This is a genomic window from Dyella sp. (assembly GCF_035685805.1).
Lineage (GTDB): Bacteria > Pseudomonadota > Gammaproteobacteria > Xanthomonadales > Rhodanobacteraceae > Dyella_A.
Genome location: NZ_DASSAB010000043.1, coordinates 1 through 115,343 on the forward strand (window position 1 = coordinate 1; position 115,343 = coordinate 115,343).

At 69.2% G+C, this 115,343-nt stretch carries 94 protein-coding genes and 2 tRNA genes (1 of these 96 running past the window's edge); 58 read left to right on the forward strand and 38 right to left on the reverse strand.

Annotation, left to right across the window (positions count from 1 at the left end):
- The 3 genes from VFG40_RS12310 to VFG40_RS12320 form a co-directional block, all read right to left on the reverse strand.
- Positions 1 to 1,272, reverse strand: a 1,272-nt coding sequence (locus VFG40_RS12310) for a PhoH family protein (protein ID WP_324897853.1), incomplete at its 3' end; no start/stop codon positions are given.
- 129 nt (positions 1,273 to 1,401) lie between these two features.
- Positions 1,402 to 1,863, reverse strand: coding sequence for a peroxiredoxin (locus VFG40_RS12315; RefSeq protein ID WP_324897855.1), 462 nt, complete (start codon positions 1,861 to 1,863; stop codon positions 1,402 to 1,404).
- 242 nt (positions 1,864 to 2,105) lie between these two features.
- Positions 2,106 to 2,663, reverse strand: a complete 558-nt coding sequence (locus tag VFG40_RS12320; RefSeq protein WP_324897857.1) for a glycine cleavage system transcriptional repressor — start codon at positions 2,661 to 2,663, stop codon at positions 2,106 to 2,108.
- 124 nt (positions 2,664 to 2,787) lie between these two features.
- On the opposite strand from VFG40_RS12320, the gene dapA reads away from it, so the two are divergent.
- Positions 2,788 to 3,681, forward strand: coding sequence for a 4-hydroxy-tetrahydrodipicolinate synthase (gene dapA, locus VFG40_RS12325; RefSeq protein ID WP_324897859.1), 894 nt, complete (start codon positions 2,788 to 2,790; stop codon positions 3,679 to 3,681).
- 36 nt (positions 3,682 to 3,717) lie between these two features.
- Positions 3,718 to 4,302, forward strand: coding sequence for a hypothetical protein (locus tag VFG40_RS12330; RefSeq protein ID WP_324897861.1), 585 nt, complete (start codon positions 3,718 to 3,720; stop codon positions 4,300 to 4,302).
- A 76-nt stretch (positions 4,303 to 4,378) separates the two neighbouring features.
- On the opposite strand, the gene fdxA is transcribed toward VFG40_RS12330, so the two are convergent.
- Positions 4,379 to 4,702, reverse strand: a complete 324-nt coding sequence (gene fdxA, locus VFG40_RS12335; RefSeq protein ID WP_324897863.1) for a ferredoxin FdxA — start codon at positions 4,700 to 4,702, stop codon at positions 4,379 to 4,381.
- Positions 4,703 to 4,750: 48 nt separating this feature from the next.
- Positions 4,751 to 4,826: transfer RNA gene (locus tag VFG40_RS12340), tRNA-Glu, on the reverse strand.
- Between the two features lie 190 nt (positions 4,827 to 5,016).
- Between VFG40_RS12340 and pcnB the strand changes: the two genes are divergently transcribed.
- From pcnB to panD, 5 genes are all read left to right on the forward strand, one after another.
- Positions 5,017 to 6,372: a polynucleotide adenylyltransferase PcnB gene (pcnB, locus tag VFG40_RS12345; RefSeq protein ID WP_324897866.1), complete on the forward strand. Its 1,356-nt coding sequence runs from the start codon at positions 5,017 to 5,019 to the stop codon at positions 6,370 to 6,372.
- Positions 6,369 to 6,866, forward strand: coding sequence for a 2-amino-4-hydroxy-6-hydroxymethyldihydropteridine diphosphokinase (folK, locus tag VFG40_RS12350; protein ID WP_324897867.1), 498 nt, complete (start codon positions 6,369 to 6,371; stop codon positions 6,864 to 6,866). The genes pcnB and folK overlap by 4 nt, the downstream gene beginning before the upstream one ends.
- An 88-nt stretch (positions 6,867 to 6,954) precedes the next feature.
- Positions 6,955 to 7,785 (forward strand): 3-methyl-2-oxobutanoate hydroxymethyltransferase, encoded by an 831-nt coding sequence (panB, locus tag VFG40_RS12355; protein ID WP_324897869.1) that lies wholly within the window; start codon positions 6,955 to 6,957, stop codon positions 7,783 to 7,785.
- 11 nt (positions 7,786 to 7,796) lie between these two features.
- Complete coding sequence (gene panC / locus VFG40_RS12360) at positions 7,797 to 8,642, forward strand: pantoate--beta-alanine ligase (RefSeq protein WP_324897872.1); 846 nt, start codon at positions 7,797 to 7,799, stop codon at positions 8,640 to 8,642.
- 98 nt (positions 8,643 to 8,740) lie between these two features.
- Positions 8,741 to 9,127, forward strand: a complete 387-nt coding sequence (panD, locus tag VFG40_RS12365; protein WP_324897874.1) for an aspartate 1-decarboxylase — start codon at positions 8,741 to 8,743, stop codon at positions 9,125 to 9,127.
- Positions 9,128 to 9,166: 39 nt separating this feature from the next.
- Here panD and VFG40_RS12370 read toward each other — a convergent pair whose 3' ends face one another.
- Together VFG40_RS12370 and queG are read right to left on the reverse strand one after the other, a co-directional pair.
- Complete coding sequence (locus VFG40_RS12370) at positions 9,167 to 9,559, reverse strand: nuclear transport factor 2 family protein (RefSeq protein WP_324897876.1); 393 nt, start codon at positions 9,557 to 9,559, stop codon at positions 9,167 to 9,169.
- The gene (gene queG / locus VFG40_RS12375) at positions 9,556 to 10,641 is read right to left on the reverse strand and encodes a tRNA epoxyqueuosine(34) reductase QueG (protein WP_324897879.1); all 1,086 of its coding nucleotides are present in this window, start codon (positions 10,639 to 10,641) and stop codon (positions 9,556 to 9,558) included. Before queG ends, VFG40_RS12370 begins: the two co-directional genes overlap by 4 nt.
- A 53-nt stretch (positions 10,642 to 10,694) precedes the next feature.
- Between queG and VFG40_RS12380 the strand changes: the two genes are divergently transcribed.
- From VFG40_RS12380 to VFG40_RS12400, 5 genes are all read left to right on the forward strand, one after another.
- Positions 10,695 to 12,182, forward strand: coding sequence for an NAD(P)H-hydrate dehydratase (locus tag VFG40_RS12380; RefSeq protein ID WP_324897881.1), 1,488 nt, complete (start codon positions 10,695 to 10,697; stop codon positions 12,180 to 12,182).
- Positions 12,175 to 12,654, forward strand: a complete 480-nt coding sequence (gene tsaE, locus VFG40_RS12385) for a tRNA (adenosine(37)-N6)-threonylcarbamoyltransferase complex ATPase subunit type 1 TsaE (protein WP_324897883.1) — start codon at positions 12,175 to 12,177, stop codon at positions 12,652 to 12,654. Before VFG40_RS12380 ends, tsaE begins: the two co-directional genes overlap by 8 nt.
- Positions 12,655 to 12,843: 189 nt before the next feature.
- A complete protein-coding gene (locus VFG40_RS12390) occupies positions 12,844 to 14,325 on the forward strand; it encodes an N-acetylmuramoyl-L-alanine amidase (protein WP_324897885.1) in 1,482 nt (493 codons plus the stop codon).
- Between the two features lie 68 nt (positions 14,326 to 14,393).
- The gene (gene mutL / locus VFG40_RS12395) at positions 14,394 to 16,217 is read left to right on the forward strand and encodes a DNA mismatch repair endonuclease MutL (RefSeq protein WP_324897888.1); all 1,824 of its coding nucleotides are present in this window, start codon (positions 14,394 to 14,396) and stop codon (positions 16,215 to 16,217) included.
- Between the two features lie 71 nt (positions 16,218 to 16,288).
- Positions 16,289 to 17,233: a DUF1684 domain-containing protein gene (locus VFG40_RS12400; RefSeq protein ID WP_324897890.1), complete on the forward strand. Its 945-nt coding sequence runs from the start codon at positions 16,289 to 16,291 to the stop codon at positions 17,231 to 17,233.
- A 100-nt stretch (positions 17,234 to 17,333) separates the two neighbouring features.
- Here VFG40_RS12400 and VFG40_RS12405 read toward each other — a convergent pair whose 3' ends face one another.
- The gene (locus VFG40_RS12405) at positions 17,334 to 18,116 is read right to left on the reverse strand and encodes an enoyl-CoA hydratase/isomerase family protein (RefSeq protein WP_324897892.1); all 783 of its coding nucleotides are present in this window, start codon (positions 18,114 to 18,116) and stop codon (positions 17,334 to 17,336) included.
- A 151-nt stretch (positions 18,117 to 18,267) separates the two neighbouring features.
- On the opposite strand from VFG40_RS12405, the gene VFG40_RS12410 reads away from it, so the two are divergent.
- From VFG40_RS12410 to VFG40_RS12425, 4 genes are read left to right on the forward strand one after another with little or no spacing between them, the layout of a single operon-like run.
- Entirely contained in the window at positions 18,268 to 18,978 is a 711-nt protein-coding gene (locus VFG40_RS12410; RefSeq protein ID WP_324897894.1) for an FKBP-type peptidyl-prolyl cis-trans isomerase, read from the forward strand.
- A gap of 34 nt (positions 18,979 to 19,012) precedes the next feature.
- Positions 19,013 to 19,207, forward strand: a complete 195-nt coding sequence (locus VFG40_RS12415) for a DUF1289 domain-containing protein (RefSeq protein ID WP_324897897.1) — start codon at positions 19,013 to 19,015, stop codon at positions 19,205 to 19,207.
- Positions 19,207 to 19,809 carry a CoA pyrophosphatase gene (locus VFG40_RS12420; RefSeq protein WP_324897899.1) on the forward strand — a complete coding sequence of 201 codons (603 nt, stop codon included), beginning with the start codon at positions 19,207 to 19,209 and terminating at the stop codon, positions 19,807 to 19,809. Before VFG40_RS12415 ends, VFG40_RS12420 begins: the two co-directional genes overlap by 1 nt.
- Positions 19,806 to 20,663: a sulfurtransferase gene (locus tag VFG40_RS12425; protein WP_324897901.1), complete on the forward strand. Its 858-nt coding sequence runs from the start codon at positions 19,806 to 19,808 to the stop codon at positions 20,661 to 20,663. The genes VFG40_RS12420 and VFG40_RS12425 overlap by 4 nt, the downstream gene beginning before the upstream one ends.
- An 18-nt stretch (positions 20,664 to 20,681) precedes the next feature.
- On the opposite strand, the gene VFG40_RS12430 is transcribed toward VFG40_RS12425, so the two are convergent.
- The 4 genes from VFG40_RS12430 to uvrA form a co-directional block, all read right to left on the reverse strand.
- Positions 20,682 to 21,434 carry an enoyl-CoA hydratase/isomerase family protein gene (locus VFG40_RS12430; RefSeq protein WP_324897903.1) on the reverse strand — a complete coding sequence of 251 codons (753 nt, stop codon included), beginning with the start codon at positions 21,432 to 21,434 and terminating at the stop codon, positions 20,682 to 20,684.
- 10 nt (positions 21,435 to 21,444) lie between these two features.
- Positions 21,445 to 22,881, reverse strand: a complete 1,437-nt coding sequence (locus tag VFG40_RS12435; RefSeq protein ID WP_324897905.1) for a DUF4139 domain-containing protein — start codon at positions 22,879 to 22,881, stop codon at positions 21,445 to 21,447.
- Positions 22,882 to 22,985: 104 nt separating this feature from the next.
- Positions 22,986 to 23,405 (reverse strand): acyl-CoA thioesterase, encoded by a 420-nt coding sequence (locus VFG40_RS12440; RefSeq protein WP_324897907.1) that lies wholly within the window; start codon positions 23,403 to 23,405, stop codon positions 22,986 to 22,988.
- A 92-nt stretch (positions 23,406 to 23,497) separates the two neighbouring features.
- On the reverse strand, positions 23,498 to 26,440 hold the full coding sequence (uvrA, locus tag VFG40_RS12445; protein ID WP_324897909.1) for an excinuclease ABC subunit UvrA: 2,943 nt from the start codon (positions 26,438 to 26,440) through the stop codon (positions 23,498 to 23,500).
- A gap of 166 nt (positions 26,441 to 26,606) precedes the next feature.
- Between uvrA and VFG40_RS12450 the strand changes: the two genes are divergently transcribed.
- The 4 genes from VFG40_RS12450 to cgtA all read left to right on the forward strand — a co-directional run bounded on the left by VFG40_RS12450 (position 26,607) and on the right by cgtA (position 29,096).
- Positions 26,607 to 27,131 carry a DUF2059 domain-containing protein gene (locus tag VFG40_RS12450; protein ID WP_324897911.1) on the forward strand — a complete coding sequence of 175 codons (525 nt, stop codon included), beginning with the start codon at positions 26,607 to 26,609 and terminating at the stop codon, positions 27,129 to 27,131.
- 135 nt (positions 27,132 to 27,266) lie between these two features.
- Positions 27,267 to 27,581, forward strand: coding sequence for a 50S ribosomal protein L21 (rplU, locus tag VFG40_RS12455; RefSeq protein WP_324897913.1), 315 nt, complete (start codon positions 27,267 to 27,269; stop codon positions 27,579 to 27,581).
- 19 nt (positions 27,582 to 27,600) lie between these two features.
- A complete protein-coding gene (gene rpmA / locus VFG40_RS12460) occupies positions 27,601 to 27,858 on the forward strand; it encodes a 50S ribosomal protein L27 (protein WP_324897916.1) in 258 nt (85 codons plus the stop codon).
- Positions 27,859 to 28,013: 155 nt separating this feature from the next.
- On the forward strand, positions 28,014 to 29,096 hold the full coding sequence (gene cgtA / locus VFG40_RS12465; protein WP_324897918.1) for an Obg family GTPase CgtA: 1,083 nt from the start codon (positions 28,014 to 28,016) through the stop codon (positions 29,094 to 29,096).
- Positions 29,097 to 29,211: 115 nt separating this feature from the next.
- Here cgtA and rpsT read toward each other — a convergent pair whose 3' ends face one another.
- Positions 29,212 to 29,475: a 30S ribosomal protein S20 gene (gene rpsT, locus VFG40_RS12470; RefSeq protein WP_074551575.1), complete on the reverse strand. Its 264-nt coding sequence runs from the start codon at positions 29,473 to 29,475 to the stop codon at positions 29,212 to 29,214.
- A 260-nt stretch (positions 29,476 to 29,735) separates the two neighbouring features.
- Between rpsT and murJ the strand changes: the two genes are divergently transcribed.
- The 5 genes from murJ (at position 29,736) to ispH (ending at position 37,117) form a co-directional block, all read left to right on the forward strand.
- Complete coding sequence (gene murJ, locus VFG40_RS12475) at positions 29,736 to 31,343, forward strand: murein biosynthesis integral membrane protein MurJ (RefSeq protein ID WP_324897922.1); 1,608 nt, start codon at positions 29,736 to 29,738, stop codon at positions 31,341 to 31,343.
- A gap of 74 nt (positions 31,344 to 31,417) precedes the next feature.
- On the forward strand, positions 31,418 to 32,371 hold the full coding sequence (locus VFG40_RS12480) for a bifunctional riboflavin kinase/FAD synthetase (RefSeq protein WP_324897924.1): 954 nt from the start codon (positions 31,418 to 31,420) through the stop codon (positions 32,369 to 32,371).
- Positions 32,372 to 32,557: 186 nt separating this feature from the next.
- Entirely contained in the window at positions 32,558 to 35,419 is a 2,862-nt protein-coding gene (ileS, locus tag VFG40_RS12485; RefSeq protein WP_324897927.1) for an isoleucine--tRNA ligase, read from the forward strand.
- A 194-nt stretch (positions 35,420 to 35,613) separates the two neighbouring features.
- Positions 35,614 to 36,105: a signal peptidase II gene (gene lspA / locus VFG40_RS12490; protein WP_324897929.1), complete on the forward strand. Its 492-nt coding sequence runs from the start codon at positions 35,614 to 35,616 to the stop codon at positions 36,103 to 36,105.
- Positions 36,106 to 36,157: 52 nt separating this feature from the next.
- Positions 36,158 to 37,117 carry a 4-hydroxy-3-methylbut-2-enyl diphosphate reductase gene (ispH, locus tag VFG40_RS12495; protein ID WP_324897931.1) on the forward strand — a complete coding sequence of 320 codons (960 nt, stop codon included), beginning with the start codon at positions 36,158 to 36,160 and terminating at the stop codon, positions 37,115 to 37,117.
- 60 nt (positions 37,118 to 37,177) lie between these two features.
- Here ispH and VFG40_RS12500 read toward each other — a convergent pair.
- Positions 37,178 to 37,253, reverse strand: a tRNA-Thr gene (locus tag VFG40_RS12500).
- A gap of 200 nt (positions 37,254 to 37,453) precedes the next feature.
- Between VFG40_RS12500 and VFG40_RS12505 the strand changes: the two genes are divergently transcribed.
- The 11 genes from VFG40_RS12505 (at position 37,454) to VFG40_RS12555 (ending at position 57,261) form a co-directional block, all read left to right on the forward strand.
- Entirely contained in the window at positions 37,454 to 39,316 is a 1,863-nt protein-coding gene (locus tag VFG40_RS12505; protein WP_324897933.1) for a diguanylate cyclase, read from the forward strand.
- Between the two features lie 149 nt (positions 39,317 to 39,465).
- Positions 39,466 to 39,960, forward strand: coding sequence for a type IV pilus modification protein PilV (gene pilV / locus VFG40_RS12510; RefSeq protein ID WP_324897935.1), 495 nt, complete (start codon positions 39,466 to 39,468; stop codon positions 39,958 to 39,960).
- A complete protein-coding gene (locus VFG40_RS12515) occupies positions 39,957 to 41,093 on the forward strand; it encodes a PilW family protein (RefSeq protein WP_324897937.1) in 1,137 nt (378 codons plus the stop codon). The genes pilV and VFG40_RS12515 overlap by 4 nt, the downstream gene beginning before the upstream one ends.
- A gap of 2 nt (positions 41,094 to 41,095) precedes the next feature.
- The gene (locus VFG40_RS12520; RefSeq protein ID WP_324897939.1) at positions 41,096 to 41,773 is read left to right on the forward strand and encodes a PilX N-terminal domain-containing pilus assembly protein; all 678 of its coding nucleotides are present in this window, start codon (positions 41,096 to 41,098) and stop codon (positions 41,771 to 41,773) included.
- A gap of 18 nt (positions 41,774 to 41,791) precedes the next feature.
- The gene (locus tag VFG40_RS12525) at positions 41,792 to 47,233 is read left to right on the forward strand and encodes a pilus assembly protein (protein WP_324897941.1); all 5,442 of its coding nucleotides are present in this window, start codon (positions 41,792 to 41,794) and stop codon (positions 47,231 to 47,233) included.
- A 10-nt stretch (positions 47,234 to 47,243) separates the two neighbouring features.
- Complete coding sequence (locus VFG40_RS12530) at positions 47,244 to 47,669, forward strand: type IV pilin protein (protein WP_324897943.1); 426 nt, start codon at positions 47,244 to 47,246, stop codon at positions 47,667 to 47,669.
- A gap of 26 nt (positions 47,670 to 47,695) precedes the next feature.
- Positions 47,696 to 48,133, forward strand: a complete 438-nt coding sequence (locus VFG40_RS12535; RefSeq protein WP_324897945.1) for a DUF4124 domain-containing protein — start codon at positions 47,696 to 47,698, stop codon at positions 48,131 to 48,133.
- A complete protein-coding gene (locus VFG40_RS12540; protein WP_324897947.1) occupies positions 48,130 to 48,723 on the forward strand; it encodes a GspH/FimT family pseudopilin in 594 nt (197 codons plus the stop codon). Before VFG40_RS12535 ends, VFG40_RS12540 begins: the two co-directional genes overlap by 4 nt.
- A gap of 239 nt (positions 48,724 to 48,962) precedes the next feature.
- Positions 48,963 to 54,350 (forward strand): PAS domain S-box protein, encoded by a 5,388-nt coding sequence (locus VFG40_RS12545; protein WP_324897949.1) that lies wholly within the window; start codon positions 48,963 to 48,965, stop codon positions 54,348 to 54,350.
- Entirely contained in the window at positions 54,347 to 54,805 is a 459-nt protein-coding gene (locus VFG40_RS12550) for a response regulator (RefSeq protein WP_324897951.1), read from the forward strand. Before VFG40_RS12545 ends, VFG40_RS12550 begins: the two co-directional genes overlap by 4 nt.
- Positions 54,802 to 57,261, forward strand: coding sequence for an EAL domain-containing protein (locus tag VFG40_RS12555; protein WP_324897953.1), 2,460 nt, complete (start codon positions 54,802 to 54,804; stop codon positions 57,259 to 57,261). The genes VFG40_RS12550 and VFG40_RS12555 overlap by 4 nt, the downstream gene beginning before the upstream one ends.
- A gap of 41 nt (positions 57,262 to 57,302) precedes the next feature.
- Here the strand turns inward: VFG40_RS12555 and VFG40_RS12560 are convergent, their stop codons facing one another.
- From VFG40_RS12560 to VFG40_RS12575, 4 genes are all read right to left on the reverse strand, one after another.
- Positions 57,303 to 58,706, reverse strand: coding sequence for an MBL fold metallo-hydrolase RNA specificity domain-containing protein (locus VFG40_RS12560; RefSeq protein ID WP_324897955.1), 1,404 nt, complete (start codon positions 58,704 to 58,706; stop codon positions 57,303 to 57,305).
- On the reverse strand, positions 58,703 to 59,641 hold the full coding sequence (locus tag VFG40_RS12565; RefSeq protein ID WP_324897957.1) for a ribose-phosphate pyrophosphokinase: 939 nt from the start codon (positions 59,639 to 59,641) through the stop codon (positions 58,703 to 58,705). Before VFG40_RS12565 ends, VFG40_RS12560 begins: the two co-directional genes overlap by 4 nt.
- Positions 59,638 to 61,218 carry a thymidine phosphorylase family protein gene (locus VFG40_RS12570; RefSeq protein WP_324897960.1) on the reverse strand — a complete coding sequence of 527 codons (1,581 nt, stop codon included), beginning with the start codon at positions 61,216 to 61,218 and terminating at the stop codon, positions 59,638 to 59,640. The genes VFG40_RS12565 and VFG40_RS12570 overlap by 4 nt, the downstream gene beginning before the upstream one ends.
- A 67-nt stretch (positions 61,219 to 61,285) precedes the next feature.
- Entirely contained in the window at positions 61,286 to 61,882 is a 597-nt protein-coding gene (locus VFG40_RS12575) for a GNAT family N-acetyltransferase (RefSeq protein ID WP_324897962.1), read from the reverse strand.
- A 223-nt stretch (positions 61,883 to 62,105) separates the two neighbouring features.
- Here VFG40_RS12575 and VFG40_RS12580 point away from each other — a divergent pair, with 223 nt between their 5' ends.
- Positions 62,106 to 62,573, forward strand: a complete 468-nt coding sequence (locus VFG40_RS12580) for an OsmC family protein (RefSeq protein ID WP_324897964.1) — start codon at positions 62,106 to 62,108, stop codon at positions 62,571 to 62,573.
- On the opposite strand, the gene VFG40_RS12585 is transcribed toward VFG40_RS12580, so the two are convergent.
- Entirely contained in the window at positions 62,570 to 65,107 is a 2,538-nt protein-coding gene (locus tag VFG40_RS12585; RefSeq protein ID WP_324897967.1) for a cation-translocating P-type ATPase, read from the reverse strand. The two genes, VFG40_RS12580 and VFG40_RS12585, sit on opposite strands and share 4 nt — an antisense overlap.
- Positions 65,108 to 65,115: 8 nt before the next feature.
- The gene (locus tag VFG40_RS12590; RefSeq protein WP_324897969.1) at positions 65,116 to 65,553 is read right to left on the reverse strand and encodes a universal stress protein; all 438 of its coding nucleotides are present in this window, start codon (positions 65,551 to 65,553) and stop codon (positions 65,116 to 65,118) included.
- Positions 65,554 to 65,698: 145 nt separating this feature from the next.
- On the opposite strand from VFG40_RS12590, the gene VFG40_RS12595 reads away from it, so the two are divergent.
- On the forward strand, positions 65,699 to 66,499 hold the full coding sequence (locus tag VFG40_RS12595; RefSeq protein ID WP_324897971.1) for a universal stress protein: 801 nt from the start codon (positions 65,699 to 65,701) through the stop codon (positions 66,497 to 66,499).
- A 27-nt stretch (positions 66,500 to 66,526) separates the two neighbouring features.
- Here the strand turns inward: VFG40_RS12595 and VFG40_RS12600 are convergent, their stop codons facing one another.
- Positions 66,527 to 67,294, reverse strand: a complete 768-nt coding sequence (locus tag VFG40_RS12600) for a murein L,D-transpeptidase catalytic domain family protein (RefSeq protein ID WP_324897973.1) — start codon at positions 67,292 to 67,294, stop codon at positions 66,527 to 66,529.
- Positions 67,295 to 67,414: 120 nt separating this feature from the next.
- On the reverse strand, positions 67,415 to 68,413 hold the full coding sequence (locus tag VFG40_RS12605; protein WP_324897975.1) for a L,D-transpeptidase family protein: 999 nt from the start codon (positions 68,411 to 68,413) through the stop codon (positions 67,415 to 67,417).
- Between the two features lie 303 nt (positions 68,414 to 68,716).
- Between VFG40_RS12605 and VFG40_RS12610 the strand changes: the two genes are divergently transcribed.
- Positions 68,717 to 72,514 carry an EAL domain-containing protein gene (locus VFG40_RS12610; protein ID WP_324897977.1) on the forward strand — a complete coding sequence of 1,266 codons (3,798 nt, stop codon included), beginning with the start codon at positions 68,717 to 68,719 and terminating at the stop codon, positions 72,512 to 72,514.
- A gap of 26 nt (positions 72,515 to 72,540) precedes the next feature.
- Here VFG40_RS12610 and VFG40_RS12615 read toward each other — a convergent pair whose 3' ends face one another.
- The gene (locus VFG40_RS12615; RefSeq protein WP_324897979.1) at positions 72,541 to 74,820 is read right to left on the reverse strand and encodes a PAS domain S-box protein; all 2,280 of its coding nucleotides are present in this window, start codon (positions 74,818 to 74,820) and stop codon (positions 72,541 to 72,543) included.
- Positions 74,821 to 75,163: 343 nt separating this feature from the next.
- Here VFG40_RS12615 and VFG40_RS12620 point away from each other — a divergent pair, with 343 nt between their 5' ends.
- From VFG40_RS12620 to VFG40_RS12650, 7 genes are all read left to right on the forward strand, one after another.
- Positions 75,164 to 75,544, forward strand: a complete 381-nt coding sequence (locus VFG40_RS12620) for a response regulator (RefSeq protein ID WP_324897981.1) — start codon at positions 75,164 to 75,166, stop codon at positions 75,542 to 75,544.
- A 182-nt stretch (positions 75,545 to 75,726) separates the two neighbouring features.
- Positions 75,727 to 75,999, forward strand: a complete 273-nt coding sequence (locus VFG40_RS12625; RefSeq protein WP_324897983.1) for a hypothetical protein — start codon at positions 75,727 to 75,729, stop codon at positions 75,997 to 75,999.
- Positions 76,000 to 76,009: 10 nt separating this feature from the next.
- Positions 76,010 to 77,107: a BON domain-containing protein gene (locus VFG40_RS12630; protein ID WP_324897985.1), complete on the forward strand. Its 1,098-nt coding sequence runs from the start codon at positions 76,010 to 76,012 to the stop codon at positions 77,105 to 77,107.
- A gap of 138 nt (positions 77,108 to 77,245) precedes the next feature.
- On the forward strand, positions 77,246 to 78,571 hold the full coding sequence (locus VFG40_RS12635; protein WP_324897987.1) for a sigma-54-dependent transcriptional regulator: 1,326 nt from the start codon (positions 77,246 to 77,248) through the stop codon (positions 78,569 to 78,571).
- Positions 78,568 to 79,296, forward strand: coding sequence for a hypothetical protein (locus tag VFG40_RS12640; RefSeq protein WP_324897989.1), 729 nt, complete (start codon positions 78,568 to 78,570; stop codon positions 79,294 to 79,296). The genes VFG40_RS12635 and VFG40_RS12640 overlap by 4 nt, the downstream gene beginning before the upstream one ends.
- 267 nt (positions 79,297 to 79,563) lie before the next feature.
- Positions 79,564 to 80,553 carry an MDR/zinc-dependent alcohol dehydrogenase-like family protein gene (locus VFG40_RS12645; protein ID WP_324897991.1) on the forward strand — a complete coding sequence of 330 codons (990 nt, stop codon included), beginning with the start codon at positions 79,564 to 79,566 and terminating at the stop codon, positions 80,551 to 80,553.
- Complete coding sequence (locus VFG40_RS12650; protein WP_324897993.1) at positions 80,550 to 81,590, forward strand: Gfo/Idh/MocA family protein; 1,041 nt, start codon at positions 80,550 to 80,552, stop codon at positions 81,588 to 81,590. Before VFG40_RS12645 ends, VFG40_RS12650 begins: the two co-directional genes overlap by 4 nt.
- A 222-nt stretch (positions 81,591 to 81,812) precedes the next feature.
- Here VFG40_RS12650 and VFG40_RS12655 read toward each other — a convergent pair whose 3' ends face one another.
- A complete protein-coding gene (locus VFG40_RS12655) occupies positions 81,813 to 82,847 on the reverse strand; it encodes a UDP-glucuronic acid decarboxylase family protein (protein WP_324897995.1) in 1,035 nt (344 codons plus the stop codon).
- A 373-nt stretch (positions 82,848 to 83,220) separates the two neighbouring features.
- Here VFG40_RS12655 and VFG40_RS12660 point away from each other — a divergent pair, with 373 nt between their 5' ends.
- The 8 genes from VFG40_RS12660 (at position 83,221) to VFG40_RS12695 (ending at position 92,947) form a co-directional block, all read left to right on the forward strand.
- A complete protein-coding gene (locus tag VFG40_RS12660; protein WP_324897997.1) occupies positions 83,221 to 84,336 on the forward strand; it encodes an SDR family NAD(P)-dependent oxidoreductase in 1,116 nt (371 codons plus the stop codon).
- A gap of 40 nt (positions 84,337 to 84,376) precedes the next feature.
- Positions 84,377 to 86,419, forward strand: a complete 2,043-nt coding sequence (locus tag VFG40_RS12665; protein ID WP_324897999.1) for an SDR family NAD(P)-dependent oxidoreductase — start codon at positions 84,377 to 84,379, stop codon at positions 86,417 to 86,419.
- Positions 86,420 to 86,421: 2 nt separating this feature from the next.
- Complete coding sequence (locus VFG40_RS12670; RefSeq protein WP_324898001.1) at positions 86,422 to 87,516, forward strand: glycosyltransferase family 4 protein; 1,095 nt, start codon at positions 86,422 to 86,424, stop codon at positions 87,514 to 87,516.
- Positions 87,504 to 88,631 (forward strand): CgeB family protein, encoded by a 1,128-nt coding sequence (locus VFG40_RS12675; protein WP_324898003.1) that lies wholly within the window; start codon positions 87,504 to 87,506, stop codon positions 88,629 to 88,631. Before VFG40_RS12670 ends, VFG40_RS12675 begins: the two co-directional genes overlap by 13 nt.
- Positions 88,628 to 89,728, forward strand: coding sequence for a CgeB family protein (locus VFG40_RS12680; RefSeq protein WP_324898005.1), 1,101 nt, complete (start codon positions 88,628 to 88,630; stop codon positions 89,726 to 89,728). Before VFG40_RS12675 ends, VFG40_RS12680 begins: the two co-directional genes overlap by 4 nt.
- Positions 89,729 to 89,739: 11 nt before the next feature.
- Positions 89,740 to 90,846: a CgeB family protein gene (locus VFG40_RS12685; protein ID WP_324898007.1), complete on the forward strand. Its 1,107-nt coding sequence runs from the start codon at positions 89,740 to 89,742 to the stop codon at positions 90,844 to 90,846.
- Positions 90,843 to 91,649, forward strand: a complete 807-nt coding sequence (locus VFG40_RS12690; protein ID WP_324898009.1) for a methyltransferase domain-containing protein — start codon at positions 90,843 to 90,845, stop codon at positions 91,647 to 91,649. The genes VFG40_RS12685 and VFG40_RS12690 overlap by 4 nt, the downstream gene beginning before the upstream one ends.
- 221 nt (positions 91,650 to 91,870) lie before the next feature.
- Entirely contained in the window at positions 91,871 to 92,947 is a 1,077-nt protein-coding gene (locus tag VFG40_RS12695) for a DUF4142 domain-containing protein (RefSeq protein WP_324898011.1), read from the forward strand.
- 41 nt (positions 92,948 to 92,988) lie between these two features.
- Here VFG40_RS12695 and VFG40_RS12700 read toward each other — a convergent pair whose 3' ends face one another.
- The 7 genes from VFG40_RS12700 to VFG40_RS12730 all read right to left on the reverse strand — a co-directional run bounded on the left by VFG40_RS12700 (position 92,989) and on the right by VFG40_RS12730 (position 97,758).
- A complete protein-coding gene (locus VFG40_RS12700) occupies positions 92,989 to 93,828 on the reverse strand; it encodes a DUF4396 domain-containing protein (protein ID WP_324898013.1) in 840 nt (279 codons plus the stop codon).
- A gap of 83 nt (positions 93,829 to 93,911) precedes the next feature.
- Positions 93,912 to 94,397: a DUF421 domain-containing protein gene (locus tag VFG40_RS12705; RefSeq protein WP_324898015.1), complete on the reverse strand. Its 486-nt coding sequence runs from the start codon at positions 94,395 to 94,397 to the stop codon at positions 93,912 to 93,914.
- A 116-nt stretch (positions 94,398 to 94,513) separates the two neighbouring features.
- Complete coding sequence (locus VFG40_RS12710; RefSeq protein WP_324898017.1) at positions 94,514 to 95,059, reverse strand: cysteine hydrolase family protein; 546 nt, start codon at positions 95,057 to 95,059, stop codon at positions 94,514 to 94,516.
- A gap of 63 nt (positions 95,060 to 95,122) precedes the next feature.
- Positions 95,123 to 95,308, reverse strand: a complete 186-nt coding sequence (locus tag VFG40_RS12715) for a hypothetical protein (RefSeq protein ID WP_324898019.1) — start codon at positions 95,306 to 95,308, stop codon at positions 95,123 to 95,125.
- A complete protein-coding gene (locus VFG40_RS12720; RefSeq protein WP_324898021.1) occupies positions 95,305 to 95,571 on the reverse strand; it encodes a hypothetical protein in 267 nt (88 codons plus the stop codon). The genes VFG40_RS12715 and VFG40_RS12720 overlap by 4 nt, the downstream gene beginning before the upstream one ends.
- Positions 95,568 to 96,539 (reverse strand): alpha/beta hydrolase family protein, encoded by a 972-nt coding sequence (locus tag VFG40_RS12725; RefSeq protein WP_324898023.1) that lies wholly within the window; start codon positions 96,537 to 96,539, stop codon positions 95,568 to 95,570. Before VFG40_RS12725 ends, VFG40_RS12720 begins: the two co-directional genes overlap by 4 nt.
- Positions 96,523 to 97,758 (reverse strand): DUF3182 family protein, encoded by a 1,236-nt coding sequence (locus VFG40_RS12730; protein WP_324898025.1) that lies wholly within the window; start codon positions 97,756 to 97,758, stop codon positions 96,523 to 96,525. Before VFG40_RS12730 ends, VFG40_RS12725 begins: the two co-directional genes overlap by 17 nt.
- 236 nt (positions 97,759 to 97,994) lie before the next feature.
- Here VFG40_RS12730 and VFG40_RS12735 point away from each other — a divergent pair, with 236 nt between their 5' ends.
- The 3 genes from VFG40_RS12735 (at position 97,995) to VFG40_RS12745 (ending at position 105,407) form a co-directional block, all read left to right on the forward strand.
- Positions 97,995 to 102,128: a CheR family methyltransferase gene (locus tag VFG40_RS12735; RefSeq protein WP_324898027.1), complete on the forward strand. Its 4,134-nt coding sequence runs from the start codon at positions 97,995 to 97,997 to the stop codon at positions 102,126 to 102,128.
- 74 nt (positions 102,129 to 102,202) lie between these two features.
- The gene (locus VFG40_RS12740) at positions 102,203 to 105,097 is read left to right on the forward strand and encodes a PAS domain-containing protein (protein WP_324898029.1); all 2,895 of its coding nucleotides are present in this window, start codon (positions 102,203 to 102,205) and stop codon (positions 105,095 to 105,097) included.
- 124 nt (positions 105,098 to 105,221) lie between these two features.
- The gene (locus tag VFG40_RS12745) at positions 105,222 to 105,407 is read left to right on the forward strand and encodes a hypothetical protein (protein ID WP_324898031.1); all 186 of its coding nucleotides are present in this window, start codon (positions 105,222 to 105,224) and stop codon (positions 105,405 to 105,407) included.
- 365 nt (positions 105,408 to 105,772) lie between these two features.
- Here VFG40_RS12745 and VFG40_RS12750 read toward each other — a convergent pair whose 3' ends face one another.
- Both VFG40_RS12750 and VFG40_RS12755 read right to left on the reverse strand, forming a co-directional pair.
- On the reverse strand, positions 105,773 to 106,663 hold the full coding sequence (locus tag VFG40_RS12750; protein WP_324898033.1) for a manganese catalase family protein: 891 nt from the start codon (positions 106,661 to 106,663) through the stop codon (positions 105,773 to 105,775).
- A gap of 211 nt (positions 106,664 to 106,874) precedes the next feature.
- Entirely contained in the window at positions 106,875 to 107,240 is a 366-nt protein-coding gene (locus VFG40_RS12755; protein WP_324898035.1) for a response regulator, read from the reverse strand.
- Positions 107,241 to 107,609: 369 nt separating this feature from the next.
- On the opposite strand from VFG40_RS12755, the gene VFG40_RS12760 reads away from it, so the two are divergent.
- Entirely contained in the window at positions 107,610 to 107,867 is a 258-nt protein-coding gene (locus VFG40_RS12760) for a hypothetical protein (protein WP_324898038.1), read from the forward strand.
- Between the two features lie 16 nt (positions 107,868 to 107,883).
- Here the strand turns inward: VFG40_RS12760 and glgX are convergent, their stop codons facing one another.
- The 5 genes in view from glgX to treZ are tightly spaced (each overlapping or abutting the next) and all read right to left on the reverse strand, a layout consistent with a single transcriptional unit that may run on beyond the window.
- The gene (gene glgX, locus VFG40_RS12765; RefSeq protein ID WP_324898040.1) at positions 107,884 to 110,136 is read right to left on the reverse strand and encodes a glycogen debranching protein GlgX; all 2,253 of its coding nucleotides are present in this window, start codon (positions 110,134 to 110,136) and stop codon (positions 107,884 to 107,886) included.
- Entirely contained in the window at positions 110,133 to 110,327 is a 195-nt protein-coding gene (locus VFG40_RS12770) for a DUF2934 domain-containing protein (protein WP_324898042.1), read from the reverse strand. The genes glgX and VFG40_RS12770 overlap by 4 nt, the downstream gene beginning before the upstream one ends.
- Positions 110,324 to 112,975 (reverse strand): malto-oligosyltrehalose synthase, encoded by a 2,652-nt coding sequence (gene treY, locus VFG40_RS12775; protein ID WP_324898044.1) that lies wholly within the window; start codon positions 112,973 to 112,975, stop codon positions 110,324 to 110,326. The genes VFG40_RS12770 and treY overlap by 4 nt, the downstream gene beginning before the upstream one ends.
- The gene (gene malQ, locus VFG40_RS12780) at positions 112,968 to 115,034 is read right to left on the reverse strand and encodes a 4-alpha-glucanotransferase (protein ID WP_324898047.1); all 2,067 of its coding nucleotides are present in this window, start codon (positions 115,032 to 115,034) and stop codon (positions 112,968 to 112,970) included. The genes treY and malQ overlap by 8 nt, the downstream gene beginning before the upstream one ends.
- A protein-coding gene (treZ, locus tag VFG40_RS12785) for a malto-oligosyltrehalose trehalohydrolase (RefSeq protein WP_324898049.1) crosses the window boundary here: on the reverse strand, positions 115,031 to 115,343 show its 3' end. 1,493 nt of this gene lie beyond the right edge of the window; 313 of the gene's 1,806 nt are visible here — the last part of the coding sequence; the start codon falls outside the window, past its right edge; the stop codon is at positions 115,031 to 115,033. Before treZ ends, malQ begins: the two co-directional genes overlap by 4 nt.

Below are 115,343 nucleotides of genomic sequence, written 5' to 3' on the forward strand. Positions count from 1 at the left end.
CGAGCTGCCTTCAGTGAGGTAGGGCGTGTCGATCTGCGCCAGGTTGCCGAGACACACGATCTTGGTGCCCGGGCCGGCGCGGGTGATCAGCGTCTTCATCTGCTTGGGCGTGAGGTTCTGCGCCTCGTCGATGATCAGGTAGCGCGAGAGGAACGTGCGGCCGCGCATGAAGTTGAGCGAACGGATCTTGATGCGCGAGGCGAGCAGGTCGTTGGTGGCCTGGCGGCCCCAGCTGCCGCCGTCCTCGGGGTTGGTGAGCACCTCGAGGTTGTCGGTCAGCGCACCCATCCACGGCGTCATTTTTTCCTCTTCGGTGCCGGGCAGGAAGCCGATGTCCTCGCCCACCGAGACGGTGGCGCGGGTCATGATGATCTCGCGGTAGCGCTGCTGGTCCATCACCTGGGCGAGCCCCGCCGCCAGCGCCAGCAGGGTCTTGCCGGTGCCGGCGGTGCCCAGCAGGGTGACGAAGTCGACGTCCGGGTCCATCAGCACGTTCAGCGCGAAGTTCTGCTCGCGGTTGCGCGCGGCGATGCCCCACACGCTGTGGTTGGGGTGGCTGTGATCGTCCAGCAGCACCAGCGTGGCCTGCTCCTCGTCCACCGACATCACGCGCAGCTCGACGCTGCTCTCCCCGGGCAGGAACAGACACTGGTTGGCATACCAGTCTTCGCCCTCCTTGGCCCGGTCCACGCGGTAGAAGGTGCGGCCCCGCTCGCTCCATGATTCCACCTCCGGGTGACGATCCCAGAAGTCTTCGCTCAGTTCGGTGGCGCCGGTATAGAGCAGGGCGAAGTCATCCAGCGCCTTGTCGTTCTCGTAATCCTCTGCGTCGATGCCGTAGATGCTGGCCTTGATCCGAAGATTGATGTCCTTGCTGACCAGGATCACCGCGCGATCGGGCTGCTGTTCGCGCAGGTCGATCACGGCGGCGAGGATCAGGTTGTCGGCCTTGCCGTGATTGCTGGTCGCCCGCTGCTGGAAGTACAGCCGTCCGGTCTGTTCGGCTCGCTTGAGCTTGACGCCTTGCGGATTCTCCAGCGACAGCCCGTCCTTGATCCCGTGACCGTTGCCACGCACGATCAGCTCGTTGAGGAAACGACTTACCTGGCGCCCGTTGCGGGAGACCTCGGAAGCACCCTTCTTCTTTTCGTCCAGCTCTTCGAGCACCGTCATCGGGATGAAGACGTCGTGCTCCTCGAAGCGGAACAGCGACGTCGGGTCGTGCAGCAGCACGTTGGTATCGAGCACGTAGATGCGCTTGCTTCCGGTCATGCGGAAGAAACCTCGCTGGGCGGGATGGATTGAGGAGACAGCACGGTTGTCGCAAGTTGCCGCGGAGCAAGGCCGCGGTGAAAAGACCGGCCGTGCGGGTGCTGTCGCCGCGCGGCCGGCAGGCGGGAATCAAGCCTCGGCAAGGGCATCCAGAACCGCCTGCGCGTGACCGGGGACCTTCACGCCGCGCCATGCCGCGGCCAGGCGGCCCTGTGGATCGATCAGGAAGGTGCTGCGCACGATACCCATGTGCTTCTTGCCGTAGAGCACCTTTTCGTGGATCACGTCGAATGCTTTGCACCAGGTTTCGTCGGCGTCCGACACCAGCGGAAAGGGCAGGCCCTGCTTGCTGGTGAAGTTGGCATGCGATCGGGTCGAATCGCGTGACACGCCGATGACTTCGGCGTTGCGTTCGCGGAACGCGGGGTAGAGGTCGCGGAACTGCTGCGCTTCGGTGGTGCACCCCGGGGTACTGTCCTTAGGATAGAAATAGACCACCACCCACTGGCCTTTGTAGGCCGAAAGTTTCAGCTCGGCGTCGTCGCCGGTGCGCCCCTTCAGGGCGGGAATCTTCTTGCCGATCTCAGGCATGGGGTCTCCTGCGGCAGCCCGCAGGCGCCGCATGATCGAGTGAGGGAGGGCGTGCTGCCGCGGCGCGCGCGGCATGGGGTCGTGGGGTGGGGCGGGCGGTCCGGGCGACGCCGCGGCAGCGGCGGTGGTTACACGAAAGGTGCCCTGACTGCATGGCCGGCCTCATTGACGTCCCGGCCCAGAGACTAGCGCGTCTGGCGGCGAATGAAAGCCCTTGTCAGGACCTCTGCCCCGCGCGATCCTCAGAACTTCACCGGATCCATGATGGCATCGAGATTGAGGCTGTCGCAGAGCTCCAGGAAATCGTCGCGCAAGGTGGCGATATGGCTCTCCGAGGGGATGCCGATGGTGATCTGGGCCTGGAACATCTGCGCACCGGTCTGCATTGCCTGATAACGCATCGAGTTGAGCTGCTCCACCCGGATGCCGTTGCGCTGGAAGAACTCGATGATCTTCACCAGGATGCCGGGCCGGTCCGCGCTCACTACTTCCACCAGGTAAGGCAGCAGGTGCGAGTCCGGCTCCCGGGGCTGGGTGCGGTAGTGCACCAGGTGCATGTCCTCGTCGCGCGCGAGCTTGGCCAGTGCGGTCTCGAGCTTGGCCAGCGCGTCCCACGCGCCACTGGCCAGCAGCACCAGCGAGCTGTCCTTGCCCACCGTGGACACGCGCGCGTCGGCCAGGTTGCAGCCCGCGTCGGCGATCCGCTTGGCCAGCGTCAGCAAGGGGCTGCTGCCGGCCGGGGTGAGGGTCTGGATCAGCAGCTGGTGGTCGCTGCCGGCACGCGGCGCAGTACGGTTCAAAAGGGTCTGCCTGTAGGGTCACGCGCGTGGCGCGAACGCGTCCGCCGCAAGCGTTTGAGCTTACTTGCCCGCCGCGCGAGGCCGCAAGTAACATGCTCGACTGGATTTTGCCGGAAGCGCTGCCTTGGACATCCGTGGAAGCATCTGTGCGCTGGCGACGCCGTTCACGCCCGACGGCGCGCTCGACCTCGATGCATTCGCCCGCCTGCTCGACTACCAGCTCGGCGCGGGCACGCAGGCGCTCGTCGTGGCTGGGTCCACCGGCGAGGCACACATGCTCGAACAGCACGAGTACGAGCAACTGCTGGCGTTCGCGGTACGCCACGTCGCGGGACGGGTGCCGGTGATTGCCGGTACCGGCGAAGCGGGCACCGCCAAGACGGTCGCCCTTACCCGCCGCGCCGCCGAACTCGGTGCGGACGCCGCACTGGTGGTCACGCCCTATTACGTCAGGCCGACCCAGCCGGGCCTGGCACGCCATTTCGCCGAGGTGGCCGAGAGCGGTGGTCTGCCGGTGATCCTCTACAACGTGCCGGGCCGCACCGGATGCGACCTGCTGCCCGAGACGGTCGCCGCGTTGCGCGACTATCCGCGCATCATCGGCATCAAGGAGGCGCGCAGCGACGATGCCCGCATTGCGGCGCTGGCGGAACTTGCGCGCCCCGATTTCGTCTACCTCTCCGGCGACGACGGCACCGCCGCGCAAGCCATGCTCGCCGGTGCGGCCGGTACCATTTCGGTGGTTGCGAACCTGGTGCCCCGGGCGTTCCGCGAACTGTGCGATGCTGCGGTGTCCGGCGATGCGGCTTCGGCGGCGCAGCTGAACCGTGCGCTGGCGCCGCTGGTGGATGCACTCAACGGCGCGCCCAATCCGATCGCCGTGAAGGCAGGCCTACCCCTGTTGGGACTGGGCTGCGCCACACCCCGCTTGCCGCTGCTCGAGCTGGAGGAGGGCGCGGTGCGCCAGCAGATCCACCGGGCGCTGGAACGACTTGTTCCTTCGGCCGTCGCCGCCTGATTCAGACGACATGAACCTCCCACGGAAAACTACTACATGAAGAAGTCCTCACTCGCTCTCGCCGTGCCAGCCCTGGTCCTCTCCGGCCTCATGCTCTCGGGCTGCGGCATGTTCCGCTCGCACAAGGCATGGGATTCGGCTAAGCAGGAGTCGCCGCTGGAAATTCCGCCGGGCCTGGACACGCCGTCTGCCAGCGAAGCGTTGGTGATCCCGCCGGCGGGAGCCAACCAGCCGACCGCCGACGGCACCACCGCGGCCACCATGGGCAACGCTGCGACGATCACCGACGGCTTCGTGCTTGCCGACGCGGTGGACGTGGCTTACCAGCGCGTCGGCAAGGCGCTGGAGCAGGGTCAGATCGGTCAGGTGGTGGCGCGCGATGATGCCGCGCACAGCTACACGGTGAGCGTGGTGGCCGGCGCGGCAGCTGCCAAGAAGCGCGGATTTTTCGGCCGCATGTTTGGAGGCAAGAAGGACACCGACACGCAGCGCGCCACGGCGCAACAGGTGGTCATCGCGATCAGCCCGAGCGGTCAGAGCGGCAGCGAAGTGCGGGCGCAAGGCGCCGCCGGGGCGGTGGCCAAGACGGTCGATGCGCTTAAGAAGCAGCTGGGCGGCTGATCGACGACTTCCGCGCCATGAAAAACGCCGCCCTCGGGGCGGCGTTTTTTTGCGTGCGACTGGAACGAGCGGAGTATCAGCGCTCGAGCAGGTTGATCTTGTCCGGCTTGCCTTCCCATTCCTTGGCGTCGGCGGGTGCGTCCTTGCGCTCGGTGATCACCGGCCAGGATTTGGCCAGCTCCGCGTTCAACGCCACGAACATCTCCTGACCGGCAGGCACGTCGTCTTCCGGGTAGATGGCGTTGATCGGGCACTCCGGTTCGCACAGGGTGCAGTCGATGCACTCGTCCGGATCGATCGCGAGGAAATTGGGGCCTTCGTGAAAGGCATCGACAGGGCAGACTTCAACGCAATCGGTGTACTTGCACTTGATGCAGTTGTCGGTAACGACAAAGGTCATGCTGCCGAGGGCCTGTCGGTGTGTCCGGCGGCGTGGCCGGACTGAAAGTGGCGCTCCCTACGAGGTTCGAACTCGTGTTCCCGCCTTGAGAGGGCGGTGTCCTAGGCCACTAGACGAAGGGAGCGTTCTGTTTCAGAGCGCGCTAGTATAGACCAATTGTTCCGCCCGGCAATGCCTTTCCTGCAGTTGTGCGTACTTTTCTCTCGCCGACTGCCTCGCATTGCGTGGCATCCGCGGCGATGGTGCCGCATGTGCCCGCATGCGCCGTGGGTTAGGCTTCCGGAAATAAATCGACCGGCAGGGATTCTTACCGCTTGAACCTCCAGACAGGGACCGACGCCAAGCCCGCGCTGCGGATCATTCCGCGCGACCAGCACGTGATCTCCCGCAAGAACATCAGCAAGGCCGCGCTGCGCGTCCTCTATCGCCTCAACGAAGCCGGCTACGCGGCCTACCTGGTGGGCGGCGCCGTGCGTGACCTGCTGCTGGGAGGCCACCCGAAGGACTTCGACGTCGCCACCGACGCCACCCCCGACGACGTCAAGAAGCTGTTCCGCAACTGCCGGCTGATCGGACGCCGGTTTCGCCTGGCGCACGTGGTGTTCGGGCCGGAGATCATCGAGGTCGCCACCTTTCGTGGCACCGGCGAGGATGACGGCGAGGGCGATCGCCACATCGTCGACGGCCGCATCGTGCGCGACAACATCTGGGGCAGCATCGAAGAAGATGCTGTGCGACGCGACTTTCGCGTCAATGCGCTGTACTACGACATCAGCGACTTCTCGGTACGCGATTACGTCGGCGGCATGCAGGACGTGGAAGATCGCGTGCTGCGCCTGATCGGCGATCCGGTCACGCGTTATCGCGAAGATCCCGTGCGCATGCTGCGCGCGGCGCGGCTCGCCGCGAAGCTCGAGTTCCGCATCGATGCACCGGCGGCCGCGCCGTTCGAGACGCTCGGTCCGCTGCTGACCGAAGCGGCGCCCGCGCGCCTGTTCGACGAATCGCTGAAGATGTTCCTGGGCGGCCACGGCCTGAAAAGCTTCCGCATGCTCGAGCAGTGCGGACTGCTGAAGTTTCTCTATCCCTCCACCGCGCGTGCGCTGCAGCGGGGCGACCATGCGCTGCGCTCGCTGGTGGAGCAGGGCCTGGCCAACACGGATGCGCGCATCGCCGAGGGCAAATCGGTGACCCCGGCGTTCCTGTTCGCGGTGCTGCTGTGGGGCGAGGTGCGCGATTACGCACAGCAGTGGATGGCGCAGGGCATGGACGGTTCCGAGGCGTGGGCGCGTGCCGCCGCCCATGTGGTGGGCGAGCAGTGCCAGCGGGTAGCCATCCCCCGGCGCTTCACTTTCACCATGGAAGAGATCTGGTCGCTGCAGCCCCGGTTCGAGCAGATCCAGCGCAAGCGGGTGTTCCGTCTGCTGGCGCAGCCACGCTTTCGTGCCGCGTTCGATTTCCTGCTGCTGCGGGCCGAAGAGTCGCCGGCCATCCGCGAACTGGGCCAGTGGTGGGCGCACGCCCAGCAGCTGCCGCAGGACGTGCTGGCGGCAGCGCTGCCGGCCACGGGCGGTCACTCCGGCTATGACGGTCCGGTCGCGGCGGCTCCCGCCGCCCGGCCGCCGCGCAAGCGGCGGCGCAAGCCGCGCGGCAAGTCCGACTCGGCATGACGCCCGCGGTGACCACGGATGCGTTCGTGGCGCTGGGCAGCAACCTGGGCGATCCACGCCGGCAGGTGCTCGCGGCGATGGATGCCCTCGCTGCGCTGCCGCAGGTTCACGTCCGGAGCCGGTCGCGGCTCTATCGCAGCGCACCGTGGGGCATGCGGGAGCAGCCGGATTTCATCAACGCCGTGGTGGCCCTGCAGACCACCCTGGGTCCCCATGATCTGCTCGATGCGTTGCTCGACCTCGAGCGCGCCGCCGGCCGCACCCGTGACGGCGAGCGTTGGGGCCCCCGCACCCTCGACCTGGATCTCCTGCACATGGTGGGAGTCTCACTAAGCACCCCGCGGCTGACGCTGCCGCACCCGCGGCTGGCTGAGCGCGCGTTCGTGCTGTTGCCGCTGGCGGAGGTCGCCCCTGCGCTGTCGATTCCGCACGTGGGCTCGATCAGCGCACTGGTGGCCCGGGTTGATTCCCCCGACTGCGTCGCGCTTGGCTGAGGTGTTTGCTGCACCGCGGCGGCCAGGGTTTATGATGGCCGGCCCGCCGGGCAGCTCCTTGCTGCCCCGCCAGATCAGGAGCCCGCCCTTGTACGTGCAAACTGCCAGCGCTCCCGACCGCAAGCCGGTCACCGTTCCGGGCCTCCGTGCGATGAAGGCCGCGGGGCAGCGCATCGTGATGCTGACTGCGTACGACGCCAGCTTCGCCTGGCAACTCGACAACGCCGGTGTCGACGTCGCCCTGGTCGGCGACTCGCTCGGGATGGTGGTGCAGGGGCACGCTAGCACCTTGCCGGTGACGCTGGAGCACATGGTCTATCACACCGCTGCCGTGGCGCGCGGACTGCGCAGCACACTACTGGTGGCGGACCTGCCGTTCATGAGTGACCGCGACGTGCCGCATGCGCTGGAGGCGGGGGCACGGCTGGTCGGCGAGGCGGGCGCGGCCATGGTCAAGATCGAAGGGGCGGCGCCGCACGTGCTCGATGCAATCGAGGCACTTGCAGCGCGGGCGATCCCGGTCTGCGGCCATCTGGGGCTCACGCCGCAGTCGGTGCACAAGTTCGGCGGTTTCCGGATTCAGGGTCGCGAGCAGGAGGCCGCCGAGCGCGTACTGGCCGAGGCACGCGCGGTGGCCGCCGCCGGCGCAGACCTGCTGGTGCTCGAAGGCATGCCGGTGGCGCTGGCCGAGCGGATTACCCAGGCGGTGGCGATTCCCACCGTCGGCATCGGCGCGGGCCCGCACTGCGACGGCCAGGTACTGGTGCTGCACGATCTGCTGGGCGTGACGCCGGGCAAGCGGCCGAAGTTCAGCAAGGATTTCCTCCAGGGGCGCGACTCCGTCGCTGCGGCCATCACGGCGTTCGCCGAGGCCGTGCGCGGCGGCCAGTTCCCCGGTCCCGAACACAGCTTTCTCTGAGGTTCCATCGAATGCAGACCGTGCAAGATGCCGGCGCGCTGCGCGCAGCCGTCAGGGGCTGGCGCGCCAGCGGCCAGACCGTGGGATTCGTGCCGACCATGGGCAATCTGCATGCCGGCCACCATGCGCTGATCCGGCTCGCCCGTGCGCGCGCCGATCGCGTGGTGGCGAGCGTGTTCGTCAATCCCACGCAGTTCGGCCCGCAAGAGGATTTCGAGCGTTATCCGCGCACCCTCGCGCAGGACCAGGCCGGTCTGGCCGAGCAGGAATGCGATCTGTTGTTTGCGCCGGACGTGGCGACGATCTACCCGTATGGCCCCACCCACACCGTAAGCCTGCGCGTGCCTCAGATCACCGAGGTGCTGGAAGGCGCGCACCGGCCGGGCCATTTCGATGGCGTTGCGACGGTGGTCTGCAAGTTGTTCAACCTGGTTCAGCCGGACATGGCGGTGTTCGGGCAGAAGGATTTCCAGCAGTTGAAGGTGATCGAGCGGCTGGTGCGCGACCTCTCGCTGCCGGTGAAGGTGATTGCCGCGCCCACGCAGCGCGCCGACGACGGCCTTGCCCTGAGCTCGCGTAACCAGTATCTGGAGCCGTCCGAGCGTGAGCTCGCGCCACGCATCTACGCCACGCTGCAACAGATGCGTCAGCTGGTGGACAAGGGTCACGCTATCGCGGTGGTGGAGCAGGCAGCGCATGCGCAGCTCGAGCGAGCCGGGTTCGTGCCCGATTACGTGGCGATCCGTCGTGCGGAGGACCTGACGGTTCCACGGGAGGCGGAGCGCAGCGGCCTGATCGGCCTGATCGCAGCGCGCCTGGGCAGTACCCGGCTGATCGACAACTTGCTGCTGGAATAATCGTCCCCACCTGAGGTGCGGGCGCCGATGTTGCAGTGCACTGTCGGCGGTTCGATAATCAGCGGCTAAGCAGGCCGTACCTGCCGGAACGTGATGCCATGCAACTGAACATGCTCAAGGCCAAGATCCACCGTGCCACGGTGACCCACGCCGAGCTCCATTACGAAGGCTCGATCGCGATCGACAGCCTGCTGCTCGAGGCCTCGGGAATTCGCGAGTACGAGCAGATCCATGCCTGGAACATCAACAACGGCAAGCGCTTCGTCACCTATGCACTGAAGGCGGAAGCCGGCTCGGGCATCATTTCGGTGAACGGCAGCGCTGCGCATCGCGCGCAGCCGGGCGACCTGATCATCATCGCCGCGTTTGCCCAGCTGTCCGAAGCGGAGGCCGAGGCGCACCAGCCGATGCTGGTGTATGCCGACGCCAAGAACGGCATCTCGCACACCAATCGCTCCATTCCGACCCAGATGGCCGCGGCCTGAGGTCCTGCCGCGCGGCGTGCCACGGCGCCCGCGCCTCGGTTAGGGGCTCGCTACCGGCGTGCCCTGGTGATACACCGCCTTCCATCCTTCCACGGTGCGCCGCCACAGCGTGGTGCGCCGCGTGACGCGTTCGTCCTGACGCAGCCGATAGCTCAGCAGGTAGAGGCCCGGCGCCAGCGGGTGGCAGCTGAAATCATCTGCGGCCAGTGATTCACGCGCGGGATGCGCCGCGCGTGTTGCCAGCACCTCGAGCACGTGGTCGCGGCTGTAGCGCTGACCAGACGCGCCGATCTCCCAGAAGCCGGGTTCGGTGATCCGGCTGCCGTCGGCCGGACCTGCTCCGGGTTCGGGGCGGTGGAAAATCGGCTCGAGCTGGCGCAGCTCCTCCAGCACATCGTGCAGCCGCGGCATCGGCTTGGACGGGTCGTTCATGGCGGATCTCCGGGCCCAGCGTGCTGCTCGAGCGCCCAGGCCACATGCTCGCGCACCGTCGCCGAGGGATGATCGGCACGTGCGCGCAGCGCGCTCAGTACCGCCTCCGAGCGCGGCGCGTTGCCCAGCGCCACGGCGATGTTGCGCAGCCAGCCTTGATAGCCCGTGCGGCGGATCGCCATGCCTTCGGTGCGCCGCAGGAACTCCTCTTCGCCCCAGCCGAACAGGTCGGTCAGGCGCGCTCCGTCGAGCTGGTGGCGGGGCGCGAAATCCGGCTCTTCGGTCTGCTGCGCGAACTTGTTCCACGGGCACGCCAGCTGGCAGTCGTCGCAGCCGAAGATGCGATTGCCCATGGGCTTGCGGAATTCTTCCGGGATGCTGCCCCGGAGTTCGATCGTGAGATACGAGATGCAGCGCCGCGCGTCGAGCCGATAGGGCGCCACGATGGCCTGGGTCGGGCAGATGTCGATGCAGCGACGGCAACTGCCGCAGTGTTCGGTGGCCGGCGCATCCACCGGTAGCGGCAGGTCGGTATACAGCTCGCCGAGGAAGAAGTACGAACCGGCGCGGCGATGGATCAGCACCGTGTGCTTGCCGATCCAGCCCAGTCCGGCATTGCGGGCCAGTGCCTTCTCCAGCACCGGCGCGGAATCGACGTAGGCGCGATGGCCGAACGCGCCAATCTCGGCACGGATACGCTCGGCCAGCTTCTGCAGCCGGCCGCGCATCAGCTTGTGGTAATCGCGGCCCAGCGTGTAGCGGGAGACGTAGCCGAGCTCGCCGTCGCCGATCACCGACCAGGCGCTGCCGATGTCCGGGGGCGCGTAATCCATGCGCACGGAGATGACCCGCTGGGTGCCCGGTTCGAGTTCGTGCGGCCGGCTGCGCTTGATGCCGTGGCGCGCCATGTACTCCATCTCGCCGTGGTGGCCGTCGGCCAGCCACTGCTGCAGGTGCTGTTCGTCGCGGCCCAGGTCGACGCCGCTGATGCCGGTATCGGCGAAGCCCAGTTCGCGCGCCCATTGCTTGATCGAACGCGCAAGGGCGACGTAGTCGACGGCATGGGGTGGCGGTGTGGTCATGCGGTTAGTTTAAGGGCTGCGGCCGGCTGCGCCGGCCTGCCTATAATCGGCGAATGACCGACATCGACCCTGCCCAGCGCGCACTGTTCACTGTGGAACAGGTGCGTGCCCTCGACCGCCACGCCATCGAGGTGCTCGGCATCCCCGGCTTCGAGCTGATGCGGCGGGCTGCGGCGGCCGCGCTGGCTAGCCTGCGCAGGCACTGGCCGCAGGCCCGGCATCTGGCGATCTGGTGTGGTCCCGGCAACAACGGCGGCGACGGTTATCTGGTCGGCGCCCTGGCCCGCGAGGCCGGCCTGGAGGTGGATCTGGTAGCGCTGTCGCCCGAGGCCCACGGTGACGCCCTGCAGGCCCGCGAAACGTTCGAGCGCGTCGGCGGCCGGGTGCGGATGTTCGATCCGGCCGCTGCATTGCCCGATGCCGATGTCCACGTCGACGCGCTCTACGGCAGCGGATTGAACCGTGCGCCAGGCACCGGCGAAGCGCGCCTGATCGAGCAGCTCAACGCCTGTGGCCGCCCGGTGCTCGGGCTGGACGTGCCGTCCGGGCTCGATGCCGATCACGGCCATTGTCCGGGCGCGGCAATTGTCGCGGCGATCACGGTGTGCTTCGTCGCGGCCAAGCGCGGCTTGTACACCGGTGCGGCGCCCGATCACGTGGGTCGGCTGGAACTGGCGACGTTGCAGTTGCCCGGAACGCTGCGGGACACGCAGCAGCCTGATGCGGAGCTGCTTTCCGCGGAGGTGCTGCCAGTGCGCCAGCGCGGCGCGCACAAGGGCGACAACGGACACCTGCTGGTGATCGGTGGCGAGCAGGGCATGGGCGGCGCGATCCGTCTGTGCGGCGAGGCGGCGCTGCGCAGCGGCGCCGGGCTGGTCAGCGTTGCCACGCGCGAGGCGCATGTGGTCGCGCTCAATGCGGGGCGGCCGGAGTTGATGGCCCACGGGGTCGACGGACCGCAGGCGCTGCAACCGCTACTCGAGCGCGCCGATGTGCTGTGCGTGGGGCCCGGGTTGGGGCAGGGCGCCTGGGGGCATGCGCTGTGGTTGACGGCGCTCGATTCGGACCGGCCGGTGGTGCTCGATGCCGATGGCCTCAACCTGCTTGCTCGCGAGCCGCGCACTTTCGATCGCGCCGCAGTGCTGACCCCGCACCCGGGTGAGGCGGCGCGGCTTCTGGGCACCAGCATCGCTGCAGTGCAGGTCGATCGCTTCGCTGCCGCACGCGAGCTGGCGAGGAAATACGGCGCGGTGGTGGTGCTGAAGGGAGCCGGAAGCCTGGTGGCGCATCCGGATGGGCGGGTCGGCGTGTGTCCCTGGGGCAACCCGGGCATGGCGGCAGGTGGCATGGGCGACCTGCTGACCGGCGTGATCGGTGCCCTGCTGGCGCAGGGCGCCACCGCCTGGCGGGCGGCACGGATGGGCGTGGCGCTGCACGCGCGTGCCGGCGACACCGCCGCCGTGGCCGGCGAGCGGGGATTGCTGGCAAGCGACCTGCTGCCCGCGCTGCGCCGGCTGGGCAATGGCCCCGCGCATGCGTGAGCTGTCATGCGACCTCGCCGACGAAGCCGTCACGGCGGCGCTGGCAACCGCGGTGGGCAGCTCGATCGCGGGCGGTGCGATCTTCCACCTGCACGGCGACCTCGGCGCCGGCAAGACCACGTTTGCCCGTGCATTGCTGCAGTCGCTGGGCGTGCGCGAGCGCATCAAGAGCCCCACCTACAGCCTGGTGGAGTCCTACCCGTTGTCGCGAGGCACCGCCTGGCACCTGGACCTGTACCGGATTGCCGATGCGGACGAGCTGGAGTGGCTGGGCATCGAGGCATTGGGCGAACCCGATGCGGTGGTGCTGATCGAGTGGCCCCAGCACGGCGCCGGCGCCCTTCCGCGGCCGGATGTGGAAGTGCGGCTGGAGTACCTCGGCAGCGGCCGCCAGGTCCGGCTGCTGGCCAGGAGCGTCCGCGGCGAGCATCTGCTGGCCCAGACGTCCCGGCGGCTCGCGCCGGCCGTTTGAGAGCCCCGGCAGCATTGCCAAGGGCAGGTTTTATCAAGGAAATTTCCGGCGCCCGCGGGGCAGGGATCGTTTGATAAAGCGCCGCTTGCGCCCCTCATCTGGAGACCGTCTGACGAATATGCCGCAGGTTGTGGATATGCAAGGAAAATTTGCTTGCAATAGCGTTTTCGCTGCGGTTCAATGCCCCGCATGACGGCAACCATCTTCCGACCCGCTCTGGTGACGCTGGCAGCCATGGCTGCGGCACTCGCGCCGCTGTCCGCCGGGGCTGCCGAGGTGCGCGCTGCGCGCGTGTGGGCCGGCCCGGAATACACCCGCGTGGTGTTCGATCTCAGCGGGCCGGTTCGCTATCAGGCATCCGCACGCGACGGCCGCATCCAGCTCGATCTGGCTGGCGACCGGCTGGCTTCCGGCTTCGCCGCGCCGGCCGCACAGGGCCTGTTCCGCGGCCTCAGCACGCGGCGCCGGGGCGATCAGCTGCAACTGGTGGCCGAAACGGACAGCCATCGCGCGCCGAAAAGTTTTCTGCTCAAGCCCAGCGGCAGCTACGGCTACCGGCTGGTACTGGATCTGTATCCGGACGCGGCGGCAACGTCCGCCGGGGGCGCGTCGGTGGCTGCGGCGCCAGTGCCGGTGATGAAGGCCGCTCCGGCGATCAAATCCGGTCACGGGGACGTGATGTCGCTGCGCCAGGTAGCCGAGCAACTGAACGGCCAGCGAAAGGTGGTGGTGGCGGTCGATGCCGGCCACGGCGGCGATGATCCGGGCGCGCATGGCCCGGGCGGCACGCAGGAAAAGAACGTCACGCTCGCGGTGGCCCGCCAGCTCGCGGCGCTGATCAACAAGCAGCCCGGCATGCAGGCAGTGCTCACCCGCGACAGCGACTATTTCATTCCGCTCAAGCGTCGCTACCAGATCGCGCGCGACAAGAACGCGGACATGTTCGTCTCCATCCATGCGGACGCCTTCAAGAACGGTGACGCCAAGGGCTCGTCCGTGTGGGTTCTGTCCCCGCGCGGCAAGACCAGCGAAGCGGCCCGGTGGCTGGCGGACCGGGAAAACCGCGCCGACCTGATCGGCGGCGTGTCGCTGGACGATAAGGACGACAGCCTCGCCGCCGTCTTGCTGGACCTGCAGCAGGGCTACGCCATGCAGGCAAGCGAGTCGATCGCCGGCAACGTGCTCAAGGCGCTGGCCCATCTCGGCCCCACGCATCGTGGTTACGTGGAGCGGGCGAACTTCGTGGTGCTGCGCTCGCCGGACGTGCCGTCGATCCTTGTCGAGACGGCGTTCATCAGCAATCCGGCCGAGGAGCGCAAGCTGCGCGACCCGGAACACCAGACGGAACTGGCACAGGCGGTGATGGGCGGCGTGCGCAATTATTTCGAGGCCACGCCGCCGCCGGGCACCTGGTTCGCCGCGGAGGCGGCGCGCCGCAGTGGAGCGATGCTTGCCGCCACCCAGCCGCGGCCGGACAGCAAGGCCTCCGTCGCCTCGGTCGATGCGCGGGCCGACGCGGCAGTGCGCGACCTGCATCGCGTCAGTCGTGGCGAAAGCCTCGGCAGCATCGCGCGCCAATACGGCGTAAGCGTCGGCGCCATCAAGAGCGCCAACGGCATGAGCGACGACACCGTCCGCGCCGGTGCAGTGCTGGCGATCCCCGCCGGCTGATCAACGCCCGCGGCACGTCCGCAGTGGTTTCCTTCTCGATCGGCACCTCGCTCGCTTAAGCTACGCGGATGCCTGTCATCCGCGTGCTTCCCCCCGACCTGATCAACCAGATCGCCGCTGGCGAGGTGATCGAGCGCCCGTCTTCCGTGGTGAAGGAGCTGGTGGAGAACAGCCTCGACGCCGGCGCCACCCGTATCGAGGTGGACATCGAGCAGGGCGGGGCGCGGCTGATCCGCGTGCGCGACGACGGCACCGGCATCGCGCCGGATGAACTGCCGTTGGCAGTCGCCTCCCACGCCACCAGCAAGATCGGCAGTTTCGACGATCTGGAGCATGTCGCCAGCATGGGGTTTCGCGGCGAGGCGCTGGCGTCGGTGTCGTCGGTCGCCCGCTTCGCGCTGACATCGCGCGCGCAAGGCGCGGACGCGGCGTTCCGCATCGAGGTGGATGGCGGCCGGCTGCAGGATGCACGCCCCGCGCAGCACCCGCAGGGCACCAGCGTGGAGGTCCGCGATCTGTTCTACAACGTGCCCGCGCGGCGCAAGTTCATGCGCGCCGAACGTACTGAATTCGCGCATATCGATGATCTGCTGAAGTCGCTCGCGCTGGCCCGCGGCGCGGTGGAGTTCCGGCTCAGCCACAACGGCAGGCCGGTACGGGTCTGGAAAGCGGCACGCGACGAGCAGGCCGCGCTGGTTCGCGTCGCCGACGTGCTGGGCGAGACCTTTCCGCAGCACAGCCTGCGCATCGAACACGCCGCGGCGGGGCTGCGGCTGTCCGGCTGGGTGGGCCTGCCGACCGCCTCGCGCGGACAGCCCGATTCGCAGTACTTCTACGTCAACGGTCGTCTGGTGCGCGATCGCGTGGTCGCCCATGCGGTGCGTCAGGCTTATGCGGACGTGCTGTTCCACGGGCGCCACCCGGCCTTCGTGCTGTACCTGGAACTGGATCCGGTCGGCGTCGACGTCAATGTGCATCCGGCCAAGCACGAGGTTCGTTTCCGCGAGCAGCGCCTGGTGCACGACTTCCTTTTCCGCAGCCTGCACGAAGCGCTGGCGCAGACCCGCGCCGGTCAGGCAGCGATGACCGCGGAGCCTGGGCCGGTTGCGAGCGCGAGTGCGGCGGGCGTCCCTGCCGCGGCGGGCATCGGTTCCGTCGCTTGGCCGGTGCATGCCAGCCAGAGCCGCTTGAGTCTGGGCGTGCGGGATCAGCCGCTGGGCGACTATGCGGCGCTGTTCGGCAGCGAATCTCCCGCCCGGGGCGAGGGCTGGTCGCAGCCATCGATGGCGTCGGACGATCCCGCCCAGGCGCCGCCACTGGGCTTCGCCCTGGCCCAGCTCAAGAGCATCTATGTGCTGGCCGAGAACGAGCACGGCCTGGTGCTGGTGGACATGCATGCGGCGCACGAGCGCATCACGTACGAAAAGCTCAAGCACGCCCGCGCGGGAAATCAGCTGCGCTCGCAGGTCCTGCTGGTGCCGCTGAGCCTGGCGGTCAGCGCACGCGAAGCGGCCGCTGCCGAGGAGCACGCCGAGGCGCTGGCGGCGTGGGGTCTGGAGCTGTCGCGCGGTGGCCCTTCGGCAGTGGTGGTGCGGCGCATTCCGGCGTTGCTGGAAGGCGCCGATGTCGCCCAGCTCACCCGCGATGTGCTCGCCGAACTGGCCCAGCACGGCAGCTCGCGGCGCCTGCAGGAGCTGGAAAACGAACTGCTGTCGACCATGGCCTGCCACGGCTCGGTGCGCGCGGGGCGGCGGCTGTCGATTCCGGAGATGAACGCCCTGCTGCGCGAGATGGAGGCAACCGAGCGCTCCGGCCAGTGCAACCACGGCCGTCCGACCTGGACGCAGCTTGGCCTCGGCGACCTCGACAAGCTGTTCCTGCGCGGGCGCTGACCCTCGGCAGTTGCCGCGTCCGTGCGGGCACCGACATACTGGTGATTCCCCCGTTGCCGGTTGCCCGCCTGATGATGCGTCGCGTCCCGCTCGCCCTTGCCCTGATCGCCGGAGTCCTGCCCTTGCACGCTGCCGATGTTTCTTCCTCCCAAGGATCCAGTCGCCAAGACGTGGTGCAGCAGGTGGAGCAATGGCGTGCGCAGCGGCTCGCCGGGTTGACCGCGCCGGACGGCTGGCTGAGCCTGATCGGGCTGGAGTGGCTGCGCGCGGGAGACAACCGCGTCGGCAGCGCCGCGGACAATGACGTCGTGCTGGCCGCGGGTCCGGCACACCTGGGCGTCGTGCACGTCGGCGACGACGGAGCTGTCGGCATCCAGCTCGCACCGGGCAGCGGTGCAACCGTGGATGGCAAGGACGTGGCGCAGGCGCCGCTGATCGATGACATGCACGCCACCGGCGATGCCGCTCCCACCACCGTGCGTTTCGGCACCGCCAGCTTCTACGTGATCGACCGGGATGGCCGCAAGGCGCTGCGCGTGAAGGACGCGAACGCCGCTACGCGCACCGGTTTCCGCGGCATCGAGTCGTTCCCGATCGATCCGCAATGGCGCATCGAGGCGCAGTGGGTTCCGTTCGTGCCGCCGGAGAAACTGGAGATCGGCTCGGTGATCGGCACCATCGACGCCGTGGACGTGCCGGGCAAGGCCGTGTTCCAGCGCGACGGGCGAACGTTCGAACTGCGGCCATACCAGGAGGAGCCGGGCGGCGAGCTGTTTTTCGTGATCGCCGACCGTACGTCGGGAAAGGAGACCTATGGCGCCGCGCGCTTCTTCTACGCGGCGCTGCCCGCCGGCGGCGTGACCCGCCCGGGTACCGTCGTGCTGGACTTCAACCGCGCCTACAACCCGCCCTGCGCATTCACGCCGTTCGCCACGTGCCCCTTGGCACCGCCGGAAAATCGGCTGGATATCGCGGTGACCGCGGGCGAGAAAAAATACGGCGAGGGCCACCACTGAGGCTGTCGGCGTAGCCGATCCGCAGCCTCCCGCGCATTAGCCAGGGCTGGAGCCACCGCGCCGGCGGTGGCGCCGACGCGGGTGCCGCGTGGCCGAGTGCTCAGCGGCCGGTAAAGGTAGGCTTGCGCTTGTCGAGGAAGGCTCGCGTGCCCTCGCGCATGTCCTCGCTGGAGAAGATCAGGGCGAAGCCCTGGGTCTCGAATTCCAGCCCCTGATCCAGTGAGCTCTCGCCGCCCTGCAGCACCGCGTCGAGGATCCCTGCGGCAGCCAGCGGTGCGGCGGCGGCCAGCTGGTCGGCCAGTGCCGTGACGGCTTCGTCCAGCGCCTCCGGCGCCACGAGGCGGGTCACGATGCCCAGGTCGTACGCGCGTTGCGCGGGAATCGTCGCACCCGTGAGGCACAGCTCCAGCGCGGCACCCCGGCCGGCAAGGCGCAGCAGGCGCTGGGTGCCGCCGAAGCCGGGAATCAGCCCCAGGTTGATCTCCGGCTGCCCGAACCTGGCCTTCTCGCTGGCGACGCGCAGGTGGCAGGCCATCGCCAGCTCCATGCCGCCGCCGAGGGCGAAGCCCTGGATTCGGGCGACCACCGGCTTGCCCAGGCGCTCGATCAGGCTCATCAGCTTCTGCCCGGTGCGCGAGAACGACTGCGCCTGGATCGGCGTGTAGTCGCTCATCTCCGCGATATCTGCGCCGGCCACGAATGCCTTGTCGCCGCTGCCGGTGAGCACGATGGCACGCACGCTCTCCTCCTGCGCGGCCTGGGTGAAAGCCAGCGTGAGCTCGACGAGGGTGTCGCGGTTGAGGGCGTTGAGCTTGTCCGGGCGGGCGACGGTGATCGTGCGGACGGCGCCGCGGTCGGCGATCTCGAGATTGCGATAGGCCATGGGGAAACCCTGCAGCAGCAAAACCGCGGATGGTAGCAGCGGGAACCTTTCCCGCCAGCGGCACTCTCAGCGGGAGCGTGTGGCCCCGCAGCGCTGCGCCGTGAGCGCGAAGCACTTAGCATGGGGCGTGGTGGTCCCTCTGGAGGAAGGCATGGGAAAGTGGGCAGGTCTGGTCGCGGCGCTCTGGCTGACGAGTGGTGTCGTCGCCCATGCGCAGCAGTCGCCCGCCAAGGCAGCGGCCGCCCCCGACAAGGCCAAGCTGTCCTACGCCATCGGTTATCAGATCGGCAGCCAGTTCGCCGATGGGGAACCGGCAGTCGACCTGGCGACAGTGCAGCGCGCGATGGCCGACGCCTTTGCCAAGCGCCAGCCGGACGTGTCCATGGCGGAGATGCGCGCGCAGTTTCAGGCGCTCGAAAGCCAGATGCACCAGCGGGCGCTGTCGCAATTCAAGCAAGTCGCGCTCACCAATGCGCGCAAGAGCGCGCAGTTCCTGGCGCACAACCGCAGCCAACCGGGGGTGGTCGAGCTGCCCTCGGGCGTGCAATACGCGGTGATCAAGCAGGGCAAGGGCGGTGCCACGCCCAGCGTGGACAGCAAGGTCACGGTCAACTATCGCGGCATGCTGATCGACGGGACCGAGTTCGACAGCACCTGGGCGCACGGGGCGCCGGTCAGCTTCGTGATCAGCGGCGTCATCCCTGGCTGGCGCGACGTGATTCCGCGCATGCACGTGGGCGATCGCTGGAAGGTGGTGATTCCGCCGAAGCTGGCCTACGGCGAGCGTGGCGCGTTGCCGCGTATCGGGCCGAATGAGGCACTGGTGTTCGACATCGAGCTGCTGGGGATCGCCGGGCGCTGATCGCGGCGGCGTCCAGGCGGTATCATCGTTGACCATGTCGATCGATCCGCGCCCCTTTTTCCCGCACACCCCGCTTACTCCCTGCATCGGCACCTGCCGGCTCGACGGGCGCGGCTACTGCCTGGGTTGCCAGCGCTCCATGGGGGAGATCGCGCGCTGGGGCACCATGCCCGATACCGAGCGCCTGTACCTGATGAAGATGGTGCTGCCCGGGCGCAAGGTGTCCTGATGGACCGGTTCTGGCACGCGCTCGCGCCGGCTCTGGTGCCGCTGGCGGAGCCGCCGCAGCCGCCGGGCTGGAATCATCGCGACATGCGCCAGTTGCTTGGCGATGTGGAGCGCCGACCAGCGGCGGTGCTGGTCGGCCTGCGTGAAGGGGCTGACCCGCGCGTGGTGCTGACGGTGCGTACCGCCCACCTGGCCGCGCACGCGGGACAGGTCGCCTTCCCGGGCGGCGGCAGCGATCCGGACGATCGCGACGCGATCGCCACCGCCCTGCGCGAGAGCGAAGAGGAGATCGGGCTCGATCCGCGTCTGGTCAGTCCGCTGGGATATCTCGACGTGTTCGAGACGATCAGCGGCTATTGCGTGACGCCGGTGGTGGCGCGCATCGCCGAACATGCGCCGGTGGCGCCTGCGCCGGACGAAGTGGCCGAGGTGTTCGAGGTGCCGCTGGCGTTTTTCCTCGACCCGGCCAACCTGCGTCGCTACACGATGGAATATCGTGGCCACCAGCGCCCGATGGTGGAGTTCGTGCATGGCGGGCATCGCATCTGGGGCGCCACCGCCGCGATGCTGCACAACATGTTGCAGAGGATGGGCCGCGCATGAGCCTCAAGACCACGCTGATCGACGCCGCCGACGTTGCTGCGATCCCTCCAAGCGAGCTGCTGATCGTCGACTGCCGCTTCGATCTCGCCGATCCCGGGCAGGGCCGACGGGACTTTCTCGCCGGCCATATTCCCGGCGCCGTGTACGCGGACCTGGATCAGGATCTGTCGGACCTGTCGCGTCAGCACGAGGGGCTGGGGCGCCACCCGCTGCCGTCATTGCAGGCGCTGTCAGCCCATCTTGCTCGCTGGGGCTGGCGACCGCGCATGCAGGTGGTGTGCTATGACGCGGCCGGGGGTGCGCTTGCCGCCGCGCGCCTGTGGTGGCTGCTGCGCCTGGGCGGCGTGCGCGAGGTGGCGGTACTGGATGGTGGCCTGGCCGCGTGGAAGGCAGCCGGACTGTCGCTGGCCACCGGCGACCAGGCCGCTCGCGCGTCCGGGCCGGTGGTGCTGAAGCCTGACCCGCACGCGAGCGTGGACCACGCCGGCGCCGCCGCGGCCGCCGCAGCTGGCTTGCTGGTGGACGCGCGCGCCGAGCCGCGCTATCGCGGCGAGGTGGAACCGATCGACACCGTGGCAGGTCACGTCCCGGGCGCACTCAACCGGCCGTTCGCACTGAACCTGGGTGCGGAAGGCCGCTTCAAACCCGCCGAGGCACTGCGTAGGGAATGGCTCGCGCTGCTGGGCGAACGTCCGCCGGAGACGGTCGTGCACATGTGCGGCTCCGGCGTGACCGCGGCCCACAACGTGCTGGCGATGGAGCATGCGGGCCTTGCCGGCTCTCGCCTCTACCCGCCCTCGTGGAGTGGCTGGATCAGCGACGGGTCGCGGCCGGTGGCACGTGGCTCGGACTGAGCCGCGGCCGGCCGCGCATCATTTTTTCTTCAGTCGTGCCACCAGGCCCTGCAACACGGCCTGCGTGTGCGGGTGGAAGAAGCCGTTCACGAAATCATCCAGCGGCAGTTGGTCAATGTCGCGGTATGCCTCGGCAAGATCGGCCCGCGCCAGCGCGCGCGTGGCGAGCATCGCGTGTTCGGGCAGCTTCAGCAGTTCGGTCAGCCAATGCAGGGCACGGGTGGTGACCTGCTCCACGCCAGTGAGCTCGTCGACCATCCCGAGAGCAAGCGCCTCGGCCGATTCGATCATGCTGCCGGAGACCATCAGCCGCTCGGCACGATACGCTCCCACCACCCGACGCAGCGCCAGCTGGATGCAGTCGGGCACACTCAGCCCAACCTGCACTTCATTGAGCCCGATCTTGAACGGCCCCTCGGCCATCACCCGGTAATCGCAGAACAGCGCGAGCACGGCGCCACCGGCCGGGCTGTGCCCGGTGATCGCCGCCACCACCGGCACCGGCGACCGCGCCAGTGCCGCGCCCACGGCGAAGAACTCGCGCCAGAACGCGCGCACCTCGTCGCGCTCGCGCCCCATCAGCGCCGGCACGTCGACGCCGGCTGAAAACATGCCTTGTGCCCCGGACAGCACGATGCCCCGCGCGCCGGTGGCCGGCGCCTCGTGCAGTGCCTGGCGCAGATCACGCAACAGCGAGAGGTCGAGCGCGTTGACCGGCGGCCGGGCCAGGTTGATCTCGACGATGGCGTCGTGGCGGATGAGCTTGAGCATGGCAGCGTCCTTATTGCGGCTGATCGTCGGCGGTCCAGGTGTAGCGCACGGCATAGTCGAGTGTGGTCTCGCCACCGGCCGGCACCTCTACCTTGAAGGTGAGTGTGTCCGGCGAAACCTTGCTGGGCGCGACGCTGGAGGAGGCCAGCTTCCACTCGCGCCAGCGCGAGGGGTGCTCTCGCACCGTCACCGTGCGGGCGCTGTCGCCGGCGTTGCTCAGGGTGACGCGGAACGCTTCGTTCATGGCGCGCCCTTTCTGGTTGACCTCGAACGCGGTGCGTTCGCGCTTGGCCCGCAGGTCGAACACGTTGCCAAGGGTGACCACCACGTCACCGCCCTTGGGCGTGTCCTCGATGCGGCTTTCGCCGACGATCTGCGCCGCGCCGCGGGCATCGCGCGCCAGCACCCGGAGATAGCCCGCCGGCAGCGCATCGAACGCGCGGAATTCGAGCATGCTGGTGATGGCTGAGGAGCCTTCGGACATCACCGACGGATTGGTCATCGGCTGTGGCGGCTGGTAAGCGTTGCCGACCTCGTACAGGGCGGTCCGGGTGCAGGCGAGGTCGTGCGCGCGGTAGAGCGGCAACAGGCTCACGGTGCCATCGGGCAGATCGACCGGGGCACTCAGCCGATAGCTGCGGTAGTCGGCCAGAGCGGAGGCTTCAGGCATGTCCTGCGCCGCGCTCTTGCCGCGGAACGCCATCGCCATCATCGGCGCCGCCGCGCCCGGCTTGGTCAGCTGCGGCTCGCCGGCGATCAGGGTCAGCATGGCGTCATGCCAGTCGCTGCCGCTGCGGTTGGCCACGCTGGCGCGCGACTGCAGCGCCAGTCTGCAGCTCCCGCCCTCGCCAAGGGTGCCGACGTAGGACGCGCGCCAGCCCATGCCAGCGGTGACATAGCTCAGGCGGGCATCGGTGGTTCCGGCCTTGGCGGCGTCCACCCGCAGGTTCAGTCGCGCGCCACTGTCGACGTCGCCGGCCACCCGTACGGCGGTGTAGTCGCGAAACACCAGCGTGTTGTCGCCTTGGCGGATCTGCAGCGCACCGTCGCGAGCGGAAACCAGCTTGCCTGTCGCCAGGGTCTGTCCGTCGTTGGCCAGCACATCGACCTGGCGGCCCAGCAGGTCACCGACCAGCGCGTCGGCGCCCTGCGCCAGGTGCAGTCGCTGCGAGAGAACCTGCACGCTGCCGCCCGGAACCTCCAGGGTGAGTGCCTCCGGGTCGAGGTAGCGGGGCAGGCCCCCCAGCGCCACGTCCTGCACGCCCTTGTCCAGCTGCAGGGTGCGCTGCTCGCGCACCAGGGCATAGCCGGCCTGCACCGGCGCCCCATCGTTGCCGAACAACGAGGCGTCGTCGCTGCGGTACAGCGTCAGTTCGTTCGGCTGGGCGGCGGTGGCGGTACCGGCGAACGCGCCGAGCAGGCAGATGGCCAGCAGTGTCTTGCGCACGGTCGAACTCCTTTCGTGGGGGGAACGACGATCTTACCGAGCGTCGATGAAGCGCACACATCCGTGCGGATGCGGGGCCAACCCCACGAGCTCGTCCCGGCCGTTCAAGCGCCCGCGGCAGCGTCGCGGATCGCCTGTGGCAGCGCCACCGGCTTGCCGCTGGTGGGATCCATCCAGACCATCACCACCTGGCCGTCGCTGTACAGACGCGTGCTGTCCTGTGCGTCGACGATGCGGTGGGCGAGTGTCAGCGAGGTGGTGCCGAGGCGGGTGCAGTACAGCGCGATCGCCAGTTGGCCGGGCCAGGCGATCGGCGAGCGATAGTTGAGTGTGCTGGCAGCAAGTACCGGCATCGACCGCTCGTCGAACCACGGCCCCGGGACGTGCCGCAACCACTGCAGTCGCGCTTCCTCGAGATAGGTGAGGTAGGTGGCGTTGTTGACGTGGTTGAACGCGTCCAGGTCACGCCAGCGCACGTCCATGCGGGCGACGAAAAGCTCTGCCGGCGGCGCGGGCGCCGTCATCGCCGGATCTGCCGCGGGTGGCACATCGGGCGTTGCTGGCGCAGCCTTGGGCGCGCGCGGACGACGCGCGGGCTTGCTTTTCTCGCCGGCCGTCACGAGCGCTTCTTCCTCGGCATCGGGCGATGCTTGTCGGCCGAGGCGATGTGCTTGGTGGCTGCCTTCACGCGCTTGCCGACCTCACCCGCACGCTTGCCCTTGCTGGCCTTCGTGGCGGCAAGTTGCGGTGCCAGGAAGTGGCCCGTGTGCGAGCCCGCCGTTGCGGCGACGGTCTCCGGCGTGCCGGAAACCAGGATGCGCCCACCACCGGAGCCGCCTTCGGGGCCCAGATCGACGATCCAGTCGGCGGTCTTGATCACGTCGAGGTTGTGCTCGATCACCACCACCGTATTGCCCTGGTCGACCAGCTGGTGCAACACGTCCAGCAGCTGCTCGATGTCGTGGAAGTGCAGGCCGGTGGTGGGTTCGTCCAGGATGTACAAGGTGCGGCCGGTGTCGCGCTTGGACAGCTCCTTGGAGAGCTTCACGCGCTGCGCCTCGCCGCCCGAGAGCGTGGTCGCGCTCTGCCCGAGCTTGATGTAATCCAGCCCCACCGCACGCAGCGTGTCGAGCTTGCGCGCCACGCTGGGCACGTTCTCGAACAGCTTCAAGGCATCTTCCACCGTCATGTCCAGCACGTCGGCGATGGTGTGGCCCTTGTAGAGGATCTCCAGCGTCTCGCGGTTGTAGCGCTTGCCGTGGCACACGTCGCAGGGCACGTAGACGTCAGGCAGGAAATGCATCTCCACCTTGATCATGCCGTCGCCTTCGCACGCCTCGCAGCGACCGCCGCGCACATTGAAGCTGAAGCGGCCGGGCGTGTAGCCACGCGAGCGCGCTTCGGGCACCTGCGCAAACATCTCGCGCAACGGGGTGAACAGCCCGGTATAGGTGGCCGGGTTGGAACGCGGCGTGCGTCCGATCGGCGACTGGTCGATGTCCACCACCTTGTCGAACAGGTCCATGCCCGACACCGACGCATGCGGCGCCGGAGGCGTGCCGGCGCCGTTCAATTCCATCGCGGCGAGGCGGAACAGGGTGTCGTTGACCAGGGTCGACTTGCCCGAGCCCGACACGCCGGTCACGCAGGTGAACAGGCCGGCAGGGATGGCCAGGTCGACGTTCTTCAGGTTGTTTCCGCTGGCGCCCCTGAGGTGCAGCCACGAAGCCTTGTCGATCGGCTGGCGGCGCTTCTCGGGAACCTCGATCGCGCGCTTGCCGGAGAGGAACTGGCCGGTGACCGAGCGCGGCGAGGCGAGGATGTCTTCCACGCTGCCCTGCGCCACCACCTCGCCGCCGTGCACGCCGGCACCCGGGCCGATGTCGAGCACGTGGTCGGCCATGCGGATGGCGTCCTCGTCATGCTCCACCACGATCACCGTGTTGCCGAGGTCGCGCAGGCGCGTCAGCGTGCCGAGCAGCCGCTCGTTGTCGCGCTGGTGCAGGCCGATCGACGGCTCGTCGAGCACGTACATCACGCCGACCAGGCCTGCGCCGATCTGGCTGGCCAGGCGGATGCGCTGCGCCTCTCCGCCGGATAGCGTGTCCGCCGTGCGGTCGAGCGTGAGGTAGTTCAGGCCGACGTCACTGAGGAAAGTCAGCCGCTCGCGGATCTCCTTGACGATCTTCACGGCGATCTCGCCGCGCCAGCCGGTCAGCGTGAGCGTCTCGAAGAACGCCAGCGAGTCGTCGATCGAGCGGTGGGTCAGCGACGGCAGCGCATGATCGGCCACGAACACGTTGCGTGCAGAGCGATTTAGCCGCTGGCCGTCGCAGGCGGGGCAGGGCTGATCGCTGATGTACTTGGACAACTCCTCGCGCACGGCGGCCGATTCGGTTTCCTTGTAGCGACGTTCCAGGTTCGGAAGAATCCCTTCGAACGGATGCTCGCGGGTGACCTTGCCGCCACGCTCGGTGAGGTAGCGGAAGGCAATGCGATCCTTGCCGCTGCCGTACAGCACGGCCTTCTGAGTCGCCGCGGGCAGGCTGTCCCAGGTGGCGTCTACATCGAAGCCGTAGTGCGCCGCCAGCGACAGCAGCATCTGGAAGTAATGCGGGTTGCGCCTGTCCCAGCCGCGGATGGCGCCGCGCGAGAGCGGCAGCTCCGGGTGCCCGACCACACGCGCCGCGTCGAACACCTGGGTCACGCCCAGGCCGTCGCAGCTGGGGCAGGCGCCGACCGGCGAGTTGAACGAAAACAGTCGCGGCTCGAGCTCCGGCAACGAGTAGTCACAGACCGGGCACGAGTAGCGCGACGAAAGCATCTGGTCCGGCTGGTCGGTGTGATCCATGTCCGCCAGGATCACCAGCCCGTCGCCCAGGCGAAGCGCCGTCTCGAATGATTCGGCCAGCCGCTGCTTGATGTCCTCGCGCGGCCGGAAGCGATCGATCACTACCTCGATGGTGTGCTTCTGGCGCAGGGTCAGCGGCGGCACCGCGTCCAGGTCATAGACCGCGCCATCAACGCGGGCACGCACAAAGCCCTGCGCGCGCAGCTGGTCGAACACCTGCACGTGTTCGCCCTTGCGCTCGCGGATCACCGGCGCCAGCAGCATCAGGCGCTTCTCGGGGTCCATCGCCAGCGTGGCGTCGACCATCTGACTGACCGTCTGCGCCTCAAGCGGAATGCCGTGATCGGGGCAACGCGGCGTGCCGACGCGCGCGTAGAGCAGGCGCAGGTAGTCGTAGACCTCGGTGATCGTGCCGACGGTCGAACGGGGGTTGTGGGAAGTCGACTTCTGCTCGATCGAAATCGCCGGCGACAGCCCTTCGATATGATCGACGTCGGGCTTCTCCATCATCGACAGGAACTGTCGCGCATACGCCGAGAGCGACTCGACGTAACGGCGTTGGCCTTCGGCATAGATGGTGTCGAAGGCCAGCGAGGATTTGCCCGAGCCGGACAGACCCGTGATCACGATCAGCTGATCGCGCGGCAGGTCCAGGTCGACGTTCTTGAGATTGTGCGTGCGTGCGCCGCGAATGCGAATGGTGTCCATCGCGCCGAGATATGGGGGAGGCCGATCACTATACCAATGCCCTGCCGGCGCCTTCCGGTGCCGCGCTGCTTTGTCACCCGCCCCGCTTCCGCGCGCCGGGTTTGACCACTGCCCCCGCTGTGGCTAAATGCCCGCCTCGACGGCCGGTTGTCCCTTGGAGACACGCATGAAGAATCCACGTATCCGCGGCTGGATCGGCGCCCTGGGCGTGCTGCTGGCGCTTGCTTCGACGACTTCGCTGGCCGCGCAGCCCAGCGAAAAGCAGGTGCGCACGTTGATGGAGGTTTTCGGCGTGGGCCGCATGTTCGGCCAGATGAATGCGCAGATGGCTGGCATGATGGGGCAGCAGCTCCCGTGCGTGCCGGCCAGCTACTGGAACGGGTTCCTCGACGACAAGGGCATCGAGGAACTCACCCGGCGGATGGTGCCGATCTACCAGCGTCATTTCACCGGGCAGGAGGTGGAGGGGCTGCTGAAGTTCTACCGCTCGCCCCTGGGGCGAAAGGTGATCTCCGAAATGCCCGCCGCCATGGCCGAGGCCATGAAGGCCGGCCAGCAGTGGGGCAGCGAGCGCGGCCAGGCAATGGTGGCCGAGCTGCAGAAAAAGGGCACCATCAGCGGGCAGGGCCGCTGTCCAGCAGCGGCGCCGGCGCCTGCGCCGGGCACGTCGGCGCCGAACGCTGCCAAGTGAGCCGCCGGGCCGGTTGCGGCCACGTGTGGTCAATGATTGACCAGCCGGATGAGCGATCGCTATAATCCTGAGTCCGCCGCAGCAGATCATCGCTCCGGGGGAACCCAAGAGAATAACGACAGAAGGGACCATCCCATGAGTTATGCAGTCATCAAGACCGGTGGCAAGCAGTACCGCGTGCAGCAGGGCGACGTCCTGCGCGTGGAGCTGCTGACCGCCGACGAAGGCGCCACCGTGAGCTTCGACGAAGTTCTGCTGGTGGGCGAAGGCGAGTCGATCACCGTGGGCGCGCCCCTGGTATCCGGCGCCACCGTCAGCGCCACCGTGCGCAAGCACGGCCGTGCGGACAAGATCCGCATCATCAAGTTCCGCCGCCGCAAGCACCACAAGAAGCAGCAGGGACATCGTCAGCACTTCACCGAAGTGGAAATCACGGGCATCAACGCCTGAGCAACTGGAGCATTGAGTCATGGCACATAAAAAAGGCGTAGGTTCCAGCCGCAACGGTCGCGATTCGAACCCGAAGTACCTCGGCGTGAAGATCTACGGCGGCCAGGCCATCGAGGCAGGCAACATCATCGTGCGTCAGCGCGGCACCCAGTTCCATCCGGGCACCGGCGTTGGCCTGGGTCGCGACCACACGCTGTTCGCGTTGGTTGACGGCACCGTGCAGTTCAAGGTCCGCGGCGAGAAGAACCGCCGCTTCGTCGACGTCATCCCGGCCTAAGCCCGGATCGTCGCGATCTGCGAAGGCCCCGCTTCGGCGGGGCTTTTGTTTTCTGGCGTCCCGCGCGAGCGCGCGCAGCCGCCCCGGCGGTTCCCGCTAGACTTTTGCCGTTTCCGTTTCCGTTTCCGTTTCCGTTTCCACTCTGGACTCCCCCCATGAAATTCATCGATGAAGCAGTGATCAAGGTTATGGCCGGGGACGGTGGCAACGGCTGCATCAGCTTCCGTCGCGAGAAATTCATCCCCTTTGGCGGTCCGGACGGTGGCGATGGCGGTGGCGGGGGCTCGGTCTGGCTGGTGGCGGACGAGGGCCTCAACACCCTGATCGACTTTCGCCACCAGCGCAGCTTCAAGGCCCAGCGCGGTCAGAACGGCATGGGCAGCCAGATGTACGGCAAAGGCGGCGAGGACACCGTGGTGCGCGTGCCGATCGGCACGGTGGTCACCAACGTGGACACCGACGAAACCATCGGCGATCTCACCCAGCACGGTCAGCGCCTGCTGGTGGCCGAAGGCGGCAAGGGCGGCCTGGGCAACATCCACTTCAAGAGCTCGGTCAACCGCGCGCCACGCAAATCGACGCCCGGCGTGCCGGGCGAAGTGCGTGAGCTGAAGCTGGAGCTGAAGCTGCTGGCTGACGTCGGCCTGCTCGGTTTCCCCAACGCCGGCAAGTCCACCTTCATCCGTGCGGTATCGGCGGCGACGCCGCGGGTCGCCGACTACCCGTTCACGACGTTGCATCCCAACCTGGGCGTGGTCAGTCTGGGCACCGACCAGAGCTTCGTGATTGCCGATATCCCTGGCCTGATCGAGGGCGCAGCCGATGGCGCCGGCCTGGGCATCCAGTTTCTTCGGCACGTGTCGCGCACTCGCCTGCTGCTGCACATCGTGGACATGGCCCCGATCGACGGCACGGACCCGGTGGAGCAGGTGCACGCCATCGAGCAGGAGCTGCTCAAGTTCGACCCGCAGCTGCTCGAGCGGCCTCGGTGGCTGGTGATGAACAAGGCCGATGTGCTGCCGCAGGACGAACGCCAGGCCGCGGCCGAGGCGATCGTGCAGCGGCTCGAGTGGAAGCAGCCGTGGTTCGTGGTATCGGCGATCGCGCGGGAGAACACCCTGGCGGTCTGCCAGCAGGTTCAGCGCTTTTTCGAGTCGCAGCGCGAGGCCCGCGACGACCAGCGCCCGGACATGCTGCCGGGCGACGTCCGCCTGCGCGGCGAGGATCCGGCGCGCTGATCAGCCGCCGGGACTTTCCGTCCCCGGTTCCGGCCGGGGATCGGGATAAAATCCCAAGCCACAAAAAAGCCGGCGCATGCGCCGGCTTTTTCTTTCCAACCGAAGAGGGCGGGGCTTATGCCAGCTCGCGGATCTTCGCGTTGAGGCGGCTCTTGTGGCGAGCGGCCTTGTTCTTGTGGATCAGCCCGCGCGATGCGTAGCGATCCATCACCGGCTGGGCGGCGGCGAACGCTTCCACGGCAGCCGCCTTGTCCTTGGCCTCGATGGCCTTGACGACCTTCTTCAGGGCGGTGCGGACCATGGAGCGGGCGCTGACGTTGCGCAGGCGGCGCTGCTCGGACTGGCGCGCGCGCTTCTTCGCGGACTTGATGTTGGCCAAGGTAGAACTCCGGAAATACGTGTGTTGGAAAAAAGACGCGCAATTATGCGGTCAATGCTCTATGGCGTCAACCGCTTAGCGCGTGCTGGGTGAGTGCGTGCCGTGGGTGTGAACACCCGAAACCGGGCGAATCGGCGCGACCATCTCCGCTATTGTGCCACAAGCGTGCTGCCAACTCGCCCCCTTCGGCTGTCAGACTATGCGGCGCTTCCGCCCGCCGTGGCGGGTGCGCACGACCACCGCAGGAAGATCTCCGCCGCATGAAGTCCCCCAGCATGTTACGAGGGCTGCTGTCTTTCAGCAGCATGACCATGATTTCGCGCGTGCTCGGGCTGGTGCGCGACATGTCGATCAACGCGGCCTTCGGCGCAAACGCCGCGACCGATGCGTTCTGGGTGGCGTTCCGCATCCCCAACTTCATGCGCCGCCTGTTTGCCGAGGGTTCGTTCTCCACGGCGTTCGTGCCCGTGTTCACCGAAGTGAAGGAGCGCGGTACGCCTGCGCAGTTGAAGGAGCTGATGGGGCGGGTGGCGGGCACCCTGGGCGGCGTGCTGCTGGTGATCACCGCGCTCGGGATCATCTTCGCGCCGCAGGTGACGACGCTGTTCTCGCCCGGCGCGCTGGACGAGCCGCGCAAGTTCGAGCTCACGGTGCAACTGCTGCGGCTGACGTTCCCGTTCCTGCTGTTCGTCTCGCTGACCGCGCTGTCGGGGGGCGCACTGAACAGCTTCCACCGCTTCGGGCTGCCCGCACTGACGCCGGTGATCCTCAACCTGTGCATGATCGCCGGTGCCCTGTGGCTCGCGCCGCGCCTGCAGACGCCGATCCTGGCGATGGGCTGGGCCATCATGGCCGCGGGTGTGCTGCAGTTGCTGTTCCAGCTGCCGGCGTTGCACCAGCTGGGCCTGCTCACGCTGCCGCGATGGGGCTGGCGCCACCCCGAGGTGCGGCGGATCATGCGGCTGATGGTGCCGACCCTGTTCGGCTCGTCGGTCGCGCAGATCAATCTGCTGTTCGATACGGTGATCGCCTCGCTGCTGCTGGTCGGTTCGCAGAGCTGGCTGTCGCAGGCGGATCGTTTCCTCGAACTGCCGTTGGGCGTGTTCGGCGTGGCGCTGGGTACCGTGATCCTGCCCTCGCTGTCGCGCCACCACGTGACCACCGATCACGCCGGGTTCTCGCGCGCGCTGGACTGGGGGCTGCGGATCACGCTGCTGATCGCGGTGCCGGCGATGTTCGGGTTGATGCTGCTGGCCGAGCCGCTGGTGGCGACGCTGTTCCAGCACGGCCAGTTCACGGCATTCGACACGCGCATGGCGACGCTGTCGATCACTGCGCTCAGTTTCGGCCTGCCGGCGTTCGCGCTGGTCAAGGTGCTGCTGCCTGCCTTCTACGCCCGGCAGGACACGCGCACGCCGGTGAAGGCCGGGGTCGCGTCGCTGATCGCCAACATGGTGCTCAATGCGCTCTGCCTGGCCCTGCTGTTCTTCCTCTGGGCGACACCGGCACAGAAGCAGGGCCCGTGGCTGGAGGCGCTGGCACAGATTCCCGGCCTGCACATGGCGCTGGGGATGGCCAGCGCCGTCGCCAGCTACGTCAATCTCGGCCTGCTCTGGCGCTGGTTGCGTCGCAGCGGCGTCTATCAGCGCCAGCCGGGCTGGCTGGTCCACCTGATGCGGCTGGGGCTGGCCTGCGGCGTGATGATCGCGGTGCTGCTGGCGGGCCTGTGGCTCTGGCCGGACTGGACCGATGCACCGAAGTGGACGCGCGTGTGGCATCTGGCCGTGCTGGTGGGGGCGGGTGGCACCAGCTACCTCGCCAGTCTGTTTGTATGCGGTTTCCGCATGCGAGACCTTCGTGGCAGTTGACCCCCGGTCTGGCGCCGCGTGTCGGTGCCGGCGGGCGGGTCCAAGTGCCGGCGCGGGGCCGGTATACTGGCGCGATGATCAAGCTCTCAAGGGATGTCGCGGGCCCCTGTCTGGCTCAGCGCGGCACCGTCGTCGCGATCGGCGCCTTCGACGGCCTGCACCGTGGACACCAGGCTCTGCTGGCCCAGGTGCGCGACCGCGCGCAGGAGCTTCAGCTCGATCCGGTGGTGGTGAGCTTCGAGCCGTTGCCGCGAGCGTACTTTTCCAGCGAGCCGCTGCCACGGCTTTCCAGCGTCCGCGAGAAGCTGCTCGGTTTCGATGCTGCCGGCATGCAGCACGCGCTGCTGCTGCGGTTCAACGCTGCGCTGGCGGCGATGTCGGCCGAGGCATTCGTGCATCAGATCCTCGAGCAGCGCCTGGCCGCCCGTGAGGTGTGGGTAGGCGGCGACTTCCGCTTTGGCCATCGGCGCGCTGGCGACGTGGCCCTGCTTGAGCGGATGGGAGCAGACGGCGGTTTCGTGGCGCGCACCATGGCGCCGGTGCAGTTCGACGAACAGCGTGTTTCGGCCACCCGGGTGCGCGAGCTGCTGGCAGAGGGGAATTTTGCCGCCGCCGCGCCGCTGCTCGGACGGCCGTTCGTGATCGAAGGGAAGGTCGAATACGGCAAGCAGCTCGGACGTACGCTCGGCTATCCCACCGCCAACATCCACCTGCGCGAGCGGATCAGTCCGATCCACGGCATCTTCGCGGTACGGGTGGGGCTGGGCGAGGGCGAGTGCGCCTGGCCTGGCGTGGCCAGCCTCGGCGTGCGGCCCACCGTCAACGAGGTGGCCGAGCCGCTGCTGGAAGTGCACCTGTTCGATTTCGAGGGCGACCTGTACGGCCAGCGGATGGCGGTGGAGTTCGTCGGCAAGCTGCGGGACGAGCAGAAATTCGACGGGCTCGAGGCACTCACTGCGCAGATGGATCGCGACGCGCGCGCCGCGCGTGCGATGCTCGGCATGAACCCCGTGCTGGTGGGGGCGTGATGACCGTGCGCCGCAGCCCGCTCCGCCCGTGGTTCCTTCGCGCCGGGCTTGTTTCCGACGCCTTCATTATTAGCATCTGAGGTTCGACCGCGGCGTGCGCTGGCTGCACGCGCGGCCGGACCACGCAGATGACCGACCCGGAACGGCAGCACCTCCGGTGTGCATCAAACGACGGCAACCAAGGTTATGACCCAGGATTACAAGAGCACGATCAATCTGCCGCAGACGGATTTCCCGATGCGTGGCGACTTGCCCAGACGCGAGCCGACCTGGTTGGCCGAATGGGAGTCGATCGACCGCTACGCGCAGATCCAGGCGCATACCGCCGATCGCGACAAGGTGTTCGTCCTGCACGACGGTCCGCCGTACGCCAACGGCTCGATCCACATCGGTCACGCGGTCAACAAGATCCTCAAGGACATGACGGTCAAGTCCAAGCTGCTGGCCGGTCATCGCGCGCCGTACGTGCCGGGTTGGGACTGCCACGGGTTGCCGATCGAGATTGCGGTGGAGAAGAAATTCGGCAAGCCGGGCGACAAGCTCGACGCCCGCACCTTCCGCCAGAAGTGTCGCGAGTACGCGGCAAGCCAGGTCGAAGCGCAGCGCGCCGACTTCAAGCGCCTGGGCGTGCTGGGCGACTGGCAGCGGCCCTACCGCACGATGGACTTCAGCTACGAGGCCGACATGATCCGCGCGCTGGCGCGCATCGTCGCCAACGGGCACGTGGTGCGCGGCGCCAAGCCGGTCTACTGGTGCTTCGACTGCGGTTCGGCGCTGGCCGAAGCGGAAATCGAATACGCGGACAAGCAGTCGCCGGCGGTGGACGTGGCCTACGACGCCGCCGATGCCGGCGCCCTGGCCGGCGTCTTTGGTGCGGCCGCGGGTGACGCCATCGTGGCAGTCCCGATCTGGACCACCACGCCGTGGACACTGCCCTCGAGCCTGGCAGTCTCGCTGGGTGCAGACATCGAATACGCGCTGGTCGAAGGGCCGGAGCGGAACGGCAGGCGCGTGCTGCTGGTCATCGCCAGCGCCCTGGTCGAGCGCGCGCTGCAGCGCTACGGCGTGGATGAGCCGGTCGTGCTGGGACATGCGCGCGGCCAGGCACTGGAAGGTTTGAAACTCAAGCATCCGTTCTATTCGCGCGAAGTGCCGCTGATCCTGGGCGATCACGTCTCCGACGAAGACGGCACCGGTGCCGTCCACACGGCGCCCGATCACGGCGTGGAGGATTTCACCGTCTCGCGCCAGTACGGCATCGGCACCATCAACCTGGTCGACGGGCGCGGCCTCTATCGCGCCGATACGCCGCCGGTGGATGGCACCGCGCTGGCCGGGCAATACCTGTGGAAGGCGAACCCGGTGATCGTCGAGCTGCTGCGTGCGCGCGGCGTGCTGCTGGCCGGTGTCACCATCGAACATGCGTACCCGCACTGCTGGCGACACAAGACGCCGGTGATCTACCGCGCCACGCCGCAGTGGTTCATCGGCATGGAGCAGGCCGGCCTGCGTGCCACCGCACTGGCAGCCATCAAGGACGTGCGCTGGGTCCCGGGCTGGGGCGAGGAGCGCATTGCCGGCATGGTGGCCGGACGCCCGGACTGGTGCATCTCGCGCCAGCGCACCTGGGGCGTGCCGATCGCGCTGTTCGTGCACAAGTCGACCCACGAGCCGCATCCGGATTCCGTCGCCCTGCTCGAGCAGGTGGCCAGGCGGGTGGAGCAGGGCGGAGTCGATGCATGGTTCGAGCTGGATGCGGCCCAGTTGCTGGGCGATCAGGCGGCCGACTACGAGAAGGTCACCGATGTGCTCGACGTCTGGTTCGACTCCGGCGTGACGCACTTTGCGGTGATCGGCCAGCGTCCCGAGCTGCAACAGGGGGACGCCAGCGAGTACAAGGTGATGTATCTGGAGGGCTCCGACCAGCACCGCGGCTGGTTCCAGTCCTCGCTGCTCACCTCGGCGGCGATCCACGGCCGCGCGCCGTATGACGACGTGCTCACTCACGGCTTCACGGTCGATGCGTCGGGCCGCAAGATGTCCAAGTCGCTGGGCAACGTGGTGGCGCCGCAGAAGGTGATGGACACCCTCGGTGCCGACGTCTTGCGCCTGTGGGTGGCCTCGGCGGATTACCGCAACGAGATGACCGTCTCCGACGAGATCTTGAAGCGCGTCTCCGACAGCTACCGTCGCCTGCGCAACACGGCCCGCTTCCTGCTCGGCAATCTCGATGGCTTCGATCCGTCGCAGCATCTGGTGCCGGTGGAGGAGTCGCTGACTCTGGACCAGTGGGCCGTGCAGCAGGCCTATGACGTGCAGCAGGCGGTGGTGGCGGCCTACGAGCGCTACGATTTTCCCGAGGTGATCGCCCGCGTGCAGAACTTCTGCACCAACGAGCTGGGTGCGCTCTACCTGGACATCACCAAGGACCGGCTCTACACGATGCCGACCGACAGTCGCGGCCGGCGCAGCGCACAGAGCGCGATGTACCGGATCGCCGAGGCGATGGTGCGCTGGCTCGCGCCGGTGCTCAGCTTCACGGCCGAGGAAATCTGGCGGGCGCTGCCGGGCGAGCATGGCGAAACGGTGCTTTTCGAGACCTGGTACGACGGTCTGGCCGCTACCCAGTCTTCGCCGGAACAGCGCCGGTACTGGGCGGACCTGCTGCAGATTCGCGACAGTGCTTCGCGTGTGCTCGAGGGCATGCGCAAGGGCGAACAGATCGGAGCCGCGCTGGAGGCGCGGGTCACGCTGCATGTCGACGAGGCACTGCACGCGCGTTACGCCCCGGCGGCCGGCGAGTTGCGCTTCTTCTTCATCACCTCCGAACTCACCCTGGCGCCGCTGGCTCCGCGTCCCGACCAGGCGGCGAGGGTGGAGCTCGATGACGGCGAGGCCTGGGTGTCCGCGGACGTCAGCGACGCAACCAAGTGCGTACGCTGCTGGCATCGTCGCGACGATGTCGGCAGTCACCCCGCTCATCCGCAGTTGTGCGGTCGCTGCGTGGGCAATGTCGACGGTCCGGGCGAGGATCGCCGCTGGTTCTAGCCGATCGGTCAGCAGCTGCGGCTCTTCTTGCCCCTCCCCGCAAGGGAGAGGATCGATGTCGGGGCGGCTGCGCTGTCTTTTCTCTCCTCCGGGCTTCCCGCCTGCCCCCGACCCAACGACGCGCGAGGGTCGGCCCCTCATCCCAGCCCTCTCCTTGATCGGGAGAGGGAGTGAACCCACCAGACCGTGTGCCCATGATCTCCAAACCCAACGCACTTCCCTGGCTGACGCTGTCCGCTGCCGTCATCGCGCTCGATCAGCTGAGTAAATGGTGGGCGCTGGTCGCGCTGCAGCCTGCCGGCATGCCGCATCCGGTGATCCCGGGCCTGCTCGACTGGACGCTGGCGTTCAATACCGGCGCGGCCTTCAGTTTCCTCGCGCAGGGCTCAGGCTGGCAGCGCTGGTTCTTCGTGATCCTGGCGGTGGTGATCAGCGTCGTGCTGGTGGTGTGGCTTTCACGCACGGCGCGGAGGGACTGGCGCACGGCGATGCCGCTGGCTCTGATCATCGGCGGTGCCGCTGGCAACCTGATCGACCGGCTGCACGCGGCAGCGGTCACCGACTTCATCCACGTCTACTGGCGGCAGTGGAGCTACCCGGTATTCAACCTGGCCGATTGCGGCATCAGCGTGGGCGCCGTGATGCTGATCGTATTCGGCCTGCGCGCCAGCCGGCGCGAGGCCTGACCTGGCGGGGCGGCGTGCGATAATGCGCGCTCTCCCGCAGCAAGAGAACTCCGTGGACATCCTCCTCGCCAATCCCCGCGGCTTCTGTGCTGGCGTCGACCGCGCCATCGCCATCGTCGAGCGTGCGCTGGAGTCTTACGGCGCGCCGATCTACGTGCGTCACGAGGTGGTGCACAACCGTTACGTGGTGGACAAGCTGCGCGCCGACGGCGCCGTGTTCGTGGAAGAGCTGCACGAAGTGCCCGATGGCGCCACGGTGATTTTCAGCGCGCACGGGGTATCCCAGGCCGTGCGTGAAGAGGCCGACCAGCGTGCGCTCAAGGTATTCGACGCCACGTGCCCGCTGGTGACCAAGGTGCACATGGAGGTGGCCCGGCTCGGGCGGATCGGCCGCAGCGTAGTGCTGATCGGCCATGCCGGTCATCCGGAGGTGGAAGGCACGATGGGGCAGTGGAATGGCTCCAACGTGGGCGAGATCCTGCTGGTCGAATCCGTCGACCAGGTGTCCACGTTGCAGCCGTCTGCGCCGCACGAGCTCTCGTATGTCACACAGACCACGCTGTCGGTCGACGACACCAAGGCGATCATCGCGGCGCTGCGCGAGCGCTTTCCGGACATCGAAGGGCCGCGCAAGGACGACATCTGCTACGCCACGCAAAACCGCCAGGACGCGGTGCGTCGCCTGGCCGACGCGGTCGACCTGATGCTGGTAGTTGGCTCGGTCAACAGCTCCAACTCCAACCGCCTGCGCGAACTGGCGGAGAAACAGGGCGTTCGCTCGTTCCTCATCGACGGCGCCGAGCACATCCAGCGCGACTGGCTCGAGGGCGTGCAGCGGATCGGCGTTACTGCCGGCGCCTCGGCGCCGGACAAGCTGGTGCGGGACGTGATCGCACGGCTGCAGTCATGGGGGGCCGGACAGGTGCACGAGCTGGACGGCGAGCCGGAAACCATCACCTTCGCGCTGCCGAAGGAGTTGCGCCTGGGCGAGGGGCATTCGCAAATCAGCTGAGCTTTTTTTTGCCGGGCGCAAATGAAAAGGCCCGCATCGCTGCGGGCCTTTTCATTTGTCTGGTGCCGGAAATAGGAATCGAACCTACGACCTACGCATTACGAATGCGCCGCTCTACCAACTGAGCTATTCCGGCAAAGAGCCGCGAATTCTACGGCGCACCCGCCCGGCGCGCAAGCGCGACCGCCTCGCAGGAGCGCGTGCTCAAGTTGCCGGGGCTCCGGCCGTTAAGCCGGCAACCGGCTTCGTGCCCCACGCCATGGAGTGGCACCCAGAGAGCCCTTCGTTTTGTCCCCTTTCGCTACGCCCCATCGATGGCTTTGCGCCTGCCTGCTCGTGCTGGTCACGATTGGCCGGACCGCGGCGCAGCAGCAGGGCGTGCCGGCGCCCGGCTCCACCTTCGACGTGCTGGCCGATCAACTCGATCGCGACGAGCTGGTGATCGAGACCCAGCGCGAGGCGCTGCAGCTGCTGGACCGGCTCAAGGCCTTGGTGCCCGCTGGCGACGTGCGCCGGGAACTGCGCTACCGCTACCTCTATTGCATCATCGGGCTTGATTCGGACCCCGTCGGCGGGGTCGCCTATGCGGAGCACGGGCTGGCCGACGCGCGCCGCGCCGGTTACACCGAGGCGGAGATCAATTTCCATTTCTGCCGTGGCTCCAACCAGGAATCCCTCACCACGCCCCGCGACGCGCTCGCCGACTACAACGCGGCCATCGAGCTGGCCCGCCGCGACGAAAACACCCGGCTGGTCGCCGACGGCCTCACCTGGCGCGGATCGGTGCAATCGCTGCTGGGCGAGCACGCGCTGGCGCTGGTCGATTTTCTCGAGGCGCAGAACTTCTACGACAGTTCGGGTGTGCCGATCGAAAGCGACCAGAACCTGTTCAATATCGCGGTAGCGTACCGGCGGCTGGGGCAGCAGGCGGAAGCACGGCAATACCTGCGCAGGCTGATGCAGCAGGGCGTCGAGCGCAACGACATCGGGCAGCAGATGGCCGCGCACATGCAGCTGGGTTTTCTGGACGCCGAGGCGGCGGGGGATCAGCTGCCGGCGGCCCGCGCGCACTTTGATCGCGCGCTGGCCATGGCGCAGAAGATCGACAGCCAGGCCGCGCAAGGCTCCGCGCACCTGGCGCTGGCGCAGGTGCTCAACCAAGCCGGGGATTTCCGTGCCGCGCTGGCGCAACTGGACGCCGCGCGGACCAACCTGCAAGCCACGGGCGATCACTCCGACGGCGACATGCTGGCCTTGCAGGCGGGGGAGGCGCACGCGGGGCTGGGTGACCACGTGCAGGCGCTGGAAGATTACGCGCGGGCAGAGGCATTCCTGCAGAAGAGCGGCAACCTCCGTTACCTGGCCGATCTGCTCGAGCACCGGTCGCTCAGCTACGAAGCGCTGGGCAAGCCGGAGCAGGCGCTCGCGGACATGCGGCACATGGTGAAGGTACATGCGGTGCTGGACCGCAAGGCGCGCTCCAACAGCACCACGCTGCTGAGCTACCAGTTCGATACCGCCCGGCGCGAACGGGAAAACCGCAAGCTGGAAGCGGACCGCGCCCTGCGCGAAGAACAAGTGGCGGCATTGCAGCGGGTGCGCCGCTGGCAGCGCCTGGCACTGGCGATGGGTGCGGTGCTGATCCTGCTGCTGACCTGGCTCGCGCTGCGCCAGTTGCGGCGCTCGCGACGGCTGCACCGCATGGCGATGACCGATCCGCTGACCGGCGTGGCCAATCGGCGGCGGCTGGCGCAGCTTGGCCAGCTTGCGCTGGAGCACGCGCGCGGCATGGGTGAGCCGTTGTCGCTGATTGCCTTGGACGTGGACCACTTCAAGCGTGTCAACGACAGCTACGGGCATCCGGTCGGTGACCAGGTACTGATACGGCTTGCGGCAGTTTGCCAGCACGCGTTGCGTCAGGTGGACCACCTGGGCCGGATGGGTGGCGAGGAGTTCGTGGTGATCCTGCCGGGTTCGGACGCGGCAGCGGCCTGCCTGGTGGCCGAACGTCTGCGGCGGGAAGTCCGCGCGCTGGCATTGAACGACCTGGCTCCGGGCCTGACCGTGTCGATCAGCCTGGGCGTCGCCGAAGCCGAGCCGACGGATGCCGACCTGGAGCAGCTGATCGCGCGCGCCGACGAGGCGCTCTATCGCGCCAAGGACCATGGCCGCAACCGGGTGGATGTGGCCGCGGCCTGAGACGGCGCACTGATCGGCAGGTGACCGTCGTCACGTTGTTGCGGGCCCTGCCGACCGTTCGTCGGCAAAATCCAACCGCCCGTCGCTGTCGCCAGGCCCGTGGGCCGTGGTCCTGTTTACCCTGTCACGGGAGCATGGGGAGTAAGGGTATGCACGTCTCGTCGCGGCAGCGGGGTGTCTCGCTGATCGAGGTCATGGTTGCGGTGCTGATTTTCAGCATCGGCATTCTCGGGCTTGCGTTGTTGCAGGCCAAGGGCGCCCAGTTCACCAAGGAATCGGGATCGCGCACCGCGGCCATCATCCAGGCGCGCAGCCTGGCTGACGCCATGCGGGCGAACCCGGCCGGCGCCCGGCCCGCCGACGGCTCCGACAGTCTGTACCTGTACGACGGCAACACCGCCTTCACCCAGGCCGACTGCGAAACCACCGACCTGTCCACGCCGGCCAAGATCGCCGATCGCGACCTGGCGTGCTGGGTGTTGAGCGTGAGCCGCGCGATCCCCGCCCCGCCCAGCGGCGTGAAGCTGGCGACTGTCACCAAGGACGCCAGCCTCGGCACGCTCACCGTCACCGTGGCATGGAACGGCGTGGCTGATGTCGGCGGAACCAGCGACCAGTCCTACAGCTTCAGCTACCTGCCATGAGCGAGCCGTCGATGCGCATCCGATTCCGCCGCGAACGCGGCTTCTCCCTGATCGAGCTGATGATCGCGCTGGTGCTGGGTCTGGTGGTCGTGGGCGGCATCATCACCGTGCTGCTGGCGAGCAAGAAGTCCTACCAGCTGCAGCAGGGCAACAACTTCAACCAGCAGACGCTCCGCTTTGGCGTCTCGCAGCTCGACTGGTCGATGCGCATGGCCGACTTCTGGGGCGGCGTGAAGCGCACCAATATCACCGGTTCGCCCTCCACCAGCGGCCTGGGCGGCAGCGGTGACTGCGATGCGGCATGGGTGCTGCTCGACCAGGGCGTCTACGGCTACGACGGCGACGACACCTTTCCCATCTCCGGCTGCGTAGACGACGACAACTACGTCGCCGGTTCGGATGTGATCGTGGTGCGCTACGGCGACACCCACGGCTACTCGCCCAGCGCCGCAAGCAGTGCCGGCACGCCGTACACGTCGGCCACTATCCCCAACCGCACGAGCCTGTTCGTGGTGTCCGGGGTCGGTCAGCAGGGTTACCTGTTCCGCAGTGGCGAGACGCCGCCGTCGCCTCCGCTGGGCGTCAACGTGGGTCGCTACGTGTACCCGTATCAACTCGAGATGTATTACCTGCGCCCCTGCAGCGACCCGGGCGCGAATGGTGTTTGCGGGGACGCCGATGACGGCGACGCCGCTGATCGCACTCCCACACTGGTGCGCATGCGCATGGACGACAGCGGTGCGCTGGTCTCGGAGCCACTGGTGGATGGCATCGAGCAGATGCAGTTCCAGTATGCGGTGAATACTGCAACCAACGGTACATACCAGCCGGGTGCGTTCGTGGCCGCATCGACCCTCGACGACACCGCCTGGAAAAACGTCATCGCGGTGCGGGCCAGCATCGTGGCGCGCTCCAAGACGCGTGACGTCAGCCTGCCCCAGACGGGCACATTCGCCCTGTCTGACCATTGCAGCTACAGCATCTCGGCCACCGGCGCCATCACCTTTCCGACGCTGGCCGCGGGCAACCTGTGTGAAAAGACCCCTGTCAGCGGCTTCGGCACCCGGCCTCAGCAGTTCACCCGCACGGCAACCAGCAACGTGATCCAGATCCGCAACCGAGTGAGGGGCTGAGCGTGCACATTCGCCTGACTGGAAAAAATCGGCAGCGTGGCGTGGCGCTGTTCGTCGGCCTCGTGTTCCTGGTGGTGCTTTCATTGGTGGCGATCATGGCCATGAAGGGCACCCTGATCGAAATGCGCATGGGCACCAGCAGCGCCCGCCACGAGCAGGCGTTCGAGGTGTCCGAGACGCTGCGCGGCGTGCCGGTAGCGCTGTTCGACGAACACGTCTTCCAGCGGGGCTGGCCGACCGAGCTTGGCGGCACCCTGCCGGATTCGGACTTCGACTACCAGAGCAGGTTTTCTTCGGACTTGCTGGACGCCTTCAGCGCCGGCCTCAAGGACGATTGCAGCGGTAGCGCGACGCTGCTGTATGGACAGTTGCAGACTTGCGGCACGCCGGAGGTTCTCTACGACCCCAGCACCTGGCACACCGACCTGCAGCTGGCGATCTGCGACGTCTCCTCGTCCAGCTGCAGCGCCGACGTCACCTCCGCGGTCAGCGTGGTGCCGGACGGCCAGGTCCTGAACGCCGGGGCGGGCGGTGCACAGTCGGCGGGTTACCGCGGGCTCGGCGTAGGCTCCGCCGGCGGCGGCGCAAGCATGTATTTCGAAATCAAGAGCATCGGCAGCGTGCCGGGCAACGGCGTCGCCACGACGCACTCCCAGTATCGCCAAACCATTCGCAACTGATCAGCGGCAGGTCTTTCCATGAGCATCGTCAAACTGCATCGTCAAGGTCTGCTGGCCGGTCTGCTGGTCGTCTGCGCAGCGGGCTTCTCGCTGCCGGCACCGGTGGCGGCCACCGCCATTTCCGCCGCCAATCAGCAGGCAGGCGCATACGCGCTGGATCCTCCGCTGGGCACGGCCGGTGCCGCTCCGCTGGTGATGTTGAACATCTCCCGCGACCAGGCGCTGTTCTTCAAGGCGTACAACGACTTCAGCGACTTGAACAACGACGGCACGCTGGAGACGACCTACACCGATTCGATCGACTACGCCGGCTACTTCGATCCGAAGAAGTGCTACAGCTACTCGTCGAGCGACGGCTACTTCTCGCCGGACTCGCTCGCCACCGGCACCAATCTGCACTACTGCACCGACAAGTTCTCCGGCAACTTCCTCAACTGGGCGTCGATGACGCGCATGGACGAATTGCGCAAGATTTTGTACGGCGGCAAGCGCTCGACCGACACGGACAGCCTGACGGTGCTGGAGCGGGCCTATCTGCCCACCGACGCCCACTCGTTCGCCAAGTTCTACGATGGCTCGGACATGAGCAGCCTGGTGCCGTCGGCGTACGTGGGCAACACCGCGGCCCCTACCGGCACCGCGAGCAAGGCGGACACCACCGCGGCGATCACCGAGAACAGCACCGACTACGTGCGTTGGGAGGTGAAGAACCTTTCTTCTTCGGTGGCGGCGACGGTCGGTGATCAGCTGAAGTTCACCGACGCCAACGGGGGCAGCACGCCGTTCACCGTGATCACCGGCGTGCGCGATTTCAATAACAGCAATCCGCGCGTGCGGCTGGAGAATGGCCAGTTCTTCAACACCACCTGCAGTGGCCTGAGCGGCATTGGGGCCAACGACTGCCTCAAGCAGCTCAAGGACGTCACCAGCTGGAAGGTCGTCAACCTGAGCCGTACCGGCCTCACCATCTGCAACACCACGGTGCAGGGTGGCTCGGACAAGGCGTCGCAGAACAATACTGCCCCCCCGCTGATGCGCCTGACCAAGGGCAACTACGCGCTGTGGGGCGCCAACGAGCAGAAGCAGTGCCTGTGGAAGTCCGAGAAGAGCAACTCGCAGAGCGGCTTCGTCAACGGATTTCTGAGCAACGGCAATCGAGCGGCTTTCTCCGGCGTTCCCGCCTCGGCGGAGAATCCTGTTGAGGCAACCACGTTCAACGCGCGCGTGAAGGTCTGCGTGAGCGGACTCATCGGCACCGAGAACTGCAAGCAGTATCCGGACGCCAACAACACCAACAACCCCTACAAGCCGACGGGACTGCTGCAGAAGTACGGCGAAAGTGGCGACATCAAGTTCGGGCTGGTGACGCCCAGCTACGACAAGAACGTGTCCGGCGGCGTGCTGCGTGCGGCGTTGCCGGGACCTGGCACCAACTCTGGCAATTTCATCAGCAGCGAGATCAGCCCTACCACCGGACAGAAGACCGGCAACGCCGGCATCATCTCCACGCTGGACAAGCTGCGCATCTACGGCTACCGCTACGATCAGGGCGATAGTTACGAATCCGACGACGGCTGCCCGTACCAGAAGACCGGCATTGCCGGCGGCGGTACCTCCGATGTCACCGAGGGCAAGTGCTCGTCCTGGGGCAATCCCATGGCCGAAAGCTATGTGGAGACGCTGCGCTATCTGGCGCACCGCACCGCCAACACCAACTTCATCCCCGGTACGTCGGGCAAGGATGCCGCGCTGGGCCTGAGCGTGGCGACCTGGAACGATCCGATCAGCGAAGCCAACTACTGTGCCGCACTGAACGTGCTGAACATCAACGCCAGTGCCATCAGCTACGACACCGACCAGCTCGGCGGCTTCGCCGATCTCTCCACCGGCAAGACCGCGGTTCAGTGGACCAATGCGGTGGGCAACGGAGAGGGCATCACGGGCAAGTCGTGGTTCGTCGGCAACAGCAGCAGCAGTTACACCGGCACCGACACCAACCTGTGCTCGGCCAAGACCGTCGCCAACTTCGGCGATGTGCTCGGTCTGTGCCCGGAGGTGCCTGCGCTGAAGGGCGGCTATGACATCGCTGGCGCCGCCTACGGCGCGCATATCAAGCGCATCCGCGATCTGGGCAACAACTCCGACGGCAATCCGATCGTGCCGACCGACGACCGGACCTCGCTGCGCGTGAGCACCTTTGGTGTGCAGCTGGCCACCAACACGCCGCAGATCCGCGTTCAGGTGCCCGGCAGCACCAACAAGTTCATCACCATCATTCCGGCCTATCGCCTTGTGCTCGGCAGCGGCGTGGGCGGCGGCGAGCTGGTGGACTTCAAGGTGTTGTCGCAGAGCAGCGACGGCACCACCGCGCGTGGCACCTTCTACGCCAACTGGGAAGACAGCTTTGCCGGTGGCGACTTCGACCAGGACATGTGGGGCATCATCACCTACGAGATCACCGCGTCCAAGGTGAAGATCACCACCAAGCCCGTCTCCGCGTCCACCAACAACGGCCAGGGCTTCGGCTACATCATCAACGGCACCAACAAGGACGGCCCGCACTTCCACTCGGGCATCTACTCGTTCAACTACACCGATCCGACCAACATCGACGTGTACAACGCCGCCGGTACCAAGATCAACGGCACCGGCAACATCAATGCGTCCGGTGGCTGCGTCAGCTGCGTGGTCAGCAATCCGGCCACCACCGCGATCTATGACGTCGGCAGCACTTCTGCTGGCGTACTGGAGGATCCGCTGCTCTACGCCTCCAAGTGGGGCGGTTTCAAGGTGGACACCAACAAGCCGGACGGCACCGATACGCCGGCCAACGATGCCAATAGTGCCGACCACACCAAGTGGGACGCCGATGGCGACGGCATTCCGGACAATTACTTCCTGGTCACCGACCCGGGCAAGCTGGAAACCTCGCTCGACACGCTGTTCCGCAAGATCCTCGCGAAGATCGCCTCGGGTACGGCCGCCGCGGTGGTGGCTACCAGCAGCAACGGCGTGGGCCTCACGTACCAGGCGCTGTACGAGCAGCAGCACAAGGATGACAGCGGGCGCGTGGCCAGTTGGGCCGGCTCGCTGGCCGGTTTCTGGACCGATGCGGCGGGCTACCTGCGCGAGGACGCCAATCACAACTACCAGCTCGACGATTACACGGTCGACCCGGTGGTGATCTTCTCGTACCAGTCCGGTGCACAGAAGACGATCGTCAATCGCTACTTCAGCGATGACCCGGACGTCTTCAACATGGGCACGGCGATCCCGGTCGACCTCGATCAGGTCAATACGGTGTGGAATGCGCGCGACTGGTTGTGGAGCCCCACCCTCAAGGTCAACACCAATCGCTCGTACACTGCCGCCGCAACCAACGCCAGCACGACCGCAGGCGGCCGCTACATCTTCACGTGGATCGACAAGAACCACGATGGCAAGGTGGATACCGGCGAGTCGGTGCCGTTCGAGTGGTCGAGCTTCAGCGGCACCTACACCAATCCCGTCAGCGGCAAGACCGACCAGCTCTACCGGTTCCTCAATTCCGACGATGGCGCCACCAACGGCGAGGCCAACAAGCTGGTCAAGTGGATCCGCGGCGCCGAAGTGACTGGCCTGCGCAACCGCACCGTCGACTACAACACCGCCAACACCAATCGCATCCTGCGGCTGGGTGACATCATCAACTCGACCCCCCTGGCGGTCAGCACCCCGGCGGAGTCCTACGACCTGCTCTACAACGACACCACCTACGCGTCGTTCCGCAACACCTACCGCAATCGCCGCCAGGTAATCTACGTCGGTGCGAACGACGGCATGATCCATGCCTTCAACGGTGGCTTCTACAACACCAGTTGCCAGCGCCTGACCACGCGCACGGACTCGGCCGTCTGCTCCACCAGCAGTCCCAACACCACGGCCAACCTCACCGGAACCCAGACGGCCCATCCGCTGGGCGCCGAGCTGTGGGCCTACGTGCCGGGCAACCTGCTGCCGCACCTGCGCTGGCTGGCGGATCCGAACTACCAGCACGTCTACTACGCCGACGGCAGCCCGATCGCGTTCGACGCCAAGGTGTGGGGATCGGGCGACACGACCCACGTCGGGGGTTGGGGCACCATCATGGTGGTGCCGTTCCGTCTCGGTGGCGGCACCATCACCGTGAACGCTTCCAACAACAGCACGGACAACATCACCTCCGAATCGGCTTACGTGGTGATGGACATCACCAATCCCGAGGCAGCCCCGACCGTGCTGGCCGAAATCCGGGCCACTGGCGCACGCTCGGTGTCGGTCCCTGCAGTCGTGGTCGTGCGCCAGGCGTCCTCCGGTTCGCCGAACAAGTTCTTCCTCGCGGTCGGCAACGGTCCGACCAATGCCACCCGGGTCGCGTCGTCCAATCCGCTCAGTGTCAAGATCTACGACGTGGCTGATCTCAAGAACGGCACCGTGTCGGTCAAGCGCACGTTCAACATGCAGACCGACTCGGCTGCGGGTGGCGCCGAGGCCGTGAGCAGCTTCGCGGGCGACCTGATCGCTTCCGACTACGATCTGAACGGTCTGGCCGAAAGCCTGTACTTCGGGAGCGTGCGGGATGGCGGCACGGACGAATTCGGTGGCGCGTTCTGGAAGATCGCCGTCAACGGCGATCCGGATCCGACCAACTGGACCGCGACCGAAATGCTCAGCCTGAAGAACGTCACGCCACCGGTGACCGGCGACATCGGTCGCCCGGTGACCGTGCGTCCCACGCTGGGCCGCAACAACCGCGGCGCTCCGATGGTGTTCTTCGGTACCGGTCGCCTGTTCAACACCAACGACAAGGCGACCTCGGGCCAGCAGCGCATCTACGGCGTGATCGACACCTCGCTGCTGAGCACCTCCGACGCGCAGTACAGCACGGCGCCGGTGCCAGGGGACAAGGTCGTTGATGTCACCAACATCGACGTGTTCACCGACAAGTCCATCACCGGATCGTCCGATGCCACCACGTTCGACGAGTTGAGCAACCTGTTCGACACGACGAACTACCTCGGCTGGTACCGCGACCTGGCGGTCTCCGGCACCAACCCGTCCGAGCGCGTGGTCAGTTCGCAGACCCTGCTGGGCAGCGTGCTGCTGACCAATACCTACGTGCCGGGTACGTCGATCTGCACCGGCCTGGGTACCTCGTCGATCTTCGGCCTCAACTACAAGACCGGTACCGCGGACCCTGGGCTCACCTTCTTCGGTACCTCCCCGAGCGGTGGCAAGGACATGGTCAACCCGTCCCAGAGCCTGGGGCAGGGCCTGCCGGCGCCGCCGAGCCTGCACCTGGGCAGCACCGACAACTCCGGCGGCAAGAAGGTGACCGCGTGCATCCAGACGTCCACCGGCGCCATCATCTGCAAGGACATCGTGACCCTCACCCCGGTGACGAGCAGCGAACAGTCCTGGCGTGAACCCATTGAAAACTGAGGATCCAGGTATGCGAAAGGGGAGCGGCTTCTCACTGATCGAGTTGATGGTGGTGGTGGCCATCATCGCGATCCTCGCGGCGATCGCGCTGCCGTCGTATCGCCGCTACGTGGTGCGCACCAATCGGACAGAGGCCACGACCGCACTCACCGACCTGGCGGCGCGCGAGGAGCGCTTCTACTACTCCAAGAATGTCTATACCGACGACCTCACCGACCTCAATGGCTCGTCCACGATGAACACGAAGAACTACACGTTCGACATCGTGGCGTCGGCAGCCACGGTTGCACCGGCCACCTACGACATTACCGCGACGCCGGTGGGCAATCAGGCAACCGACGATCGGGACTGCCAGAGCATCAGTCTCAATCAGGCCGGTCAGTGGGCCTCCACGGGCGCCACCGCCGACAATCCCGCCTGCTGGGGCAACAAGTGAGAGCGGCGCTGCGTCGGCAACTCCTCATGGCCGGTGCGGTGCTTGCCGCGGGCCTGGCGCCCGTGTTGCAAGCGCAGACCTACTACAAGTGGAAGGACGCCAGTGGGGCGACGCACTACAGCGATACGCCACCGCCGAAGGGGCAAGCCAGTGCGGTGCGGGTGCGGGCAGGCGAGGCCACCGCCGCTGTGCCCGATGCCACGCCGGCGCCGGCCAGCTCCGCAGAGGCAACCGGCTCGTCGGGCGAAAGTCCCGAGCTGAAAGCGGCGGAGGCCAAGTATCGCCAGGAGGCCTGCACCGCCGCAAAGGGCGATGTGGCGGCTGCTCAGGGCGGCGCCATGCTCTTGAACGGCAAAGATCTCACCACGGCGCGCCGGCTCAGCGCCGACGAGCGCGCCGCCGCACTCGCTGCGGCACAGAAGCGCGTCCAGCAGTCTTGCGGAGCGGGAGCAGAAAAGCCATGAGCCCCAGTCGTCAACAGCGCGGCTTCACCGTCGTGGAACTGATGGTTGCAGTCGCCGTGCTCGCCGTTCTCACGGCGATTGCCTTGCCCAATTTTCGGGACTTCATGCGCCGCAATGCGGTGACCTCGCATACCAACGAGATTCTCGGCGACCTGCGCTACGCGCGGCAGACTGCCACCACCGACCTCTCGGTGGTGTCGATATGCGCCAGCGCCAATCCGTCCGCAGCCTCGCCCTCATGCACCACCGACGGCGACTACGCCAAGGGCTGGATCATCTACAAGGCTCCCACCGCCGGTGCCACGTTCGCGGCGGGCGCCGGTTTCGAGTTGCTGCGGGTGGCGCAGCCGATGACCAATGTATCGCTGTTGGCGGATGTCACCACGCCCGTCTCGTTTACCCAGCGCGGCAGTGCGCCTGGCGGCGCCGTGAGTTTCCTGATCTGCGCCAAATCGTCCTCCGAGGCCGTTGGCCAGAGCACCCCCAAGGTGCCGGGCCAGCAGTTGCAGGTGATGGCCTCCGGCCGCGCCTCGACCGCCGCTCTGGCAACGGCCGGCAGCGACGCGGCGGCGACGGCGCTCTGCCAGTAAGACCGAGGGGCCGCCCGCTCTGGCCGGGCGCCCCGCTTGCGACGTCCGTGGGTCGATTGCCGATCCGGGCCCCATGCGCGGCCGCAGCTAACGTGCTATCTCTGTAGGGCCGGTCTGACGCGACCGGTATCGGGGGCAGGGGCATGCGAGACATGCAGGGGCGGCAGCCTGAGCGGGAGCCCTTGGCGACGGCATGGCTGCCGGCGCTGGCCGCGTTGTGCGCGGTCGCGGATATATCCATGACAGTGTGGCGCGGCCATTGGCGCGCTTTCACGCTGCTGCCCGACGTGGCTTTGCTGCTGTGTGCCGTTGTTGCGGTCGGTGCGGCGCACCGCCTGGCGCGTCCGGTTGCCGGGTGCGGCCTGGCCAGCGGTGTCGCATTGCTGGTGATCGGCAGGATCGGCGGGGTTCCTTCCTCGGCGCTGGCTCTGCTCGCCCTGGCGTGCCTCGTGATGGCTGCGCTGTTGGTACGGGCTGTGACCGGGCGCGTCGGCACCCTGGCGCGCAGCCTCGCCGCCGGTGCCGCGGCAGGTGCGCTGGCGTATGGGTTGGCTGCCATGGTCAGTGGAGTCGATGTTGCCTTCGCCGCCTGCGCGGCGACGTCGCTGCTTGCCGTCGCGATCATCTGGCCCCGCAAGTTGGGCCGGCGCCGCATGCTGCCGGCGTCGCTGGCAGGGCTTGGCTGGATGGGCGGCGTCGGGTGGTGGCTGGACGCGCCGGAACTGATGCGCGGAGGCGTTTATCCCGTCCCCATACCGCCCCAGGCTGCGCTGGCGTTCGTACTGCTCGCACTCGCGCTCTCGCTGCTGGAGCGCGGCCGGGCCCGTGCCGCGCTGCTGGCAGGGCTTCCCTGCGTCGCATTGGGCATGTCGCCGTTGCTTGCAGACTACGCGGGTACTCCCGACGTGGTGACCGGATGGCTTGAAGCCTGGCTGCATCTGCGGCCTGATGTCGCGCACGGCGTGCTCTCCCACAACCTCGCGGTGTGTACGCTGCTATGCGCCGTGGCGCTCATTGCAGGCGTGCTGGCGCGCCGGCGTGCGGGCTGGTGGAGCGTGGTGTGGGTCTGCGGGTTGCTGATCACTGCGCTGGGGATACTGTCTGGCGTGGGGATAGTTTTCGGCGGGGTGCCGCTCAACCTGTTCGCGTCCCCGACGCCGGTCTCGGTGCCCTCCGCCCTTGGCATGATCGCGCTGGGGCTGGGGCTGGTGCTCGCCAGCCCGCGTTCACCGCGGGAAAGCCGCTACCGCACGCTGGTGTTTCCCGCCGCCATGGGCCTGGGCGTGATGCTGGCTTCGGTGCTGCTGTGGGTTGTGCTGGAGCAACAGCAGCAGCAGTTGTTCCGGCAGGCGCAGGAGAACCAGCGCAAGAGCGTGGCCACTGCCTTGCGCGACGGCATGCAGGCACAGGTCACGGCGATCCGGCGCATGGCGGTACGGGTGTCGTTCCTGGAGGAGCCGGACCTCGCACCATTGTTCGCCGCGGATGCGCGCGAGTATCTCAACGACTTCGCCGGCCTGCGCGCGCTGGCCCTGGTGGATAGCGAACGCGTTCTGCGGTTCGCGGAGGCGCGCCCGGGCAGTCCGCTGCCGCGCGTCACGCGAGTTGACGCCACGCCTGAGCGGCGCGTCGTGTTCGATCGGGTGGATGCCACCGGGCAGTTGCAGTTGAGTGCGCCAACGCGCCTTCTGCTCGGCGGTCGGGGCGATCTCATCGTGGCGCCGGTGCGGGTGCAGGGGCGCATTACCGGCTACGTGGTGGGCGTGGTGGAGTTCGACCAGTTGTTCCCCGCGCTGCTGGCGGCGCAGGCCGGCGCCGGCAATCTGCGGATCCTGCAGGGCGCGGAGCCGGTCTATCAACGTGGCGTACTGGACCGGCCGTTGCCGGGACCGGCGCCGGTGGTCCCGCTGTTCGGCCAGCAGTGGCAGGTCGAGCTTCATCCGCCGTTGCCGCCGGTCGACCGAGCCCTGCGGTTGCTGATGGCGCTCGGTTTTGCGCTCGGCGGCCTGCTGGCAGTAGCGCTCCGCCTGCTGGCGCTGGCCCGCGAGCGGGCGCAGTTGGCGCGAGCGGTCAGCGGCGAGCTGCGCGACCAGATTGAAGTCCGCGAGGCGGTACAGGCCGCGCTCGCCGACGTCGAGCGCGACATGATCGCGGTGCTGGAGAGCATCAGCGACGGGGTATTCATGGTCCGCCGCGACTGGCGCTTCAGTTACGTCAATGCGCAGGCGGCGCGGCTGTTCGACGCGTCGCCCGCCGCGTTGCGCGGCGACACGTGCTGGCAGACGCTTGCCGGTGCAATGAACGATGGCGACACGGCGCATGGTCTGCAGCACGCGTGGGAAAGGGCGCTGCAGGAAGGCGGACCGGTCAGCGTGGAAGCCGCTCATCGAGCCAGCGGACGCTTCTACGAGCTGCGCGCATATCCGCACGCCCGCGGACTCACCGTGTACCTGCATGACGTGACGGAGCGCAAGCAGCAGGAGCGCGAGTTGCTCAAGCGCGACGCCGCATCGCGCCATGCGCAGCAGCTGGCGCGCATGGGCAGCTGGGAGCTGCACCTGCGCACGGGCTACCTGCACTGGTCCGCCGAGGCCTGCGCCATCTTCGGGGTTGACCACAGCCCGGGCGAAGAAGGGATGGAAGCCCTTCGTCAGCGTGTGCATCCCGAGGACTGGCCGGCGCTGCTGGAGGATCAGGTGCGGCTGGACCAAGGCGAGGGCCTGATCGACCGCCAGTACCGCATGATCCGCCCGGACGGTGCCCAGCGGGTGATCCGCGCACTCGGCGAGCGCCTGCTCAACGACGGCGATCCGCTGGTGGCCGGTGCGGTCCAGGACATCACCGAACAGCAGCAGGCCGAGGCGGCGTTGCGCCGTACCCGTGACGAGCTGGCGCAGGCGCTGGAGGCTACCCAGCTGGTGATGGACAGCGCGCCGGACGTGATCATCGTGCTCGATCGGGACGGACGCTTCCGCCGCGTCAGTGCTGCCGCCGAGCGGCTCTGGGGCTTTCCGCCGGAGAGCCTGCTCGGGGAGTCGATGGCCCGGCTGATCCATCCGGACGACCGCGATGCGTCGTTCGCCGCGGTAGCGGCGATCAGCCGGGGCGAGGCGAATCTCAACTTCCGCAATCGCAATATCACCCGCGACGGCCACACGCTTTACATGCAGTGGTCGGGGGTGTGGTCGGAGCAGGCGCAGTGCCTGTACGTGGTTGGGCGCGACCACACCGAATTGCACCGTGTGGAGCAACTGGAGGCGGCGCAGCGCGGCATCCTGACCGCGATTGCCAGTGGCCGCCCGCTGGAAGAGGTGCTGGAACTGATCGTGCGTGCCTACGAGTCGCAGCACCCGGACGCGCTGTGTTCGATCCTGCTGGTGCGAGAGGGGCGCCTGTGCCACGGCGCGGCGCCGCATCTGCCGCGCCAGTACATCCAGGCAATCGAGGGCGTGGCGGTCGGGGCAGACGTCGGCTCCTGCGGCACCGCCGCGTGGCGCGGCGAGCGCGTGATCGTGACCGACATTGCCACCGATCCGCTCTGGGAGCGCTACGCCGCGGCGGCGTTGCCCCACGGCTTGCTGGCGTGCTGGTCGACGCCGATCCGCGCACGCACCGGGCAGGTGCTGGGCACCTTCGCGGTGTACTACGGCCAATCCCGCGGACCGAGCGACGCCGAGCTTGCCGGCGTGGAGGGCCTGGCTGCCAACGCGGCGATCGCCATCGAGCACGAGCAGGCCTACCAGCAGCTGAGCGACAGCGAGCAGCGCTTTCGCTCGCTGTTCGACCACCACCCGGACGGCGTGTTCGCCCTCGGGGTGGATGGCCGCGTGCTGCAGGCCAATGCCGCGGCAGCTGCGCTGCTGGGCGAGACGCTGGTGGAGCTGCACCAGCGGGCGCTGGCGCGTTATGCCGATCCGGCCGATCGCGAGCGGGTGGAGGCGGCCCTGGCGGCGGCGGCGGCGGGTGAGCCGGAGCGGCTCGAACTGTCCGTTTGTGACAGCAGCGGCAACCGCTTTCCCGGTTATTTGGTGACGCTGCCGATCGTGGTCGCGGGGCAGTCGCGCGGCAGCTTCGCGGTGCTGCAGGACCACCGCGAACTGCATCGTGCGCAACAGGCCACCGCCAGCCAGCTGGCGCTGCTCTCGGCGGTGGCCGACAGCGTCGGCGAAGGATTGCTCGCCGTGGACGCCGCCGGCGTGCCGACGTTTCTCAACCGCACTGCAGCCCGGTTGCTCGAGCTGCCGGCCTACGGACTGCCGCGCAGCGAGGCCATTCCCGAGGCGGCGCACGAGGTGCTGCGCGCGATCCTGTCCGGCAGCGGTTATGCCGGCAGTGACGACGCCTGCTTCGTGCTGGGCGAGGAGCGATCGCTGGCGGTGGCCTACGTCGCCACGCCGCTGCGCATCGAAGGCCGCCTAGCCGGCGCGGTGCTGGCGTTCCGTGACATCGGCGACATCAAGGAAGCGCGCCGATCGCTGCACGAACGGCAGCGGTTCTTTGAAATGTCGCTGGAGGTGTTCTGCATCTTCGACGCCAGCAGTGGCCGCTTTGTGCAGGTCAATTCCGCCTTTTGCCGGCTGCTCGGCATGGACGAGGCCGCGCTGCTGTCGTTGCCGCTGGGCGAGCTGTTGCACCCGCAGGACCGGATGGCCACCGAGGACGCGATCGGCTGGCAGCGCCAGAGCGGGGAGCCGATGACCGAGTTCGTCAATCGCATGCGCCGCGCCGACGGCGAGTACGTCTGGCTGGAGTGGACCTCGCGCCAGTCCACCGACGGCCTCATCTACGCCGTGGCCCGCGACGTCACCGCCAAGCGTCAGGCCGCGATGGCGCTGGACAAGGCGATGGACGACCTGCGCATCCGCAACCGCGAGCTGCAGGATTTTGCGTATGTCGCCTCGCACGACCTGCAGGAGCCGCTGCGCAAGATCCAGGCGTTCTCCGACCGGCTGCAGTCGCGCCTGGCCGAGCGGCTGGACGAATCGTCGCGCGATTACCTGCAGCGCATGGGTGACGCGGCCTCGCGCATGCAGACGCTGATCGATGACCTGCTCGCCTACTCGCGGGTGGGTACGCACGCGGCCACCCCCGCCGCCGTGGACCTCGCGCGCGAGCTGGCCACGGTGCTGGACGACCTGGATGGCCGGGTGCAGGAGGCCGCGGCCACCGTCACCGCCGATCCGCTGCCGACGATCCAGGCCGATGCCTCGCAGATGCGTCAGCTGCTGCAGAACCTGCTTGCCAACGCGCTCAAGTTCCGCGCCGCGGACCGGCCGTGCCGCATCCACGTGGCGGCGCGTCCGCTGGGCGAGCAGTCGAGTGCGGCCGACCGGTGGGAGCTGCGGGTGGAAGACAACGGCATCGGCTTCGACCCGATCTACGCCGAGCGCATCTTTGCCCCCTTCCAGCGACTGCACCCCCGGAATGTCTACAGCGGGACCGGTATCGGTCTGGCTATCGTCCGGCGTATCGTTGAGCGCCACGGGGGCAGCATCCATGCCGAGAGCCGGGCCGGGGAGGGCACCAGTTTCGTGGTCACCCTGCCGGCGCGGGCGGCAGCCAGCCTGGCGCGCGCGGCGGAAGACGCCCCGTTGATGCCGAACGACACCACAGGAGCGAGCTCATGACGCAGTGGCAGGGAGCATTGTCGATTCTGGTCGCGGAGGACGACGCGGACGACCGCGTGCTGCTCGCGGACGCCTTTGTCGAAAGCGGCGTACCGGTGGAGCTGGATTTCGTCGCCGACGGTGTGGAGCTGCTCGATCGCCTGAACGCGCGCGACCAGGCACCGGACCAGAGCCTGCCGGACCTGCTGCTGCTCGATCTCAACATGCCGCGCATGGACGGGCGCGAAGCGCTGCGGGCGATTCGCGAGCACGAGCGCTTGCGGCACCTGCCGGTGATCATCCTCACCACTTCGCGCGCCGAGCTGGATATCCGCGTCAGCTACCAGCTCGGCGCCAACTCCTATGTCACCAAGCCGCGTCGCTTTGACGAGCTCACCGCGGTGCTGCGTTCGCTGGAGCGTTACTGGATGGATATCGTGCAGCTTCCCTCCGACAGTCGCCGGGGACACCCGTGAACGCGCCGCTGCGCGTGCTCGTCGTCGATGACGACGAAGACGATTTCATCCTCATTCGGGACATGCTCTGCGACGCTGGCGAGGGCGGCTACACCTTCGAGTGGTGCGCCACGCCCGAGGACGGGCTGAGCGAGCTGCGCCGCGGTGCCCACGACGTCTACCTGGTCGATTACCTGCTCGGCCCGGCCAGCGGGCTGGATCTGATCGAGGCGGTCAACCGCGAAGGCCTGACCCGCGCCTTCATCGTGCTGACCGGCCGCGGCAACCAGTCGGTGGACATGGCCGCGATGGAAGCCGGCGCCAGCGATTATCTGGTCAAGGGGCTGATCGACGCGGAGCGACTGGCGCGCAGCATCCGCTATGCAGTCGACCACACCCGCTTTGTCGAAGTGCTGCGCGAGAGCGAGACCTGCCACCGGCTGCTGTTCGACGAAGGCCCGGTGCCGCTGATGGTGTTCGACCGCGAGAGTCTGCAGATCCTCACCGCCAACGAGGCGGCGTACGTCCAGTACCGCGACGTCTTTCCCGACCTGGTGGGGCGCCGCTTCGACGCCCTGCTGCAGGAGCACGAGCGGGCACGTTTCGCCGCGTGCCTCGCCGGCGGCAGGCTGACCGATGACAGTGCCGAGCTGTGGGAGCACCGCGGCGGGCGTGACGGCGTCCGCCACGTGGAGGCGATCTTCCATGCCATGGACTACCGCGGCAGCCCCAGCGTGCTGGCCCACCTGCAGGACGTGAGCGAGCGGGTGCGCGCGGACGCACGCCTGCACCTGCTCGACCGCGCGATCCAGTCCAGCAGCAACGGCGTGGTGATCAGCGATGCCCGCCAGCCGGACATGCCGGTGATCTTCGTCAACCGGGCCTTCGAGCGGATGACCGGGTACACCGCGGCGGAGACGCTCGGGCGCAACTGCCGGTTCATGCAGGGCGAGGAGGTCAACCAGGCCGAGCGCGATGGCATCCGCCAGGCACTGGCCGAGCAGCGCGAGCACAGCGTGGTGCTGCGCAACGTGCGCAAGGACGGCACGCTGTACTGGAACCAGCTTTATATCGCGCCGGTGCGCGATGCACAGAACGCGGTGACCCACTACGTGGGCGTGCAGACCGACATCACCGCCCAGCGCGACACCGAAGCCCGGCTCGCCTACGCCGCCACCCATGATGCCGAAACCGGGCTGGCCCGCTATCCGGTCATCGAGATGCTGCTGCACGACCACGCGCACCTGCACGCGAGCGAGCCGCTCACCCTGCTGTACGCCGACGTCGACCGTTTCCATGCGATCAACGAGTCGATGGGGCACGAGGCGGGCAACCAGGTCATCGCCGAACTGGCGGTGCGAATGCGCATGCTGGTCGGCGATCGTGGCCGGGTCGCGCGCTTCACCGGCGACGAGTTCGTGATTGCGCTGCCGGGCATGGAGCTGGACGAGGCGGTGGCGCTGGCCGAGCGGCTGCGGCAGCTTGCCGCCGAGCCGATTCCGATCGCCACCGGCCATGCGCAGGTCAGCATGAGCGTCGGCGTGGCCAACTATCCGCAGCGGGTGGACAACATCGCCGACCTGCTGCTGCGCGCCGAAGCGTCGATGACCCGCGCCAAGCACCTGGGCCGCGATCTGGTGTGCGCGTATTCGCAGGAGGACATGCTGCGGGTGGAGGACCGGCGCATGCTCGGCATGCGCCTTCGCGCCGCCATCGCGCAGGAGGAGCTGTACCTCGACTACCAGCCGCAGATATGTGCCCAGGGCGAGCGCCTGCTCGGGGTGGAGGCGCTGCTGCGCTGGCGCAGTCCCGAGCTGGGCCTGGTGATGCCGGACCGGTTCATCGCAGTGGCCGAGGGCATGGGGCTGATGCCCGAACTGGGGCAGTGGGTGCTCAACCATGCCTGCGAACAGATGCGTGCATGGATCGACGCCGGGCTGGCCGACGGGCTGGTGATGGCGGTCAACGTCGCAGCGCAACAGGTGCAGCGACAGGACTTCGCCGAGCGGGTCAGCGAGACACTGGTGCGCCACGGACTGGCTCCGGCACAGCTGGAGCTGGAGGTGACGGAGAGTTCGCTGATGGAGAACCTCGAGCGCGGCCTGCAGTCGATCCGGCGGCTGTCGGCACTCGGCGTCCGGCTGGCCATCGACGACTTCGGCACCGGCTACTCGAGTCTCTCCTACCTGCGGCAGTTCAAGGTGGACCGGCTGAAGATCGACAAGTCGTTCATCCACGACCTGCCGGACGACGAGGACTCCGTCGCGATCGCCCGCACCGTGATCGCGGTCGGTCACCAGTTGCAGATGGACGTGGTGGCCGAGGGCGTGGAAACGCGCGAGCAGGCGCACCTGCTCAAGGCGCTGGGCTGCGATGTGCTGCAGGGCTACCTGATCGGTTATCCGATGGGCCGCGTGGCGGCCGGCGACTGGCTGCGCGCCCGCGCCGGCGGCGTACCGGAGCCCGACAACGCCTGACCTGCCCACGCCAGCGCAGGCTGGCCGGCTCCGCGCCAGGCTCAGTCCAGCGCGATCGGCTCGTGCATCGCCGGCATCCTGCTCGGCACGCCGAGCTGATCCAGCCGCTCGCGCATCGCCTGCATGCCCACCTCCTGGTCGCCGTGCACCAGCAGCACCATGCGTCGTGGCCCGGTGCCGAGCCAGTGCAGCAGCGAGGCCTGGTCGGCGTGGGCAGAGAAGCCGTTGATGGTCCAGACCTGCGCGCGCACGCGGATCTCCTCGTTGAAGATGCGCACCGTACCGGCTCCGTCGACGATGCGCCGGGCCAGCGTGCCCTGTGCCGCATAGCCCACGAACACCACGCTGCAGCGCTCGCGCCACAGGTTGTGCTTGAGGTGATGACGCACGCGGCCGCCGTTGCACATGCCCGAGCCGGCGAGGATCACCGCGCCACCCTCCATGCGGTTGATCGCCATCGACTCGGCTGTCTCGCGCGCGAAGTGCAGGTTCGGCATGGCGAACGGGTCACCGCGCTGGAGTTCTTCGCGGAAACCGTCGTCGAAGCACTCGGGGTGGCGCCGAAAGATCTCGGTGGCCGAGATCGCCATCGGCGAGTCGAGAAACACTGAAGTGTGCGCCGGGATGTGGCCGTCGCGGATGCCTCGGTGCAGGTAGTAGAGGATCTCCTGCGCCCGTTCCAGCGCGAAGGTGGGAATGATCACGTTGCCCTGGCGGGCCATGGTCTCCCGGATCGCCCGGTACAGCTCGTCCACGGTGTCCGGCAGCGAGCGGTGCGGGCGATTGCCGTAGGTCGTCTCCATGACCACGTAGTCGGCCGCGGGCGCCGGCACCGGATCGCGCAGCAGCGGGCGGCCCGGGTTGCCCTGGTCGCCGGAGAACACCACGCGCCGTACGCGCTCGCCGTCGTCCAGCAAGAGCAGCAGCGACGCAGAGCCAAGGATGTGCCCGGCATCGAGGAACTGGGCCTGCACGCCCGGCGCCAGCGGCACGATCTCGCCGTAGGCGACCGGCGCGGCGAAGAAGTCCAGCGCGTGGAGGGCGTCGTCCAGCGTATACAGCGGCGCTGCGGACGCGTCGCCGTGACGGCGCCCGCTGCGCTGGGCGCGGCGGGCTTCCTCTTCCTGCAAGCCGGCCGCATCCAGCAGCACCACGCGGGCAAGATCGCGGGTGGCCGCAGTCGCCAGGATCCGTCCGCGGAATCCGTCGCGCACCAGTTTCGGAATGCGCCCGCAGTGGTCCAGGTGGGCGTGGGTGAGCAGCAGCAGGTCGATGCCGGACGGCTCGAAGCCGAAGGGTTCGGCGTTGGCGCGCTCCTCCTCTTCGCTGCCCTGGAAGAGGCCGCAGTCCACCAGCACGCTGAGGTGGCCGAATCGCAGCAGGTGGCACGAGCCGGTCACCTGGCGCGCGGCACCGTGTGCGCTGTAGAAAAGCGATCGGCTCATGGGGTCGGGTCCGCAGGGGCGGCGCACGCCGGGGCAGGTCTGCACGGGGGCCCGCCGCAACGCTCCAGCACCACCCGGGCCAGCTCCGCGCTGAGATCAATCTGCGCCTGCGGCGAGGCGATGGTGTTGCTGGTCACCACCCGTGCCGCGCCCGCCGCGTGCAGCGCCTGCACTGCGTCGTCGGCGAAGATGCCGTGCACGGCCACGCAGACGGGCGCGGGCAACTGGCGCTCGCGCAGGCACTGCACCGTGGCGATCATGGTGCGGCCGCTGGCGATGATGTCGTCCAGCACCACGGGTGTGCAGTCGGCCCAGGCATCCAGGGCGGGCAGGGTGATCTGCACGTCGCGGTCGCCACTGCGCTGCTTGGCCGCCACCACGCACGGGGCACCGAGCATGCGCGCCACCGCACTTACCCACTGCGCGCTCTCGCCATCCGGGCCGATCAGCAGGGGGCGCGGCACGTGACGGGCGATCCATTCGGCGAGCCGGCCGGCGGCGTGCACCACGTAGCCCTCCAGCGGGTAGATGTCGTCCAGCCGGCGATACCGGTGCAGGTGCGGATCCACCGTCACCAGCCAGTTGAACGCGCCGCCCAGCAACTGGCCGAACACCCGTGCCGAGACGGCCTCGCCCTCATGAAAGCGGGTGTCCTGGCGCATGTAGGCCAGGTATGGCGCAACCAGGCCCACGCGCCAGGCGCCGAGTTCGCGCGCAGTCGCGGCCGCCATCACCAGCGGCAGCAGTTTGCTGTCCGGATGGTCGAGCGTGCACACGATCACCACCACGCTGCGCGGCGTCGGCGGTTCGATGCGTACGCGACTTTCGCCGTCGGGAAACCGGTGTACCTGCACCACGCGTCGGGGCAGGCCGCTGTGACTTGCGAGGCGGTCGGCGAAGTCCTCGTTGCCGGGCAGGGCGTAGATGGCGCTCATGGTGTCTCCTCCACCGTGACGATGGCCGGGTGCCGCGTCACGTACTCCATCGCGTAGGCAAGCTCGCCGGGGCTCTGCGCGTGCACGGTAAACAGGGGTTGGCCTGCGCTGACGCGGTCGTTGCCGTGCACCTGCAGGGTGAGTCCGGCCAGCGGGGCCGATGGCGCGCCGGCCAGCTTGGCGACCCGCGACAGCCGGCGGTTGTCGATGGCGGCGACGGTACCGCCGCGCGGCGCCAGCACCGGCTGCTGCCAGGGCGCGCTGCCGGGCACGCGCAACCCGCCCTGGGCCGTACAGATTGCCTGGAACTGCACCCAGGCGCGGCCGGACTCCAGGCAGGTACGGGCCATGGCCGCGGCCTGCTCGGCGCTGGCCAGCCCGCCCAGTTCGAGCACGGCGGCGGCGAGCTGCAGTGCGCGCGTGCGCAGGTCTGCCGGTGCATCGGCGTGGTTCTGCAACACGGCGAGCACGTCCAGTGCCTCCAGCGCTGGACCGATGCCGCGGCCGATCGGCTCGCGGCCGTCGCTGAGCAGCACGTGCAGGCGCAGTCCGAAAGCGCTTGCCACCTGCTCGAGCAAGGCTTGCAGTGCCCGTCCCTGCGCCGGGCTGCGTACCTTCGCCGTGGGGCCCACGGGCACGTCGATCACCACGTGGGTAGCACCGGCGGCAATCTTTTTCGACAGTACCGAGGCCACCAGCTGGCCGGCACTGTCCACGTCCAGCGCACGCTCTACCCGGATCAGCACGTCGTCGGCCGGCGCGAGCGCCATCGCGCCACCCCACACGATGCAGCCGCCGCATCGCTCCACCGTGCGGCGCATCTGCGCCAGGTCCAGCTCGACCGGTGCCAGCATCGCCATGGTGTCGGCGGTGCCGGCCGGCGAGGTGATGGCGCGCGAGGAGGTCTTGGGCATGATCAGCCCCAGCGCCGTGACGATCGCCACCACGATCGGCGTGGTGCGGTTGCCGGCAAGCCCGCCGATGCAGTGTTTGTCCACGACCACCGGTTGTGCCCAGCGCAGGCGCGCGCCGGTGTCCACCATGGCGCGGGTGAGCGCAATCACTTCGCCGGGCGTCAGGTGGTCGCCGCTGCAGGCGGTGATGAACGCTGCCAGCTCCAGATGGCTGTAGCGGTGCGCGACGATGTCCCGCACGATGCCGTGCAGCTGCGCGTCGTCCAGCGTCCGGCCGTAGATTTTGGCGCGCACGCAGGCGAGCGATTCCACGCTGGCCGGATGGGCGATCACCACGTGCTCGTGCGGCTTCGGCTGCAGCGCGTCCCACGCCGACTCGCCGAGGCCGGCCTCGTCCGGAGCCAGCAGCTCGCCCTGCACGATCGCCAGCGTGGCGAGTACCCGCCGATCGCCGATCTGCAGCTGCACCCGCGCGTGCGCGCCCAGCCCCTCGCTGCGGCAGATCGGCGAGGCGTGGTGCAGGTACACCACGTGTTCGGCGCCGGTGTCGATACCCAGCCGGCGCAGGCGGTCACCGTGCACGACCGGACGATGCGCCACGACGACAGTCGCCTCGGCTCCCGGCGCGCTCACGTGCGCGGGGCCGCCAACGAGGGCAGGCATCGGCGGCGCCGGTTCCTGCTTGGCCTGGCCGCTGTCGTCATGATGGCCAGCGACCTGCGGCGGCTGTTCACAGGGTGAGCGTATGGATGACCTGCGCCGCGTCGTCCGGATCGAGTCGGCGCTCGAAACCCAGGTGGTGCGCCAGCTCGTGCATTGGCTCGTTCTCCGCCGCGTCGATCGAGAACATCTGCTTGAAGCCGTTGCGTCGCGCCAGGTGGATCAGGTGCTGCATGAGCAACACGCCGAGCCCGCGGTGGCGCCAGTCATCCGCCACGGTCACCGCGCATTCGCAACGGGTGCCGTCGCCGTTGGCGGCGTAGCGGCTCACGCCGACTTCGCGCAGGGTGCCGTTGTCGTGCGCCAGCGCCACGAACGCCATCTGGTCGGGGTAGTGCAGGTCCATCAGCTGCCGGAGCATGGCGGGGCTGACGGTCTTGAAATCGCACAGGAAACGGAAGCGTCGGGACTCATGCGAGAGCCGTGCGATGAACGCCTCTTCGCGTTCGCGATCTTCCGGTCGCAGCGGCCGGATCAGCACGCGGGTGCCGTCGCGCAGGGTCTCTATCCAGTGGGTGCCTTCCAGCGCCTCGAGCGCTTCGAGCGGTTCGGAGGGCGGCGCGGGCGCCTCGCCCGCGCCCGGGGAGTGGTTGCTGCTGTTCGACATGGATGTCCTCCGGCAGATCAGGGCGCCAGACCACGTGCGGAAGGCGCGCGCGGCGCTGCCTTGTTGTACACCTCGGCGGCCGTGCGACCCTTGACTTCGGTCAAGCGGTCGGTGCCACCCTGCCGGCGCCGGATCTGCCCCGGCCAGCGCCCTGCCCGTAACGTCCCACCGTAGGTCCGGCCCATAGCGTCCTACCCATTACTTCCCACTCATGGAGCGTGCCATGACCGAAATCCAGCGACTCAGCCTCACCCTGACCCAGGAGAGCGACTACGTGTTCCGCATCGCCTTCGACGACAGCGAGATCCCCGAGCTGATCACTGACGAGAGCGCTCCGCTGGGAGGTGACCGCGGGCCCAACCCGTCGCGATTGCTGCTGGCGGCAGTGGCCAATTGCCTCAGCGCGTCGCTGCTGTTCTCGCTGCGCAAGTTCAGGAACACGCCCGGCACGCTGGTGACCCACGCCGAGGCCGAACTCTCCCGCAACGCGGAAGGCCGGCTGCGGGTAGGGCAGATGACGGTGACGCTGGAACTGCCGGAGGCCGCGGGGGAGTACCACCAGATCGAGCGTCTGCTGCAGCAGTTCGAGCAGTTCTGCGTGGTCACCGAAAGCGTGCGAGCGGGCATCCCGGTAGCCGTTCGCGTGCGTGACACCCAGGGTGCGTTGCTGCACCAGAGTGCGCCGGCCTAGCGCGGACGTCGCTGCGTCGCGCGATGCACGGCGGCGAGCCACAGCACGATCAGCCCCAGCAGCGCCGCAGCGTGAACGAAGGTGTCGGGCGCGGGCAGCGCCAGACCCATCACGCGGCGCAGGAACGGCACCACGATGACCACGGCCAGCAGCCCCAGCACGGCCGCCAGCATGCGGCCGAGCCAGGGGTTGCGCGCGTCGCCGCGGGCGCGCTGGCGGTTGGCCAGGGTCAGCGCGAAGACGCCGCCCACCAGCGCCGCGAACACTGCCGTGCGTGCCTGGCCAAGCGCATCGCCGCGACCGAGCAGCAGCCCATAGCCGGCCAGCAGCACGGCGGCCACGCCGCATCCCTGCACGATGCCGGCGAGCAGGTTGCGCCAGGCGAACGGCGAGTCGTGCGGATCGCGCGGCGGGCGCTGCATCAGGTCGGCGGCGGCGGGCTCGGCCTCGAACACCACCGAGCAGGCCGGGTCGATCAGCAGCTCCAGCAGCATGATGTTGACCGGCATCATCACCAGCGGCCAGTGCGCGAGCGTGGGCACCAGCGCCAGCGCGATCACCGGCACATGCACGGCGAACACGAACCGGGTGGCGCGGGTGATGTTGGCGTAGATGCGCCGGCCCTGGCCGATCGCCGCCACGATGCTGGCGAAGCTGTCGTCCAGCAGCACCAGCGCGGCGGCCTCGCGCGCCACGTCGGTGCCGCGTTCCCCCATCGCGATGCCGACATCGGCGGCCTTGAGCGCGGGCGCGTCGTTGACCCCATCACCGGTCATCGCGACCACGCAATCGCCGTGGCGCAGTTGCTGCACCAGCCGCAGCTTCTGCACCGGCTGCACGCGGGCGCATACATCTACCGTATCCAGCCGCGCACGCAGGGCCGCATTGTCCAGTGCATCGATCTCGGCACCGGTGAGTACCTGCGGCTCCCCGGTCAGCCCGACCTGCCGTGCGATCGCCCGGGCGGTGGCCGGGTGATCACCGGTAAGCATGATCACGCGCACGCCGGCGGCGCGACACTGGGCGAGCGCCGCCGGCACCTCCGGCCGCGGTGGGTCGATCAGGCCGATCAGGCCGAGAAACACGAAATCGAAGTCGTGCTGGCTGGCAGGCCACGCGCCCGTGCTCCCGGCGCGCCAGCTGCCGCGCGCTACGCCCAGCACACGCAGTCCTCGCTCGGCCATTGCGCGCACCTGCGCCTGAATCGCCAGCCGCGCCGCCTCGGACAGGTGGCAAAGGTCGGCAACCGCCTCGGGCGCACCCTTGGTCGCCAGCAGGTGGCGATCCGGCGCGTGATGCGGATAAACGCGGGTCATCGCGAGGATTTCCGGTGACAGGCCGTATTCGATCTCCGGCCGAAGCTCCGCGTGCAGGTGCCCGGTGCCCTGCAGCCAGCGTTGCCCGGTGGCCTGGATCGCCCGCTCCATCGGGTCGAACGCGTCCGGTGGCGTGGCCAGCACGGCAAACTCGAGCAGGCTGTGGAAGCGTTCGGGCAGCTCGGGCGCCTGCATCGCGCCAAAGTGGTCGCCGTCGACGGCCAGCTCGGCCACGCGCATCCGGTTCTGGGTGAGCGTGCCGGTCTTGTCCACGGCCAGTACCGAGATCGCGCCCAGCGTCTCCACCGCGCTCATGCGTCGGGACAGCACGTTCTGCCGGGCGATGCGCCAGGCGCCCAGCGCGAGGAACACCGTGAGGATCACCGGGATCTCCTCCGGCAGCACCGCCATGCTCAGCGCGACACCGGCCAGCACGCTTTCCAGCAGGCTGTGGCCGTCCCACAGCCAGGCCAGCAGGCAGTACCCGATGGCAAGGGCCAGGCCGCTGACGGTGAGCAGGCGGATCAGCCGGCGCGAAGCGCGCTGCAGGCCGGACGTGGCGGTATCGGTGGCGGCCAGCGACTGGCCGATGGCGCCGACCGCCGTGGCGGCGCCGGTGCACAGCACCTCGGCCACGCCGCGGCCGCGGGTCACCACGGTACTGGCGAACACGCTTCCGGCCGAGCGGCCCGGCAGTTTGCTCACCGGCACGGGCTCGCCGGTGAGCAGCGATTCGTCCACGTCGAGCTGGCCCTCGAGCAGGCAGGCATCGGCGGCGACCCGGTCGCCCTCGCGCAGCACCAGCAGATCGCCCACGACGACTTCCACGCCCGGTACGCGCTGTTCGATGCCGTCGCGGATCACCAGCGCACGCGGCGCGGACAGCTCGCGCAGCGCCTCCAGTGCACGCTGGGTCTTTCGCTGCTGTGCCAGCGTGATGCCGATCACCACGAATACCGACGCCAGCAGGAACATCGCCTCGGCGCGGTCGCCCAGTGCCAGGTAGATGCCGCCGGCCACCAGCAGCATCACGAACATCGGCTCGGCCACCACGCCCGCGGCGGTACGCCACCACGGCGTGTGCTGGCCGCCGGGCAAGACGTTCGGGCCGTCGGCGGCCAGCCGTCGGGCGGCCTCGTCCCGGCTCAGGCCTGCTCGACTGGTGGCATCCGTGGCGGCACCTGTGCGCCCAGCGGCCTGCACCTGCGGATCGTCCACGCGTGGCCTCAGCGGCAGACCAGCACCGGGATTTCCGACTGCAGCAGCACCTTGTGCGTCTCGCTGCCCAGCAGCAGTCGATTGAGACCGCGCCAGCCGTGTGACGCCATCACGATCAGGTCGCACGACTTCTCGGTGGCGGTGCGCACGATCGCCTTGTACGGACAGTCGTCCAGCACGTAGCTGCTGTCGCAACTGACCCCCGCGGCGGCGGCACGGTCACGCACCTGCGCGAGGTAGCGCTCGGCCTGGGCAATCGACTCCTGGGTGTAGGAGAGCTCGGTCGCCGCCAGTGCCTCGGCCAGGTAGGACACGGTGTGGAAGGGCATGACCACGTGCAGCGCGTGGATGCGCGCGTGGCTGATGCGGGCCAGCTCGATCGCTGTCTGCGCGGCGCGCAGCGACAGCTCTGAACCATCGGTGGGAACCAGCAGGTGCTTGAACATGACGGACTCCGACGGCAGCGCAAGGCGCCGGCCCATGCTGCGCGCCGACCGTCTGTACCGCCTTGACCGCGGTCAAGGCGCTCGGCGCCGGCCCGAGCATAATTGGCCCATCAGCGGCATCAGCGGCATCAACGGGGAGGGCGACATGTTCGATCTCGTCATCAATGTCGAGCGCGTCGGCGAGGACGCGCCGTCCACGATCCTTGGCCTGGCCACGGCGCAGCGGCTGGGCGCCTTCGCCACCGGCATCCACGTGGTGGCGGTGTACCCGCCGATCATGACCCTGCCCGAGGCGATGACCCTGCTCGACACCGAGGAGCGCGCCGCGCTGGCTCACGCCGGCTGGTGGAAGGAGCTGTGCCGGCGCTACGGGGTGCGCGGGGAGTGGGAAGTGATCCGCGGGAGCTACGTGCCGATCCTGGCCAAGCGCTCGCGGCTGGCGCAGTTCGTGGTCACCGAGCTGCCGGTGAGCAATCCCGATTCGCCGATCGGCTTCGACAACATCACCCGCGCGCTGTTCGGCGACGCCGCGCCGATGCTGCTGGTGCCGGAGACCTGCACCGGTTCCTCGCAGCTGGAGCACGTACTGATCGCCTGGAACGGTTCGGCCGAGTCGGCCAGCGCGGTGCGCGCGGCGCTCCCGCTGCTGCAGCAGGCCGCCGCGGTGCACGTGCTCGACGGCGAGCCGGAGGGGCTGCCGGGGCTGGCGCCGCCGCGGCTGGCGCTGCAGCCCTGGCTCGCGCGTCACGGGGTGGAAGTGACGTGGGAGTCGTTCGAGTCGCCGGCGCACACCGGCAAGGCGTTGCTGGACAAGGCCCGCGCCCTCGACGCACAACTGCTGGTGATGGGCGCCTGGGGCCGCTCGCGGCTCAGCGAACTGGTGCTGGGCGGCGCCACCCGGCACGTGCTGGAACACGCGCACCTGCCGTTGTTGATGGCGCACTGAGTACCCCGCGCCGCAGCGGGCGCCGGGTCAGGGACCGAGCGGCGCGGGCAGGGCGGTGCGGTCGGCGCCAGTGATCGCCGCCGCGGTCGAATCGTCACAGGAGCCGAGGGTCGGTGCATGCTCCAGGAACTGCCGGTCGGGGTAATAGGCAAACACCACCGAGCGTTCGCGGATCGCGTCAATCAACGGCCGCGCCACCGCGGAACGCACGGCGGGGCAGCCCCAGCTGCGCCCGATGCGGCCCTGGCTCCTCGCAAACGCGGGGCTGACGTAGCTGGCGCCGTGGATCACGATCGCCCGGCTTTGTGCGTTCGCGTTGAACGGACCGTCCACTCCGCGCAGGCGCAGCGAATAGCCGTTGTGCCCCTGGTAGGTGCCCTCGGTGACGAAGGTGCCGAGACTGGACATCAAACTGCCCGGACGATTGGAAAAGTGCTCCGGCACGTTGCCGCCGCTGTTGCGCCCGTGCGCCACCCACTCGCGGAAAAGCAGCGTGCGGTGTTGCAGGTCGAACACCCACAGGCGCTGCTCGGTCGACGGCAGCGAGTAGTCGATCACGCTCAGCGTGCGTGCCGGCATCGCCCGCTGCACGCACTGCAGCGCACGCGTCGCCAAGGCGATCACGCGCGGGTTGGCGGCCGGTGCGGCACGCGACAGCGCCTGCGCCAGCTCGGTGGCGGCAGGGCCGACTGGCTCCGCTCGCGCGGTCGCCGGCCACGCCCAGGGCACGGCGGCAAGGATCAAGGCCAAGGGGAACACGCGACGCACGACCGTGCGAGGAGAGAATGCCGACATGCGGGGAACGCCTACGGGCGGTGGCGACGGAAAAGTCCGGAGTCTCGGCCAGTCAGGCTGAACCGATTGTCAGCAAAACCTGAACGTGTTCAACCGGTTCCGCATCCCGGGCGCACCCGCTCATTTCTGCGTCGGCGTCGCCGGCTCCGACTGCAGCAGCGCGGCGTACGGCTGGCGGGGGTTGCCGCCCATGCCCGGCAGGTCGGTCACCAGCACGGTGGAGCCGGGCACCAGCGCCGTGCGCAGGTGCTGTCCGAACGGTTCGGGCACGCGCAGTCGCGCCGCCATTTCGCGCGGCTCCGGCACCGCGCCGGCACCCAGGATGCGATAGGCCGTCCAGCGCGGCAGTGCCTGGGTCACGGCCGACTCCGCCGCCGGCGTGGCTGGCGCGTTCATCAGATACAGCACCGTACCGATCGGCGCGTCACCGACCGGCGGATCGATTGGCGAGCGAGCCAGCAGCAGTCCGCCGCGCAGCACGTAGGCGGTACGGTCGCGGGTGCTCACCACCACGCTGACGGGGCCGCCGGCAGTCAGCAGGTCGGCGGCGGTATCGTCGGCGCCGGCGGGCATCGGCTGACCGGCCAGGTCGATCGGTGCCACTGCGGCAGGGTGGGTGATGCCGGCCGGCGACACGCGCGCGTCGGCCACCACCACGATGCCCCCACGCTGAGTGACGCCGTACAGCTTCTCGGCGAAACCCTGCGGCAGCCGCACACATCCGTGCGAGGCCGGGCGGCCCGGCAGCACGCCGCCGTGCAGGGCGATGCCGTCCCAGGTCAGCCGCTGCATGAATGGCATCGGCGCATCGTCGTACAGCGTGGACCGGTGCTCGCGCGCCTTCTGCAGGATGCTGTAGACGCCCGGCGGTGTCTCGTGTCCCTCGCGTCCCGAACTCACCGGGGACGCGCCGATGGCCACGCCGTTGCGGTAAACGTAGATGCTCTGCTCGTCGAGGCTGACCACGACCACGACCGGGCCGTCGGGTGCGATTTCCGGATGCCAGAAATAACCCGCCGGCTCGCTTGCGCCCACCGCCAGGGCGATCGCCTGCAGCGCGATCGTGAGGGCGAGGCCGCAGACGTGCCGGCGGCGGGCGAAGGGGCGAATGCGGTGCATGGTCGTGGCGAAATGGATGGGGGCAGGGCATGTCGATCATCGCGCCGCCCTGCCATGGCGGCAATGCGGCAATGCGGCGGTGCCGGCTGTCCGCCGGGATCCCCGCCAAGCGTATGATTCAGACGTGCGCGGACCGGATACCGCGCGTTCGTTCAAGTGCCACCCGGGGATGACGATAAGTTGCGAGGACGAGGCGGGCGCGCGCTGTCGCGGCGTCCGGGCCTTCGCGCAGGCTGCAGCCGGCCAGCAGCACAGGCCGGGATGAAAGGCGACGAGATTTAACAGGCACGCAGGGCGGTCGACGTGGAATCCGGCGAAGAGGTAGCAGGGATCGACAAGGCAACGACATCGGGCCAGCAGGCGGCCAGTGGCGGCGAACTGCGCTCGCGCTTTTACCTGAGCGTGGCCGAGACGCTGTCGCTGCTGCACACCGCGCCCGGCTACGACCGCCAGCGGGCCATGGCCGACGTGGCGCGCATCCTCGCCGCGACGATGGCGTTGCCGCTGGTGTGGATCGGCCGGCTCGCGCCGGACGAGGACGAGGTGCGGGTGCTGGCGGCCTCGGGTCCGTCGGCCGACTACGCAAACCGCCTGCGCGTGAGCCGTCGCCCCGAGCATCCCACGGGCCGTGGACCGATGGGTGTGGCCCTGCGCAGCGAGGCCTCGCAGGCCATGTCGATCGACGCGCCGGAGTTCGCACCGTGGCGCGAGGCTGCGCACGAGCAGGGTTTCACTGCCTGCATCGCTGCGGCGTCGGCGACCCGCGACGGCGGTCGCGTCACGCTGGCTGCCTATGCCGGCGCGGGCACGGCCACGCTGGGGGAGGACCTGCTCGACTGGGCCCAGCGCCTGGCCGATGAGCTGGCACGCTTCTGGGACCACCAGGCACTGGTCGAGCGCGATGCCCGCATGGCGCGTTATCGCGACGCCCAGCGCACCATCCAGCGCGCGCTGCTGGACCAGCCCGATCCGGACGGCGTGTATCGCACGCTGGCGCAGTCGCTGGTGGATATTGCCGGCGCCGCCGCGGTGGACGTGCATGCAGCCGACGCCGCCGGCGAGAGCCTGCGCCGGGTCGCGCTGGCCGGCCCGATGGCTGACGCGATGGAGGCACTGTCGTCTTCCAGTCGACCCGAGCCACGGCTCGGCTTGCCCGTTCCGCGGGAGGCCTTGCAGCGGCGCGAGCGACAGATCCGCATACGTCCCCGTGACCAGCAGGACATGTCGCCGCTGTGGCGGGCCGAGCCGCTGGTGCAGATCGGCGCGCTCGGCTGCTGGCCGATCATGCCCGCGCCGGACGGCAAGCCCGGCGATCGCCAGGTGCCGGTCGGCGTGTTCGTGGTGGTCAGCCGCGAGCAAGACATCTTCGACGACGAGCTGTGCCGCCTGCTCGACGAACTGGCCGACGCCGCCGGACTGGCCCTGCGCCAGCACGAGCGCCGCCGTGCGTTGCTGGAGGAACAGCAGCGGCAGACCTACCTGGCGCTGCACGATGCCCTCACCGGGCTGCCCAACCGGCGTGCACTGGACATGCACCTGGAGTGCGCCATCGGTCGCGCCGAGCGCAGCGAGCGGCTGGTCGCGGCAGGCATGCTCGACCTCGACGACCTCAAGCCGATCAACGACCGCTACGGCCATGCCGTCGGCGATCGCCTGCTGATCGAAGTGGGCCAGCGCCTGAAGCATGCGTTGCGCCCGGAAGACTACGTAGCCCGACTCGGCGGGGACGAGTTCGTGCTGGTGTGCGAGGGGCTGCATGGCGAACACGAGCTCGATCCGCTGCTGGAGCGGGTCTGGCGGGCGCTGCGCGAGCCGGTGCGGATCGATGGCGCCAGTTTCCAGTTGGCCGCAAGCCTGGGCATCGCGCTGTTCCCCAACCACGGCAGCGGCAGTGGCGAGCAGTTGCTGCGACGCGCCGACCAGGCCATGTACCAGGTCAAGGCGCGCAAGCGCCAGCGCGATCGCTGGTGGTCGTTGCCGCTGGCAGCCGGGGAAACGCCGCTGTTGCCCGAGTACAGCGGCCGTGGTCAGCCGCCTTACGGCGAGGCCGCGACCGAGGTACTGCAGGCCTGGTCCCGCCTGGCGCGGCCGCACCTGCCGGCGCTGGTCGAGGGGTTCCGTGGCGAGCTGCACGCACACGAGGGGGTGGCCCGGCTGTTTGCGGTGCTGCCGGCCAGCGCGCACGAGAAGATGCAGGAGCGGCTGGTCCGCCACCTCGAGATGCTGATCAGCCCCGCGCTGGACTCGGACAGCCACCGCGCCTACGCCACCCGCGCCGGGCGCTTCCACGCCGCCACCGGCGTGGAGGAGGTGTGGCTGCTGGAGGCGATCGAGCGGCTGCGCGACCTGATCGCCGGCATGCTCGGCGACCTGTCCGCGCGCGATCGCCGTCCGCTCAGCATCGTGCTGCAGCGGCTCCGGCTGGAGCGGCAGTGGCAGCTCGAAAGCATGCGCGAGCTCCAGCGCGAGCGGGTCGCGCTGCTGGCCCGACTCAACGCCCTGGCGTGGTCGGCCGAGGGCTACCTGGAGCTGATCCAGGGCGTGGTCGATGCGCTGGCCGGACACCAGGAAATCACCTCGTGCGCGGTCGGTCGCCCGGACGATACGGGCCAGCTCACCTACGAGGCGGTGGGCGGCGAATCGTTCGCGCAGTATCTGCGTGCTCTGGCGAGCGGCGATGCGGCCCCGATCCGGGTGACCGCCGACTCGCCCGAAGGCGCCGGCCCGAGCGGCCGGGCGTGGCGGACCGGCACCGTGCAGCGCTGTGCCCACTACGGCAGCGATCCGGCCATGATCAGCTGGGCCGCGCAGACGTTGCCGCTGGGCATCACGTCCAGCGTGGCGATTCCGCTGTGCCCGCTGCCCCCGACGCCGTCGGCGGTGCTGACTCTCTACAGCTCCTACGCCGGCGGCCTGCAGAGCGAGGACCAGCAGGCCTTCGTGGCCCAGCTGAAGAACCTGCTCGATCTCGCGCTGGCCCGGCTCGCGCCACCGCGCCCCGGCGCCGAGCTGCTGCCTTTCTTCGTGCGCGAGCGCTGGCGCGCGCTGATCGCCGGTGACGCGCTGCAGGTGTACTACCAGCCGGTGGTGCGCCTGGCCGACGCCAGTGTGAGTGAACTGGAGGCGCTGGCGCGGGTGCGCGACGACGATGGCCGCTTGCTGCTGCCGGGGCGGTTCCTGCCGGCGCTGGGCGACGACGACCTGGTGGTGCTGTTCCGCCAGGTGCTGGCCCAGGCTGCCGCCCAGCGGCAGACGCTGGCGGCGGGAGGGCGCGCGCTGGACCTGTCGGTCAACGCGCCGGCGGCTGCGCTGGAGGACGCCCGTTACGTCGAGGCCGCCCGCGTTGAACTGCTGCGCGGCCGGTGCCCACCGCACGCGCTGCTGTTCGAGATCCTCGAGTCGCCGCTGGGCTCGGAGCATTCCGCGCCGCTGGCACTGGCCGGCATGCAGGCGTTCAAGGCGCTGGGCGTGCGGCTGGTGGAGGATGACCTGGGCGCGGGCTACAGCTCGCTGATCCGCCTGCGCCAGTGGCCGTTCGATCGGGTCAAGATCGACCAGGCGATCGTGGCGCAGGTGGTCGACGAGCCGCTGCGCACGTTGCGCTTCATTCGCCAGTTGATCCGGCTCGGCCACGATCTCGATCTGGAGGTGGTGGTCGAGGGGCTGGAGACGCAGGGGCTGATCGAGGCGGCGTTGCTGCTGGGTGCCGACATGGGGCAGGGCTACGCGCTGGCGCGACCGATGCCGGGCGAGGCGCTGGCGGCCTGGCTGGAGAGCTTTCGCGGCGGCTGGAACGCGGCCCGGCCGGTGACCGCCCTGGGCGCGCTGGCCGGTGCGCTGCTGTGGGAGGAGCAGCTGCAGGCGTTGCCTGCCGATGCGAAACTGTGGCGCCAGCACAGCGAGGCACATTGCCCGTCCGGCGGCTACCTGGCGGCGGCCAGCGGCCTGGCCGCGCCGCTGCTCGCCGCGCACACCGCGATGCATGCGGCAGCCATCGCCGGCCCGCTCGACCCGCTGTACCGGCACAAGCGCGAGCAGTTCATCGCGCTGCTGGTGGAGCAGATGCGCGCCGAGGAGCGGCTGCACCAATCCGCTGCCTGAGCTGCACGCGCAGACAGCGTGGGCAATCAGAACGACAGCCGCCGCTTGCCCGCCGCCTTGGCGCGGTACATCGCCACGTCCGCCCGGTGCAGCAACTCCTGCGCGGTTTCCTCGTCGTCGCCGGCATGCATGGCCACGCCGATGCTGGTCGACAGCGTGACTGCCACTCCCTGGATCTCCTGGTCCACGCGCAGGCGCTCCAGCAGCGCGGTGGCGACCTCGCCCGCCTGACTCTCCTCCCCGGCGAGGTCTTCCAGCACCACGGCGAACTCGTCGCCGGCCAGCCGCGCCACGAAATCGGTCTCGCGCACGGCTGCGTGCACCGCGGTGGCGAAGTGCTGCAGCACCGCGTCGCCGAACTCGTGGCCGAGGGTGTCGTTCATCTGCTTGAAGCCGTCCAGGTCCATGAACAGCACCGCCATCGCCCGCTGGTGCCGGCGCACGCGCGCCATCGCCTCGTCCAGCCGCTGCATCAGCGCGCGACGGTTGGGCAGGCCGGTCAATACGTCGTGGGTCGCCTCGTGTTCGATGCGCTGGTATAGCTGCCGGCGCTCGGTGATGTCCTGCGCGATCAGGTAGAAGCCGGTGATGTCGCCGTGCTCCTCCACATGCGGCACCAGGCTGGCGTAGAACCACATCGGGCCGTTCAAGGCCTCCAGCCGGTACTCCACCCGCACCGGCGTGCCGGCGAGCACGGCGGCCAGCGAAGGGCGCAGATGCTGGTAGGCGGCCGGGCCCCAGAAGTCCCGGGCATGGGTGCCAACCAGGCCATCGGGCGCCACCCCGAACCAGTCGGTGTAGGCGCGGTTGTGGAAGCGGTAGCGCAGCTCGCGGTCGATGAACGCGATCATCGCCGGCGCGTTGTCGGTGATCGTCTTCAGTCGCGCCGCGCTCTCGCGCAGGGCCTGTTCGTCGGCCTTGCGCTGGCTGATGTCGCGCACGAACGCGTTCATCAGTGGCTTGCCGCCGGAGTGCGAGCTGCCGAAGCTGGCCTCCAGCGGGAACTCGCTGCCGTCGCGGCGCAAGCCGGTGAGCTCCTGCCGCTGGCCCGACCACGCGCCGCCGTCGCCGCGCAGCAGTGCCTCCCATGCCGCCCGATAGCGCGCCCGCAGTGCCGCCGGCATCACCGTTTCATCCAGCGTGCGGCCCATCACTTCGGCCGCGCTCCAGCCGAAGGTTCGCTCGGCCGAACGGTTCCACGCCACGATGCGGCCGTGGTGATCGACTTCGATGAACGCATCCGATGCGTCGCGCAGGGTGGCCTGGAAACGCTCCTTCTGTTCGTCGAGCGCGCGCTGCGCTGCCGCGCGCGTGGCCATCTCCGTCTGCAGTCGGGCGACCACCTCGTGCAGTTCGCGAGTGCGCGCTTCCACCCGCTGCTCCAGGCTCAGCTGCAGCGCCTGCAGCGCCGTCTGCGCCTCCCGCCGGGCGTGGATGTCGGTCAGCACGGTGACCAGATTCTGCGGCCGGCCGCCGGCATCGGGCAGCGCCGATGCGCCCACCTGCACCCAGCGAAGGGTGCCGTCTGCGCGGACGAAGCTTAGCTCCAGGTCGAGCGCCTCCGCTTCGCCCTGCAGCACCCGGCGCACCATCGTGCGCGCGCGCTCCAGATCCTGTGCATGCACGATCGCCGCGGCGCGCTGGCCGATCAGCCGCTCCCGCGGATGGCCGACGATCTCGCAGAAGCGCTGGTTCACCTCGACCCAGCAGCCGGCGGGCGTGGTGATCGCCACGCCCGCCGCCGCATGGCTCATGGTACGGGCGAACAATTGCTCGCTGCGCGCCAGCGATGCCTTCGCCGCGCGCGCTTCGACCGACTGCTCCAGCGCATGCAGGTGCGATTCCACCATCGCGGCAAGGTCGTCCAGCGTGGCCAGGTCGTGCGCGTCGAACTGCCGCGGGCGGTGGTCGATCACGCACAGCGTGCCCAGCGGCAGGCCGTGACGCGACCGCAACGGGCGGCCGGCGTAGAAGCGGATGTACGGCGCGCCGGTAACCAGCGGGTTGTCGGCGAAGCGCGGGTCCTGGTGCGTGTCGGCAATGACCCACGCGCCGGGCTGCGTGATCGCGTGGCCGCACAGCGACTGGCTGCGTGGCGTCTCCTGCAGCGGCATGCCCACGCGTGAGAGGAACCACTGGCGCTGCGCGTCGACCAGCGTGATCAGCGCCACCGGCAGGTCGAACAGCCGTGTCGCCAGCCGGGTGATGCGGTCCAGCAAGGGCACCGGCGCACCGTCGAGCAGGCCCAGGCTGCGAAGCAACTGCAGGCGCTCGGCTTCATCGGCAAGGGGCGGTGGTTCAAGCATCGAGTCGTTCAATCACGGGACGGTTCGGATGGGGCGCCAGGGAGTCATCCGTGATGTGCGAAGAAGGCGCGACTGCCGCCAGCCCGGCGTGCGCCGAAGTGGATCTTGCCACGCTCCGGACCGCTGTGCGTGCGGTTGTTTGCAGCGGCGCGGCAGGCACGTTGCCGTTGTCGATATCGCGCCTGCGCCGGCTTGTGGCGTGCGCCACGCTGGCGTGTCGGCGCGGCACGCTGCACCATGGGTGCCCGAGGTGCGTCGGCGCGGCCGGATCACCCGCATCGGTCCAACGTCGTCCGCCCCCAACGTGTCGTGGCCAGCGCGCCAGGAGAGGAGCCGCAGCGAGATGAGTCTTGAACACCTGAAGGGTCGCCGGGTTCTGGTTGCCGAAGACGAGTACCTGATCGCCGAGGACATCAGCACCGGGTTGCAGCTTCGTGGTGCGCAGGTGGTGGGGCCTTTCGCCAACGTGGATGACGCGGTGCGCGCCTGCACCACCGGGCCGTTGCCCGATGCCGCCCTGCTGGACATCAATCTGGGCGGACAGCGGGTGTTTCCCCTGGCGCGTGAGCTGCTCGAGGCGAGCGTGCCGTTCGTGTTCACCACCGGCTACGACGAGGTGGTGGTGCCCGCGGCGTTTGCGCATGTGCGGCGGCTGCAGAAGCCGATCGGCATGCGTGCGCTGCTCGATGCGATCAACGCGCTGTTGACTCCCGGCGCCGCGTGAGCGGTCGCTTGCCCGCTCGGTAAGCCTTACACGCGCCGGCGGGAAAAACCTCCACGTCCAATCTTGCCAGGAGCCCGCCAGCGCGCATGGCGCGGTCGTGTCGTCGCTGGCATGCATGTTGCCCCTTCTCCGTTGCCACCGATCACCGGTGTGCGCAAGCGATCGTCAACGGAGAAAACCCGATGAGCAACGAGAAAAACAACGAGGGTGGCGCACGGCGCGGCTTTGCCAGCATGAGCGAAGAGCGGCGCAAGGAAATTTCCAGCGCGGGCGGTCGTTCTGCCCATGCCCGCGGCCACGCCCATGTGTTCACGCCCGAAGAGGCGAGGTTGGCCGGGCGCCGCGGCGGAAGCGCGGTGAGCAGCGATCGCGCGCACATGTCCGCCATCGGGCGGATCGGCGGCACGCGCAGTCGCAGCGGCAAGAAGCGGCTGGATCCGACCATCGAATCTTGAGGGCTCTGTCATGACACAGCATTCACGTTTTCGCGATCACGACCTTTCCCGCAGCAGCGGCCGTGGCTACGGCGGTCGGGGCGGTGGCGACGAGCGCTATCGCGGCGGCTCGGGCGAGCGCTGGTCCGGCGAAGGCGCCGGCCGGTTCGAGGCCGACGAGGGCGGCTACAGCTCTATGCCATGGCAGGAGGACAACCCGGCCAACGAATCGCCCCGCGAATACGGCGACGACTGGGATGCGGGTGATTCATCCGGCAGCGAGGGACGCTCGCGCGGCGAAGGCGACGGTGGGCGCCGCCATGGCGCGACCGGTTCGCGCAGCGGCGGCGGACTCGGCAGCGCCGGCCGCGGGTACGAAGTGGGGCAGGGCCGTTCCTACCGCGGCTGGGACGAGGAGCGCGGATCGGCCTGGACTGACCGCCAGGGCGGTTCCGCCATGGGCCCGCGCGGCGGCGGCAACAGTCGCGCCGACCAGCTTTACCGCACCTACGGCGGGTTCGAAGGGCCGCCGTCGGAGCGGCACGGCGGGCGCGGCGAGAGCTTCCAGGGAGGCGGCCAGCGCGGCTACGGCGGCTATGGCAACGAGAGCGGCTACGGCGCCAGCAGCGCCGAGGGTTACGGCGACTACGGCAGCGCCGGCCGCGAAGGCGGCGAGGGGCGCTTCCGCGGCCACGGTCCGAAAGGCTACACGCGCAAGGACGAGCGCATCTGCGAAGACGTCTGCGAGGCGCTGTCGCAGGATCCGCACCTGGACGCCAGCAACATCGAAGTGAGCGTGCACGAGGGCGTGGTCACGCTGACCGGCGAGGCGACCTCGCGACAGATGAAGCATCGCGCGGAGAACTGCGCCGACGCCTGCAGCGGCGTGAAGGACGTCGAGAACCATCTGCGGGTGAACCGCGGCCAGGGCGGCCAGTCCGGTGCATCCACGTCGTCGGGGTCGACGCTGCCGTCGGACGCCTCGCGTACGGGCAGCGGCATGGCGACTGCTTCGGGATCGAGCGGCTCCGCCGGCGCTGGTGCGTCGTCGGGCACCGGCGCGGCGGGCACGGCATCGTCCGGCTCGGCCACGAGCGGCGGCTCGGGCAACGACGGCCGCCGTCACTAGCACCATGCGCGGCGGCGCGCCTCCTGCAGCCGCCGCGCGAAGACCCAAGCGCATCGCCATCAACGCGCCCTAGACACTGGCCATGGAACGATCCGGTGATACATATCGCCGCAGGTCCGCGGCGTGGAGTGATGGTCGATGTCTGCTTGCTCCCCGGCAGTCTTGCTGGTCGATGACGATGTGGCGTTCGCGCGCTCGCTGACGTCCTATGCCAAGGCGCGTGGGTGCGATATGGAAGTTGCGCCCACGTTGCAGCGCGCGGCGCCGTTCTTCTCCGGCCACAACCCGCCGGATCTCATCCTGCTCGACCTGGGCCTGCCGGACGGCTGCGGTCTGGACCTGATCGAGCGGGTACCGCCGGAATCGCTGTCGCGACTGATCGTGCTCACCGGCGATCCGAGCGCGGAAACCGCTCATCGCGCGCAGCAGTTTCCGATCATGGATTACATGGTCAAGCCGCTGCGCCAGCATCGGCTGGACGATCTGTTCCTGCGCGCGGGCGAACACGCACGGGCGCGCTGGCTGAGGCATGTGGGCAATGACGCGCGCGGCCTGTTGCTGGGTGGCAGCCGGCGCATGCGCGAAGTGCGCGCCGCTTTGTCGCGGATCGCACCGTACGAAGATGCGGTGCTGCTCACCGGTGCCAGCGGCACCGGCAAGGAGCTGGCGGCGCGCGCGCTGCACCAGCTCAGCGGCCGCACCGGCGCGTTCGTGGCGGTGAACTGCGGGGCCAGCAGCGCGGAGTTGCTCGGCAGCCATCTTTTCGGCCACGTGCGGGGCAGCTTCACCGGTGCCATTCGCGATCACCGCGGCTACTTCGAGCAAGCGGCCGGTGGCACCCTTTTCCTGGACGAGATCACCGAGATGCCGGTGGAGCTGCAGCCCTACCTGCTGCGCGTGCTGGAGAGCCGCACCGTCACCCCGCTGGGTTCGACGCTCGCGCGGCAAACCGAGGTGCGCATCGTGGCGGCCTGCAACGTCGATCCGCAGCGCGCCATGGAGCGTGGCCACCTGCGGCCGGATCTCTACTACCGGCTGGCCCAGTTCCCGGTGCAGATGCCGACGCTGGCCGAACGGCCGGGCGATATCGCGACGCTGGCGCAATCCTTCGTGGATGCATTCAACGCCGCACACGGCACTGCGCGGCGCCTGACCGACGGCGCCGTGGCCGTGCTGCAGGGTCGGGAGTGGCCCGGCAACGTGCGCGAGCTGAAGCACGCCATCCGTCGCGCCTGCATCCTGTGCGGGCACGAAACGATCGAGGCACGCGACGTGATGGAGATGCGCCACGGCGCCAGCCTCGAGGAGGATGCGATGGCCGGGACGCTGGAACAGATCGAGCGGCGGGCGATCCTTCGCACGCTGGCCAAGCACGACGACAACAAGACACTCGCGGCACAGGAGTTGGGTATCAGCGTGAAGACGATCTACAACAAGCTCGAGCGCTACCGGGACCGCTTGTGACCGGCAGCGAACGCGGCGGCAGCCGCACCACCGAGCATGTAATCGATCTGATGGCCAGCGCGGGCGCCTGCGTGCTGGCGGCGCAGGGCGTGGAAGACACCGCGGCGGCCTTGTTGCCGCACGCCACCATGGCGATGGCCGCACGGGTGGGTGTGGCCGCCAAGTTCGATCACGCCGACCACAGCGTCGAGGTGCTGGCGCGGCACCCGGTTGGCACCGACGACGCCTCGGCCGCGGCCGCGCCGGTGGAGCGCGTGGTGCAGGCGTGGGCCGCGCAGACCGACCGCGGTAGCCATCTGTGGATGGACATCCTGCCCGCCGGCGACGGCACTCGCGTCGGCTCGCCGTGCTGCCTGGTGCACGAGGTGCCGGTACCGCAGGGCGCCGGGTTCTCGCTGCTGATGCTGTTCTTCGCCGAGGCGCCGCAGCCGGTGGCGCCGCTGGCGCGCGCGTTCTTCGACTGGATGGCAATCGCCGTGCAGGCACGCCAGGGCGAGGCACCGGCGCCCGCGTCCGGGGATGGCGCAGGATGTGATCCGGGCGACCTGGAGGCCAGGCACCGCATCAACAATTCGCTGGGCGTGATCACCATGCATGCGGATCTCGGCAGCCTGCTCACCGACCAGCCCGAGCTCAAGCGCATCAATGGCCTGTTCGACGAGATCAGCCGCCAGGCGCAGCGATGCGCGCAGGTGATCCGCTCGCTGCAACGCCGCCGTCTCTGACGGAGCCGGTACGCCGATCGGCGCGCACGTGGCGCGCACTAGCGTCGGTGGCGCCGTCGTATTCCTCCAGCGAGATCTCGTTCGCCCTTCGCGCGGCGACGTCCCTGTTGCCGGCTGGGCAACACGCGCCGGGCACCGTGCGCGTCGGCGCGGGCGAAACGTGCGTTCCCACGCCGGCATGTGGATCCGGCGGCATCGTTTTCTTCATCTTCTTTTCGCCGGGCGGCCGTTATCACGGGCATCTTTGGCTGCTGAAGAGGAACAACGATGTCGACAAACTCCCCCGGGATGCGGGCCGCGGTGCTGATGGAACCGGGCCGCTTCGATCTCGCCCAGGTGTCCGTGCCCGAACCGGGCCCCGGACAGGTTCGGGTGCGACTGCAGGGGAGCGGGCTGTGCGCCTCCAACATTCCCGCCTTCGAGGGCCGCGAGTGGTTCAGTTACCCGATGCCGCCGGGCGACCTCGGGCACGAGGGCTGGGGCGTGGTCGACGCGGTGGGCTCGGACGTGACCGGCATCGCGCGGGGCGACCGGGTGGCGGCGCTGTCGTTCAAGGCATACGCCGACTACGACGTGGCCGAAGCGGAGCAGGTGGTGAAACTGCCGGCGATGCTGGACGGCCAGCCGTTTCCGGGCGAGGCGCTGGGTTGTGCCATGAACATTTTCCGTCGCGCCGACATCGGCGCGGGGCAGACGGTGGCGGTGGTCGGCGTCGGCTTCCTGGGCGCGGCGATCATCCAGCTCGCCAGCGCCGCCGGCGCAAAGGTCATCGGCGTCTCCCGTTCGGAGTCGTCACTGGCGCTGGCGCGCGCCTGCGGCGCCGCCGAGACGATCACCATGGATGATCACCAACGCATCATCTACGCCGTCAGCGCGCTCACCGACGGCGCATTCTGCGAGCGCGTGGTGGAGGCCACCGGCAAGCCGTGGCCGCTGGACCTGGCCGGCGAACTCACCGGCGTCGGCGGGCGACTGGTCATCGCCGGCTTTCACCAGGACGGGCTGCGTTCGGTCAATGTGCAGCTGTGGAACTGGCGCGGCATCGACGTCATCAATGCGCACGAACGCGACCCGCGCGTCTCGGTGCGCGGCATGCGCGAGGCGGTCGAGGCGGTAGCCGACGGACGGCTGAAGCTGGCGCCGCTGATCACCCACCGCTTTCCGCTGGAACGGATCGGCGAGGCCTTGCAGGCGGTGGTCGATCGACCCGACGGATTCACCAAGGCGGTCGTGCTGACCGGCGAGGTGCACGCATGAGCAAGGACACCAAGCCGCCGCTGCGCCTGGGGTTCCTCGGCACCGGCTGGATCGGCCGCCATCGCATGCAGGCGGTGCTGGACAGCGGCCTGGCGACGGTGGCGGCGATCGCCGAGCCGGATCCGGGCTGTCTCGCCGAGGCGCTGGCGATCGCGCCGGGGGCCGAATCATGCGCCGACCTGCAGGGCCTGCTCGAGCGTGACCTGGACGGCGTGGTGATCGCCACGCCCAGCGCCGCGCACGCCAGCCAGTCGATGCGTGCACTGCAGTGCGGCGTGCCGGTGTTCTGCCAGAAGCCGCTGGGCCGCAACGGCGAGGAGGTCGCCGCGGTGGTCGCCGCCGCCGCCGCGTCGAACCGGCTGCTGGGCGTGGACCTGAGCTATCGCCATCTGGCCGGCATGGAGGCCGTGCGCGCGCTGCTCAAGCAGGGCGCGCTCGGTCGCGTCTACGCAGTGCAGTCCACGTTCCACAACGCCTACGGCCCGGACAAGGCCTGGTTCTACCAGCGTGAGCTGGCCGGCGGTGGCTGCCTGATCGACCTCGGCGTGCACCTGATCGACCTCGGCCTGTGGCTGCTGGATTTCCCTGTTGTCGAGGGCGTGCACGGGCGCTGTTTCACCGGCGGCGAGCCGCTGGCGAAACGCCCGGAGGCGGTGGAGGATTACGCCAGCGCCCATCTCGACCTCGCCGGCGGCGTCGCCATGGACGTGGCCTGCTCGTGGAACCTGCCGCTGGGCGCCGATGCCGAGATCGGGCTGCGCATTTTCGGCACCGAGGGCTCGATCGCGCTGCGCAACGTGGACGGGTCGTTCTACGACTTCGTCATCGAGCGCTTCGGCAAGAACGGGCATGACACGCTGGCCACGCCGCCGGATCCGTGGGGCGGTCGCGCGCTGGTGGCATGGGCGCGGCAGCTGCGGGGTTCGCCGGCACATGATCCGGACGTGTCCGCACTGGTGCAGGTGGCCGACGTGCTCGATCGCATCTATGAAGATGCTGCGCTGGCCGGCGGCGTGCGCCCATTCGCCAACGTCTAACCAAAACCTCACCCGGCCGCGCCCGCGGCCGGGTGATCGCTTGCATCAAGGCTACGAGCGTGGGGAGTGGGCTCCCCGCGTCCCGCGCCCGTGCCGGTGCTTGGCGCGCTCGTGGCCAACGTGCTCGCTCAAGCACGTGGATGACCGCGACGCCGGCCATGGCGAAAAGCCTGGACCCACGCGCGGCGGCTCGGAGCGCGGGCTCGGAGCGTGCGAGCCTGCTTACACGGCCACGTCGCCCGATGCGGCGAGGGCGCGCTCGGAGGGATGCGCCGGCAGTTCCTCCAGTGCATGCCGCGCGGCTTCGATGGTGAGGGCAAGTCCGTCTTCCACCGACACTTCCGGTGTCCACCCCAGCAGCCGGCGCGCCAGGCTGATGTCCGGCCTGCGTCGCCGCGGATCGTTCTCCGGCAGCGGATGGAAGGCCAACGTGGAGCGGCTGCCCGTCAGCGAGATCACCAGTTCGGCCAGCTCCCGCACCGTGCGCTCGACCGGATTGCCCAGGTTCACGGGCCCGGTTTCGTCCACGCCCATGAAGCGCACCAGCCCTTCGACCAGGTCGGACACGTACTGCAGGCTGCGCGTCTGGCTGCCGTCGCCGAACACCGTCAGCGGCTCGTCGGCGAGCGCCTGATGGATGAAGTTGGTGACGATGCGGCCGTCGCGCGGATCCATTCGCGGGCCATACGTGTTGAAGATGCGCACGATCCGCACCGGCAGGCCGAAGTGCCGGTGGTAGGTCATCACCGCCGCCTCGGCGTAGCGCTTACCTTCGTCGTACATGCTGCGCGGGCCATTCGGGTTGCAGTGCCCCCAATGCTCCTCGCGCTGCGGATGGAGCAGCGGATCGCCATAAACCTCGCTGGTGCTGGCCAGCAGGAACGTCGCGCCCTGCCGGCGCGCCAGGTCGAGCAGGTGATGGGTGCCGAAGCTGTTCACCTGCATCGTCTCGATGGGCCACTGCTGGTACTTCGGTGGCGAAGCTGGGCTGGCCAGGTGCATCACCCAGTCGATCCGACGCGGCGGCGTGAGCGGCTTGACCAGATCGTGCTCGATGAACTGGAACCGTGGATGGCCATGCAGATGCGCCAGGTTCTGCGGCCGCCCGGTGATGAAGTTGTCCACGCCGATCACGCGATGGCCGTCCTTGAGCAGGCGGTCGACCAGGTGCGATCCCACGAACCCGGCCGCCCCCGCGACCAGGACCGAAAGGGATTTTTTGGAACGCGTCAATGAAATAGCGCCTGCGTTGGCCATGAAGGAATCCTTGGGCGGGAATGTCGAAACGACAGTGACGGTGCGACGCGTAACGGCGGCGGAGGGCGCGTCGACGGTGCAGCGGCAGGATGCGCAGCCGCGCATGGCAAGTGGGTGAAGTGCGGGTAAGCAGACACGTGCACAAACTGCATCACGCGTGGAAGCGCCCGTTTGTCGATGGCCGTATGGACGTCCGTTTACGACGTATCGTCGAACGAAGTTACGGCCGCGTCTGGTTGCACGAGTGGTTGACGCCGGCTGGGTGAGGCTCGCAGCCGCCGAGGCCGCAGGCCCCGTGCTGACGAGCTTTCAGCCGCTCGTCTACGCCATCCGCGTTTCCCCCAATCGGCATTCACCACGGCATGGAGCATCCATGAGTCAGGTCATCCTCATCACCGGCGGCGCCGGCTTCATCGGCTCGCATCTGGCCGACCAGTTGCTGGCGGAGGGGCACCACGTACGCGTGCTCGACAACCTCTCGCCACAGGTGCACGGCATCAAGCAGCAGCGTCCCGATTACCTGTCGTCGTCGGTAGAGTTGATGCGCGGTGACGTGCGTGATCCCGACGCGGTGCAGCGCGCGCTCGAGGGCGTGGACGGGGTATATCACCTGGCCGCCTCGGTCGGCGTGGGCCAGAGCATGTACCAGATCGCCGACTACACCTCGGTCAACAACCTGGGCACCGCCGTGCTGCTGGAGGCGCTGGCTGAGCGCCCGGTGAAGCGCCTGGTGGTGGCCTCCAGCATGAGCATCTACGGCGAAGGCCTGTACCGCGGCGACGACGGCCAGACGGTGCAGGGGCGGCGTCGCAGCCGCGAGCAGCTCAAGCGCGCCGAGTGGGAGCTGCGCGACGCCCACGGGCGGGCGCTGCAGCCGATCCCCACGGACGAGAGCAAGCTGCCGGATCTCTCCTCCGTATACGCGCTGTCCAAGTACGACCAGGAGCGCCTGTGCCTGATGGTGGGCGAGGCCTACGGCATCCCCACCACGGCGATGCGCTTCTTCAACGTCTACGGGCCGCGGCAGGCGCTGTCCAACCCCTATACCGGCGTGCTGGCGATCTTCGCTTCGCGCCTGCTCAACGAGCGGGCGCCGTCGATCTTCGAGGATGGCCAGCAGCAGCGCGACTTCGTCAGCGTGCACGACGTGGCACGCGCCTGCCGGCTTGCCTACGACACCCCGGCTGCCGCCGGCGACGTGTTCAACGTCGGCAGCGGCCATGCCTACACTGTGGCCGAAATCGCCGAGCGCGTGGGGCAGTCGCTGGAGATCGACATGGCGCCGGAGGTGACCGGTCGCTACCGCGTCGGCGACATCCGCCACTGCGTCGCCGACATCGGCCACGCGCGCAAGGTGCTCGGCTACGCGCCGCAGGTGTCGTTGGAGGAGGGGCTGGCGGAACTGGCCGACTGGCTGCCCACCGCGGCGGCGGTCGACCAGACCACCGAAGCCACCCGCGAACTCGATCGCCGGGGGCTCACGCTGTGATGTGCGCCGTCGCCCGCGTCAGCTGCAAGGAGCACACGCCATGAATCGCAAGCCGCATCCGCAGGCCAGCGCGCTGGGCGTGCTGGAGTGGTTCCACCTGGGCGAGCGCGATACCGCCATCGCGGTGATCGACGACCTGCGCCGGCTCGGCGTGCAGCAGTTGCGCTTCGGGGTGTCCTGGGCCGACTTCCACGCGCCCGGTGGCGAGGCCTGGTACGACTGGCTGTTTCCCGCGCTGGGCGAGCACTTCGAGCTGCTGCCGTGTTTCCTCTACACGCCGCCGTCGCTGGGCGAGGAGCCGAGCACCGCGGCGCCGCCGCGCGAGACGCGCCGCTACGCCGACTTCATCGACGTGTGCATCACCCGCTACGGGCAGTATTTCGACTACGTGGAGCTGTGGAACGAGCCGAACAACCTGATCGAGTGGAACTACGCGCTCGACCGCAGCTGGACCAAGTTCTGCGCGATGGTCGGCGACGCCGCCTACTGGGCGCGCCAGCGCGGCAAGAAGACCGTGCTCGGCGGCATGGCGCCGATCGATCCGGGCTGGCTGCAGACCATGTTCGACAACGGGCTGATGCCGTACATCGACGTGGTCGGCGTGCACGGCTTTCCCGGCAGCTACGACGCGCCGGGCGACACGCTGGCGCAACGCATCGATCGGGTCATCGAGCTGCTGCGCGCCAACAATCATCCGGCCGAGGTGTGGCTGACTGAAACCGGTTACTCCACCTGGCGCCACGACGAGTTCGAGCAGGTGCGTCTGGCCGCCGAGACGATGGAGCTACCGGTGCAGCGCGTGTACTGGCTGTCGCTGCGCGACCTGCCGTACCACCACGCCTCGCAGGCGGGTTTCCACAACGACGAGCGCGACTACCACTTCGGCATCCAGGACGAGCGTGGCCGGCCCAAGCTGGCCTACCGGCTGTGGTCCGAGCAGGGCGTGGCGAGCCTGCGCGAGGCGGCGAGCTGGGCCACGCCGCGCGCGCCCGGCCCGGTTAGCGTTGTCACCGGCGGCGCCGGGTTCATCGGTTGCAATATCGCCGCCCGGCTGCTGGAGCAGGGACGCCGCGTACGCGTGGTCGACAACCTGTCGCGACCGGGCGTAGAGCAGAACCTGCAGTGGCTGCGCCAGCATCAGGAGCGGGTCGGTGGCACGCTGGAGTTCAGCCCCTGCGACATCCGCGATCGCCACGCCGTGCGCGAGGCAATCGATGGCGCCGAGCGGATCTTCCACCTGGCCGGGCAGGTCGCCGTGACCACCAGCCTGGACGATCCGCTGACCGACTTCCAGGTCAACCTGGCCGGCACGCTGCACGTGCTGGAGGCCGCCCGTGCCCAGCGCAAGCCACCGCCGGTGGTGTTCGCCTCCACCAACAAGGTCTACGGCGGACTGGAGGACATCGCGCTGGAAGTCGCCGGCGATCGCTACCAGCCGGTGGACAAGCACTACCTGGCGCACGGGGTGAGCGAACAGCGCCCGCTGGATTTCCATAGCCCCTACGGCTGCTCCAAGGGCGGCGCCGACCAGTACGTGGTCGACTACGCGCGCTGCATGGGGGTGCCGGCGGTGGTGTTCCGCATGAGCTGCATCTACGGCCCGCACCAGTTCGGCACCGAGGACCAGGGCTGGGTCGCGCACTTCCTGCTCAAGGCGCTGCGCGGCGAAACGATCATGCTGTATGGCGACGGCATGCAGGTGCGCGACATCCTGCACGTCAACGACGTGGTCGACGCCTATCTCACCGCCGCCGACCGCGCCGACGAGCTGGCCGGGCGCGCGTACAACCTCGGCGGCGGGCCCGCCAACACGATCAGCCTGCTGCAGCTGCTGGACTGGATCGCCGAGTTGACCGGCAAGCGGCCGCCGGTGGAGTTTGCCGACTGGCGTCCGGGCGACCAGCGCTACTACGTGTCCGACGCACGCCGCTTCGCCGCGGCCACCGGATGGCGCGCGAGCATCTCCGCCAAGGCAGGCGTGGCCGACCTCTACCGCTGGCTGCGCGAGCATCGCGCAGGGGCGTCATCGACTGCCGCGGCGCGCGAGCTCACGCTGGAAGCGCTGTGCGCGTACGGCGAGTGATGATGAGCGCGGATGCCGTGGGTGGCGTCTGGAGCTATGCCATGGAGCTGGCCGCGGGGTTGTCCGCGGAGGGGGTCGAGGTGTTGCTGGCGGTGCTCGGTCCCGCACCGGGCGAGCACCAGCGGCGCCAGGCGCAGGCCATCACCGGCCTCACCCTGGCCTGCGGCGATTACCCGCTGGAGTGGATGCCCGGCGCGCTGCCGGCGCAGCGCGCCGCGGGCGAGTGGCTGCTCGGCCTGGCCCGCGATTGGCAGCCGGACGTGGTGCACCTGAACCATTACGGCCACGGCCACCTGCTGTGGCCGGTGCCATGCCTGGTGGTGGCTCATTCGTGCGTGCTGTCGTGGTTCGAGCACGTCAAGGGCGAGCCGGCCGGTGCCGAGTGGCAGGACTATTGCGAGCACGTCACCCGCGGCCTGCTCACTGCCGACCTGGTGATCGCGCCCAGCGCCGCGATGCTGGCGGACGTACGCCGCCTGTACGGGCCGCTCAGCCAGGCAAAGGTGATCCACAACGGGCGTGACGCGCGGGCCTTCCCGCCGCGCGAGAAGCAGCCGTTCGTGCTGGCCGCCGGTCGCCTGTGGGACGAGGCCAAGAACATCCGCATGCTGCGCTACACCGCACTCACCGTGCCGTGGCCGGTGCGCGTGGCGGGCGAGCTGCGTCGGCCCGACGGCGGGTGCGAGGCGGGCGAGGACGATCCGCTGGAGGGCATGCAGCCGCTGGGTGTGCTCGACCCCGCTGCAATGGCCGACGCATTTGGTGAAGCATCGATCTATGTGCTGCCGGCGCGTTACGAACCCTTCGGCCTGTCGGCGCTGGAGGCCGCCTGCGCCGGCTGCGCGCTGGTGCTCAGCGACATCGCCTCGCTGCGCGAACTGTGGGACGGCGCCGCCGAATTCGCGCCGGCCGACGATGCCGCCGCCATGCGCGACACGGTGGCCGCGCTGATCAGCGACGAGGGCCTGCGCGCCCGGCGCGCGCGCCAGGCCAGCGAGCGCGCCACCCGCTACAGCGCCCAACGCATGACCCGCGACTACCTCGATACCTACGCCGGCCTGCTGGGCCGATGGGAGCCCACGCCATGCGCATCGTGATGTTCTACCACTCGCTGTTGTCGGACTGGAATCACGGCAACGCGCACTTCCTCCGCGGCGTGGTCAGCGAGCTGCTGCGCCGCGGACATCGGGTCGACGTGTACGAGCCGGCCGGCGCGTGGAGCGTGCAGAACCTGCTCGCCGACCAGGGCGTGGGGCCGGTGGAGGATTTCCACCGCGCTTACCCCGGTCTCACCAGCCACGTCTATCCGCCCGATCCGGACACGCTGGAGGCCTGCCTGGAAGTCTGGCTCGAGGGTGCCGACCTGGTGCTGGTGCACGAGTGGAACGACCACGCGCTGGTGCGGATGATCGGCAGATACCGCCGCTGCAATCCGCACATGCGGCTGCTGTTTCACGACACCCACCACCGCGCGGTGAGCGAGCGCGAGGCGATGGCGCGCTACGACCTCACGCACTACGACGGCGTGCTCGCCTTCGGCGAAGTGATCCGCGCGCTGTACCTGCGCGAGGGCTGGACCGAACGCGCGTGGACCTGGCACGAGGCAGCCGACACGCACGTGTTTTATCCGCACCCGGCGCAGGGCCGCCAGCACGACCTGGTGTGGATCGGCAACTGGGGCGACGGCGAGCGCACCCGCGAGCTGCAGGAGTTCCTGCTCGATCCGGTGCGCGAGCTGCAGCTGTCCGGCACCGTGCACGGCGTGCGCTACCCGGACACGGCGCGCGAGGCGGTCGCCGCCGCGGGCCTGGACTATCGCGGCTGGGTGGCCAATTTCGCGGTGCCGTCGGTGTTCGCCCGCCACCGCGTCACCGTGCACGTGCCGCGCGGCCCGTACGTGCAGATGCTGCCGGGCATTCCCACCATCCGTCCGTTCGAGGCGCTGGCCTGCGGGATTCCCCTGGTCAGCGCGCCGTGGTCGGACAGCGAGGGGCTGTTTACCCCGGGCGAGGATTTCCTGGTGGCGCACGACGGCGAGGAAATGCGCCGCCACCTCTACCAGTTGCTCAACGACCCGGCGCTGGCCAGCGAAGTGGCCGCGCACGGGCTGGCCACCGTGCGTGCGCGGCATACCTGCGCCCACCGGGTCGACCAGCTGCTCGCCATCCACCAAGAGATCGCGCCCGCGACGCGCGCAAGGGAGTACGCATGAAGTTCGCCTTTTTCGGATCCAGCCTGGTCTCCGCCTACTGGAACGGCGCGGCCACCTATTACCGCGGCCTGATCCGCAACCTGCACGCACGCGGCCACCAGATCACCTTCTACGAACCGGACGCCTACGGACGCCAGCAGCATCGCGACATGCCCGATCCGGACTGGGCGCGCGACGTGGTCTACGGCGTCGACGGCCCGCAGGAAATGGAGCGCGCCCTGGCCGACGCCGCCGGTGCCGACGTGATCATCAAGACCAGTGGCGTGGGCATCTTCGACGAGGCGCTGGAGGAGGGCGTGCTGGCGCTGAAGCGGCCGGACAACCTGGTGCTGTTCTGGGACGTCGATGCGCCGGCCACGCTGGACGAGATGGCGCAGGACCCGAACCACCCGTTCCGCCAGCGCGTGCCGCGGTTCGACCTGGTCTGCACCTACGGCGGCGGCCGCCCGGTGGTGGACGGCTATCTCGCGCTCGGCGCACGCCAGTGCGTGCCGATCTACAACGCGCTCGACACGCAGACGCACTTTCCGGTGCCGGTCGATCCGCGGTTCCAGGCCGACCTCGGCTTTCTCGGCAACCGGCTGCCCGATCGCGAGGCACGGGTGGACGCGTTCTTCTTCCACGCTGCCGCGGCGGCGCCGCAGCAGCGCTTCCTGCTCGGCGGCAGCGGCTGGGACGACCGCGAGCGGCCGGACAACGTGGACTACGTGGGGCACGTCTACACGCGTGACCACAACGCCTTCAACTGCACGCCGCGCGCGGTGCTCAACATCAGCCGCGAATCGATGGCGCGCTACGGCTACTCGCCGGCCACGCGCGTGTTCGAGGCGGCCGGCGCCGGAGCCTGCCTGATCACCGATCACTGGCGCGGCGTGGAGCTGTTCCTCGAGCCCGGTCGCGAGGTGCTGGTGGCGCGCGATGGCGACGAGGTGGCGGCGCACCTGGAGGCGCTGAGCCCGGAGCGGGCGCGTGCGATCGGCCAGGCCGCGTTGCGCCGGGTCATCGCGGAGCACACGTACGCTCACCGCGCCGCCCAGCTGGACAGCCTGCTGGATGGCCGCAACCCGGCCCGCGCCCGCACGGTGGCGGCAGCATGAGGCGCGCGGGCATGGACATCGTCATCCTGGGCCTGTCGATCACCTCCTCGTGGGGCAACGGCCACGCCACCACCTTCCGCGGCCTGGTGCGCGAGCTCGATGCGCTGGGCCACCGCGTCACCTTCCTCGAGCGCGACGTGCCCTGGTATGCCGCGCACCGCGACATGCCGCAGCCGCCGTACGGACGCACCTTTCTCTACCGCGACCTGGACGAGCTGCGCACGCGCTTCGGCTCGCTGGTGGCGCAGGCCGACGCGGTGATCGTCGGCTCGTACGTCCCCGACGGCGTGGCGGTGGGCGAGTGGGTGCAGGCGCAGGCGCGCGGGCGCACCGCGTTCTACGACATCGACACCCCGGTGACGCTGGGCAAGCTCGACCGCGGCGACCACGAGTACCTGTCGCCCGAGCTGATTCCGGGCTACGCGCTGTACCTGTCCTTCACCGGCGGCCCCACGCTGGCGCGGCTGGAGCGGGAGTTCGGTTCGCCCTGCGCGCGGGCGCTTTACTGCGCCTTCGATCCGGGCTTGTACGCCCCGGAGCCGCAGGCGCCGCAGTGGGACCTGGGCTACCTCGGCACCTACAGTCCCGATCGCCAGCCGCGGGTGGATTCGCTGCTGCTGCAGCCGGCCACGCAGTGGCGCGACGGACGGTTCGTGGTGGCCGGCCCGATGTATCCGCCGGAGATCGCGTGGCCGGGCAACGTGGAACGTCGCGAGCACGTGCCGCCGGGCGAGCACCGCGCGTTCTACAACCGCCAGCGCTTCACCCTCAACGTCACCCGCGACGACATGATCCGCGCCGGCTGGTCGCCCAGCGTGCGGCTGTTCGAGGCCGCCGCGTGCGGCGTGCCGATCATCTCCGATCGCTGGCAGGGGCTCGAGGAACTGTTCACGCCCGACGAGGAGATCCTGCTTGCGGACGACGCCGGCCAGGTGCTCGGCTACCTGCGCGAGTTGGGCGAGGCGCAGCGCAAGGCGATCGGCGCCCGCGCCCGCGAGCGGGTGCTGGCCGAACACACCGCCGCCCATCGCGCGGGCGAATTGGTGATGCTGCTGGAACAGGCGGTGCAACGGCCGGCGCGCCGCGGCGCCGCCACCGGCGCGGGGGCAGCCGCATGAACACACTGCGCACGTTGCAGTCGCACGGCAGCGAGTCCGGGCCGCTGGCGCAGCACATCCGGGCGCTGGGCCCGTGGTTCCACAACATCCACCTGCCCGATGGCAGCCAGACCGCGCCGGACCATCCGCTGGGCGATTTCCCCGCGTTCAAGTGGGCCGGGCTGGCACCGTTGCTGGCGGCGGACATGCGCGGCCTGCGCGTGCTCGACATCGGCTGCAACGCCGGCTACTACAGCCTGCAGATGGCACAGCGCGGCGCGCAGGTGGTGGCGATGGACCACGACCCGCACTATCTGGCGCAGGCCGAGTGGGTGGTGCGCCAGTTCGGCCTGTCCTCGCAGGTCACGCTGCGCCAGGGCGACGTCTACGACCTCGCCGGGCGGCGCGAACGCTTCGACGTGGTGCTGTTCCTGGGGGTGTTCTACCACCTGCGTTATCCGTTGCTGGGACTGGACCTGGCGGCGGGTGCCTGCGACGACCTGTTGCTGTTCCAGAGCCTGTGCATGCCCGGGCCGGACGACGCGCTGCCCGCGCCGCGCGACGTGGGCTACCTGGGCCGCGACGAGATGCAGAACGACCACTGGCCGAAGATGGCCTTCGTGGAAGGGGAGCTCGCCGGCGACCCCACCAACTGGTGGCTGCCCAACCCCGGCGCGCTGGAGGCGATGGTGCGCTCGGCGGGGTTCGAGGTGGTGGCGCGGCCCGAGCCGGACACCTGCGTGTGTCGGCGCAATGCCGCGACAGCAACCGCCAGCGAGGCCGCACTCGAGGGCGTGCTCGCCCATCTGCAGCGCGGGGGCTGAGCGCGTCGCGGCTGCCTGACCGCGCGCTGCGATGCGGCGCGCTATCGATGAGTCCGTTGACCGATTCGCTTCGCCCGCTTCCCACGGCCGCCGGGAGACTGATCGGGCTCGGCATCGACGCCGGTGCGGAGCCTCGGCGCGTTGGCGGTCGCACGCAGGAGGCGACTGCATCGCCGGTCCGGCAGTCCCGTCCACTATTCCACTCCCGAAGGAGATCCCCCATGAAAAGAGCTCTTGCACCGTTCCTCATCCTGTCCGCCCTCGCCGGGGGCGCGCAGGCCCAGGTCAACACCCCCACCGACGCGCCGTCGCCGCCGGGCCGCAGTCAGCCGCAGGCCACGTCGACCGCCACTCCTTCCTCGGCCGACAGCACGTTCGTGCGCAAGGCATCCGAGGGCAACGCAAAGGAGATCGCGCTGGGCAAGATCGCGCAGGACAAGGGCAACAGCTCGGCCGTGCGTCAGTACGGACAGCAGATGGTCCACGACCACAGCGCCGCCAACCAGAAGCTGCAGTCGATCGCGCAAGCGAACCACCTGCAGATGTCGCCACCGGAACCGGAGCAGGGCCGTACCGCACAGGAGTTTCGTGCCATGCAAGGGCAGGGCTTCGACAAGGCGTTCGCCCAGCGCATGGTGCAGGACCATCAGAAGGCGATCGACCTGTACCAGAAGGAGCTGCGCGAGGGTCGCGATCCGGCCATCCAGTCATACGCGCGCGGCACGCTGCCTACGTTGCAGAGGCATCTGCAGAACGCCTGGCAGCTCCCGGGCGGCCGCAGCGGTAGCGATCACAGCAACGGCATGCAGCACGACCAGGGCAGCACCGGTGCGGGCATGGAGCACGGCAACGACAACGGCATGAACCAGGGCGGCATGGACCAAGACACCATGGGCCACGACACCATGGACAGTTCCCGCAGCGGCAACGCGGCCGGGTCATCCAGCGACAACGGGATGAACAGCGGCATGAACCACAGCACTGACAGCAGCACTGACAGCAGCATGGATCGCGGCACCACCGGCGGCGTCTACAACGACACCTCCACCGGCACGCGTACCGGCGTCAACGGCGGCAGCGCCATGGACGCCGGCAGCGGTACGCCAGGGTCGGACACCAGCGTCAACGGCGGCATCAACGGTGGCACCCGCACCGCGCAGCCGACCGACAGCCGCTATGGCCGCGGCACCCAGGCCGGCAGCACGACAGGCACCACCGACGCCACCAGCGGCGACCCCACCACCGGCGGCGTGCCGGCCGGTACGTCGGTGCCGTCGAGTTCGTCGTCCACGCGCTGATCGCGCCGCCACAGCATGTTTCGGCGCGGATCAGGGCAGGCTTACATCTTCTCCTTGATGCCGCGCCGGATCAGCCACGCGTTAACCGGACAGGCGGTGAGGAAGCCGCACAGCATGGCAATCTGCATCATGAACCAGAACACCGGCCCGGTCTTTTCCAGCCGGTGATCGAACAGCACGAATGTGGCGATCGCCATCCATCCATACATGCCCACCTGCCAGGCCGTCAGCGAGAGCGAATCGGCCTTCAGCGACGACACCAGCGCCTGGCCCGGCGCCTGGTCGGTCATCGGCTTGATGGTGAAGTACTGGAACGCGATGCCGATGACGAAGGCGGCCATGTAGTCCAGCGTCCAGCCGGTCAGCAGCTCGCTGCCGAACCAGGTGAAGGGGAACAGGATCAGCAGTGACTCGGCGCACAGGTCGCCGAGCGTGCATCCACTGCCGCAATGGGTGGCCGCCAGCGCCACGCTCTGCACGCTCAGCTGCTGTTTGCCCGATGATTTGTCCGACGATGACTTGTCCGACGAAGACTTGGCCGACGAGGATTTGCCGGACGATCCGCCGCCCGTGGTGCTCTTCTGCGCGTGCTTGCTGCCGCCATCTCCCGCGTCGTCACCCGAAGACTTGCCTGACGCATGTCCGCCGCCTGCGGATGTCGCGCGAGGGCGGCCCCACCGCCAGTAGGCCCACAATCCCAGCGGCCCGGCGTACAGCGCGGTAACCGGCCACACCACGTGCATGATCGCCATCGGCTGGCGGTGGCCTCGCAGGATGTCGATCGCGATCCACAGCGCACAGAGCACGGCGACCGTGAGCGACACGTAGGACAGTGTCGTGAGCCAGCCCGGCATGGTTTTCTCCCGGAAAAACCACAGCATGCCGCCCGCCCCGTCGAGTCACGGTCAAGCCGGCGGCGCAGCGGCACCTCCAGCGGCGCGGCGTGCAGCACGGCGGGAGCGCGCTACTTGCGCGGCGCCTTGCGCCGGATCCAGCTGATCTTGCCGTTGCCCTCCAGTCGCGCGATCACCACGTCGCCCTCGTTTTCCATCCCGGCCAGACGCAGCTCGCGTTCGAACAGGCTCCGGGAAATGTCGTGCCGGCGCAGTGCCGAGTTGTCGCGCCGCCCGTCGCGCGCGATCACCGAAGGCCGCGATTCCAGCAGGCGGTCCAGCCACGGCCAGCGCACGCGCGCCGACGCCAGCAGCTTGTCCACCAGCAGGATTGCCGCCACCGCGATCAGCGGCGCCACGAACGAGGTGTCGTCGCCCATGATCGCGGTGCGCACCGAGCTGGAGAGCACCACCAGCACCACGATGTCGAACGTGGCCATCTCGCCCAGCGTGCGCTTGTCCGCCAGGCGCAGGTAGACCATCAGCACGGCATACACAGCGATGGCGCGCAGCGCGAATGCCCACCAGGGCATGCTCATGTCGAATAGATGGTTCATGGCGGCTCCTGCGTCTGTCGGCATCGAAAAACGGACATGCGCCAGCCCTGTCGGCCGGCACTGCGGCGTGCTGGCGGCTCGGCGTCACGCGGAATGCGCCGGCCGGTGGCGGCACGTCACACTGGCGCAGTTTCCGAGCGCAGCGATTCGCGCACGTAGGCCAGCGTGCGCTCGGTGCGTTCGCTCGTCAGCGCAGCCACCGCGTTGGCGGGCACCCACAGCGCCACGCCGCGCGTATGCGCTTCGGTGGCCGAGCTGAGCACGCAGGAGTCTGCGGCGATGCCGGTGAGGATCAGCCGTCGCACGTCGAGCATGTCCATCAGCGAGGGCAGCGGTGTCTGGTAGAACACCGAGTGGCGCGGTTTCAGCACGAAGTAATCCTGCGCCGCCGGCTTCAGCGCGGTCGCGATGGCGCGGCCCCGGCTGCCGCGCGCCGCGGCCCAGCGCACCAGCGCCTGCAGGTCGGTGTTCCAGCGGCCGAAGTTGTCGTTGACGTAGAGCACCGGCACACCGGCGCGATGGCACTGCGCGCGCAGCGTGCGCAGGGTGGGCACCAGCGTGGCGGCGGCATCGCGCATGCGCTCGCCGTCGTCGAACGCAAACCGGCTGATCATGTCGATGATCAGCAGCGCGTCGCCCCGGCGCGGCCGCTTGCGCCTCATGCGGCAGCAGGCTGCCCATGGCCGGTCGGTCGCGGCGCCGTCAGTTCACCCGCGACAGCGCCGTCATTCATCGCCCAGCACCTGCTCAACTTCCTCGCGGCGCAGGCCTTCGTAGGTGCGGCGATCGCCGTCGGTCATCAGCTCGGCGAAGCAGCTGACCGTCTCCGGGCTGCCCTCCAGTTCGCGTGCGTGCAACCAGGCGCGGTAGCCCTGCCGCACCAAGTGCGCGAGTGCGAGCGTTACCGTCATGCGTTGTCTCCTTCGTGCCAAGGTGGTGGCAAGGTTGTCGGCGCACGCACGCTCGAGTGGCCGTCGCCCACGCCGTGGATGGCCAATGTGGAGCGCGAGCGCTCGAGCAGCCAGCCACGCTCGCCGCTGGGAAGGGCGCGCAGCAGTCGCCGCGTCGCCACCCGCCATGCGCGCTCGAACGCCGCCGTGTCGTGGTGTCGCTGCAGCAGGCGCACGGCGACGTCGTCGAGCTGGCGCAGCATGCGGTTGCGGGAGGCGATCATGATCGGGCCGGGCGTCTGCGGGCGCGTGCAGCATCCACGGCCGCGCGTGCAGGCGTGGAGCAGCGATCGTCAGCAGGCTCTTCAACGGGCGGGCGCTCGCCGGCGCGGCCCGGCGCGCCGGCGGCCCCGGCGACCGCATGTTCCATGCAGACGGGCGCGGCGATCGCGCCGGCGCGGGCAGGCTCCAGCGCAGGCTCCTCGATGCTCCCGTGCGGCGCGTGCCGCGCCAGCGCGCTGCCGTGGATCAGGCGGTCCTTCATCCAGCCGATCAGGATCCGCACGTAGGCGTCGCGGCTTTCCTCGTCCGACAGGGCGTGGGTGGCCTGGGCGATCACCCGGTAGCAGGTGGAGTGGGTGATCTGCAGTGCGCGCCGGTAGCTGGTGAGGGTAGGGCGCGGCACGATCGTGTCGCGCTCGGACTCCACGATCAGCGCGTCGCCGTGGAACCGGCTGCATGCGCGCAGCGCCCGATTGTCCGCCGGGGCGATCACCCGTCGCCGATAGTTGGCCAGATCCTGGCGCTGCGCCAGCTCCTGCTTGGGCAATTCCCACTCGCTGTCGCGGTAGAGCGCTGGCGCGCGCAGGGCGAGCCATGGGAAGTGCCGTCGCTCGGTCAGCAGTGCAGCGAGGTAGCCGCCGTAGCTGCTGCCGACCACCGCGATGGCGTTCTCGTCCACGTGCGGATGCGCGGCAAGGAAGTCGAACGCCGCGGTGACGTCGTCGAGGTTTTCCCCGCGGGTCACTTCGCTGCGGCGCGAGCGGGCGGCGTCGTGCCCGGTCAGGTCGAAGGTGAGGCAGATGCAGCCCAGCGCGGCCATCTCGTGCGCCACCCGCAGGTACTGCTCCTTGTTGCCTCCCCAGCCATGCACCAGCAGGGCACCCGGACGGCGGGCCGGTGGTACCACCAGCGTGCCCGCCAGCTCGCTGTCGCGCACGGCGACATGGACGGTTTCACCAGCCAGGGACATCGCCCAGCACCTGCACGAACTTCAGCCTAGGGGTGTCGACGGCATCGGGCTGGCGATACAGCACCCATGCGTCGGCGGGCGCGCGACGGTCGTCGTAGCGCTCCACCGTGCGCGCCGCCACGCAGCGGCGGCGCGGGTTCTCCAGCAACAGCCGCGCCGCCTCGATCTCCGCGCCGCTGGCGCCACCGATGCGCCACGACTGCTCGAGCACGCCCGAACGCAGCTGGCCGCGCGCATCACGGCCCTGGATCACGTCGTAGTTGGCGCGCGAGATCAGCGTGCCGGGAAAATGCGCCAGCACCGCCAGATGAAAGTGCCGCGCCTGTTCCAGCGCCAGCCGGGTCTGCCCCGGCAGCGGCAGCGAACGCAGCACGTCCAGGCCGCCGCGCACGCAGTAGAGGTCGGAGCCGGCGTAGGCCTGCTCGCCGCTGGCCAGGGTGACGCTGCGCTGCACGCCGCAGTAGCTCACGCGGATTCCGCCCAGGTGCACCTGGCCAATGCTCACCGTGCGGGCCTCGTCCAGCTCCGGCTCCAGCACCACGCCGTGCGTGCGCAGGGCGGTGTGGTCGAACAGCATCGCGCAGCGGGCGAGCTCCTCGCTGGAACGCAGCACCGACTGTCCGCGGCCGCCGCAGCCGCTGGCCGCCTTCACCCGCACCGGGCCGCTGCGCCGCAGCAGCTGGCGCGCGGCCGCCACGGCATGACGCGAGTCGAAGGCGCTGTAGCCGGGCAATACCAGATCCTTCACCGCGGACGCGAAGCGGTCCGACCACCCTTCGGGCACCGGTGCGTCCGCGCTGACCCGCCGGTGCACCACCGCCTTGGTGGCGACGAAGCGATGCGGCACCACCCCGCCGAAGAACTGTTCCACCGTGTTCAATTGCCAGCGTCCGGCAGCGGCCGGATCGAGCGTGTCGTACGGCACCAGGTACGGCATCGGGCCCTGCCACTGTGCAGCGGTGGTCCGCTCGTCCACCGCCTCCATGCCGCACATGCCGGCAATGCGCTCGGCCAGCCGCTGGTGCGTCACGCGGCGGTGGTCATCGGGGGCATCGGTCGGGTCGCCCAGGTACAGCAGGCGGCCATTCGGAGCGCTCGCGCGCCGATCCGCGATGGCGGCACGGGTGACCGGATCGCTGGCCTGCGCCGCCACGCGGTGGTCGAAAAAGCGGCCGGCCGACACCATCGAACGACGGCGCAGGGAGGGATCAAGGGACATGGCGGCACCGTGCGTGGGCGGCCAGCGCCCGTCGTGAGGCAGGATCGGGCGACCGGCGTGGATGATCGGTGCGCCAGACGTCAACCAGCTCATCCACGTCCGCGCCGGAGCCTCATGCGCTTCCAACATGCCCCGCGCTACCATCACGGGTCTCTGTGCCGAGGCCATTCGCGACGCGCAGGACGGTCACCGCAGCACGCCGCTGCGATGGTCTTCAGACGCACCCCGGAGCCTCCATGCAAGACGACATCGCCCGCACCAAGGCACTTCCCGATCCCGAAGAACGCGGTCACCTGAAGAAGAGCGACCTCGAGTTCCCGGTGGTGGGCATCGGTGCCTCGGCCGGTGGACTGGCGGCGGTGCAGCGGCTGCTGGAGCAGTTCCCCAAGAAGCCGGGCATGGCGTTCGTGGTGATCCTGCACCTGTCGCCGAAGCACGAGAGCACCGCCGACGCCATCCTGCAGCGCGCCACCGACATGCCGGTGAGTCAGGTGCGTGCGCCGGTGCCGCTGGAGAAGAACCACGTCTACGTCATCTCGCCGCGCAAGCAGCTGTCGATGAACGACGGCTACCTGCGACTGGTGGACATCGAGCGCCCGCGCGGCCGGCAGGTGGCGATCGACTACTTCTTCCGGGCGCTGGCGCACGTGCACGAGGAGCGCGCGGTGGCCGTGGTGCTGTCCGGCAGCGGCACCGACGGATCGGCTGGCATCGCGCGGGTGCGCGAGCTCGGCGGCATCACCCTGGCGCAGTCGCCGGATGACGCCGAGTACGAGGAAATGCCGCGCGCGGCGATTGCCACCGGGGCGGTCGACATCGTGCTGCCCGCCGCCGAAATGGCCGAGCGCATCCTGGCCGCCCAGGGCGCGGCGCGGGTGGTGTCGCAACTGGTCGAGCCGCTGGAGAAGGGCGGGGCGCACAAGCGCGCCGAGGGCGATGAGCTCAAGCGCGCCGAGCGGCTGGTGGAGGAGATCCTGGCGATCCTGCGCGCGCACACCGGGCACGATTTCCGGCATTACAAGCGCGCCACCATCCTGCGCCGGATCGAGCGGCGGATGCAGGTCAACGGCATCAAGGAGCTCGCCGGTTACCGCGACTTTTTAGAGAGCACGGTGAACGAGCGTCCGGCGCTGCTGCAGGACATGCTCATCAGCGTCACCAACTTCTTCCGCGACCGCGACTCCTTCGAGGCGCTGGAGCGGCTGGTAGTGCCGCAGCTGTTTCTTGCCCGTGATGGCGCGGACACCGTGCGCGCCTGGGCCGCCGGCTGCGCCACCGGCGAGGAGGCGTACTCGATCGCGATGCTGCTCAGCGAGGAGGCCGCCAAACACCGGCTGGGGCCGGCCACGCAGGTGTTCGCCACCGATATCGACCACAGCGCCGTGACCGCCGCGCGCAGCGGCGTGTACCCCGCGTCGATCATCCCCGACGTGCCGCCCTCGCGCCTGAGCCGGTTCTTCACCAAGGACGGCGAGGCGCATTTCCGCGTGCAGAAGAACGTGCGCGAGAAGGTGCTGTTCGCCCACCACAACCTGCTGCAGGATCCGCCGTTTTCCAAGCTGGACCTGATCACCTGCCGCAACCTGCTGATCTACCTCAACCGCGAGGTGCAGCAGGACGTGCTGGAGATGTTCCATTTCGCGCTGCGGCCGGGCGGCTACCTGTTCCTGGGCAGCTCCGAATCGGCCGATGCCGCGGCGCGGCTGTTCGCCGTGGTCGACAAGAAGCACCGCATCTACCGCGCCAAGGAAACGGTCCGCTCCATCTCCAAGAGCCTCAACACCAGCGGCCTGGGCAGCAAGCCGTCGCCGTTGACCGAGCTGCGCGCGCCGCTGCCGCCCAAGCGCAATGCCCAGTTGTCCGAGCTTCATTCGCGCCTGATCGAGCGGTTCGCCCCGCCCAGCATTCTGCTGGGGGCTGATTACGCGATGTTGCACATGACCGAGTCGGCCGGGCGCTACCTGCGCCACGTCGGCGGGCCACCCTCGTTCAACCTGCAGGCACTGATCCTGCCGGAGCTGCGGCTGGCGCTGCGCACCTCGGTGTTCAAGTCGCAACAGGAAAAGCGGGTCGTCGAATCGCAGCCGGTGGCGGTGATGCGCGACGGCCGCCGATTCTTCGTATCGCTGTCGGTGCGCGCGGTGGCGCCGTCCGACCAGGGCGCGGACGACGTCAGCCTGGTGCTGTTCCACGAGGCGGAGGAGGGCGCGGTCTCGGTACCGGTGAGCTCACCTGCCGACGACCCGGTGGTGCTGCAGCTGGAGGACGAGCTCAAGCGCACCAAAGACCAGCTGCAGATGACGGTGGAGCAGTCGGAGATTTCCGGCGAGGAGCTGAAGGCATCCAACGAAGAGCTGCAGTCGATCAATGAGGAACTGCGTTCGGCGACGGAGGAGCTGGAAACCAGCAAGGAAGAACTCCAGTCGATGAACGAGGAGCTCATCACCGTCAACCACGAGCTCAAGGTGAAGGTGGAGGAAACCAGCAAGATCAACGACGACCTGCAGAACCTGATCGCCTCCACCGACATCGCCACGGTGTTCATCGACCGCGGCATGTGCATCAAGCGGTACACGCCACGGGCGATCGACATTTTCAGCATCATCCCGTCGGACATCGGGCGCTCGCTGATGGACATCACCCACCGGCTGCAATACGACGAGCTGCTCAACGACGCGGTGGAAACCTTCCAGTCGCTGCGCACGATCGAGCGTGAGGTGCGCAGCAACGACGGGCGCTGGTACATCGCGCGGATGCTGCCCTACCGCACCACCGAGGACCGCATCGAAGGCGCGGTGCTGACCTTCTTCGACATCACCGGCCGGCGCCGTGCCGAGGAAGAGGCGAGGAAGAGCGAGGAGCACATCCGGCTGGTTGCCGAAAGCACCGACCACGCCATCATCACCTTCGACCTGGACGGCACCATCACCAGCTGGAACAAGGGCGCGGAGCGCATCTTCGGCCACGCCGGCGCAGACGCCATCGGCAGTTCCGGCGAGTTGATCTTCACCACCGAGGACCAGTCCCACGGCGCGTTCCTGCAGCAGCTGGGCACCGCGCGCCGCAACGGCCGTTCGCTGGACGAGTGCTGGTACCTGCGCAAGGACGGCAGCACCGTGTTCTGCAGCGGCACCACCGTGCCGCTGAAGCAGGGCGGGCTGCACGGCTACGCCAAGATCATCCATGACGCCACGCGCGACCGTTATCGCGCCGGTGAGCGCGAGCGCCTGCTGGAGGCGGAAAAGGCAACGCGCGAGGCGGCCCAGCAGGCGAGCCGGCTGAAGGACGAGTTCCTCGCCACCATGTCGCACGAGCTGAAGCACCCGCTCAACCTGATGCTGATGAACGCCGAGCTGCTGTCGATGCTGCCGGAGATCAAGCAGAACGAGGCGGCCCGCCGGGCCGCGTCGGTGGTGCGCAGCTCCATCCTCAGCCAGGGCAAGATCATCGACGACCTGCTCGACCTGTCGCGCATCAGCACGGGCAAGTTCGCGCTCGCGCTGGGCGCCGTCGACCTGTCCGAGAGCGTGCGGCGACTGGCCGCCGCCAATGGCGAGGAGGCGGGCCGGCGCGATATCTCCTTCGAGATGAAGATGCCGGATGAGCCGGTGGTGGTGACCGCCGACCAGGTGCGCATCGACCAGATCATCTGGAACCTGCTCAGCAACGCGCTCAAGTTCACGCCGGCGGGCGGGCGCGTGACGCTCACGCTGGCGGTGACCGATGCGCAGGCCGTGCTGGCGGTGCGCGACAACGGCCGCGGGATTACGCAAGACCAGCTCGAGCAGGTGTTCGAGATGTTCCACCAGGGCAACAGCCAGGCCAACCGCGATGCGGGCGGCCTGGGCATTGGCCTGGCGCTGGTGCGTCAGCTGGTGGGGCTCCACGGTGGCACGGTGGAGGCCGCCTCCGACGGGGCCGGCAAGGGCGCCACGTTCACCGTGCGGCTGCCGCTGGGTGCGCGCTCGCCGAGCGAGCCCGAGAGCCCGGCTGGGAACATCCTGCAGGACCTGCGCATCCTCATCGTCGATGACGCGGTGGACATCCTGGAGCCGTTCCGCAGCGTGCTGGAAATGATGCACGCCAGGCCCACGTGCGTCAGCAGCGGGGCGCAGGCGCTGGAGGCGCTTCAGCGCGAGCCGTTCGACGTGCTGCTGTCGGACATCGGCATGCCCGAGATGGACGGCTACGCGCTGATCCGGGCCGTGCGCGCGCTGCCGCAGGGGGAGACCATGACGGCCATCGCGCTGACCGGCTATGGCCGCGCCCAGGATCAGAAGCAGGCCCTGGATGCGGGTTTTGACGCGCACATCAGCAAACCTGTGGCATTGGAGGCCCTGCTGGCCGCGCTGCAGCGGCTGCGCGGCTAGCGCCGCGGCATCTCGCCGGTATACCTGTCGACGCCCACGCGCCGCGGGCGGCAACGGAACTGCAAAGGAGCAGCATGCAAACCTGGCCTCTGGGCGACAGTGCGTCCGCACGACGCATCCGCGAACACGACTGGGCGGCCACCCCGCTGGGCCCGTGCGACACCTGGCCACCGAGCCTGCGCACCATGGTCGACCTGATGCTGGCGGCCGCGCACCCGGCGCTGGTGGCCTGGGGCCCGGCGCTGGTGCTGCTCTACAACGACGCCTTTGCCGCAGTGCTTGGCACACGCGACGCCGCCGCGTTCGGCCAGCCGGGCCGGACGCTGTGCGGGGCGCAGTGGCCGGCCTTGCAGCCGGTGGTGCGGGCCACGCTCGACGGCGAGCCGCAGCTGTGGGCGGACCACAGGCTGGCCCTGGACGGCGCCGACGCGGATCGCTGGTTCACCGTCAGCTGCACGCCGCTGCGCGACGAGGCCGGCGAGGTGGCCGGCGTTTACTGCGTATGCATCGAGACCACCGCCGAGGTGCGCGGGCACCAGGCGCTGCGCGGCAGCCGCGATCGCCAGGCGCTGCTGTTGCGACTGAGCGACACCCTGCGTGCGCTGACCGACCCGGTCGCGATCCAGCTCGGCACCGCGCGCCTGCTCGGGCGCTACCTTGCGCCGGACCGTGCCGGCTACGCCGAGCTGACCGACGACGGCGAGCAGCTGCACGTGCTCGAGGAGTGCCTGGCGCCGGATCTGCACACTCTCAGTGGCTTCCATCCGCGCGAGCGGGTCGACGCGGCGTGGATCGAGCGGCTGGAACAGGGCCAGTCGCTGCGCCTGGAGCGGCTGCGCGACCCGGCCTCGTCGGCACCACCCGAGGAAGCGGCGAGCTGCCCCGAAGGGTGGGACGCGGGCGCGTGGCTGGTGGTGCCGGTGCGGCGCGAGGGCGCCTCGCGCGGCGCACTGTATCTGTACCAGCGCGCCGTGCGGCGCTGGAGTGAGGCCGAGGTGCGCCTGCTGGAACGGGCAGCGGTGCGGGTGGGTACTGCCTTGCAGTGGGCCGAGGCAATGCAGGCACTGCGCGCGGGCGAGCGCCGCCGACGGTTCCTGCTGACGCTGAGCGACACGCTGCGCGGGCTGGATGATCCGGCCGCCATCGCACGGGCGGGCTGCCACCTGCTGGGCGAGCACCTGCTGGTGGACCGGGTGGCCTTTCTCACCGATGGCGGCGCCCAGGAAGGACTGCAGACCTGGTGCCGTGGCGGTGAGGAACACGACGGCCGGGAGCCGGCGGGCAATGCGGCGGTTGACATGGCCCGGCCGGAGCGGGTGATGCGTCAGCTGCTGCGGGACGCCGAGAGCGTGGCATGTGCCGACACGCGCTTCCTGTCCGCGCCGGACCCGGCGCTGCAGCAGTCCCTGGCCGACGCCGGGGTGGCCGCGTTCTGCGCCTTCGCATTTCGCGACGACGCCCGGCATCCCGCCGCGCTGCTGGCAAGCAGCCGGTCGCCGCGTTCCTGGACCGACGAGGAGACCGAACTGGCCCGCGAAGTCGGCTCCCGGCTGTGGCTGGCCAGCGCGCGGGCCAGCGCGATGGCCGAGCTGGCCGTGCGCGAAACCGAACTGGCGCAGGTGCAGACGGCTGGCGGCGTGGGCGGCGTGATCGTGGATCTGTCCGGCGTCCTGTCCGGCGGGCGCTCGCCGGAATACCGCAACCTGCACGGGCTGGCGCCGGAGATCACCCACGAGACGCACGAGCAGTGGCTCGCGCGGGTGCACCCGCAGGACCGCGACGCAGCCGAAGCGCGGCTGCGGGCCGCCATCGAGAGCGGCGAGGACTACGCCAGCGACTACCGCATCGTGCGGCCGGACAACGGCGAGATCCGCTGGATTTCCGCCCGCGCGAAGATCCAGCGCGACGAGCACGGCAGGCCGCTGCGGCTGATCGGCATCCACATGGACTCGACCGAGCGGCACACCATCGAGGAGGCCCTGCGGCTGAGCGAGCAGCGCCTGCACACGCTGGTGACCGGCGTGCCGCAGCTGGTGTGGCGCGGGGTCGGCGCCGGCCAGTGGACCTGGGCCAGCCCGCAGTGGACCGAGTACACCGGGCAGTCGCTTGAGCAGAGCCGCGGCTGGGGCTGGCTCGAGCCGGTGCACCCGGACGACCGCGAGACGGCGCGCGCGGAGTGGGCGGCTGCTGCCGGCGACGGCAGCTTCAGCGCCGAGTACCGCCTGCTCAACCACGCCGAGCAGCGCTACCGCTGGTTCCGCACCCGCGCCACGCCGGTGCGCAACCGCGACGGCAGCATTTCCGAGTGGCTGGGCACCTCCACCGACGTGGACGACCTGCGCCGGCTGCAGCAGCGCCAGCAGGTACTGGTGGACGAGCTGCAGCACCGCACGCGCAACCTGATGGGCGTGATCAGCGCGCTGTCGCGCCGCACCGTCGCCAGCAGCGACAGCCTCGACACCTACGCGGCAAGTTTCGACGACCGTCTGGCGGCACTGTCGCGCGCCAACAACCTGCTGTCGCGGCTGGGCGAAGGCGAGCGGATCTCGTTCGATACGCTGATCCGCACCGAGCTCGATGCGCTGGGCGCGTTCGAGCACAGCGTGGGCACGGTGGAGCTGGACGGTTCGGCGGACATCTACCTGCGCTCGCGCACGGTGCAGATCTTCGCGCTGGCGCTGCACGAGCTGGGCACCAATGCGGTGAAGTACGGCGCCTTGGCGCGTAGTGGTGCGCGGCTCTCGCTGCGCTGGCGGCGCGAGGAGCAGCCGGGGCAGGCGCCGCAGCTGCTGCTGGAATGGCGTGAGTCGGGGTTCGCGGTGCCGGCACCGCAGCGCTCGGGCTACGGGCGCGAGCTGATCGAGCGCGCGCTGCCTTACCAGCTGGGTGCGCAGACGCGACTGGAGTACGGCGTTGACGGCGTTACCTGTGTGATCCGCGTGCCGATATGGGCACGCCGCAGGTCGTGAGGCGGGGCGTGCGTGGCTGTACCGGGTGCCGGATGCGGACCACGCTCGCGCCCGGCGTCATGCCTGCTGCACCGGTCGCTGGCTAGCATCGGCTCTCCTCATGGCCAAGCGTAAGGAGATCCCCATGCCGAAGCAGCCGATCAAGCACGGCACCGGTGACCGCAACAACAACGACGTGGCGCGCAAGGACGCCAAGATCCACGAGCGTCGCGACCGCGAGAACGAGCGCAGCGACGAGCATCGTGACCGCGCTGACGAGCACCGTACCGGCAACGACGAGCCGCCGTCGGACGGCGCGCGCCTGCCCTGAGCCCGGGCGAACCGCCAGCCAGGCCTTCGCCTGCAGAACGAACGTTGAAGCCCCCGCCGCGGCGGGGGGCGCGCATGCGCGTGCCGGTGCACGAAAAAGCACCGGGCCGGGCATGCCGGCGCAAGACGCACAAGTCAGCGGGAAGTGCGGCGTCTCGTCCCCCCGAAGGGCCGGGCGCTCGCTCTGGAGCGCCCGGCCGGCGAGTTTCCCTCGCCTCCCTCGTCCCGGTGATGCACCGCTCTCGTCCGCGCGGTGGTGATCCGGGTGATGCCGTTGGGCAAACTTTGCCGCGGGTCATTTGAAGCGATCGTGCAGAACATATGGTGGCGGCCGTTCACCCGGTGGTGGGGGCGGCCGCCGGTGGCTCAGCGACCGTTCGACTTGCCTTGGGCGCTCCCCAGGTCCGCGCCGGTGGTGGGATCGCTGTCCGGGTCGGAGGCAGTGCGCTGTGCCATTGCCTCGACCGCGCGCGACTGCGCCTGGGTCATCTTCACCGACGCATCGCCCTGGCCGTCGCCCATCGCGCGTTGGGCCTCGCGATCGTCGACATAGGTGAAGTGCTCGTCCGAGTTCCACGGGCCACGCATGTCGCCTTCGCCCTGCGAGGTGTTCACGTACACCTTGTCGAACGGCTTCACCGGCGGCAGCTTGCCCGGCGGGAAGTTCGGCTCGATCGCGTACAGCGCCTTCTCGAACGATTTCTGGTGGCTGACCTCGCGCGTCATCAGGAACCCCAGCGCATCGCGCACACCCGGGTCGGTGGTCACGTTGATCAGCCGCTCGTAGACGATCTTGGCGCGCGCCTCGGCGGCGATGTTCGAGCGCAGGTCGCAGGTCGGTTCGCCGATGCTGTCGACATAGCCGGCGGTCCACAGCTGGCCGCCGGAGTTGATCAGGGCCGGGCCGCCGCCGTACAGCACCTGGGTAACGTGAGAGTCGTTGCCGGCGCCCTGCAGCGAGCGGAACAGCTCGGCCTCCTGCGCCACGCCTTCGGCCAGCTCGCCCTTGGCCCCGCGGTTGAGCATCGCCACGATGGTGCCGATCACCTCCAGGTGGCTGAGCTCCTCGGTAGCGATGTCCAGCAGCATGTCCTTGCGGCCCGGATCTTCCTCGGCCAGGGCCTGGGTGAAGTAGCGCATGGCGGCGGCGAGCTCGCCCTGCGGGCCGCCGAACTGCTCGAGCATGAGATTGGCCAGCGCGGGGTTGCACTCGTTGACGTGTACCGAATACTGCAGGCGTTTGTTATGCGAAAACATGAAAGGCTCCTCGCCAGGTGGGGGGACGGTGGGCTGGTGGGTGGGGGCAAGCGCCCCGGCGACCGCGCCGGGCTGGCCGGCACGGGCGCCGGCAACGCTTGATCTCCACCGTGGTCCCGGGCGCAGGAACAGGGCGTTACGGTTTTCTCAACGGAGTCATCGACAGAACGGGGCGGGCGACGTGCGCCCGCCGGCCGCGGCGCGCGGCCGCTCAGCGCGGTACGCGGAGGCGCTGGACCGCATCCAGCAGCGTCTCGATGCCGAACGGCTTGTGCAGGTGAACGTGCGGCTGCAGCGAGGCGGGCAGCTCCTCCGGCTCGTAGCCGGAGAACAGTGCGAACGGAATCCCACGCTCCACCAGCTGGCGCACCAGCTCGTCGCACGGGCCGTCCTTGAGCTGGTAGTCGACCAGCGCCACGTCCGGCGCGCGCTCGAGCAGGCTAAGCGCACCGGCGGCGTCCTCGGACCAGCCGATCACGTCCCAGCCGTGCACAGCCAGCACCTCGATCATGGTTTCCAGCAGCGGCTTGTCATCTTCGACCACCAGCACGGTGGGACGGGGTTCGATCCGGCTCATGAGTCACGTCCGTAGTGGCGGCCATGCGCGGCGCCTTTCGAGGGGGAGGTCCGAAGTGATGCAAGAACCGGGGCAGGCGGTGCCGGCCAACCTCGGCAGGGGTAGTTTTCAGCATCGTCAACGACCCGTGCATCTTTCATGCAGGCGGCCTCGCGCCGCTGTAGGAATTTTTCGGGGCAGGTTGTCGCAGGTGGAGGCCTTCTGGAGAACCGGCAGTCGCTGTCAACGCCGCAGCCGGTTCGTTTGAAAAAGTGGCGCGCCGGACGGGAAGGATTTACCGGCCTCGGTGCGCTCCCAGCCGCGCGCCGCGCGCCGATACGGCCTTTGCCCGTCTCCGCGCATGGCCCGGGGTTTGCAACGGACCAGCCCATGGAACCCACGCCCGCCTCGATCACGTTCTACCTTCCCTACAACCACAGTCCGCGCGGGCGTTGGCGGGTACTGGAAGGGACCCACGCCATGGGCACCTTCGCCACGCGCAGCGAGGCGGTGACCTTCGCCCTGCGGCTGGCCGGCAAGATCGTCGGCCAGCGCGCGATCGAGGTGCGTGTGATGGTGGAAGAGGCCCAGGGCAGCTGGACCTGCCTCGGGCCGGACGCCCTGCTGCGCGAGGCGCGGGCGTCCTGACGGCGCAGCGGCCCCGTTAGTCGGACGGGCTCGGCCCCGCGGCGCGTTTGCGACGCAGGCCCGGGCGGTCCGCACCGACCACGCGATACAGGCGCATCGAGCGGGCCGCCAGCACCGTGCGACTCATCCGTTGCGCCTTGGCGCCGGTGGTGCGCAGCGGCTCCACGCGGGTGGTGTCCAGCAGCAGTTTCAGCCGCGTCGCGGCGGCCAGCTCGGGCAGCTTGAACGACACCTTCTGGTGGGCGGCGTTGATCAGCATCAGCAGCGTGTTGTCCGAGCCGATGCGGCGGATGCCGCTGGCCCGCGCGCGGCCGTCGAGCAGGACGCCCAGGCAGCGTGCGGCCGGGTCGTTCCAGTCTGCATCGGTCATCTCGCCACCCTGCGGACGCAGCCAGGTGACGTCGCGGATGTTGAAGGTCGGATCCTGCTCGCCGCTGAGGAAGCGGCTGCGCCGCAGCAGCGGATAGCGATGGCGCAGCTGGGTCAGCAGCCGCACGTAGTCGATCATCGCGTGGCCGTCGGTGGCCGCCTGCCAGTCCAGCCAGGTGATCTCGTTGTCCTGGCAGTAGGCGTTGTTGTTGCCGTGCTGGGTGCGGCCGAACTCGTCGCCGGCCAGCAGCATCGGGGTGCCCTGCGACAGCAGCACGGTGGCCAGCATGTTGCGCATCTGCTGCTGGCGCAGCGCGACGATCGCCGGCTCGTCGGTCGGGCCTTCGACGCCGTGGTTCCAGCTCAGGTTGTGATCGGAGCCGTCGCGGTTGCCCTCGCCGTTGGCGTCGTTGTGCTTGCCGTCGTAGCTGACCAGGTCGTTGAGGGTGAAGCCGTCGTGCGCGGTGATGAAGTTGACCGAGGCATATGGCCGGCGGCCGCGGCGGTCGAACAGGTCGGCCGAGCCGGTCAGGCGGGTGGCGAACTGCGCCAGCATGCCCTGGTCGCCCTTCCAGAACGCGCGCATGGTGTCGCGGTAGCGGTCGTTCCACTCGGCCCAGCCCGGCGGAAAGGCGCCGGTCTGGTAGCCGCCGGGGCCCACGTCCCACGGCTCGGCGATCAGTTTCACGCCGCCCAGCACCGGATCCTGCCGGCAGGCGTCGAGAAAACCGCCGCCCTGGTCGAAGCCGTGCGGTTCGCGCGCCAGGATGGTGGCCAGGTCGAAGCGGAAACCGTCCACGCGCATCTCGGTCACCCAATAGCGCAGCGAATCCATCGCCAGCTGCAGCACCCGCGGGTGGCTGAGGTTGAGCGTGTTGCCGGTGCCGGTATCGTTGATGTAGAAGCGCGGATCGTCGGTCAGGCGGTAGTAGCTGCGGTTGTCGATGCCGCGCAGGCTGAGCGTGGGGCCGAGCTCGCTGCCCTCGGCGGTGTGGTTATAGACCACGTCCAGCAGCACCTCCAGCCCGGCATCGTGCAGGCGCGCCACCATCGCCTTGAACTCGTCGATGCTGTTGCCGGCGAGAAAGCGCGGGTCCGGCGCGAAGAACGCCAGGCTGTTGTAGCCCCAGTAGTTGCGCAGGCCCTGCTCGAGCAGGTGGCGGTCGTCGACAAAGGCATGCACCGGCATCAGCTCGACCGCGGTGATGCCGAGCGAGCGGATGTAGTCGACCACCTCGCGCGTCGCCATGCCGGCAAAGCTGCCGCGCTGTGCCGGCGCCACCGCCGGATGGCGCATGGTGAAGCCGCGCACGTGCGCCTCGTAGATGATGGTGCGCTCCCACGGGATCTGCGCCGGCCGCTGCCGGCCCCAGGTAAAGGCCGGGTCGATCACCCGCGCCTTGGGCACATACGGCGCGCTGTCGCGCGTGTCGAAGCTGAGGTCGCCATCGGGGTGGCCCAGGGTGTAGCCGAACAGCGCGTCGTCCCAGGTCAGCGAGCCGGCCAGCTGGCGCGCGTACGGGTCCAGCAGCAGCTTGTTGGCGTTGAAGCGGTGGCCGCGCTCCGGCTCGTACGGGCCATGCACGCGGTAACCGTAGCGTTGCCCCGGACGCACGTCGGGCAGGTAGCCGTGCCACACCTCGTCGGTGTATTCGGGCAGGTCGATGCGCTCGATCTCGCGGTCGTCCTCGTCGAACAGGCACAGCTCCACCCGCGTGGCGTGGGCGGAGAACAGTGCGAAGTTCACGCCCAGCCCGTCCCAGGTGCTGCCCAGCGGAAAGGGCAGGCCTTCGCTGACCACCGACGGCCGCCGCGCCGGATGCGGTGCAGCGTCGTCGCGCGGCCGATCGGCGAGGTCGGTCGGGGCGCGGTCGATGTCGTTACCGTGCGGCGTGCTCATGAGGTCGGCTCCTGTTCGGCATCGGGCCCGTCGACGAGCGGACCGCCGCGGTGCCGCTCGATCGCCGCGACCAGCCGCGTGGCCATCTGCCAGTGCTGCTCGGCGCGCCCCTCGGGGCAGCCTTCGGACTCCCATATGCGGTGCGCGAGTTCCTTGATGCGTTGCTCACGCTCGGAGGGGGATGACGTCACGATGAAGCTCCAGGGACAGGGGCGGCAAGAACCGCAAAGGGAAGATCGGTGAGGTGCACGCGCACCGCCAGCATGTCGGTGTCCGGTGCCGGCGCCGCGGTCGCGGCGCTTCCGGTTTCGGTTTCGGTCTCGGTGTCACTGGCCGGGTTGGCAAGCGCGTTGCGCCACGCGGCGCCGCGCAGCGACGGCGGCAGCAGCACGTGGGTGCCGCGCCAGTAGTCCGGTGGCGGCTGGGGCGTGGTCAGCGTGGCGAGGCAGGCGTGGCCCGGCCGGGCCAGCAGCACCAGTACCGCGTGTTCGCCATCGCTGCGGACGAACGCCAGCGCCTCGTCGGCGCGCTCGCCGGCGAGTTCCAGCGGCAGGTAATCGCCTTGCGCAAACACATCGCGATGGCGCTGGCGCAGCTGCAGCAGGGCGTGGATCAGCCGCTGCTTGATGCGGCCGTCGCGGAAGTCCGCGACCAGTTCGGGCCAGCTGGCCGGCCGGGCCAGCGTGCGCGCGCGCTCGGCGTAGTCCGGCTGGCGGCGGTTGTCCGGATCCACCAGCGACTGGTCCCAGTACTCGGTGCCCTGGTACAGATCCGGCACGCCCGGGGCGGTCAGCCGCAGCACCACGCTGCCCAGGCCGATCAGCGCGCCAGCGCCATCCAGCTGGCGGGCGGCATCGGCGATGCTGCGGCGCCACGGGTTGTCCGCGCCGTCCAGCAGCTGGATCAGCAAGGCCTGGCAGGCGTCCTCGAAAGCCGCATCCGGCGCGATCCAGCGGGTCTGCAGGCCGGCTTCGCGCTCGGCTTTCTGCAGCCATGCCTGGACCCGCGCGGCAAACGCGGCGACGCCGTGTTCGTCGTCCGGCGAGAGGGTCAGAGGCCAGGCGCCCAGCAAGGTCTGCAGCAGCACCCAGAGCACCCGCTCGGGCAACTCGGGAAAGCCGATCTGCCAGCGCGGGAACCACGCCCGCGCCAGCCCCAGCAGCCAGTGCGTGCGGTAGCTGAGCGCCGCGATGCGCGCGCGGGTGTCTTCGCCGCGCTTGTGGTCGTGGGTGGCTGTGGCGAGCATGGCGCGGGGCCAGCGCCGTGCCCGCTCGCGCATCTGCTGGTGGAAGGCGCCGGGGCCGGAGAGGCGATCGCCGGGCGAACTGCCGACCTCGTTGCGCGAGAGCAGGGCGCCGTACCGATAGAACGCGGTGTCCTCCGCCGCCTTGGCGTTCAGTGGCGCGCACAGCTGCTCGAAGCGCTGGCACGCCAGGCGCAGGCGGCGCGCGCCGGCGCGCGTGTCCGGGGACGCTTCGAGCATCTGCGCCGCCAGTGCCTCGATCGCCCAGCGGTCGTGCGCGGCGGCGCAGGACAACGCGCGGTCGCGGGCGCTGGCCAGCGCGGCAAGATCGGCCTCGCGGCGCACCCCGTCGGCGAGGTAGGTGCGGTAGACCGTCATCGCGCCGGCCAGCGCGGCGATGGCGCGCGCCTGCGCCGGCACCGACAGGTCGCCGTGCATCGGCGTGAGTGCCACGCGGTGGTCCCACGCCCGTACGCTGCGGGTGAAGTCGCCGAGCAGGCGGTGCTCGAGCAGCTCGCGGCGCGCGTGGCGCTGCTCGGCATCGAAGCTGCGGCCGTGGCGGCGGGTCCAGGCGGCGTCGAGCAGCTCGACTCCGGCGCGGTCGTGCCACAGCGAGGCCACCTGGCCCATGAAGTCGTAGCCGGTGGTGCCGTCGACCGGCCAGTCCGCGGGCAGCGACTCGTCCGCGGCGAGGATCTTCTCCACATGCAGGCTCACCGCCGGCAGGCCGGCGGGCCGCTCGCGCGCGGCGTGCTCCAGCGCGCGGCGCAGCCGCTGCAGGTAACGGCCCGGCCGCGCCAGCCCGTCGACGTGGTCCAGCCGCAGGCCATCGACGCGGCCCTGCGCCACCAGCCGCAACGGCAGCGCATGCACTCGCCGGAACACGCCGGGACGCTCCATCGCCAGCGCGGCGAGGCCGCCGATGTCGAAGAAGCGCCGGTAGTTGCCCACGTCATTGCCGCTGCGCCAGCTGGCCAGTCGATAGTTCTGCTGCGCCAGCAGCGCGGACAGCGCCGGTGGCGACGCTGCGATCGCGGCGAGGGCGTCGGCTGAAGCGTCTGCCAATGCCGCCTCGCTGTGCGGGCAGAGCGGCAGCGCCTGTCCGGACACCTGCAGTTGCAGCATGCCGTCGTGCGCGCGGGCCAGCCGGATCTCGCTGCCGACGATGGTGGCGTGCAGGGTGTCGGGCAGGATCGGCAGCCACAGCTTGCCCTCGCAGCCGGGCGCGTCCCAGTCGATGTCGAATGCCTGCGCGTGCTCGCTCGCACGCCCCCGCGCCAGCACGTCGCGCCACCACGGGTTGGACGCATCGGCGGCGAGGTGGTTGGGCACGATGTCGACGATCGCGCCCATGCCGTGCGCGCGCAGGCGCTCGATCAGCGCATCGAAGCCGGCCTCGCCACCGAGCGCCGCACTGATGCGGGTCGGGTCGATGACGTCGTAGCCGTGGGTGGACCCGGCCACCGCTTCGGTGATCGGCGACAGGTAGTAGTGGGTGATGCCCAGCGCGGCGTAGTAGGGAACCTGGTCCGTCGCATCGGCAAAGGTGAAGTCCGCGCTCAACTGCAGCCGCACGGTGGCGCGTGCCTCACGCATCGGGCCTCCCGCCGGCTGCGGCGGTAGGCTTTCGCAGGGGCGCCAGCCGCGCCGGCAGGTCCGCCAGCTCGAACGCCGGCAGACGGTGCCGCCAGTTGGGATATTCGCGGTCGGTGCCGGGCAGGTTGATCTGCACGCTGTGCTCGAGCACGTCCTCCATCGGCACCAGCACCAGCGCCGACGGCGCCGCGGCCAGCCCGGCCATGGCGCGCTGCGGCAGGCTCGGGCCGTCCGGCGTGGATGCCGGGTGCCACTGGTCGAGCAGCGCCACGTCCTGCGCGCGCTGTTGCTGCTGCAGCGCCAGTTGCTGCGGCGGCCACCCCTCGATGCGCGCGCGCTCGTGCAGGTCCATGCCCTTGCTCCAGCCGGCCAGCGGCGGCAGGTCGTGGGTGGTGGTCATGGCTACCGCGCGGGGCCGCCAGCGTGGCGGCGGGGTGAAGCGTCCGTCCGGCTCGCGGGTGAACAGCAGCACGTCCAGTCCGAGCACGCCGCGCCGGGCCAGCATGTCGCGGATGCCCGGCGGCACGGTGCCGAGATCCTCGCCGATCACGACGCAGCGCTGCCGCCACGACTCCAGTGCCAGCAGGCGCAGCAGGTCCTCCACCGGATAGTGCAGGTAGCCGCCAGCCGCGGAACTGCCGCCCGCCGGCACGATCCACATGCGCAGCAGGCCGATCACGTGGTCGATGCGCAGGCCGCCGAAGCGCATGTTCGCGCGCAGCATGTCGATCCAGGGCCGGAAGCCGCTCTTGCGCAGGCCCCACGGCGACCACGTGGTGACGCCCCAGCGCTGGCCGTGGCGATTGAACGCGTCCGGCGGTGCGCCCAGCTCCAGGCCCTGCAGCATCCACTCGCGATCGGTCCACGCCTCCAGCCCGTTCGGATCGCAGCCCACGGCGAGGTCGCCGATAAGGCCGATCGACGCGCCCGCCTCGCGGGTGGTGCGGTGGGCGTAGTCCCAGCTGCGCGCGCACATCCACTGGATGAACATCTGCCGGTGCACCGCGTCGGGCTCCGGCGGCGGCTGCTCGCTCCAGCGGCGCCAGTCGGCGGTTTCGCCGCGTTCCCACGCGCGCTGCTCGCAGGCGGCGCCGTGGGCGAAGCGTTGCAGCGCCTCGCCGCCCTGCGCGATGAACTGCTGCAGGTCGTCGCGCAGGGGCTGCTCGGCCGTCGCGAACTGGCGATGCAGCGCATCCCACAGCGCATGGCGCTGCCGGTACTGCGCGGGCCAGTCGATCAGCGACTGCCGCCCGGCGCCGTCCCATGCCGCCTGCAGCCCGGCGTCCTCGCGCGCCCGCGCCACCATGGCGGCGCCCAGTACCGGCTCGGGGGCGCCGAGCAGGCTGTCGAGCCAGCGCCGGTGCGACGGCTGGTACGGGCTGTAGCGATCGTGGATCGGCCGGCAGGCGTGCAGGGGACTGAGCTGCACGGCGTCTGCGCCCAGCGCGCCCACCGCGTGTCCCAGCGCGGCGACCGCCAGCGCGTCGCCCAGGCCGCCGTCGTCGGGGCGATGCAGCGCCGGCACCTGTGCACTCACGCCCCAGCGGCAGGCGCCGGGCGCGAGCGCCTGCGCGTCGTCGGGCAGGAAGCAGCGCTCGGGCGCCACCGCCAGGGTGACGGTGGCGGTGTCGTCGCTGCGGTCACTGGTGGCGCGGGCATCCTGGCCGCTGCGGTCCAGGCCGCCGATCCCGAGCGTGTAATAGCCCGGTGTGGCGGGAGCCAGCAGGTGACCGTCCGCACCGCGCTCCAGCGACACCGGCTGGCCGATCTCGTCGCGCGCGGCCACGCTGCGGCCGGTCGGCGCCAGCCACGGCAGCGGGCCACCGGCATCGGCGGTGATCAGTGGTGGCGTGGCGCGCGCATCCTCGGCCAGTCGGCGGGCACTGTCCTGCCGCGCGGCGGCGGTGTGCGCGGGCAGGCCCAGCGCGGCGAGCAGCGTTTCCAGCGTGGGCGCATCGAGCTCCTGCGCGACGCCGGCGGAGTCGGTCCAGTGGATCGCCAGGCCGGCCTGCTCGGCCAGCGCCTGCAGGCCGGGGTCGGTGGCGTGCGGCGTGGTCATGCCGGCCCTCCGGCGTGTGGCTCGTCACTGCGCAGCGCCAGCAGCGACCACGGCAGCAGCCGACCGCTGCTCGGCGCGGTGGCGACTTCCGGCGGTTCGGCGCAGATCACCTGGCCATCCAGCGCGGGCACGTCGACCAGGTAACCGGACAGGTTTATTGCCAGGGTCCAGTCGCTGCCATCGGCCAGGCGCCAGCTCGCGAGCATGGCGCCCGGAGCAAGCACGCGCACGCCGCGGCTGCTCGCTCCGGGCAGCTGCGGCACCAGCGCGTGCATGCGCACCGAGAGCAGGCCGGTGAACCAGCGCGCC

Coding starts and splice junctions, on each gene's coding strand:
- VFG40_RS12370 (WP_324897876.1), bottom strand. CDS start 9,559: ATGAACGACCCGTCCAAGCCGATGCCGCGGCTGCACGATGTGCTGGAG.
- VFG40_RS12745 (WP_324898031.1), top strand. CDS start 105,222: ATGCCGAAGCAGCCGATCAAGCACGGCACCGGTGACCGCAACAACAAC.
- VFG40_RS12735 (WP_324898027.1), top strand. CDS start 97,995: ATGCAAGACGACATCGCCCGCACCAAGGCACTTCCCGATCCCGAAGAA.
- VFG40_RS12595 (WP_324897971.1), top strand. CDS start 65,699: ATGTTCGATCTCGTCATCAATGTCGAGCGCGTCGGCGAGGACGCGCCG.
- panD (WP_324897874.1), top strand. CDS start 8,741: ATGCAACTGAACATGCTCAAGGCCAAGATCCACCGTGCCACGGTGACC.
- pilV (WP_324897935.1), top strand. CDS start 39,466: ATGCACGTCTCGTCGCGGCAGCGGGGTGTCTCGCTGATCGAGGTCATG.
- cgtA (WP_324897918.1), top strand. CDS start 28,014: ATGAAATTCATCGATGAAGCAGTGATCAAGGTTATGGCCGGGGACGGT.
- VFG40_RS12705 (WP_324898015.1), bottom strand. CDS start 94,397: ATGAACCATCTATTCGACATGAGCATGCCCTGGTGGGCATTCGCGCTG.
- VFG40_RS12650 (WP_324897993.1), top strand. CDS start 80,550: ATGAGCAAGGACACCAAGCCGCCGCTGCGCCTGGGGTTCCTCGGCACC.
- VFG40_RS12625 (WP_324897983.1), top strand. CDS start 75,727: ATGAGCAACGAGAAAAACAACGAGGGTGGCGCACGGCGCGGCTTTGCC.
- VFG40_RS12535 (WP_324897945.1), top strand. CDS start 47,696: ATGGCCGGTGCGGTGCTTGCCGCGGGCCTGGCGCCCGTGTTGCAAGCG.
- VFG40_RS12715 (WP_324898019.1), bottom strand. CDS start 95,308: ATGACGGTAACGCTCGCACTCGCGCACTTGGTGCGGCAGGGCTACCGC.
- VFG40_RS12410 (WP_324897894.1), top strand. CDS start 18,268: ATGGGAAAGTGGGCAGGTCTGGTCGCGGCGCTCTGGCTGACGAGTGGT.
- VFG40_RS12530 (WP_324897943.1), top strand. CDS start 47,244: ATGCGAAAGGGGAGCGGCTTCTCACTGATCGAGTTGATGGTGGTGGTG.
- murJ (WP_324897922.1), top strand. CDS start 29,736: ATGAAGTCCCCCAGCATGTTACGAGGGCTGCTGTCTTTCAGCAGCATG.
- VFG40_RS12390 (WP_324897885.1), top strand. CDS start 12,844: ATGACGGCAACCATCTTCCGACCCGCTCTGGTGACGCTGGCAGCCATG.
- VFG40_RS12675 (WP_324898003.1), top strand. CDS start 87,504: ATGCGCATCGTGATGTTCTACCACTCGCTGTTGTCGGACTGGAATCAC.
- mutL (WP_324897888.1), top strand. CDS start 14,394: ATGCCTGTCATCCGCGTGCTTCCCCCCGACCTGATCAACCAGATCGCC.
- VFG40_RS12605 (WP_324897975.1), bottom strand. CDS start 68,413: ATGCACCGCATTCGCCCCTTCGCCCGCCGCCGGCACGTCTGCGGCCTC.
- VFG40_RS12725 (WP_324898023.1), bottom strand. CDS start 96,539: ATGTCCCTGGCTGGTGAAACCGTCCATGTCGCCGTGCGCGACAGCGAG.
- VFG40_RS12620 (WP_324897981.1), top strand. CDS start 75,164: ATGAGTCTTGAACACCTGAAGGGTCGCCGGGTTCTGGTTGCCGAAGAC.
- VFG40_RS12420 (WP_324897899.1), top strand. CDS start 19,207: ATGGACCGGTTCTGGCACGCGCTCGCGCCGGCTCTGGTGCCGCTGGCG.
- VFG40_RS12690 (WP_324898009.1), top strand. CDS start 90,843: ATGAACACACTGCGCACGTTGCAGTCGCACGGCAGCGAGTCCGGGCCG.
- VFG40_RS12660 (WP_324897997.1), top strand. CDS start 83,221: ATGAGTCAGGTCATCCTCATCACCGGCGGCGCCGGCTTCATCGGCTCG.
- VFG40_RS12480 (WP_324897924.1), top strand. CDS start 31,418: ATGATCAAGCTCTCAAGGGATGTCGCGGGCCCCTGTCTGGCTCAGCGC.
- VFG40_RS12405 (WP_324897892.1), bottom strand. CDS start 18,116: ATGGCCTATCGCAATCTCGAGATCGCCGACCGCGGCGCCGTCCGCACG.
- VFG40_RS12550 (WP_324897951.1), top strand. CDS start 54,347: ATGACGCAGTGGCAGGGAGCATTGTCGATTCTGGTCGCGGAGGACGAC.
- VFG40_RS12525 (WP_324897941.1), top strand. CDS start 41,792: ATGAGCATCGTCAAACTGCATCGTCAAGGTCTGCTGGCCGGTCTGCTG.
- VFG40_RS12590 (WP_324897969.1), bottom strand. CDS start 65,553: ATGTTCAAGCACCTGCTGGTTCCCACCGATGGTTCAGAGCTGTCGCTG.
- VFG40_RS12670 (WP_324898001.1), top strand. CDS start 86,422: ATGAGCGCGGATGCCGTGGGTGGCGTCTGGAGCTATGCCATGGAGCTG.
- VFG40_RS12750 (WP_324898033.1), bottom strand. CDS start 106,663: ATGTTTTCGCATAACAAACGCCTGCAGTATTCGGTACACGTCAACGAG.
- VFG40_RS12315 (WP_324897855.1), bottom strand. CDS start 1,863: ATGCCTGAGATCGGCAAGAAGATTCCCGCCCTGAAGGGGCGCACCGGC.
- VFG40_RS12680 (WP_324898005.1), top strand. CDS start 88,628: ATGAAGTTCGCCTTTTTCGGATCCAGCCTGGTCTCCGCCTACTGGAAC.
- fdxA (WP_324897863.1), bottom strand. CDS start 4,702: ATGACCTTTGTCGTTACCGACAACTGCATCAAGTGCAAGTACACCGAT.
- VFG40_RS12380 (WP_324897881.1), top strand. CDS start 10,695: ATGACCGACATCGACCCTGCCCAGCGCGCACTGTTCACTGTGGAACAG.
- VFG40_RS12415 (WP_324897897.1), top strand. CDS start 19,013: ATGTCGATCGATCCGCGCCCCTTTTTCCCGCACACCCCGCTTACTCCC.
- VFG40_RS12655 (WP_324897995.1), bottom strand. CDS start 82,847: ATGGCCAACGCAGGCGCTATTTCATTGACGCGTTCCAAAAAATCCCTT.
- VFG40_RS12540 (WP_324897947.1), top strand. CDS start 48,130: ATGAGCCCCAGTCGTCAACAGCGCGGCTTCACCGTCGTGGAACTGATG.
- VFG40_RS12665 (WP_324897999.1), top strand. CDS start 84,377: ATGAATCGCAAGCCGCATCCGCAGGCCAGCGCGCTGGGCGTGCTGGAG.
- lspA (WP_324897929.1), top strand. CDS start 35,614: ATGATCTCCAAACCCAACGCACTTCCCTGGCTGACGCTGTCCGCTGCC.
- VFG40_RS12580 (WP_324897964.1), top strand. CDS start 62,106: ATGACCGAAATCCAGCGACTCAGCCTCACCCTGACCCAGGAGAGCGAC.
- VFG40_RS12330 (WP_324897861.1), top strand. CDS start 3,718: ATGAAGAAGTCCTCACTCGCTCTCGCCGTGCCAGCCCTGGTCCTCTCC.
- VFG40_RS12740 (WP_324898029.1), top strand. CDS start 102,203: ATGCAAACCTGGCCTCTGGGCGACAGTGCGTCCGCACGACGCATCCGC.
- VFG40_RS12425 (WP_324897901.1), top strand. CDS start 19,806: ATGAGCCTCAAGACCACGCTGATCGACGCCGCCGACGTTGCTGCGATC.
- uvrA (WP_324897909.1), bottom strand. CDS start 26,440: ATGGACACCATTCGCATTCGCGGCGCACGCACGCACAATCTCAAGAAC.
- VFG40_RS12575 (WP_324897962.1), bottom strand. CDS start 61,882: ATGTCGAACAGCAGCAACCACTCCCCGGGCGCGGGCGAGGCGCCCGCG.
- VFG40_RS12440 (WP_324897907.1), bottom strand. CDS start 23,405: ATGACGGCGCCCGCGCCGCCGGCAGAGCTTTTCGTCGCCCGCATGGAC.
- folK (WP_324897867.1), top strand. CDS start 6,369: ATGACGCCCGCGGTGACCACGGATGCGTTCGTGGCGCTGGGCAGCAAC.
- VFG40_RS12565 (WP_324897957.1), bottom strand. CDS start 59,641: ATGAGCGCCATCTACGCCCTGCCCGGCAACGAGGACTTCGCCGACCGC.
- VFG40_RS12760 (WP_324898038.1), top strand. CDS start 107,610: ATGGAACCCACGCCCGCCTCGATCACGTTCTACCTTCCCTACAACCAC.
- glgX (WP_324898040.1), bottom strand. CDS start 110,136: ATGAGCACGCCGCACGGTAACGACATCGACCGCGCCCCGACCGACCTC.
- ileS (WP_324897927.1), top strand. CDS start 32,558: ATGACCCAGGATTACAAGAGCACGATCAATCTGCCGCAGACGGATTTC.
- VFG40_RS12560 (WP_324897955.1), bottom strand. CDS start 58,706: ATGAGCCGATCGCTTTTCTACAGCGCACACGGTGCCGCGCGCCAGGTG.
- VFG40_RS12515 (WP_324897937.1), top strand. CDS start 39,957: ATGAGCGAGCCGTCGATGCGCATCCGATTCCGCCGCGAACGCGGCTTC.
- VFG40_RS12695 (WP_324898011.1), top strand. CDS start 91,871: ATGAAAAGAGCTCTTGCACCGTTCCTCATCCTGTCCGCCCTCGCCGGG.
- queG (WP_324897879.1), bottom strand. CDS start 10,641: ATGACCACACCGCCACCCCATGCCGTCGACTACGTCGCCCTTGCGCGT.
- VFG40_RS12545 (WP_324897949.1), top strand. CDS start 48,963: ATGACAGTGTGGCGCGGCCATTGGCGCGCTTTCACGCTGCTGCCCGAC.
- malQ (WP_324898047.1), bottom strand. CDS start 115,034: ATGACCACGCCGCACGCCACCGACCCCGGCCTGCAGGCGCTGGCCGAG.
- treY (WP_324898044.1), bottom strand. CDS start 112,975: ATGCGTGAGGCACGCGCCACCGTGCGGCTGCAGTTGAGCGCGGACTTC.
- VFG40_RS12700 (WP_324898013.1), bottom strand. CDS start 93,828: ATGCTGTGGTTTTTCCGGGAGAAAACCATGCCGGGCTGGCTCACGACA.
- VFG40_RS12570 (WP_324897960.1), bottom strand. CDS start 61,218: ATGCCTGCCCTCGTTGGCGGCCCCGCGCACGTGAGCGCGCCGGGAGCC.
- VFG40_RS12755 (WP_324898035.1), bottom strand. CDS start 107,240: ATGAGCCGGATCGAACCCCGTCCCACCGTGCTGGTGGTCGAAGATGAC.
- VFG40_RS12630 (WP_324897985.1), top strand. CDS start 76,010: ATGACACAGCATTCACGTTTTCGCGATCACGACCTTTCCCGCAGCAGC.
- VFG40_RS12720 (WP_324898021.1), bottom strand. CDS start 95,571: ATGATCGCCTCCCGCAACCGCATGCTGCGCCAGCTCGACGACGTCGCC.
- VFG40_RS12645 (WP_324897991.1), top strand. CDS start 79,564: ATGTCGACAAACTCCCCCGGGATGCGGGCCGCGGTGCTGATGGAACCG.
- VFG40_RS12615 (WP_324897979.1), bottom strand. CDS start 74,820: ATGCTTGAACCACCGCCCCTTGCCGATGAAGCCGAGCGCCTGCAGTTG.
- VFG40_RS12430 (WP_324897903.1), bottom strand. CDS start 21,434: ATGCTCAAGCTCATCCGCCACGACGCCATCGTCGAGATCAACCTGGCC.
- VFG40_RS12710 (WP_324898017.1), bottom strand. CDS start 95,059: ATGAGGCGCAAGCGGCCGCGCCGGGGCGACGCGCTGCTGATCATCGAC.
- rpmA (WP_324897916.1), top strand. CDS start 27,601: ATGGCACATAAAAAAGGCGTAGGTTCCAGCCGCAACGGTCGCGATTCG.
- tsaE (WP_324897883.1), top strand. CDS start 12,175: ATGCGTGAGCTGTCATGCGACCTCGCCGACGAAGCCGTCACGGCGGCG.
- VFG40_RS12730 (WP_324898025.1), bottom strand. CDS start 97,758: ATGTCCCTTGATCCCTCCCTGCGCCGTCGTTCGATGGTGTCGGCCGGC.
- VFG40_RS12685 (WP_324898007.1), top strand. CDS start 89,740: ATGGACATCGTCATCCTGGGCCTGTCGATCACCTCCTCGTGGGGCAAC.
- VFG40_RS12450 (WP_324897911.1), top strand. CDS start 26,607: ATGAAGAATCCACGTATCCGCGGCTGGATCGGCGCCCTGGGCGTGCTG.
- VFG40_RS12635 (WP_324897987.1), top strand. CDS start 77,246: ATGTCTGCTTGCTCCCCGGCAGTCTTGCTGGTCGATGACGATGTGGCG.
- VFG40_RS12600 (WP_324897973.1), bottom strand. CDS start 67,294: ATGTCGGCATTCTCTCCTCGCACGGTCGTGCGTCGCGTGTTCCCCTTG.
- panC (WP_324897872.1), top strand. CDS start 7,797: ATGCAGACCGTGCAAGATGCCGGCGCGCTGCGCGCAGCCGTCAGGGGC.
- VFG40_RS12400 (WP_324897890.1), top strand. CDS start 16,289: ATGATGCGTCGCGTCCCGCTCGCCCTTGCCCTGATCGCCGGAGTCCTG.
- rplU (WP_324897913.1), top strand. CDS start 27,267: ATGAGTTATGCAGTCATCAAGACCGGTGGCAAGCAGTACCGCGTGCAG.